At 59.5% G+C, this 112,898-nt stretch carries 107 protein-coding genes and 2 pseudogenes (2 of these 109 running past the window's edge); 60 read left to right on the top strand and 49 right to left on the bottom strand.

The genetic code is table 11. From position 1 onward, the window contains the following. Positions 1–8, bottom strand: partial view of an aldo/keto reductase gene (locus ACA063_RS16640; RefSeq protein ID WP_497662525.1) — the beginning only. It extends 1,048 nt beyond the left edge of the window; only the first 8 of its 1,056 coding nucleotides appear in the window; the start codon lies at positions 6–8; its stop codon lies beyond the left edge, outside the window. A 131-nt stretch (positions 9–139) separates the two neighbouring features. Between ACA063_RS16640 and ACA063_RS16645 the strand changes: the two genes are divergently transcribed. Together ACA063_RS16645 and ACA063_RS16650 are read left to right on the top strand one after the other, a co-directional pair. Continuing rightward, positions 140–1,024, top strand: coding sequence for a LysR substrate-binding domain-containing protein (locus ACA063_RS16645; protein ID WP_497662526.1), 885 nt, complete (start codon positions 140–142; stop codon positions 1,022–1,024). Positions 1,025–1,301: 277 nt separating this feature from the next. Further along, positions 1,302–2,357 (top strand): RHS repeat-associated core domain-containing protein, encoded by a 1,056-nt coding sequence (locus tag ACA063_RS16650; protein ID WP_497662527.1) that lies wholly within the window; start codon positions 1,302–1,304, stop codon positions 2,355–2,357. A gap of 260 nt (positions 2,358–2,617) precedes the next feature. Here ACA063_RS16650 and ACA063_RS16655 read toward each other — a convergent pair whose 3' ends face one another. Continuing rightward, positions 2,618–3,208, bottom strand: a complete 591-nt coding sequence (locus tag ACA063_RS16655; protein WP_497662528.1) for a DinB family protein — start codon at positions 3,206–3,208, stop codon at positions 2,618–2,620. Positions 3,209–3,425: 217 nt separating this feature from the next. On the opposite strand from ACA063_RS16655, the gene ACA063_RS16660 reads away from it, so the two are divergent. Continuing rightward, a complete protein-coding gene (locus ACA063_RS16660) occupies positions 3,426–3,743 on the top strand; it encodes a DUF2388 domain-containing protein (RefSeq protein WP_497662529.1) in 318 nt (105 codons plus the stop codon). 167 nt (positions 3,744–3,910) lie between these two features. Here the strand turns inward: ACA063_RS16660 and ACA063_RS16665 are convergent, their stop codons facing one another. After that, positions 3,911–4,702 carry an SDR family NAD(P)-dependent oxidoreductase gene (locus ACA063_RS16665; protein WP_497662530.1) on the bottom strand — a complete coding sequence of 264 codons (792 nt, stop codon included), beginning with the start codon at positions 4,700–4,702 and terminating at the stop codon, positions 3,911–3,913. Positions 4,703–4,825: 123 nt separating this feature from the next. On the opposite strand from ACA063_RS16665, the gene ACA063_RS16670 reads away from it, so the two are divergent. Both ACA063_RS16670 and ACA063_RS16675 read left to right on the top strand, forming a co-directional pair. Continuing rightward, entirely contained in the window at positions 4,826–5,773 is a 948-nt protein-coding gene (locus ACA063_RS16670) for a GlxA family transcriptional regulator (protein ID WP_497662531.1), read from the top strand. Between the two features lie 85 nt (positions 5,774–5,858). Beyond that, complete coding sequence (locus tag ACA063_RS16675; protein WP_497662532.1) at positions 5,859–6,518, top strand: methyltransferase family protein; 660 nt, start codon at positions 5,859–5,861, stop codon at positions 6,516–6,518. 188 nt (positions 6,519–6,706) lie between these two features. Here the strand turns inward: ACA063_RS16675 and ACA063_RS16680 are convergent, their stop codons facing one another. From ACA063_RS16680 to ACA063_RS16700, 5 genes are all read right to left on the bottom strand, one after another. Continuing rightward, positions 6,707–7,375 carry an HAD-IA family hydrolase gene (locus ACA063_RS16680; protein WP_497662533.1) on the bottom strand — a complete coding sequence of 223 codons (669 nt, stop codon included), beginning with the start codon at positions 7,373–7,375 and terminating at the stop codon, positions 6,707–6,709. A gap of 53 nt (positions 7,376–7,428) precedes the next feature. Next, positions 7,429–7,839: a response regulator gene (locus ACA063_RS16685; protein WP_497662534.1), complete on the bottom strand. Its 411-nt coding sequence runs from the start codon at positions 7,837–7,839 to the stop codon at positions 7,429–7,431. A 144-nt stretch (positions 7,840–7,983) separates the two neighbouring features. After that, on the bottom strand, positions 7,984–8,265 hold the full coding sequence (locus ACA063_RS16690; RefSeq protein WP_497662535.1) for a pentapeptide MXKDX repeat protein: 282 nt from the start codon (positions 8,263–8,265) through the stop codon (positions 7,984–7,986). Positions 8,266–8,333: 68 nt separating this feature from the next. Continuing rightward, entirely contained in the window at positions 8,334–9,119 is a 786-nt protein-coding gene (locus ACA063_RS16695; RefSeq protein WP_497662536.1) for a molybdopterin-dependent oxidoreductase, read from the bottom strand. Next, on the bottom strand, positions 9,116–9,736 hold the full coding sequence (locus ACA063_RS16700) for a cytochrome b/b6 domain-containing protein (protein WP_497662537.1): 621 nt from the start codon (positions 9,734–9,736) through the stop codon (positions 9,116–9,118). Before ACA063_RS16700 ends, ACA063_RS16695 begins: the two co-directional genes overlap by 4 nt. Positions 9,737–9,909: 173 nt before the next feature. Between ACA063_RS16700 and ACA063_RS16705 the strand changes: the two genes are divergently transcribed. After that, complete coding sequence (locus ACA063_RS16705) at positions 9,910–10,851, top strand: class I SAM-dependent methyltransferase (RefSeq protein ID WP_497662538.1); 942 nt, start codon at positions 9,910–9,912, stop codon at positions 10,849–10,851. Between the two features lie 150 nt (positions 10,852–11,001). Here ACA063_RS16705 and ACA063_RS16710 read toward each other — a convergent pair whose 3' ends face one another. Next, on the bottom strand, positions 11,002–11,763 hold the full coding sequence (locus tag ACA063_RS16710; protein WP_497662539.1) for an HvfC family RiPP maturation protein: 762 nt from the start codon (positions 11,761–11,763) through the stop codon (positions 11,002–11,004). Beyond that, complete coding sequence (locus ACA063_RS16715) at positions 11,756–12,595, bottom strand: HvfB family MNIO-type RiPP peptide maturase (protein ID WP_497662540.1); 840 nt, start codon at positions 12,593–12,595, stop codon at positions 11,756–11,758. Before ACA063_RS16715 ends, ACA063_RS16710 begins: the two co-directional genes overlap by 8 nt. Before the next feature lie 1,265 nt (positions 12,596–13,860). Here ACA063_RS16715 and ACA063_RS16720 point away from each other — a divergent pair. Continuing rightward, positions 13,861–14,907 (top strand): class I SAM-dependent methyltransferase, encoded by a 1,047-nt coding sequence (locus tag ACA063_RS16720; RefSeq protein WP_497662541.1) that lies wholly within the window; start codon positions 13,861–13,863, stop codon positions 14,905–14,907. A 130-nt stretch (positions 14,908–15,037) separates the two neighbouring features. Continuing rightward, complete coding sequence (locus tag ACA063_RS16725; protein WP_497662542.1) at positions 15,038–15,880, top strand: NAD-dependent protein deacetylase; 843 nt, start codon at positions 15,038–15,040, stop codon at positions 15,878–15,880. 140 nt (positions 15,881–16,020) lie between these two features. On the opposite strand, the gene ACA063_RS16730 is transcribed toward ACA063_RS16725, so the two are convergent. Continuing rightward, a complete protein-coding gene (locus ACA063_RS16730) occupies positions 16,021–16,923 on the bottom strand; it encodes a LysR family transcriptional regulator (protein WP_497662543.1) in 903 nt (300 codons plus the stop codon). 270 nt (positions 16,924–17,193) lie between these two features. On the opposite strand from ACA063_RS16730, the gene ACA063_RS16735 reads away from it, so the two are divergent. From ACA063_RS16735 to ACA063_RS16745, 3 genes are read left to right on the top strand one after another with little or no spacing between them, the layout of a single operon-like run. Beyond that, positions 17,194–17,892, top strand: coding sequence for a CoA transferase subunit A (locus ACA063_RS16735; protein ID WP_162440333.1), 699 nt, complete (start codon positions 17,194–17,196; stop codon positions 17,890–17,892). Positions 17,893–17,928: 36 nt separating this feature from the next. Next, positions 17,929–18,594: a CoA transferase subunit B gene (locus ACA063_RS16740; RefSeq protein ID WP_497662544.1), complete on the top strand. Its 666-nt coding sequence runs from the start codon at positions 17,929–17,931 to the stop codon at positions 18,592–18,594. A gap of 11 nt (positions 18,595–18,605) precedes the next feature. Beyond that, positions 18,606–19,787 (top strand): acetyl-CoA C-acetyltransferase, encoded by a 1,182-nt coding sequence (locus tag ACA063_RS16745; protein ID WP_497662545.1) that lies wholly within the window; start codon positions 18,606–18,608, stop codon positions 19,785–19,787. Between the two features lie 278 nt (positions 19,788–20,065). Here ACA063_RS16745 and ACA063_RS16750 read toward each other — a convergent pair whose 3' ends face one another. Both ACA063_RS16750 and ACA063_RS16755 read right to left on the bottom strand, forming a co-directional pair. Next, positions 20,066–21,385, bottom strand: coding sequence for an Nramp family divalent metal transporter (locus ACA063_RS16750; protein WP_497662546.1), 1,320 nt, complete (start codon positions 21,383–21,385; stop codon positions 20,066–20,068). A 70-nt stretch (positions 21,386–21,455) separates the two neighbouring features. Continuing rightward, entirely contained in the window at positions 21,456–21,980 is a 525-nt protein-coding gene (locus tag ACA063_RS16755; RefSeq protein WP_497662547.1) for a chalcone isomerase family protein, read from the bottom strand. A gap of 163 nt (positions 21,981–22,143) precedes the next feature. On the opposite strand from ACA063_RS16755, the gene ACA063_RS16760 reads away from it, so the two are divergent. Continuing rightward, positions 22,144–22,935 (top strand): hypothetical protein, encoded by a 792-nt coding sequence (locus ACA063_RS16760; RefSeq protein ID WP_497662548.1) that lies wholly within the window; start codon positions 22,144–22,146, stop codon positions 22,933–22,935. Positions 22,936–23,091: 156 nt separating this feature from the next. Next, positions 23,092–23,664: a DcrB/PsbP domain-containing protein gene (locus ACA063_RS16765; RefSeq protein ID WP_497662549.1), complete on the top strand. Its 573-nt coding sequence runs from the start codon at positions 23,092–23,094 to the stop codon at positions 23,662–23,664. A 3-nt stretch (positions 23,665–23,667) separates the two neighbouring features. Here ACA063_RS16765 and ACA063_RS16770 read toward each other — a convergent pair whose 3' ends face one another. The 3 genes from ACA063_RS16770 to ACA063_RS16780 form a co-directional block, all read right to left on the bottom strand. Next, positions 23,668–24,384, bottom strand: coding sequence for an alpha/beta hydrolase (locus ACA063_RS16770; protein ID WP_497662550.1), 717 nt, complete (start codon positions 24,382–24,384; stop codon positions 23,668–23,670). Between the two features lie 119 nt (positions 24,385–24,503). Further along, the gene (locus ACA063_RS16775; RefSeq protein ID WP_497662551.1) at positions 24,504–25,616 is read right to left on the bottom strand and encodes a M14 family metallopeptidase; all 1,113 of its coding nucleotides are present in this window, start codon (positions 25,614–25,616) and stop codon (positions 24,504–24,506) included. A 158-nt stretch (positions 25,617–25,774) separates the two neighbouring features. Beyond that, positions 25,775–26,554, bottom strand: coding sequence for an ABC transporter substrate-binding protein (locus tag ACA063_RS16780; protein ID WP_497662552.1), 780 nt, complete (start codon positions 26,552–26,554; stop codon positions 25,775–25,777). A 159-nt stretch (positions 26,555–26,713) separates the two neighbouring features. Between ACA063_RS16780 and ACA063_RS16785 the strand changes: the two genes are divergently transcribed. Continuing rightward, entirely contained in the window at positions 26,714–27,361 is a 648-nt protein-coding gene (locus ACA063_RS16785; RefSeq protein ID WP_497662553.1) for a type 1 glutamine amidotransferase, read from the top strand. Between the two features lie 149 nt (positions 27,362–27,510). Here the strand turns inward: ACA063_RS16785 and ACA063_RS16790 are convergent, their stop codons facing one another. Next, complete coding sequence (locus tag ACA063_RS16790) at positions 27,511–27,945, bottom strand: rhodanese-like domain-containing protein (protein WP_497662554.1); 435 nt, start codon at positions 27,943–27,945, stop codon at positions 27,511–27,513. Between the two features lie 101 nt (positions 27,946–28,046). On the opposite strand from ACA063_RS16790, the gene ftrA reads away from it, so the two are divergent. Next, positions 28,047–29,021: a transcriptional regulator FtrA gene (gene ftrA / locus ACA063_RS16795; protein ID WP_497662555.1), complete on the top strand. Its 975-nt coding sequence runs from the start codon at positions 28,047–28,049 to the stop codon at positions 29,019–29,021. A gap of 133 nt (positions 29,022–29,154) precedes the next feature. On the opposite strand, the gene cobF is transcribed toward ftrA, so the two are convergent. Both cobF and ACA063_RS16805 read right to left on the bottom strand, forming a co-directional pair. Further along, entirely contained in the window at positions 29,155–29,910 is a 756-nt protein-coding gene (cobF, locus tag ACA063_RS16800) for a precorrin-6A synthase (deacetylating) (protein ID WP_497662556.1), read from the bottom strand. Further along, positions 29,910–30,482, bottom strand: a complete 573-nt coding sequence (locus tag ACA063_RS16805; RefSeq protein ID WP_497662557.1) for a histidine phosphatase family protein — start codon at positions 30,480–30,482, stop codon at positions 29,910–29,912. Before ACA063_RS16805 ends, cobF begins: the two co-directional genes overlap by 1 nt. Before the next feature lie 556 nt (positions 30,483–31,038). On the opposite strand from ACA063_RS16805, the gene ACA063_RS16810 reads away from it, so the two are divergent. The 3 genes from ACA063_RS16810 (at position 31,039) to ACA063_RS16820 (ending at position 34,172) form a co-directional block, all read left to right on the top strand. Continuing rightward, positions 31,039–32,055, top strand: coding sequence for an arginine N-succinyltransferase (locus ACA063_RS16810; RefSeq protein WP_497662558.1), 1,017 nt, complete (start codon positions 31,039–31,041; stop codon positions 32,053–32,055). Between the two features lie 61 nt (positions 32,056–32,116). Continuing rightward, on the top strand, positions 32,117–33,151 hold the full coding sequence (astA, locus tag ACA063_RS16815) for an arginine N-succinyltransferase (RefSeq protein WP_497662559.1): 1,035 nt from the start codon (positions 32,117–32,119) through the stop codon (positions 33,149–33,151). 151 nt (positions 33,152–33,302) lie between these two features. Next, entirely contained in the window at positions 33,303–34,172 is an 870-nt protein-coding gene (locus ACA063_RS16820; protein ID WP_497662560.1) for an isocitrate lyase/PEP mutase family protein, read from the top strand. Between the two features lie 112 nt (positions 34,173–34,284). Here ACA063_RS16820 and ACA063_RS16825 read toward each other — a convergent pair whose 3' ends face one another. Beyond that, positions 34,285–35,358 carry a diguanylate cyclase gene (locus ACA063_RS16825; protein ID WP_497662561.1) on the bottom strand — a complete coding sequence of 358 codons (1,074 nt, stop codon included), beginning with the start codon at positions 35,356–35,358 and terminating at the stop codon, positions 34,285–34,287. A 208-nt stretch (positions 35,359–35,566) separates the two neighbouring features. On the opposite strand from ACA063_RS16825, the gene ACA063_RS16830 reads away from it, so the two are divergent. The 3 genes from ACA063_RS16830 to hglS all read left to right on the top strand — a co-directional run bounded on the left by ACA063_RS16830 (position 35,567) and on the right by hglS (position 39,578). Continuing rightward, positions 35,567–37,021: a flavin-containing monooxygenase gene (locus ACA063_RS16830; RefSeq protein WP_497662562.1), complete on the top strand. Its 1,455-nt coding sequence runs from the start codon at positions 35,567–35,569 to the stop codon at positions 37,019–37,021. Between the two features lie 21 nt (positions 37,022–37,042). Next, positions 37,043–37,984, top strand: a complete 942-nt coding sequence (locus ACA063_RS16835) for an alpha/beta fold hydrolase (protein ID WP_497662563.1) — start codon at positions 37,043–37,045, stop codon at positions 37,982–37,984. Between the two features lie 217 nt (positions 37,985–38,201). After that, positions 38,202–39,578, top strand: a complete 1,377-nt coding sequence (gene hglS, locus ACA063_RS16840; protein WP_497662564.1) for a 2-oxoadipate dioxygenase/decarboxylase HglS — start codon at positions 38,202–38,204, stop codon at positions 39,576–39,578. A gap of 572 nt (positions 39,579–40,150) precedes the next feature. On the opposite strand, the gene ACA063_RS16845 is transcribed toward hglS, so the two are convergent. Further along, positions 40,151–40,828, bottom strand: a complete 678-nt coding sequence (locus ACA063_RS16845; protein ID WP_497662565.1) for a type 1 glutamine amidotransferase domain-containing protein — start codon at positions 40,826–40,828, stop codon at positions 40,151–40,153. A 409-nt stretch (positions 40,829–41,237) separates the two neighbouring features. Between ACA063_RS16845 and ACA063_RS16850 the strand changes: the two genes are divergently transcribed. Next, complete coding sequence (locus ACA063_RS16850) at positions 41,238–41,753, top strand: Hcp family type VI secretion system effector (protein ID WP_497662566.1); 516 nt, start codon at positions 41,238–41,240, stop codon at positions 41,751–41,753. Between the two features lie 352 nt (positions 41,754–42,105). Here ACA063_RS16850 and ACA063_RS16855 read toward each other — a convergent pair whose 3' ends face one another. The 6 genes from ACA063_RS16855 to ACA063_RS16880 form a co-directional block, all read right to left on the bottom strand. After that, entirely contained in the window at positions 42,106–42,684 is a 579-nt protein-coding gene (locus ACA063_RS16855) for a hypothetical protein (protein ID WP_497662567.1), read from the bottom strand. An 87-nt stretch (positions 42,685–42,771) separates the two neighbouring features. Further along, positions 42,772–42,939, bottom strand: coding sequence for a hypothetical protein (locus ACA063_RS16860; RefSeq protein ID WP_178114340.1), 168 nt, complete (start codon positions 42,937–42,939; stop codon positions 42,772–42,774). 11 nt (positions 42,940–42,950) lie between these two features. Further along, the gene (locus ACA063_RS16865) at positions 42,951–43,193 is read right to left on the bottom strand and encodes a hypothetical protein (RefSeq protein ID WP_497662568.1); all 243 of its coding nucleotides are present in this window, start codon (positions 43,191–43,193) and stop codon (positions 42,951–42,953) included. Positions 43,194–43,291: 98 nt separating this feature from the next. Next, positions 43,292–44,356: a lipocalin-like domain-containing protein gene (locus ACA063_RS16870; RefSeq protein WP_497662569.1), complete on the bottom strand. Its 1,065-nt coding sequence runs from the start codon at positions 44,354–44,356 to the stop codon at positions 43,292–43,294. Continuing rightward, positions 44,346–46,817 (bottom strand): FtsX-like permease family protein, encoded by a 2,472-nt coding sequence (locus tag ACA063_RS16875; protein ID WP_497662570.1) that lies wholly within the window; start codon positions 46,815–46,817, stop codon positions 44,346–44,348. Before ACA063_RS16875 ends, ACA063_RS16870 begins: the two co-directional genes overlap by 11 nt. 1 nt (position 46,818) lies before the next feature. After that, positions 46,819–47,487: an ABC transporter ATP-binding protein gene (locus ACA063_RS16880; RefSeq protein WP_497662571.1), complete on the bottom strand. Its 669-nt coding sequence runs from the start codon at positions 47,485–47,487 to the stop codon at positions 46,819–46,821. Positions 47,488–47,624: 137 nt separating this feature from the next. Here ACA063_RS16880 and ACA063_RS16885 point away from each other — a divergent pair. From ACA063_RS16885 to ACA063_RS16995, 23 genes and pseudogenes are all read left to right on the top strand, one after another. Beyond that, positions 47,625–48,809 (top strand): annotated as a pseudogene (locus ACA063_RS16885) (alkyl/aryl-sulfatase); the annotation flags it as partial. A 17-nt stretch (positions 48,810–48,826) separates the two neighbouring features. Continuing rightward, entirely contained in the window at positions 48,827–48,931 is a 105-nt protein-coding gene (locus ACA063_RS16890) for an alkyl sulfatase C-terminal domain-containing protein (RefSeq protein ID WP_497662572.1), read from the top strand. A 213-nt stretch (positions 48,932–49,144) separates the two neighbouring features. Further along, entirely contained in the window at positions 49,145–51,085 is a 1,941-nt protein-coding gene (locus tag ACA063_RS16895; protein WP_497662573.1) for an acyltransferase family protein, read from the top strand. 1,313 nt (positions 51,086–52,398) lie between these two features. Continuing rightward, positions 52,399–53,751, top strand: coding sequence for a UDP-glucose dehydrogenase family protein (locus tag ACA063_RS16900; RefSeq protein ID WP_497662574.1), 1,353 nt, complete (start codon positions 52,399–52,401; stop codon positions 53,749–53,751). After that, positions 53,748–54,806: an NAD-dependent epimerase gene (locus ACA063_RS16905; protein WP_497662575.1), complete on the top strand. Its 1,059-nt coding sequence runs from the start codon at positions 53,748–53,750 to the stop codon at positions 54,804–54,806. Before ACA063_RS16900 ends, ACA063_RS16905 begins: the two co-directional genes overlap by 4 nt. Further along, positions 54,803–55,549, top strand: coding sequence for a sugar transferase (locus tag ACA063_RS16910; protein ID WP_497662576.1), 747 nt, complete (start codon positions 54,803–54,805; stop codon positions 55,547–55,549). The genes ACA063_RS16905 and ACA063_RS16910 overlap by 4 nt, the downstream gene beginning before the upstream one ends. Continuing rightward, a complete protein-coding gene (locus ACA063_RS16915) occupies positions 55,550–56,197 on the top strand; it encodes a CpsD/CapB family tyrosine-protein kinase (protein ID WP_497662577.1) in 648 nt (215 codons plus the stop codon). It abuts the gene before it with no gap. A gap of 22 nt (positions 56,198–56,219) precedes the next feature. Then, positions 56,220–57,248: a polysaccharide biosynthesis/export family protein gene (locus ACA063_RS16920; RefSeq protein WP_497662578.1), complete on the top strand. Its 1,029-nt coding sequence runs from the start codon at positions 56,220–56,222 to the stop codon at positions 57,246–57,248. 17 nt (positions 57,249–57,265) lie between these two features. Next, a complete protein-coding gene (locus tag ACA063_RS16925; protein ID WP_497662579.1) occupies positions 57,266–58,858 on the top strand; it encodes a GumC family protein in 1,593 nt (530 codons plus the stop codon). Continuing rightward, the gene (locus ACA063_RS16930; protein ID WP_497662580.1) at positions 58,855–59,958 is read left to right on the top strand and encodes a glycosyltransferase family 4 protein; all 1,104 of its coding nucleotides are present in this window, start codon (positions 58,855–58,857) and stop codon (positions 59,956–59,958) included. The genes ACA063_RS16925 and ACA063_RS16930 overlap by 4 nt, the downstream gene beginning before the upstream one ends. Next, entirely contained in the window at positions 59,955–61,322 is a 1,368-nt protein-coding gene (locus ACA063_RS16935; protein ID WP_497662581.1) for an O-antigen ligase family protein, read from the top strand. The genes ACA063_RS16930 and ACA063_RS16935 overlap by 4 nt, the downstream gene beginning before the upstream one ends. Next, complete coding sequence (locus tag ACA063_RS16940; protein WP_497662582.1) at positions 61,319–62,287, top strand: glycosyltransferase family 2 protein; 969 nt, start codon at positions 61,319–61,321, stop codon at positions 62,285–62,287. The genes ACA063_RS16935 and ACA063_RS16940 overlap by 4 nt, the downstream gene beginning before the upstream one ends. Continuing rightward, the gene (locus ACA063_RS16945) at positions 62,280–63,416 is read left to right on the top strand and encodes a glycosyltransferase (RefSeq protein WP_162439013.1); all 1,137 of its coding nucleotides are present in this window, start codon (positions 62,280–62,282) and stop codon (positions 63,414–63,416) included. The genes ACA063_RS16940 and ACA063_RS16945 overlap by 8 nt, the downstream gene beginning before the upstream one ends. A gap of 12 nt (positions 63,417–63,428) precedes the next feature. Beyond that, entirely contained in the window at positions 63,429–64,430 is a 1,002-nt protein-coding gene (locus ACA063_RS16950; protein ID WP_497662583.1) for a polysaccharide deacetylase family protein, read from the top strand. After that, entirely contained in the window at positions 64,427–65,731 is a 1,305-nt protein-coding gene (locus tag ACA063_RS16955) for an oligosaccharide flippase family protein (RefSeq protein ID WP_497662584.1), read from the top strand. Before ACA063_RS16950 ends, ACA063_RS16955 begins: the two co-directional genes overlap by 4 nt. Further along, positions 65,728–67,647 (top strand): hypothetical protein, encoded by a 1,920-nt coding sequence (locus ACA063_RS16960; protein ID WP_497662585.1) that lies wholly within the window; start codon positions 65,728–65,730, stop codon positions 67,645–67,647. The genes ACA063_RS16955 and ACA063_RS16960 overlap by 4 nt, the downstream gene beginning before the upstream one ends. A gap of 85 nt (positions 67,648–67,732) precedes the next feature. Next, a complete protein-coding gene (locus ACA063_RS16965) occupies positions 67,733–68,419 on the top strand; it encodes an N-acetyltransferase (protein ID WP_497662586.1) in 687 nt (228 codons plus the stop codon). Between the two features lie 4 nt (positions 68,420–68,423). Beyond that, the gene (locus ACA063_RS16970; protein WP_497662587.1) at positions 68,424–69,653 is read left to right on the top strand and encodes a GNAT family N-acetyltransferase; all 1,230 of its coding nucleotides are present in this window, start codon (positions 68,424–68,426) and stop codon (positions 69,651–69,653) included. Next, a complete protein-coding gene (locus tag ACA063_RS16975; protein ID WP_497662588.1) occupies positions 69,625–70,416 on the top strand; it encodes a ChbG/HpnK family deacetylase in 792 nt (263 codons plus the stop codon). The genes ACA063_RS16970 and ACA063_RS16975 overlap by 29 nt, the downstream gene beginning before the upstream one ends. 116 nt (positions 70,417–70,532) lie before the next feature. Next, positions 70,533–71,225, top strand: coding sequence for an N-acetyltransferase (locus tag ACA063_RS16980; protein ID WP_497662589.1), 693 nt, complete (start codon positions 70,533–70,535; stop codon positions 71,223–71,225). An 804-nt stretch (positions 71,226–72,029) separates the two neighbouring features. Then, the gene (locus ACA063_RS16985; RefSeq protein WP_497662590.1) at positions 72,030–72,524 is read left to right on the top strand and encodes a PaaI family thioesterase; all 495 of its coding nucleotides are present in this window, start codon (positions 72,030–72,032) and stop codon (positions 72,522–72,524) included. Between the two features lie 113 nt (positions 72,525–72,637). Further along, positions 72,638–72,964: a DUF7693 family protein gene (locus tag ACA063_RS16990; RefSeq protein ID WP_497662591.1), complete on the top strand. Its 327-nt coding sequence runs from the start codon at positions 72,638–72,640 to the stop codon at positions 72,962–72,964. A 206-nt stretch (positions 72,965–73,170) separates the two neighbouring features. Further along, the gene (locus ACA063_RS16995; protein ID WP_497662592.1) at positions 73,171–74,871 is read left to right on the top strand and encodes an amidase; all 1,701 of its coding nucleotides are present in this window, start codon (positions 73,171–73,173) and stop codon (positions 74,869–74,871) included. A gap of 570 nt (positions 74,872–75,441) precedes the next feature. On the opposite strand, the gene ACA063_RS17000 is transcribed toward ACA063_RS16995, so the two are convergent. The 6 genes from ACA063_RS17000 to ACA063_RS17025 all read right to left on the bottom strand — a co-directional run bounded on the left by ACA063_RS17000 (position 75,442) and on the right by ACA063_RS17025 (position 82,677). Then, positions 75,442–76,767, bottom strand: coding sequence for an OprD family porin (locus tag ACA063_RS17000; RefSeq protein ID WP_497662593.1), 1,326 nt, complete (start codon positions 76,765–76,767; stop codon positions 75,442–75,444). A 331-nt stretch (positions 76,768–77,098) separates the two neighbouring features. Continuing rightward, the gene (locus ACA063_RS17005) at positions 77,099–77,482 is read right to left on the bottom strand and encodes a VOC family protein (RefSeq protein ID WP_497662594.1); all 384 of its coding nucleotides are present in this window, start codon (positions 77,480–77,482) and stop codon (positions 77,099–77,101) included. Positions 77,483–77,554: 72 nt separating this feature from the next. Then, positions 77,555–78,352: a transporter substrate-binding domain-containing protein gene (locus tag ACA063_RS17010; RefSeq protein WP_497662595.1), complete on the bottom strand. Its 798-nt coding sequence runs from the start codon at positions 78,350–78,352 to the stop codon at positions 77,555–77,557. Positions 78,353–78,427: 75 nt separating this feature from the next. Continuing rightward, positions 78,428–79,597, bottom strand: a complete 1,170-nt coding sequence (locus ACA063_RS17015; protein WP_497662596.1) for an NAD(P)/FAD-dependent oxidoreductase — start codon at positions 79,595–79,597, stop codon at positions 78,428–78,430. 4 nt (positions 79,598–79,601) lie between these two features. Continuing rightward, positions 79,602–81,266: an FAD-dependent oxidoreductase gene (locus ACA063_RS17020; protein WP_497662597.1), complete on the bottom strand. Its 1,665-nt coding sequence runs from the start codon at positions 81,264–81,266 to the stop codon at positions 79,602–79,604. A gap of 64 nt (positions 81,267–81,330) precedes the next feature. Beyond that, on the bottom strand, positions 81,331–82,677 hold the full coding sequence (locus ACA063_RS17025; RefSeq protein WP_497662598.1) for an NAD(P)/FAD-dependent oxidoreductase: 1,347 nt from the start codon (positions 82,675–82,677) through the stop codon (positions 81,331–81,333). 127 nt (positions 82,678–82,804) lie between these two features. On the opposite strand from ACA063_RS17025, the gene ACA063_RS17030 reads away from it, so the two are divergent. After that, complete coding sequence (locus ACA063_RS17030) at positions 82,805–83,719, top strand: LysR substrate-binding domain-containing protein (protein ID WP_497662599.1); 915 nt, start codon at positions 82,805–82,807, stop codon at positions 83,717–83,719. 28 nt (positions 83,720–83,747) lie between these two features. Here the strand turns inward: ACA063_RS17030 and ACA063_RS17035 are convergent, their stop codons facing one another. Continuing rightward, positions 83,748–84,143, bottom strand: coding sequence for a GFA family protein (locus tag ACA063_RS17035; RefSeq protein ID WP_497662600.1), 396 nt, complete (start codon positions 84,141–84,143; stop codon positions 83,748–83,750). Positions 84,144–84,521: 378 nt separating this feature from the next. On the opposite strand from ACA063_RS17035, the gene ACA063_RS17040 reads away from it, so the two are divergent. Next, complete coding sequence (locus tag ACA063_RS17040; RefSeq protein ID WP_497662601.1) at positions 84,522–84,833, top strand: MliC family protein; 312 nt, start codon at positions 84,522–84,524, stop codon at positions 84,831–84,833. A gap of 63 nt (positions 84,834–84,896) precedes the next feature. On the opposite strand, the gene ACA063_RS17045 is transcribed toward ACA063_RS17040, so the two are convergent. Then, a complete protein-coding gene (locus ACA063_RS17045) occupies positions 84,897–85,958 on the bottom strand; it encodes an acyltransferase family protein (RefSeq protein ID WP_497662602.1) in 1,062 nt (353 codons plus the stop codon). Positions 85,959–86,437: 479 nt separating this feature from the next. Then, on the bottom strand, positions 86,438–87,070 hold the full coding sequence (locus ACA063_RS17050; protein WP_497662603.1) for a TetR/AcrR family transcriptional regulator: 633 nt from the start codon (positions 87,068–87,070) through the stop codon (positions 86,438–86,440). 86 nt (positions 87,071–87,156) lie between these two features. Between ACA063_RS17050 and ACA063_RS17055 the strand changes: the two genes are divergently transcribed. After that, positions 87,157–87,780 (top strand): NAD(P)H-dependent oxidoreductase, encoded by a 624-nt coding sequence (locus ACA063_RS17055; RefSeq protein ID WP_497662604.1) that lies wholly within the window; start codon positions 87,157–87,159, stop codon positions 87,778–87,780. 105 nt (positions 87,781–87,885) lie between these two features. Then, the gene (gene yghU / locus ACA063_RS17060; protein ID WP_497662605.1) at positions 87,886–88,734 is read left to right on the top strand and encodes a glutathione-dependent disulfide-bond oxidoreductase; all 849 of its coding nucleotides are present in this window, start codon (positions 87,886–87,888) and stop codon (positions 88,732–88,734) included. 28 nt (positions 88,735–88,762) lie between these two features. Here the strand turns inward: yghU and ACA063_RS17065 are convergent, their stop codons facing one another. Then, the gene (locus ACA063_RS17065) at positions 88,763–91,669 is read right to left on the bottom strand and encodes an EAL domain-containing protein (protein WP_497662606.1); all 2,907 of its coding nucleotides are present in this window, start codon (positions 91,667–91,669) and stop codon (positions 88,763–88,765) included. Between the two features lie 433 nt (positions 91,670–92,102). Between ACA063_RS17065 and ACA063_RS17070 the strand changes: the two genes are divergently transcribed. Continuing rightward, a complete protein-coding gene (locus ACA063_RS17070) occupies positions 92,103–93,146 on the top strand; it encodes an alpha/beta hydrolase family protein (RefSeq protein ID WP_497662607.1) in 1,044 nt (347 codons plus the stop codon). 27 nt (positions 93,147–93,173) lie between these two features. Here the strand turns inward: ACA063_RS17070 and ACA063_RS17075 are convergent, their stop codons facing one another. Beyond that, on the bottom strand, positions 93,174–93,500 hold the full coding sequence (locus ACA063_RS17075; protein ID WP_497662608.1) for a DUF2834 domain-containing protein: 327 nt from the start codon (positions 93,498–93,500) through the stop codon (positions 93,174–93,176). Between the two features lie 118 nt (positions 93,501–93,618). On the opposite strand from ACA063_RS17075, the gene ACA063_RS17080 reads away from it, so the two are divergent. Then, positions 93,619–94,434, top strand: coding sequence for a helix-turn-helix domain-containing protein (locus tag ACA063_RS17080; RefSeq protein WP_497662609.1), 816 nt, complete (start codon positions 93,619–93,621; stop codon positions 94,432–94,434). A gap of 128 nt (positions 94,435–94,562) precedes the next feature. After that, positions 94,563–94,823: a hypothetical protein gene (locus tag ACA063_RS17085; protein WP_194691902.1), complete on the top strand. Its 261-nt coding sequence runs from the start codon at positions 94,563–94,565 to the stop codon at positions 94,821–94,823. Positions 94,824–94,826: 3 nt separating this feature from the next. Here the strand turns inward: ACA063_RS17085 and ACA063_RS17090 are convergent, their stop codons facing one another. Beyond that, complete coding sequence (locus ACA063_RS17090) at positions 94,827–95,720, bottom strand: LysR family transcriptional regulator (protein ID WP_497662610.1); 894 nt, start codon at positions 95,718–95,720, stop codon at positions 94,827–94,829. Positions 95,721–95,829: 109 nt separating this feature from the next. On the opposite strand from ACA063_RS17090, the gene ACA063_RS17095 reads away from it, so the two are divergent. Next, positions 95,830–96,309, top strand: a complete 480-nt coding sequence (locus ACA063_RS17095; RefSeq protein WP_497662611.1) for a (R)-mandelonitrile lyase — start codon at positions 95,830–95,832, stop codon at positions 96,307–96,309. Positions 96,310–96,428: 119 nt separating this feature from the next. Here ACA063_RS17095 and ACA063_RS17100 read toward each other — a convergent pair. Beyond that, a pseudogene (locus ACA063_RS17100) lies at positions 96,429–96,911 on the bottom strand (lytic transglycosylase domain-containing protein); the annotation flags it as partial. A 194-nt stretch (positions 96,912–97,105) separates the two neighbouring features. Here ACA063_RS17100 and ACA063_RS17105 point away from each other — a divergent pair. From ACA063_RS17105 to ACA063_RS17120, 4 genes are all read left to right on the top strand, one after another. Then, complete coding sequence (locus ACA063_RS17105) at positions 97,106–98,626, top strand: DUF3300 domain-containing protein (RefSeq protein WP_497662612.1); 1,521 nt, start codon at positions 97,106–97,108, stop codon at positions 98,624–98,626. A 26-nt stretch (positions 98,627–98,652) separates the two neighbouring features. Next, complete coding sequence (locus tag ACA063_RS17110; protein WP_497662613.1) at positions 98,653–99,540, top strand: DUF2950 domain-containing protein; 888 nt, start codon at positions 98,653–98,655, stop codon at positions 99,538–99,540. A gap of 180 nt (positions 99,541–99,720) precedes the next feature. Beyond that, positions 99,721–101,574, top strand: coding sequence for an ABC transporter ATP-binding protein (locus ACA063_RS17115; protein ID WP_497662614.1), 1,854 nt, complete (start codon positions 99,721–99,723; stop codon positions 101,572–101,574). A gap of 112 nt (positions 101,575–101,686) precedes the next feature. Continuing rightward, positions 101,687–102,418 carry a carbon-nitrogen hydrolase family protein gene (locus ACA063_RS17120; protein WP_497662615.1) on the top strand — a complete coding sequence of 244 codons (732 nt, stop codon included), beginning with the start codon at positions 101,687–101,689 and terminating at the stop codon, positions 102,416–102,418. On the opposite strand, the gene hutG is transcribed toward ACA063_RS17120, so the two are convergent. From hutG to ACA063_RS17150, 6 genes are all read right to left on the bottom strand, one after another. Further along, positions 102,405–103,208: an N-formylglutamate deformylase gene (gene hutG, locus ACA063_RS17125; RefSeq protein WP_497662616.1), complete on the bottom strand. Its 804-nt coding sequence runs from the start codon at positions 103,206–103,208 to the stop codon at positions 102,405–102,407. The two genes, ACA063_RS17120 and hutG, sit on opposite strands and share 14 nt — an antisense overlap. Beyond that, entirely contained in the window at positions 103,205–104,635 is a 1,431-nt protein-coding gene (locus ACA063_RS17130) for a formimidoylglutamate deiminase (RefSeq protein WP_497662617.1), read from the bottom strand. Before ACA063_RS17130 ends, hutG begins: the two co-directional genes overlap by 4 nt. Before the next feature lie 52 nt (positions 104,636–104,687). Then, positions 104,688–105,449: an amino acid ABC transporter ATP-binding protein gene (locus ACA063_RS17135; protein ID WP_497666542.1), complete on the bottom strand. Its 762-nt coding sequence runs from the start codon at positions 105,447–105,449 to the stop codon at positions 104,688–104,690. Positions 105,450–105,460: 11 nt separating this feature from the next. Next, the gene (locus ACA063_RS17140; RefSeq protein WP_497662618.1) at positions 105,461–106,126 is read right to left on the bottom strand and encodes an amino acid ABC transporter permease; all 666 of its coding nucleotides are present in this window, start codon (positions 106,124–106,126) and stop codon (positions 105,461–105,463) included. A 68-nt stretch (positions 106,127–106,194) separates the two neighbouring features. Beyond that, positions 106,195–106,950, bottom strand: a complete 756-nt coding sequence (locus tag ACA063_RS17145) for a transporter substrate-binding domain-containing protein (protein WP_497662619.1) — start codon at positions 106,948–106,950, stop codon at positions 106,195–106,197. Positions 106,951–107,008: 58 nt separating this feature from the next. Continuing rightward, the gene (locus ACA063_RS17150; protein WP_497662620.1) at positions 107,009–107,767 is read right to left on the bottom strand and encodes an IclR family transcriptional regulator; all 759 of its coding nucleotides are present in this window, start codon (positions 107,765–107,767) and stop codon (positions 107,009–107,011) included. 262 nt (positions 107,768–108,029) lie between these two features. Here ACA063_RS17150 and ACA063_RS17155 point away from each other — a divergent pair, with 262 nt between their 5' ends. Next, a complete protein-coding gene (locus tag ACA063_RS17155) occupies positions 108,030–108,746 on the top strand; it encodes a class I SAM-dependent methyltransferase (protein WP_497662621.1) in 717 nt (238 codons plus the stop codon). Between the two features lie 194 nt (positions 108,747–108,940). Here ACA063_RS17155 and ACA063_RS17160 read toward each other — a convergent pair whose 3' ends face one another. Next, the gene (locus ACA063_RS17160) at positions 108,941–109,690 is read right to left on the bottom strand and encodes a 3-oxoacyl-ACP reductase family protein (RefSeq protein WP_497662622.1); all 750 of its coding nucleotides are present in this window, start codon (positions 109,688–109,690) and stop codon (positions 108,941–108,943) included. Positions 109,691–110,191: 501 nt separating this feature from the next. Between ACA063_RS17160 and ACA063_RS17165 the strand changes: the two genes are divergently transcribed. Then, the gene (locus ACA063_RS17165; RefSeq protein ID WP_497662623.1) at positions 110,192–110,503 is read left to right on the top strand and encodes a cupin domain-containing protein; all 312 of its coding nucleotides are present in this window, start codon (positions 110,192–110,194) and stop codon (positions 110,501–110,503) included. A 169-nt stretch (positions 110,504–110,672) separates the two neighbouring features. On the opposite strand, the gene ACA063_RS17170 is transcribed toward ACA063_RS17165, so the two are convergent. Further along, complete coding sequence (locus ACA063_RS17170; protein WP_497662624.1) at positions 110,673–111,152, bottom strand: GNAT family N-acetyltransferase; 480 nt, start codon at positions 111,150–111,152, stop codon at positions 110,673–110,675. 34 nt (positions 111,153–111,186) lie between these two features. Beyond that, positions 111,187–112,137, bottom strand: a complete 951-nt coding sequence (locus tag ACA063_RS17175; RefSeq protein WP_497662625.1) for a LysR family transcriptional regulator — start codon at positions 112,135–112,137, stop codon at positions 111,187–111,189. A 155-nt stretch (positions 112,138–112,292) separates the two neighbouring features. Here ACA063_RS17175 and ACA063_RS17180 point away from each other — a divergent pair, with 155 nt between their 5' ends. Continuing rightward, on the top strand, positions 112,293–112,898 hold the 5' portion of the coding sequence (locus ACA063_RS17180; RefSeq protein WP_497662626.1) for an MFS transporter. The gene runs 588 nt beyond the window's last position; the window shows 606 of its 1,194 coding nt (coding positions 1–606); its start codon is at positions 112,293–112,295; its stop codon lies beyond the right edge, outside the window.

The following is a 112,898-nucleotide window of genomic DNA, read 5'->3' on the forward strand; positions in this document are numbered from 1 at the left end:
AAGCTCATGATTCAATCCTCGTCAGTTTCAGAGGTCGCCTTGCTCAAGGAGTGCAGGTGACCGTTGAGCAGATCCTAGATTGCTACGATCGGACCGTCCAAGACATAATGTGCAGCACTTGAGTCCCAAGAGGTCTGACATGATCGACATCCGCCAATTGCGCTACTTCGTCGCCGTCGCTGAAGAAGAGCACGTCGGGCGCGCCGCCGAACGCCTGCACATCTCCCAGTCACCCTTGAGCCGTCAGATCGCTCAGCTCGAAGAACGCCTGGGCCTGACCCTGTTCGAGCGTAGCCAGCAACGCATCCGCCTGACCCGCGACGGGCAGACTTTCCTGGCCGAAACACGCGCACTGCTGACCCACGCCAACCGACTTGAATCCCTCGGCAAGCGCCTGGGTCGCGGCGAAGAAGGCGGCCTGTGCATTGGCTACATCGAGAACGCCATGCACGCCGGAGTGCTGCCCAATGCCCTGCGCGTGCTGCGGGTCGAGCGACCCAGCGTCCACGTCGCGCTGTACAACCTGAGCTCTGTCGAACAACTCGAAGGCCTGCGACAGCGTAGTCTGGATATCGCCCTGGTCAGCGAACCACCCGTCGCCGACGATCCGGACCTGCTGGGTTTCCAGGTACTCGACGACCCAATGTTGCTGGCGCTGCCCGAACATCACCCACTGACTCATCAGAAAACCCTTACACTGGCCGACCTCGCGGACCAGGAATGGATCGGCGTGCAACACCGCCAGAACTGCGCCAGCCGCGAAGACTTCGTCAGCGCCTGCATCCGCGCCGGCTTCACCCCCGACATCCGCATGGAAGCCACCGAACCCTTCACGGCGCTGGGCCTCGTCGCCTCAGGTCTGGGCATCGCAATGATTCAAAAAGGGTTAAGCCGCAACGCACCGCCGGGCGTGGTGCTGCGCGAAGTGCCGTGGATCGCATTCACCACACCACTCTGGGCGGCCTGGCACCGCATCAACCTGCGGCCATTGGTGGAAACGTTCAGGAAAGTGCTCACCGATTAGGAGTCAGACACAAATCCCTGTGGCGAGGGAGCTTGCTCCCGCTGGGTTGCGCAGCAACCCCAAAACCTGCAACCGCAGTCATTTAGCCAAACCAAGCGCCCAGATTTTGCGACTGCTGCGCAGCCGAGCGGGAGCAAGCTCCCTCGCCACAATGTAGTCATCGACCCGTTGAAATGATTAAAGGCTGGCACACGAAAACCTAGCAGTTCTGCTAGTTCCCGCTCGCAACCGAACCGCCGATACTGATCCCCACATCAGCCCGGCGGAGTCCTGACTCATGAAGCCCTTGCAACCCACCCTCCTATGCCTCTATCGCTACGACGCCCTCGATCGTTTGATTGGCCATACGCCATTGGATGAACCACCGCTTCAACGCTTCTACTGCAAAAGCCGGCTGACCACCGAGGTGCAGGGTGTGATCAAGCATTCGATCGTCCAGCAAAGCGATCTGCTGTTGGCGCAACAGCGGGTCGACGATGATGCACTTGAGACGTCATTGATGGCCACTGATCAGCAGCGTTCGGTAATGCACCTATTAAAAACCGATCACCCGCCACAGCCCCTCGCCTATTCGCCCTATGGTCATCGCCCCCGTGACAACGGAATGCTGAGCCTACTTGGATTCAACGGCGAACGCCCCGACTCGGTGACCGGGCATTATCTATTAGGAAATGGGTATCGGGCGTTTAATCCGGTTCTGATGCGATTTAATAGCCCGGACAGTTTGAGTCCGTTTGGGAAAGGCGGATTGAATACTTATGCGTATTGCATGGGGAATCCGGTGCATGCGAATGATCCAACCGGGCACGTTAGAATATTGCCAAACATACTGTTGGACAACATTCGATGGGCTAAAATAAAAGTAACAAATTGGCAGGCTGCAGCACCTCGAAAAGACTTCGTCATCGCCAAGAAAATTGCCAGAGCCGAGCGAAAAAAAATCAAGTTGAACGAGTCTCATAGAATTGAAAACTGGGAGAATCAAGTCGCGTTCGAAAATACACGACTGATTGAGCTCGCCGGAGATACTCCAGCAAACGTGAATGTCGCACGGCTAAGTGAGATGACCACGTTGAATAGCGAAGGAAAAATAGTTGATGTTAAATCCGGCCCCTATCAAAGCCCACTCACTGGCGGGCAAAGGGAAATGATGAATGGAATCCTGAATCGCCCTCACCCAAAATCTCAAGAATTGGAAACAAGAATAAGACAGCTTTTGGGAAACCAGATCCTGCCCGAAACCTATGACCTGAATGCTGTTTCAAGAATCAGGAAAGAGACCTTTAGAACCTTAAGTCATCGTCAATCATCCACAGACTTACTAACTTTCTAACAGCCCGACTTTAAACCGGATATCGATCGATAACGTTCCTGCCCGTTTGCGAGTAATAACATTGAAGCATAGAGAGCGGTACCAAAGCCCGACGCATGCCGGCGACGCTGCTGGCACAGTGCCCGATATCGCACCCGTCAGAGAATCGCCCGTCGATGGCGTGCCTTCACCACGCCTCTATGCACGGTGCGGCACCGATAGACTCCCTCGACACAATGAACCCATCGATCTCTCAGAGTGGTCGAGGGTCTAAAACGAGTTCAACGATAACGATAAGGCAGCACGTTGGTCGCGCTCGCGAATAGTCCGACACCTGCCCGGGCTGCCGGCACACTGAGCGTTTGAACGTTCGGATCATGCTCACGCAAAAACACGGGCAGGTCGGTGACAGGAGGCATTGCCGGGATTTCAAAGTACATCTGGACGATCCAGCCTCGGTGGTAGCTGGCGTGGTTGACGACGTGCATCAGCATCGCGCCGGCACTCATGGTGCCGCTTTCGCCTGAGACAAACGCAAACTCGACGGGCTTGTGCAGCGAGTCATCAGTCTGGCGTGAACTCCAGTCGCAGTACCAGTGATCAATATCCCTTTGGGCTCTGCGCAAGTCAGGCAGTTCGGCATGCAGCATGTCGTGTGAAGTCTTGAAGCCGTGTGTCCGGCCTTCGAGATGGGCTTTCCAGATGCAGTCCACCACGTAGATATGGTTGAGGGTGCCGATCATGTTCTTGAAAACCGAGACCCGCTCTTTACCGACCTCACCTTCCGGCAACGCGGCCAGGCTTTCAAACAGGCGTAAGTCAGCCCAGCGTTTGTAATCGGCGAGCAGACAGGCAGTGGCGACATTGATCATCGCAAATCTCCCATTGCATGGGCACACTGCAAAGCATAGCCCCCGTGGCGCGTGGCATTGCAGCCCCTGATCATCGGTCGCTGCGGGCTCGAAAATGAAGAAATGACAGACAGTGCCTGCAGTGATTATTCGCGCATCAAGGAACTCCTGAGCGTCGCCGGGCATCCTAAGTTAAGTGGAACTTCCCTTACGCTTCAAGCTGTCGGAGGACACCGTCATGCGCCGTCTTTTTCTGATCTCTTCCCTGGTACTGTGTTTACCCTTTGGTTCGGCTATGGCCAAGGTCGATGCAGGCGATGTCGCCACGTCGGCCGGGGTTTCAGCGTCTCTGTATTCAACCTTCAAAGATCACAAGTTGATGATTCCCGCCAAGGACGACGCGTCCAGCTTCGTTGCCAGTGGTGGTGCGATTCGTGGGGTTTATCTGGAGTCGGTGATGCATCAGATCCGGCAGGATAATCCCGGCCTGAATGCCAGCGACGAAGACCTGGCTCGAGCCATTCTTGTGAATGACGGCGCTGCAAGCGGGCAATAGCGTTTTTATCCGCCGACAGAGATGCGGGACACGACAGATAGGTAGAATGAATACTGTGGGAGCAACGCTTGCTCTCGATAGCACTGTATGAGGCTTAGTCGACTTGCCTGACACACCGCTATCGCGAGCAAGCTTTGCTCCCACAGATTTTTCATTGCGCCTGAAATTCAGCGATAACGCGGGGCCGGCATGGAGTTGCCGAACAAGCCTGACAGCTCTTTGCGTTGGGCTTCGTAACGGTCCCACTGTTCTCCATCGTGCAGCCCCGGAATCGTCACCACCTCTCCCGCCGCCAACCCTACCAGCGCTGCATCGACCATGTCCGTGGCGGACATGACGATGTCTTGCGGAAGATTTTCCACGGGGTTGCCCGCTTCGCTCCAAAAGTCCGTAGCGGTGGCACCCGGCAACACTGCCTGAATGCGAACGCCTTTGTCGGCCAACTCGTGGTGCATCGATTGGCTCAAGCCGAGGACGAAAGCCTTGGTGCCGCCGTATACGCCATTGAGGATTTCAGGCGCGATGGCGACGATCGAAGCAATATTGATCACGGTCCCGACGCCCCGAGCGACGAAACCTGGCACCACCGCATAAGCCAGACGCATCAGCGCGGTGACGTTGAGGGTGATCATGTCCTCCATGTCATCCACCGGGCTGCCCAACAAGGGCATGACACCGCCGATACCCGCGTTGTTAACCAGCAAGGTGATACTGGCGTCGTTGCGCAGAACATCTTCGACCCGCAACAGGTCCGCCCTCTCCTTCAAATCAGCGGCGATCACTTCCACGCTTCGACCGGTTTCGTTACTCAAGCGATTGGCCAGCGCGTTCAATTTCCCGCGGCTGCGAGCAACTAGAATCAGGTTATAGCCTTGGCGCGCCAATCGGTCGGCATACACCGCACCGATGCCGGAAGAAGCGCCTGTAATCAGGGCAGTGCCGTTGGAAGAGAGGGCCATTTCAAGTTTCCTTCACAGTGAGGCGATAAGGTCGCCGGTGTGAACCTTTATAAAGGCACTCACGCTTGTCTCAAATGACGTTTAAAGTACGTTTTCAGGACACTCCCGTTTGAGGACAGATCGATGACTTCCATAGCCTTTGTCGTGTTTGAGGGGTTCCAGTCCATGGCACTGGCGGCGATGCCGGTGTTCGAGTACGCCAATTTCAGTGCTGGCGAACCCCTTTATGACGTCAGCGTGCTGTCCGAGCACGGCCACACATTGCGTGCCTCCGGTGGTTTGACGGTTGGCACCGAGGCCTTCGATGACCGCGTGTTCGACACCCTCATTGTGGTCGGCGGCGATTCAATCCTTGAGCAGGCGCCCGCCGGTGTGCTGAGTTTCCTGCGTGAAAGCGTTCAAGCCACACGCCGCACCGCATCGATCTGTTCGGGTGCGTTCGTGCTGGCCCAGGCCGGTCTGCTTGAGGGGCGACGGGCGACGACTCATTGGGCGTACGCCCGGGATCTGCAAGCCCGGTTCCCGTCGATCCGGGTGGAAGAAGACCGGATTTACGTGGTTGACGGCGCCATCTGGACATCCGCCGGGATGACCGCCGGCATTGATCTCGCACTGGCGATGGTCGAAAAGGATCATGGCGCTGAACTGGCCAGGTCCGTGGCGCAGAAACTGGTGATGTACCACCGCCGCGCCGGTGGCCAGTCGCAGCACTCTGCACTGCTGGAACTGGAACCGAAGTCCGACCGCATCCAAACGGTTCTTGCCTACGCGCGCGAACACCTCGCCGAGGCCTTGTCAGTAGAGCAATTGGCGGACATCGCACGTCTCAGCCCGCGCCAGTTCAGTCGGGCCTTTCGCGCCGAAACCGGCCAATCACCCGCGAAAGCAATCGAGAACCTGCGCCTTGAAGCGGCGCGGCAATTGCTGGAGCGCGGGCGCCTGACCCTCGATCAAATCGCCATCGAAAGCGGGTTCAGTGATCCAAGGCGTATGCGCGAAGCCTTCTTGCGCGGGTTCGGGCAGCCGCCGCAGGTGATTCGGCGAAATGCCCGCAACGATAACGCTGCATAGGCGCAGGCGGTGGCCGCAAACTTCCGCGCTTGAAGATCAAAATATCGCAGCCTTCGGTAGCGCCTACACCCAAATGGAGTCAATCATGAAAATCTCAGCCAGACTCGCGTTCTTCGCCGTGGTCTCCACCCTCGCCTACCTTGCGCTGGCGGTGTGGGGGTTTGGTGGGTATTCGGCTTTTTTCTCCCACGGGCCGCTGGTGGTGGTCGCGCTGGCAACCTTGGCCATGGCCATCGCGTCACTGTTTACCGAGGTCAACCTCAGTTCCGGCGAACAGGAAGACCGGGGCAATCGCTGGGTGCTGCCGGCCTTTGGCGTGGTTGGACTGTTGAGCGGTTACTTACCGGCCTACACCGACCGCATCGACTTCTGGACCTTCGGTGGCGAGGGCATTCGGTGGCTGGGCGCCTTGCTGTTTATCGTCGGCGGCGCACTGCGATTATGGCCAGTGTTCGTGCTGGGCAAGCGATTCAGTGGATTGGTAGCCATTCAACCGGGACACCGCCTGGTCACAGACGGGATCTATCGTACCTTGCGCAACCCCAGCTACCTGGGGATGCTGGTGATTGCCATCGGGTGGGCGCTGGCGTTTCGCTCAGGTGTAGGCCTCGCGTTGGCCGCCGTCACACTGATCCCGCTGATCGCCCGTATCCAGGCGGAAGAAGCACTGTTGAAAAGGCAGTTTGGCGGCGAGTATGAGGCTTACTGCCAACGCAGCTGGCGATTGATACCGGGGGTTTACTGATGAACGCACTACTCAAAGGTGGCGCGAGCATTTGTGGCGAGGGGATTCATCCCCGTTCGGCTGCGAAGCAGTCGCAAGTCCTTACGACTTGGTATGACTGAAGAACGCAGGGGGCTGCTTCGCAACCCAACGGGGATGAATCCCCTCGCCACAAAAGATGTTTCCTCCCTTAGAAGCCGTGTACACCCTCAAATCGGGTTAAGGCGAATTCGGCCATCAGAATCGGTTTTGACACTGACCGAGTCATAGCTGGCCAACGTCGCATGCGGCGTCTGAATCGGATGCGGATGGGTCGATGTAATCACCACCAGATCCGCCCCCGACGCCTCAGCCGCCTGAATCCCGACGCTGGCATCTTCGAAAATCAGGCAGTCCGTCACATCGAAGCCCAGGCGTTGAGCCGCCAACCGGTAACCGGCAGGATCGGGTTTGCCAGCACTGACATCCTGCGCAGTCACCAACACGTCTGGTTCCGCAATTCCCGCGGCCGCCATCCGGCGCAAGGCCAGCTCCCGGGGGGCCGATGTCACAATCGCCCATTGTCTGGCTGGCAACGACTTCAGAAACTGCGCCGCCCCTGACACCTCGACGATCCCTTCCACGTCTTCAACTTCCGCCTTTGTCACCCAGGCAGCTTCCGCCTCGGCATCCACGCCCGGCAACCCCTGACGGTTAACCGTGTCGATCGCCCGAGCGCCGTGGATCGTCGGCAAAAACGACGGCACATCAATACCGTGGCGCAAGGCCCAGGTGGTCCAGATCCGCTCGGCGGCGGCGATGGAATTAAGGACGGTGCCGTCCATGTCGAATAAAAAAGCGCGGTACGGGGTGTTGAAGACAGTGTCATGAGCAGACAAAGAGAGACTTCCTTTCGCAGGTGCCAAGCGGGATTTTCAGCAAATGTACAGGATCAACGTTGTGGACGGTGTGACTTCAACGCGCCTTCTACACAATCGAGCAACTGCCCGAGCGCCCAGGGTTTCTTGATGAAAGACACCTCGTGCCGCACCCCGGAAGTCTCCGGCGTTTCGAAGCCCGACATGATCATGATGGGCTTGTCCGGGTATCGGTCGCCGAACTGGTTGGCCAGATCGGCACCATTGAGTTTGCCGGGCATGGTGATGTCCGTCAGTAGCAGGCTGACCCTGTTGGAGTTTTCCTCCAGATAGATTGACGCAGCGTCTGCACTGATCTGCGGTTCAACTGAAAAACCTTCTTCCTGAAGAATTTCGCAGAGAAACTCCAGGATTAACGGATCATCCTCGACCACCAGAATCAACCCGCCAGGAAGGGAATCACCCGCCTTCGTTACTGGACTCATAACTCTGCCACTCCCTGATTGCCTTAATGATTTCGCGGGCTCAAATCCGCTGCTTACAAGTATGAGCAGCGGACTCGGCGGAAATTCATTTTTGATACAACCAGACGAAGAAATCAGGCGCCCTGTAGCTGGCGGGTACTTGAATCACTGGGCCATGTCGTCCTTTTTCATGGCGTCTTTGGACATTGCATCCTTCTTCATGGCGTCCTTGGACATGCCGTCCTTCTTCATCGTGTCCTTGCTCATGGAGTCCTTGGACATGCCGTCTTTTTTCATCGAATCTTTTTTCATCGCGTCCCTGGACATCGAATCTTTGGACATCGAGTCCTTGCTCATGCTGTCGTTACTCATCGTATCGGCAGCAAAAACGCTGGCAGCCCCTACGGCGAAGCACATGGACAGTACAACGGTGGTTAGCTTTTTCATGATGAAACTCCTGGAGCACAGTTGCGATTAACGCAGCGGTCGCCGCGCGGTGAAATGCCCAGGCGACTTCAGCTTCCACCGAACCAGTTGTAACCCTGGTCTTCCCAGTAGCCACCGCTGTAGGTGTTGCTGACGAAAATCGCCTGAATGTGTTTGGGGTTCTTGTAGCCCAGCTTGGTGGGCATGCGCAGCTTCATGGGGAAGCCGTACTCGCGAGGCAGCACGGCGCCGTCATAGGTCAGCGCCAACAAGGTTTGCGAATGCAGTGCAGTGGCCATGTCGATGCTGGTGAAGTAGTCGTCGGCGCATTTGAAACCGACGTACTTCGCGTCGGTGTCGGCGCCGATGCGTTTGAGGAAATCGCTGAACCGCACCCCGCCCCAACGCCCGATCGCGCTCCAGCCTTCGACACAGATATGCCGGGTGATTTGGTCGGTTTGCGCCATGGCGCGCAGTTCCTCAAGTCGCCAGCTGCGTTTTTCGGCGACCAGCCCCGTCACCTCCAGCCGATAACTCTCTTCCTCGACCGTCGGTGCCTCGTCGATGCCATAAAAGGCATTGAACGGAAACGGCCGGGTGATCATTGATTCCGGGTAAGTCGGCGCCAGTGCGTTGGGATTGAATAACCAGCCTTGAACACGGTCGTTGAAACGGGACATGGAGGATAGCGCGGTCTCTACGCTTTCGTTGTCCGTCAGGTTGCAGCCGGACAACATCGCCACACCGCCGAGCGTCAGGCCGCGCATCAAAAACGAACGACGGGAGCGATCTTCAATCTGCGGGGCGATGATTTTCCGGGCGTCGGTGAGGATGGACGATTCGTCCAGTCCCGATCCTTGCAGATGCTTTTTCATACGGGCTCCTTGCGACCGACAATCATGGCCAACAATGTTTTGGGGACCAGCGCGACCATCACCAGATGCACCGCGACAAAAGCCATCAACAGCGACATCGCGATGAAGTGCACATGGCGCGCGGCGTCATAGCCGCCCATGAGTTCGCGCAACAAGGGGAACTGCACGGATTTCCACATCACCAACCCGGAGATCACCAGCAGCGTGATGTCGACCATGACGAACAGATAAGCCAGCCGCTGCACCTGGTTGTAATGACTGAGGTCCGCGTGCCCCAAACGCCCTCTCAACGCGGCCCACAGGTCATGAACCAGACCTTTGGGCGACAGCGGAAAGAAGCGCCGGAACAGACGACCGCTCGCAATATTGATGATCAGGTAGACGAGGCCATTGATGGCCAGGAACCACATCGCCGCGAAATGCCATTGCAGCGCACCGCCCAGCCATCCACCGAGCGTGATCGAGGCGGGAAAACTGAAATCGTAGAGGGGCGAGGCGTTGTAGATGCGCCAACCGCTGGTAACCATCACCAGCACCGCCAGGGCATTGAGCCAGTGGGTCAGTCGCAGCCAACGGGGATGGCTGCTGACCTTGGGTGAAGCAGGTGGCTTAGTCATGGCGGCTCTCCCAACGGTTGTTGTTATTCGTTGGAGCCGAGTATGTGGGCCGGCAGATCCCCAAATCCTCACGTAAAGTTAAATTAAACGTGATAACTCTCGACGCCCGGCAGAGCGCCTTGCGCTGCAATTGTGGTTAAAATGCCGCCCCCTCAAATGGCCGACCTCACCCGATGAATCCAAACGCGCTCACCCTCCTCCACGACCATCTGTTGATTGGCCTGGCCTCGGCACCTGCAGAAACACGCCGGCTGTTCCATGGCCGTGGTCGATGCTGGCCGGGGCTGGAGCAACTGACCGTCGACTGGTTGCAGGGCGTGGTGCTGGTGTCGCTGTTCAAGGAGCCTGAACCGGCACAACTGGAAGACTTGAAGCAAAGGCTGTTGGCGCTCACTCACCTGCCTGAATGGACTGCTTCGGGCGCGCACACCTTGCTCCTGCAACATCGCTACCTGCTGCAAAGCACCACCGAATGGTTGCGGGGAGATGCCATCGAGGAAATGACCATCACCGAAGGCGGCCTGCACTACCGCGTGGACCTGGGCCGCAAACAGAACAACGGGCTGTTCCTCGACATGCGCTACGGTCGCGATTGGGTGCAGGCCCATGCACGGGGCAAGCGGGTGCTGAACCTCTTCGCCTACACCTGCGGCTTCTCGGTCGCAGCCATCGAAGGCGGCGCCGAGCACGTCGTCAATCTGGACATGTCCAGTGCGGCCCTGAGCCGTGGTCGCGATAATCACCGGCTCAACGGGCATGACCTGAGCAAGGTGACGTTCCTCGGTCACGACCTGTTCAAATCGTGGGGCAAGGTCATCGGCAAAGGCCCGTACGACCTGGTGATCATCGACCCGCCTTCCTTCCAGAAAGGCAGTTTTCTGCTGACCAAGGACTATCAGCGCGTATTGCGCCGGTTGCCGGAACTGCTCAGCCCACAGGGATCGGTGCTGGCTTGCATGAACGACCCGGCATTCGGTCCGGACTTTCTCATCGACGGTGTGATGCGTGAAGCGCCGAGCCTGCATTTTGAACAACGGTTGGAAAACCCGCCGGAGTTTCCGGATGCGGATATCGAGTGCGGGTTGAAGGCGTTGGTGTTCAAGCTCGGCTGCTGAAGGTCAAAAGATCGCAGGCTTCGCCAGCTCCTACAGGTGACATCATTCCAATGTAGGAGCTGGCGCAGCCTGCGATCTTTTGATTTTGAGCGCCCACCGGGCTGCCCGGGGGGATCATCGCGCAACTAAGTGCAGACACCCGCCGTGTACTCACCGAGCGACCACGCCAATCACACTTTCACTGTGCATCTGCTGCAGCAAGGCCAACCCGCTCGCCCTGAACTGCGCCGATCCGACCGCGCCGGCTTCCAGCGCCAATCCGTCCAGCTGCGTTCGCCCATCAAGCTGTGGGAACTCATCGATGCGTTGCAACAACCGCCATGCCAACGGACTGAGTTCGGAAAAACTCACCCGCCAATCAGCCGAACGACGCACCAGCAGCAACGTTGGCTGCGCCGGTGGCGCTTCAGGCTGGTAATCGGGCCCCACTTGCTGCACCGGCCAGGCATATGCCAACGGCCAGGCCAATGGCGAAACACGTAACGGCCAATCCAGCAACTCGACGGCATTACTGTCGGGCAAGGGTTCGGCATCGGACTGCTGAAGTGCCATCTCCACCCATTCATAATGCGCCAGTTCGACCATGAACGCTGGCCAGCTCCCCTCACTCAACGCTTGCGGTTCATCCGCCAGGAAACCAACAAACTCTTGGGCAATCTCGCCGAATTTGGGCGTACGCGCACGATGGTCGCGCAGAAACAGACGGACCAGTGTGCGCCAGCGTTCGTTGCCGAGAATCCTGATCAGCACCGGAAACGTTCCGCTCAGCAACGACGACAGATTCGCGAAAATCAAATCCCGGTAAACCTCTGCCCGCGCGACATCCATTTCTGTCGGCGGCGTGCAGTGATCGGGATCGCGCAGGTAACGACCCAAGGTGTTCTGCTGCTCGAACAGGCCTGATTTATCCACGGTTCAACTCCTTGCTTTGCAAGCGGCGAATGGTCTGCAGTTCGGCGACCAATTCATCGAATGCCGGAAAGTTGAAGTCCCGTTCGAGCAAGGTCGGTTGCGCACCGAAACGGGCGTACGCCTCAGCCAGCAACGACCACACCACCGGTTTGACCGAGGCGCCATGGGTGTCGATTTTCAGCGTATCCGACTCATCAAAATGCCCGGCTACATGCATCGCCACCACCCGCCCCGAATCGATGCCGGCCAGAAATGCCAGTGGATCGAAACCGTGATTGATCGAGTTGACGTACACATTGTTGACGTCCAGCAACAGGTCACAATCGGCTTCGCGCAGCACCGCATTGGTGAAGGTCACCTCATCCATGTCCTGTCGGGGTGCGGCGTAATACGAGACGTTTTCCACCGCCAGACGCCGCCCCAGAATGTCCTGCGCCTGACGAATCCGCGCGGCGACGTGGTGCACTGCTTCTTCGGTAAACGGCAGCGGCAACAGGTCATAAAGATGACCGTCATCGCCGCAGTAACTCAGGTGCTCGCTGTACAGCGGCACGTTGTAATGATCTAGAAAACCTCGTACCTCCTGCAGAAACCCAACGTCCAACGGCGCCGGACCGCCCAGTGACAGGGACAAGCCGTGGCAGGACAACGGATACCGCTCAGCCAGGCCCCGCAACGCCGCACCATGGGCGCCGCCGATACCGATCCAGTTCTCCGGGGCGACCTCCAGAAAATCGAAATCACCCACACGGGCGGCTTGAAGGTCCTTAATCAATCCACGACGCAAGCCAAGCCCGACGGTCGCTGTTGCTGAGGCAATGGGGGTCTGCATGATGTCGATCTCGAGGTAGTCAGAACGGATGTCCAGTCAATCATCGGGATGTATCGGGTCTGTGTTCGGCTGGGGTCCGGTGTTGCGGGGAACTGTATCGGGAAGGGGGGCGGATACATTTCAGTACATGCGAGAAGGTCAGGTTTGCTGTTAGATCGGGTATGTCTGTGAGGTTTGGGTGGGTTGATAGCGGGCGGATGAAAAACCTGGACTGGTGCGTCTGCGAGATCAGGTATAGATGAAACTGGTTGGTTGTCTGTACTGTCGTCATCGCGAGCAGGCTCGCTCCCACAGTTTGATCGGGTGCATCCGCATGAATCAGGTTGGTCAATCGGGCGCTATCGCGAGCAGGCTCACTCCCACAGTTTGATCGGGTGCATCCGCATGAATCAGGTTGGTCAATCGGGCGCTATCGCGAACAAGCTTTGCTCCTGCAGTTTGATCGGGTGCACCCCCATGAATCAGGTTGGTCAATCGGGCGCTATCGTGAGCAGGCTCACTCCCACAGTTTGATCGGGTGCATCCGCATGAATCAGGTTGGTCAATCGGGCGCTATCGTCGGAATGCCGCCCAGACCAAGCTGTGCTCCTACAGAGCATCCAAACAAATCCAACACACAGCGCCGTTGCCCTTAACCACTCAAGGCCGAGCGTTAGCTCGCCTGCAAGCTTTTGATCTTGATCTGGCTTTTGATCCACCCGCCCCGTCGGGAGGCCGAGTGGAGGTGTTCATCTGGGGGTCAGGCGCGAAGCGCCGTGCGGCGAAGCCGCACACATCGAGAGGAGGTCGTCGCGAAGCAGACCGTAGGCGATGCCCCCAGATGGACACCGGAGCGAGGGAACACCGAGCTTTAGCGAGGTGCCGTACGCTTGGGGCGAGCCTTTTTTTGCTTACTTTTTTTTGGCGTTTGAAAAAAAAGTGAGTCGCCGTCAGGCGAAACCCTAAGTGGCCGTTACCGCAGCAATGGATATGTACACCTGCAAAAAATGGGTCGGCTGTCAGGCCGCCATCGCTGGCAAGCCAGCTCCCACAGGGTTCGGAGTACATCCGCAAAAGACAGGTCGGCTGTCAGGCCGTCTCGTCATCAACCCCCACACCAACCCAGCACTTTCGTCGCCCCACCCAACACCCCAAGGCCAGCGAACTAAACTTAACCCACGCAGGACACATCGTGCGTCCTGTTCATTCCCACGACCACCGCCCAGACGTGCAAACCCCGAAAAAAACCACCTCTGGACCGTGATCCTGCCAAAGGAGCACACGTGATGGACGAGGCCAGACTCAACGAATTCATGGGCAAACTGATCAACGACATGGGCGGCGCAGCCATGCTCGCCAATGTCATTCTCGGCGAAGAACTCGGCCTGTACCGGGCCATGGCCGACAGCCAACCCATCACCCCGGAAATACTCGCCGACAAAACGGGCTGCAACACCCGCCTGCTGCGCGAATGGCTCAGCGCCCACGCCGCGTCGGGTTACATGGAGCACCGCGACGGCCAGTTCCGTCTCCCCGAGGAGCAGGCACTGGCGCTGGCCATTGAAGACTCGCCGGTCTACGTGGCCGGTGGCGTCGGCGTGGTCGCCTCGTTTTTCCATGACAAGGACAAACTGGTCAACGCGATGCGCGGCAATGGTGCGCTGGCGTGGGGCGATCACCATCCGTGCATGTTCAGCGGTACAGAACGGTTCTTCCGGCCCGGTTACAAAGCGCACCTGATCGCCGAGTGGCTACCGGCTCTGGACGGCGTGGTGGCAAAACTTGAAGCCGGCGCCAAAGTCGCCGACATCGGCTGCGGGCATGGGGCGTCGACAGTGATCATGGCCCAGGCGTTTCCAAACTCACGGTTCGTCGGGTTCGATTACCACGCACCCTCCGTCACCGTGGCGACCCAGCGCGCCGAAGAAGGCGGCGTGGCCGGACAGGCGCGGTTCTTCCAGGGAACAGCGAAAAGCTACCCGGGCAACGACTACGACCTCGTCTGCTACTTCGACTGCCTGCACGACATGGGCGACCCGGTGGGCGCGGCGCGGCATGCCTTTGAGTCGCTCAAGCCGGACGGTTCGGTCCTGCTGGTGGAACCCTTCGCCAACGATGCGCTCGACGACAACGTCACGCCAGTCGGACGCTTGTTCTACGCCGCGTCAACCTTCATCTGCACCCCCAACTCACTGTCACAGGAAGTCGGCCTCGGGCTCGGTGCGCAGGCGGGCGAGGCGCGGTTGCGCAAAGTGTTTACCGAGGCCGGTTTCTCGACTTTCCGTCGGGCAACCGAAACGCCGTTCAACCTGATACTTGAAGCACGCAAGTAAACACGGCCCTTGTAGGAGCTGCCGCAGGCTGCGATCTTTTGATCTTGAATCTTGAAAAACAAAGATCAAAAGATCGCAGCCTGCGGCAGCTCCTACAATGAACCATTCATGATCTTGCGGAGTGTTGAACATGCTCGATGGCCGTATCCGTGAACAACTCGATCGACTCGAGCAGTTGATGACCGAACAACCGTTTGTAGTGCTGACGGGCGCTGGCATCAGCACGCCATCGGGCATCCCCGATTACCGTGACAATCAGGGCGTCAGGCGTGGTCGTCAGCCCATGATGTATCAGGAGTTTCTGTCCGCCCCCGAATCTCGTCGTCGCTACTGGGCACGGGCCATGCTGGGCTGGCCGCGAGTGCGACTGGCACAGCCCAACGTCGCTCACGAAGCCTTGGCGAGTTTGCAAAGTACCCGGCGGATCAGCGCGTTGATCACCCAGAATGTCGACACCCTGCACGACCAGGCCGGCAGTCACGACGTCATCGAACTCCACGGCAGCTTGCATCGGGTGCTGTGCCTCGATTGCGGGCAGCGCAGCGAGCGCGACTCGATTCAGCAATTGATGGTGGCGCAGAACCCTTACCTGGCCGGCGTCGATGCCGTGCAAGCACCCGATGGCGATACCCTGCTCGACCCGGCCTTTGAAGCGCGCTTTCAAGTGCCCCATTGCCCGCTTTGCGCGGGTGAGCGAATGAAGCCAGACGTGGTGTTTTTTGGCGAAAACGTCGCGCAGGTAACGGCGGCCAAAGCCATGGCGGCGGTTGAAAAAGCTGCAGGATTGCTGGTGGTCGGGTCGTCGTTGATGGCCTATTCGGCGTTCCGGTTGTGCCGGGCCGTGGTGGATCAAGGCAAGCCGCTGATGGCAATCAACCTCGGGAAGACCCGGGCGGATGAGATTCTGGATCTGAAGATCGAGGCGTCGTGCGAACAGCTGCTGCCACTACTGGCCAAACGCCTGACCTTGTAGGAGCTGTGTAGGAGCTGTGTAGGAGCTGTCGAGTGAAACGAGGCTGCGATCTTTTGATCTTGCTTATTAAAGCCCAAGGCAAAAGATCGCAGCCTCGTTTCACTCGACAGCTCCTACACAGCTCCTACAAGGGATGGTGATCAGTGCAATGGCAATTGCGCGCCCAGGTTGGCTTGCTTTAGCACATCAAACAACGCCTGCGCCGCCGCCGACAGCTCAACCCCGGGCTTGGTCAACACCCCGACGGACCGCTCCACCACCGGGTCGTGCAAAGTCAGGCACTGTGCACCCAGCTCACGCATCTGCCCGGCACACAACGCCGGCACCGCGCTCACACCCAATCCGCTGGCGACCATCCGCCCCACCGTCGCCAGCTGGTGACTTTCAAACTCCACCGGCAACTTCATTCCCCGGGCTTGCAGGTGTTCTTCCAGCATCACCCGCACCGCCGACGGCCGTTGCAGGGTGATAAACGGTTCCTTGAGCAGCGTCTGCCAATCGATATCACTCAGCTCCGCCAGCGGTGAATCTTGTGAAACCACCGCAACGAACCGGTCCATATAAAGCGGTGTGAAGGCCAGCGACGTACTCATGGTGGGCTCAAACGCCACCCCCAGTTCCACCTGCCGGTCACGCACCATTTCAAGCACCTGCTCATTGATCACATCGTTCACCGTCACGTTGACCTTCGGGTAACGAGCGCGGAAAGCCTTGAGGATCGGTGGCAGCAGATTGCCGGCAAACGAGGGTATCGCCGCCAGCGTCACCCGGCCGCGCTGCAAGGTGAAGCGCTGGCGCAGCTCATCCTCAGCGTTGTCCCAGTCAGCGATCAGGCGGCGCGCCAGAGGCACCAGGGATTCACCTTCCGCCGTCAGGGCAACGTTGCGGGTATTACGGGTGAACAAACGTCCGCCCAGGCCCTCCTCCAGCGCTTTGATGGTCAGGCTCAGCGCCGATTGCGACAGGTGCAACCGCTCGCAGGCCACAGCGAAACTCAGGCTCTGGGCCACAGCCAGGAAAGCGCGGATCTGTTTGACGGTCATGCAGGCTATCTCCAGGGAATAGCGATGTAACACAGCGATCACTGTAGGAGCTGCCGAAGGCTGCGATCTTTTGATCTTGATCTTGATCTTGATCTTCACCGTTCTCGTTCACGGCGAAGATCAAAGATCGCAGCATGCGGCCGCCTCCAAGTATTAGTGAGTTTTATCTATTAATTCACATCAAAAAACAACTTAACAAATCAATTCAACGACGAGACACTGAACCCACTACGGCTAGCCAGCCGCCCATAAAGAATAAAAGAGGTGCATATGGCAGGTTTCGACAAGCGCGTGAGTTCCTACGAGGAAGCTCTGGCAGGACTTGAAGACGGCATGACCGTGATCGCCGGTGGCTTCGGCCTGTGCGGGATTCCGGAAAACCTGATCAACGAGATCAAGCGCAAGGGCACTCGCGATCTCACCGTGGTTTCCAACAACTGCGGCGTCGACGGTTTCGGTCTCGGCGTGCTGTTGACTGATCGGCAGATCAGCAAAGTAGTGGCCTCCTACGTTGGCGAAAACAAACTGTTCGAAGAACAGCTGTTGAAAGGCGAAATCGAAGTCGTTCTGACCCCCCAAGGCACCCTCGCCGAAAAAATGCGCGCGGGCGGCGCCGGCATCCCGGCTTTCTTCACCGCCACCGGCGTCGGCACCCCGGTCGCCGACGGCAAGGAAGTGCGCGAATTCAAGGGTCGCAAGTACCTGATGGAAGAGTCCATCACCGGTGACTTCGCCATCGTCAAAGGCTGGAAAGCCGACCATTTCGGTAACGTGATCTACCGCCACACCGCCCAGAACTTCAACCCGCTGGCCGCCACCGCCGGCAAGATCACCGTGGTCGAAGTCGAAGAAATCGTCGAACCCGGCGAGCTGGACCCGGCGCAGATCCACACCCCTGGCATCTACGTCGACCGGGTCATTTGCGGCACGTTCGAAAAGCGCATCGAACAGCGCACCGTGCGTAAGTGATCCCCTGCCCCCGGACCGAATGAAGGAATAACAACAATGGCACTTTCCCGCGAACAAATGGCTCAACGCGTCGCCCGCGAAATGCAGGACGGCTTCTACGTGAACCTGGGCATCGGCATTCCGACCCTGGTCGCCAACTACATTCCCGAAGGCATGGAAGTCATGCTGCAATCGGAGAACGGCTTGCTGGGCATGGGGCCTTTTCCGACTGAAGAAACCATCGACGCCGACATGATCAACGCCGGCAAGCAAACCGTGACCGCCCGTACCGGCGCGTCGATTTTTTCCTCGGCCGAATCCTTCGCGATGATCCGCGGTGGTCATGTGGACTTGACCGTACTGGGCGCCTTTGAAGTCGACGTGCAAGGCAACATCGCCTCGTGGATGATTCCCGGCAAACTGGTCAAGGGCATGGGCGGCGCCATGGACCTGGTCGCCGGTGCAGACAACATCATCGTCATCATGACCCACGCGTCCAAGGACGGTGAGTCCAAGCTGCTGGCCCAGTGCAGCCTGCCGCTGACCGGCGCGGGTTGCATCAAGCGCGTGCTGACCGACCTGGCTTACCTGGAAATTGAAAACGGCGCGTTCATTCTCAAAGAACGTGCGCCGGGCGTCAGTGTTGAAGAGATCGTCGCCAAAACCGCAGGTAAATTGATCGTGCCTGATCACGTTCCAGAAATGCAGTTCGCTGCTCAGTGAGGATTCATTCCATGCAAGAAGTCGTCATCGTTGCCGCCACCCGTACCGCCATCGGCAGCTTCCAGGGTTCCCTGGCCAGTGTCTCGGCCGTTGACCTGGGCGCTGCGGTGATCCGTCAGTTGCTGGCACAAACCGGGCTCGACGCAGCTGAAGTCGATGAAGTGATCATGGGTCAAGTGTTGACCGCCGGCGCCGGGCAGAACCCTGCGCGTCAATCGGCGATCAAGGCCGGCCTGCCCTTCACCGTGCCCGCCATGACCCTGAACAAGGTCTGCGGCTCGGGCCTCAAGGCCCTGCACCTGGCGACCCAGGCGATACGCTGCGGTGACGCCGATGTGATCATCGCCGGCGGCCAGGAAAACATGAGCCTGTCCAACTACGTCATGCCAGGTGCCCGCACCGGTCTGCGCATGGGGCACGCGCAAATCGTCGACACCATGATCACCGACGGCCTATGGGATGCGTTCAACGATTACCACATGGGCATTACCGCCGAGAACGTGGCCGACAAGTACGAACTGACCCGCGAGCAGCAGGACGCTTTCGCCGCGGCCTCGCAGCAAAAAGCCTCAGCCGCGATCGAAGGCGGACGTTTCGTCGATGAAATCACGCCCATCCTGATTCCTCAGCGCAAGGGCGATCCGTTGTCCTTTGCCATCGATGAACAACCTCGCGGCGACACCACCGCTCAAGGGCTAGGCAAACTCAAGCCAGCCTTCAAGAAAGACGGTTCGGTGACCGCTGGCAACGCGTCGTCGCTCAACGACGGTGCCGCCGCCGTGATCCTGATGAGCGCCGAAAAAGCCAAGGCCCTGGGTTTGCCAGTGCTGGCGAAAATCGCCGCTTACGCCAATGCGGGTGTTGACCCGGCGATCATGGGCATCGGCCCGGTATCGGCCACTCGCCGTTGCCTGGACAAGGCCGGCTGGTCCATCGACCAACTCGACCTGATCGAAGCCAACGAAGCATTCGCGGCGCAATCCCTGGCCGTTGCGAAAGAGCTGAAATGGGATTTGAACAAGGTCAACGTGAACGGTGGCGCTATCGCACTGGGTCACCCGATTGGTGCATCCGGTTGCCGCGTTTTGGTGACCTTGCTGCATGAAATGATCAAGCGCGACGCCAAGAAAGGTCTCGCCACCCTGTGCATTGGTGGTGGTCAGGGCGTTGCGCTGGCGATCGAACGGGCTTAAAGCGTTCAACAGGCTGCACGGGGGCCCACGAAGAACCGCTGCAGCCTGGTAACACTCCCGGTGCGACTGATGTCGCACCGGGTTTTAAAGCAGCAACAACAAAATCCCTGTAGCAGCTGCCGAAGGCTGCGTCCGACTGCGCAGCGGTCGCTGTTCAGACACCCTGATACCGGCTTGAAAATCAGGGCTGCTTCGCGCCCCAACGCAGGCTTCGCCAGCTGCTACAGGTATACCGTCAGGCAATTTGAGTAAGTTCAGTAGGCGGCAAAACTTGTGGCTCACACCACAAACTGAAAGATCAACCAGCTATTCGCCCCGCTGATCACCCCGAACAACCCCCACGCCAACACCCGCGTCGGCAGTCGATTGACGAAGGGGCCCATCAACCGATGATCATTGGTCATGCGGATCAACGGATACAGCGCAAACGGCAGCTGCAGACTCAACACCACCTGACTCAACACCAATAGCTTGCCGATCGCATCATCCCCCATCAGCCACACGCCGATGAATGCCGGGATCAGCGCCAGCCCCCGGGTGATCAACCGTCGTTGCCAGCACGGGATTCGCAGGTTCAGGTAACCCTCCATGATCACTTGCCCGGCGATGGTGCCGGTGAAGGTCGAACTCTGCCCCGAGGCCAGCAAGGCCACCCCGAACAACACGCTGGCCAGCGCCCCGCCTACCAGTGGATCAAGCAAGTGATAAGCGTCCTGAATATCCACCACATCGGAATGCCCGGTCTTGTGAAACGCCGCCGCCGCGAGAATCAAAATGGCGGCATTGACCAGCAGTGCCAGCGCCAGCGAGCCAATGGTATCGATACGCGCCAGCTTCACCGCATCCTGCTTGCTGGCCAGGTCCTTGCCGATCATTCGGGTTTGTACGATCGAGGTGTGCAGATACAGGTTATGCGGCATCACCGTCGCCCCGAGGATCCCGATGGCCAGGTACAAGGGTGCGGCGTCGCTGATGGCGGACAATGACGGCGTAAAACCCTGGAACACATCAGGCCAGTAAGGCTTGATCAGCAACAGCTCCACGAAGAAACACACACCGATGGTGCTCACCAGCACCAGCATGATCGCCTCCAGCCGACGGAAGCCACGGTTCTGCAAGGCCAGCACCAATAGCGTGTCAAAGGCCGTCAGGGCAATGCCCACGGTCAGCGAACAGCCCAGCAGCAAATGGAACGCCAGCGCGCAGCCAAGCACCTCGGCGAGGTCGGTGGCGATGATTGAAATTTCCGCCAGCACCCATTGGGTCCGTGCCGTGCGGGTGCTGTAACGCTCACGGCACAGCTGTGCCAGATCGCGGCCGGTGGCAATGCCCAGGCGTGAGCACAGGCACTGCACCACCATCCCCGCCAGACTCGCCATCAGCACCACAAACAACAGGCTGTAGCCAAACCGCGAACCGGCTTCGATCGCCGTCGCCCAGTTGCCCGGGTCCATGTAGCCGATTGAAACCAGCAAGCCGGGACCGGCGAAACGCAGCACACGCTTGAAGAACGAGGCGCGGGGATCGACGGCAACGCTGCCCGCCACTTCCGGCGGGCAGAAGGGTGCAGTGGCGATTTTGGGCAAACTGAATTTCACGCAATCATCCGTCAACAGGTCTGAGGAGGCAGCTTAAACGTTTCGTTCAACGCGGTGAAAACACCCGCCTCTATCGACCCAATAACTGCTGGCGCAATTGAGGGTTGCGGGTACGCGGGTCCAGCCAGATATTGAAGAACGCGCGGGCGAATTGCGGGTCTTGCACTTCATGCTGCAATTGCTGCCCCACAAAAAAACGCGCCCCCTGCCCCGGCACATACACCCCGGTAATACGGGTTCCGGGCTGCACATCGACAAACGACTGTTGCATCTGCGCCTGCCAGCCGAGGAGTTGCTCGCTGCTCACCGCCGAACCGGACAGGCGCTTGATTTCATCGACGCTGGCTTGCACAAGATCGTCTCGGGAAATCTTGCGTTGGTAGATCAACTCCAGCGCGAAGGGCTGGTCATCTGATAACGGCTGCACCGCGCTCCAGAGTCGGGCGTTATAAACATCGAAACCAAAGACACTGAATTCTCCGGCGCCAATGATCCGCGCACCGGGCACCGCTTCCTGCCAACTGGCCATTGCCTGGCCCCCCAGCAACATCAACATCCATACGCAGTGGCATAAGGTGGATCGCAGGCTGTTCATGGGGGTTCGATTCTTCGGGGGACCTGTTAAAAACTTATACGTAACAAGACGATTTGTACAATTCTCCACACCGATGTTTTTGTATACAAAAACAGGCAAACAATAGAGCAATCCACCACTGGCGATGCTAACGTTGGCGCTCACTTGGTTCGGAGGTGCGGGCGTGCTCTTGCTTAAATTGCTGGTGATACCGGGATTTCTACTGCTGATTTCCCTCGCGGGTAAACGCTGGGGCCCGAGCGTGGCCGGGTGGCTGTCGGGATTGCCGGTGGTGGTCGGACCGATTCTTTTCTTCCTCGCCATCGAACAGGGTGAAGTGTTTGCCGCCCAGTCAGCGACAGCGGCGTTGTCCGTCATGTTTGCGATGATCGCCTTCTGCGTCACCTACGCCCAAGTCGCACAACGCAAGGGCTGGCCGTGGGCCTTGGTGATTTCATTGCTGGTGTGGGCGTTGGTGGCTGCGGTGCTGTCGCTGATCCCCGCGTCCCTGGTGTTCTCGGTCATTGCCGCCGCCACCGCGCTGTTGGCTGCGCCTTACCTGTTTCCTGCGGTGCAGCCCATCGTGTCCGGGCCTGCGCCTAAGTCCGACAAATTGCTGCTGCGCATGGTCGCCGGTGCCTTGCTGACTCTGGCGGTTACTTTGCTGGCCAGCACCGTGGGCGAGCGCTGGAGTGGACTGCTAGCAGTGTTCCCGGTGCTGGGCAGCGTGATGGCAGTGTTCTCCCAGCAAACCCGCGGGCCCGCATTTACTGCCGCGTTGCTGCGAGCCACCGCAACGGGCATGTACTCGTTCGCCGCCTTTTGTCTGGTACTGGCATTGACCCTACCCCGCATGGGATTGAGCGCTTTTGCTGTGAGCGTGGCGGTCTCGGTGATGATGTTGGGGGTGACTAAACGCTTGCTGGCAAAACCTGCGAGTCTGCCGTCAACACGTTCGGTAAAATCGAACGGTTAGCGCAACAAGCCCGGCCGTCGCAATCAGTTCCAGCAGAACCAGGCGGATTGACTCGAGGCACGCTACAGCACGACCGCCCGTTACCCCGCGCTGGAATGCCTGACGGCCTCCATGGGATGATCGCCCGCATTGCGCGACCATCCCTGGAGATTTTGAATGTCACTGTTGAGTAAGAAAGCCGTTGTCCTGTTGCTGATGGCGGTTGCCAGCCTGGGGGCTTTGAATGCGCAAGCGGCCAAGGCCACGGCTAAAGACACGGCCCCCAGCCTGAAAGCCTCCATGTTGGCCGGCAAGTTCACCTTCACCCTGCCCAAGGGTTTCATCGCCAACCCGCTGCCCGCCAGCTCTACTGGCGCTAGCGGCACCATGTACTCCAACGAGACCACCAAAACCGTGATTATCACGGCTGAAAACAGCTTGCCCGAAGGCGTCAAGGTCAAGGACAACGATGGCGAGTTTCTCGACGGCACGGCAGCCGACTTCGACGCGGCACAACGCAAAGCCCTGCCTGACTACAACAAGTTGAGCGAAAAAAGCCTGACGCTGAAAAAGGCCGGGCTAGGGCTGCGCCAGATCGACAGCACCGCCACACGCGGGGGCGGCCAGACCCTCAACACCACGCTGATGGCAGCATCAGGCAGCCGCATGGCCGTGGTTCAGGTCATTTCCCGTCCCGGCGATATGGCCGCCCATGAAACGTTGATCAAGCAGATGGTCAGCGGCAAGTAACACTCAGGGATTAAGGCGCTGTAACCAGGCGCTGAGATCCTGCATCTCCACGGCACTGATGGAATGACCCACGCCTTCGTAGGCATGAAACTCAGGTTTGAGGGACAGGCTTTGCAAGAGGCTGTTGGCGTCGGTGCCGTCCTTGAACGGCAGGCGCGTGTCCGCCGTGCCATGACCAATGAAAATCCCCAGGTTCTGGCGTTTTTCATCCGGTTTCAATTCGGACTTGAGCACCGGCAGAATTCGCCCGCTCAAGGCCGCGATCCCGCCGACGGCCTCGGGATGCCGCAACGCCACTTCGTAGGACATGATCGCGCCCTGACTGAAACCCACCAGGTACACCTTGTTCGGTTGCGTGTGGTATTTCTTCGCGGCTTGCGCGATGAAATCCAGCAACACCTGGCCGCTGGTTTTCAGGTCATCCGTCTCGCCGTTGTAGGCGCCTTTGCCTTTCTGGCGAAACCACTGATAACTGCCCTCTTCCATCACGATCGGCGCCCGAACCGACAGGTAGGTGTAGGTGGCCGGCAACTCGTCCTTGATACCGAACAGGTCGTGTTCGTTGCTGCCATAACCGTGGAGGAAAATCACCAGGGGCTTATCACGGGAATCGGGCCGGGTCTGCTCCAGGTAGTTGAGCGGCAGGTCGGTATGCAGCGGGGTTTGAGCGTGGACAGCGGCCGACGCGAAGAGCGTCAGCAGAGCGAGAAACTTCAACATAAACCTTCCTTCACATGTGCAGGATTCGAGGTGGAGCCTAACAAAAACGACGCCCACTTGTAGGAGCTGTGTAGGAGCTGTCCTACACGGTCCTGCACAGATCCTCCTTCAAAACCCCATCAATCGTTGATGAGTTTCCCCACCCGAATCGGCTCGCGCCCCGCCACCTTCGCCTGCCACGTGCCCGGCTGGGTATAGCGCCCACGATTTATGGCAAACAATACCCCGCTGGTCCCGGCGCGCACCGTGGTCACCCGGTCATTCAATGGATCGACCACTTCGAACAGCGCATCCCCCTGCTCCACCCATTCGCCGGCCTCGCGCAGGAAGCTGACGACGCCGTGGTGCGGCGCAAACAGGTACTCGGTGCCTTCGAATGGCATGCCCTCACAGCATTCATCCGGCGCCGGCGACCAGTCTCCCTTGATGAAACCCTGCTCGGCGAGAAACCCGAGAATCGCTTCGGCATTGGCCTGGGCCTGATCGACGCGGGTATCGCCCATGCTGCCCAGCTCCAGCGTCGTCGCCAGGTTGGCCGGGGGAATGGCGGCCTCGGGAAAGGCCCGCGCCAGACGCAGCCACGGCGATGAACAGGATTCATCGAACGAGCTGCCACCAGAGTCCTCGCAGAGCAACGCGACACCGGCCTTCAGGCGCGCGGCCAATGACTTCCACTGTGGCCAGTGTTGCGGCAACGCGTAGAGATGAATCGCTGCGTCGAAGTCGCAGTGCAGATCCAGCGTGATGTCGGCGTCACAGGCGTGGCGCAGCAGCAATCGGTGCATGGCCTCCAATTGCGAGGCCGGCGCCGGCAAGGTGTCGAGCACCTGACCCATGGCCTGGCGAATCAGCGTGATGTTGGCGAGTGCATCGTCGCCCAGGCGATCACCAATCAACGTGGCCACCGATGCACTGAGCTCGACGAACGAGCGGTTGAAGTTCTTGCCGCTGCCCAGCTCGAAGCGCCCCATGTGACTGCCTTGAAGGTGCTGATCGAGCCCGATCGGATTGGCCACCGGCACCAATTCGATCACACCCTGCAGCTGCCCTTGGACTTCGAGTTCAGCCAGGCGTTTTTTCAGTTCCCAGGCGGTGCGCATGCCCGGTAATTCGTCAGCGTGCAGGCTGGCCTGGATATAGACCTTGCGAGTGCCCGCGCCATAACGAAACACGCTGAGGGTGCGCTCGGTCCCCAGGTGGCTCCAGGGCAGTGGATGATCGATGCGTTGCATGGGAGCTCCGATATGGGCGGCATTTGAGATGGCCTGTGGGACGGTGCGAGCACGTCGAATCGTCGAATCGTCGCAACGCCGCTCCCACAGGTTTCTCATATCTATTGAAAAAAAATGGCAACCCCTGTCGGCGGTTGCCACTTTTTTAAACGACTCGTTTACTCGCCGTAAACGTCAAAATTGAAGTATTTGTCCTGCACTTGCTTGTATTTGCCGTTGGCACGGATCTCAGTGATGGCGGTGTTGAATTTGTCCGCCAGCTCTTTGTCACCCTTGCGCACGGCGATACCGGCGCCGCCACCGAAGTACTTGGCGTCTTCATAGGTCGGTCCGACAAACGCGAAGCCCTTGCCTGCGTCGGTTTTCAGGAAACCGTCGTCGAGGTTGACCGAATCGGCCAGCATGGCGTCGAGGCGACCGGAGACCATATCAAGGTTGGCTTCCTGCTGGGAGCTGTAACGAACCAGGATGATACCGGCCGGTTGCAGCACTTCAGTGGCGAAGCGGTCGTGGGTACTGGCACGCAACACGCCGACTTTCTTGCCTTTGAGTTCGGTCAGCGGGTCCTTGACGTCAGCGCCTTCCTTCATCACGAATCGAGCGGGCGTGTGGTAGTACTTGATGGTGAAATCAACGTTTTTCTTGCGGTCATCAGTGATGGTCATGGACGACAGAATGGCGTCGATTTTCTTGACCTTCAGTGCCGGGATCAAACCATCGAACTCTTGTTCGACCCAGGTACATTTCACTTTCATCTGCTCACAAAGGGCATCGCCGATGTCCACGTCGAAACCGGTGAGCTTGCCGTCAGGGGTTTTCATCGAGAATGGCGGGTAACCGGCTTCGATCCCGATACGGATCGGCTTGGCGTCGTCAGCCACAGCGGTCAGGGACAGCATCGACAGTGCCAGAGCACCGAACATCACTAGCTTCTTCATTTATAACTCCTGTATGCGGAGGCTTTTATTGGCAGCGTTCGATTGGTAGCTTTCGGTCGTCAGCGCTATAGGCGGCGACCGAAGTGGCCGGCAGTCTAGAGCGGCTGCAGAGCAGCAAATTGTGTTTAGGCGACAAATACTTATAAAAAGGTGGCAGGCATGAGCAGCAAAAAGACGACGTTGAACGTGATTCAACACCACCGTGCTGAAGGCCCCGGTGCGATTGCCCATTGGGCGCACGCTCGTGGATTGCCGCTGACGGTCTTTCGCGCCGATCTGGGTGAGTTGCCGCCGATGAGCGCTGAGCCAGTCGTACTGCTGGGCGGGCCTTATCAGTCGAACGCCGGGCCGGCGTGGCTGGAAGCCGAACGACAGTGGCTGGCTGGCATTCTGGAGCGCGGGGCTCCGGTGTTCGCCATTTGCCTGGGGGCGCAGTTGCTGGCGTTGGGTCTTGGCGGGAACATCCGGCGGATGGACAGCCCGGAAACGGGCTGGACTACTGTCACATTCGCTGATGGCCAGGCATTGAGCGTGATGGAGTGGCACGAAGACGCAATCGACCTGCCGCCGCAGGCGCAATGCCTTGCTCGCAGTGATCGTTGTGAACAACAGATGTACAGCGTCGGCCCGACCCGAGTGGGATTGCAGTTTCATCCCGAGTGGAATGCCGAGTCGGTGGCGACGCTCAATGAATTCTTCGCCGAGGAATCACCGCTGCCACGAGGGCAGCCGGACAGCGCGGCGTACGCAAAGGTTTTTGATTGGTTGCAGGTGACACTGGATGCGTGGTGGGAGGCTCGCGTTTGATGTAGCAAGATCAAAAGATCGCAGCCTTCGGCAGCTCCTACAGGGGGATGGCGTTAGATGTGAGAGGGAGTCCAGCCCTGACACAAACCCCTACACAAACCCCTGTAGGAGCTGTCGAGTGAAACGAGGCTGCGATCTTTTCGGTTATATCAACAGTCGCAGCCGATCACTGGGCCGACCGAACGTTGTACCACGCCACTCAACTCAAACCCCTCATCCAGCCAACCGGTCACCCCGCCAATCATCTCCTTGACCGGATAATCCAGCGCCGCCAGTTTCACCGCCGCCTTGTTCGCGCCATTGCAGTGAGGGCCGGCGCAATAGACAACGAACAGGGTCGATTTCGGCCAGGCCGCCAACGCGTCAGCGGTCAGCAGCCGCCCCGGAATGTTAATCGCGCCCGGCACATGACCCCGGTCAAACGCCATCGGGCCCCGCACGTCCACCAGGACAAAATCCACATCGCCAGCCTGTTGGCTGCTGAAGACGTCGGAACAATCGGTTTCGAAGGTCAGACGGCTGCTGAAATGCATCAGGGCAATGGCCGAGGGCGCGGCAGGAATCTCACGGACAAGACTGGTCATGGGCTGTACTCCAGAGTGTTTTTGGGTGTGAGACCACTTTATCGGCCTGATGCTTGAGGCTAAAGTGGCGCACAAGACACTCACCGGGAACTTTCCGCCAAATGCAACGAACCCCTGGATTGGTCGCGATTCTGGCCTATGACGGCCTCTGCACCTTCGAATTCGGCATCGCCGTTGAGATTTTCGGCCTGGCTCGACCCGAGTTCGAATTCCCCTGGTACGCGCACCGGATTGTCGCGGTCGATCAAGGCCCGATGCGCGCCATGGGCGGCATTCAGGTGCTGGCGGATGGCGGCATGGAACTGCTCGATGAGGCCCGGACCATCATCATTCCCGGCTGGCGCGACCGCAGTGCACCCGTGCCTGAAGCCTTACTCAACGGCCTGCGTCGAGCCCATGCGCGGGGCGCGCGGTTGCTGTCGATATGCTCAGGGGTTTTCGTGCTGGCGGCGACCGGATTGCTCGATGGCTACCGCGCCACGACTCATTGGCGCTACACCACGGAACTGGCGGAGCGATTTCCCAACATCCTGGTCGATGCGCAGGTGCTGTATGTCGACTCGGGTCAGTTGATCACGTCAGCCGGCAGCGCCGCCGGCATCGACGCCTGCCTGCACCTGGTGGCCCGGGATTTCGGCACCCAGGTCGCCAATTCGGTGGCACGTCGCCTGGTCATGTCGCCGCAACGCACCGGCGGGCAGGCGCAATTCATTCCTTCACCGGTCAGTCCTACGCCGCGCAGCGATCTTTCCCGTGTCATGCAATGGTCCCGGGAACGCTTGCATCAACCGCTGGAAGTTCGCGATATGGCCAGCGAGGCGGCCATGAGCGAACGGACGTTCCTGCGGCGATTCACTGAAGCCACCGGCCTGCCCCCCAAAGCCTGGCTGCAGCATGAGCGCCTGGGGCGCGCACGGGAATTGCTGGAGAGCACGAATCAGAACACCGAGCAGATCGCCATGGGGTGTGGTTATCGATCGGTGGAAACTTTTCGGGTGGCCTTTCGCAATGTGGTCGGCGTGCCGCCGTCGGTGTATCGGGAGCGGTTTGGGCATGAGGCCAAGGTGGAGGTTTGAGCCCGCTTCAAGGGCCTCATCGCGAGCAGGCTCACTCCTACAGTGATTTAGGTGTTCACAGATTTTGTGTACAACACCTACCCCTGTAGGAGCGAGCCTGCTCGCGATGACGCCAGCTCAGTCACCACACAGCTCAAGGCTTACGCAATAAATAGGTATCCATGATCCACCCATTTGCCATTCGGGCAGCCTTGCGCACCCGCTCGATCTCCTGCGCCACGTCCTTGAGCTTGCCACTGATAAGAATCTCATCCGGCGTCCCCAGGTAAGCGCCCCAATAAATCTCGGTCTCCGGGTCGGCCACCTGATGGTAGGCATCTTGCGCATCGAGCATCACCACCAGGCTGTCGGCATCGCTCACCTGCCCCGCTGCCAGACGGCGTCCGGTGGTGATTTCAATCGACCGCCCGATGCGATTCAACGGCACCTTGTGCTGCGCTGCCAGCGCCTGAACGCTGGTGATGCCGGGAACCACTTCAAACTCGAATGCACAAGCGCCAGATGCCAGGATTGCCTGCAAAATCCGCACAGTGCTGTCGTACAACGCCGGATCGCCCCACACCAGAAAACCGGCACACTCACTGTCGGACATTTCCTCGTTGATCAGCCGTTCGAACGTGCGCTGCTTGGCCAGATTCAGATCATCGACGCTGGTTGTGTAGTCCACATCACCGCGCTCGCGCTCCGGGCTGTGGGCTTCTATGAAGCGATAGGCGTGATCGGTGATGTAGCGCTCACAGATCTTGCGGCGCAGTTCGATCAGCTTGTCTTTGCTTTCCCCCTTGTCCATGAGGAAAAACACGTCGACAAGGTTGAGCGCCTTTACCGCCTGCATCGTGATGTAGTCGGGGTTGCCCGCACCGATCCCGATCACCAGAAGTTTTTTCATCAGTGTGCGTCCTCTATAGCTGTCTCTGGCAAACGCAGTCGCCAGCGCCCGTTGTAGCGAAGTTCGATGGACGACAGCGGCTCAACATCGATCTGATTAAACGCCGAACAGTTCAAGACATGGGTCAGCGCGGCGCGAATGACAAAGGGATGGGTAATGGCCACGACGTGCCCGGGAGTTGCCTCAAGGGTCGTCAGCCAGGCGGCGACCCGCTCAAGAAGTTGTGCAACCGACTCGCCACCATGGGGTGCGCAAGCCGGGTCAGCCAGCCAGGCCTCGAGGGCCTCGGGTTCTGACTGCTGCAAGTCATCGATCTGCGCCCCGCTCCATCGGCCGAAATCGCAATCGCGCAAGGCCTCGGCAGTCTCGACATCGGCGGCGTACAACTCAGCGGTTTGCCGGGTGCGTAATTCAGGAGCACAAAGAAAGCGCGGCGTTTTTTTGAAAAAGGCGGCGCGCGAACCTTCTGCCGATTGCCATTTTATTTCCACAGGTTCATTTGTAGGAAAACGCCCTAATTTCTGTGCGACGGTTCGAGCGTGGCATATCAAAGTCAAACGGGTCGCCTGCACAAAGAATCACTCGGTAAAAGGGGTCGGAGCACGGCAACAGGCCGTGCATTGTTGCGTAATTGTGCCGTATCCCACGCCAACGGGAGCGTTTCGTTTGCGCGGTTTTCGTTAATTGGCGAGTAAAAAAGGCATTGTCTTACACCAATTTTGGAAAGGGCCTACACACAAGGGCGTCATTCTTGTAGCCCTTGGCATACGGGCCTTTCGCCTGATTCAAGGCTTTGAAACGCCTGGCAAAAATTCACTAGACAGGCACCGTGGCTTCCATAAATACTGATTTCGCGGAAACAAAACACCGATGAAAATCATCCGGCAGGACCACGGATTCTCTGTCTCGACGCCCTGAGTGATCACCTTCGATTACCCGGGTGTCTGTCCATGACACTACAGGTGTTCAACACCGTCATCGTAATACCGTTCAACACTAAAAAGCTGACACAGAAGAAGAGCGGCACCTGAACAGGCTTCAGGGTACCGCCTGAGCAATGCGTGGAAACCGACAGTGATAGTCAGGTTGGGTGCGTGCCACCGAACCCTTTGATACAGGAGTACATCCATGCTGGTCTTACGCCCGGTCGCGTTAACCGACCTGCCCCAGTTACAGCGACTTGCCCGCGAAAGCCTGGTGGGTGTCACCTCCTTGCCGGACGACGCTGAACGCTTGCGCCAGAGGGTTTTCGACTCTTGTGCCTCGTTTGAAAAAGACGTTGAAGATCATGGCCCGGAGAATTATTTCTTCGTCCTGGAAGACTTGACGTCTCAGCGCCTGGTGGGGTGTTCGGAAATCCTGGCCACTGCCGGCTTCAACGAGCCCTTCTACAGCCTGCGCAACCGTCATTACACCAGTGCCTCGCGAGAACTCAATATCGAGCATGACGTACCGACTCTCTCGCTGTGTCATGACCTGAGCGGCCATACCTTGCTGCGAGGTTTCCATATTGACGCCGAGTGGGTCCGGTCACCGTTTTCCGAACTGCTGTCCCGGGCTCGACTGTTGTTTATCGGTGCTCATTCAGGCCGTTTTGCCAACACAGTGATCACGGAGATTGTCGGTTTCAGCAACGATGAAGGCGAGTCGCCGTTCTGGGATGCAGTCGGCAAGCATTTCTTCGACCTGCCCTATGCCGAGGCGGAAAAGCTGTGCGGTCTGAACAGTCGCACGTTCCTCGCCGAACTGATGCCTCACTACCCGATCTACCTGCCGATGTTGCCGGAAACGGCACGAGACTGCGTCGGACGCATCCATCCAGATGGCCAGGAAGCCTTCGATATCCTTGAGCGCGAGGGGTTCGATACCTGTCAATACGTCGATCTGTTTGACGGCGGTCCTACCTTGCAAGCCCGACTTTCCTGCATCCGCTCCATCGCCCAAAGTCATATCGCCACGGTAAAAACCGGGTCCGCCATTGATGCCCGTGGCCGCTATCTCGTGAGCAACGATTCACTCAGGGGCTATCGGGCAATTGTCGCCGAACTGGACTTCAACCCTGGGCAACCAGTGGTACTCGACGCCAGGATGCGCGCCGCGTTAAACGTGAGCGAAGGCAGCCCGATCCGGTTGATCGCCCTTTGACGCGCGCCCGCCAACGTCCCCCACGACTGCGTTCGGGCAGTCGCGAAGAAGGAGCTTCAACATGCTAGTCCGTCCGGTCAGTGTCACCGACCTGCCTGCGTTGCTCGCGCTGGTGCGCGAAGCCGGCCCCGTGTTCACCACCCTGCCAGCCAATGAAGAACAACTGTTCCACCGGGTGCGCTGGGCGCAACGGACGTTTGCCGAACAAGTCGAACGTGCCGATGCCGATTACCTGTTCGTGCTCGAAGACGACGATCAACAGGTTGTCGGTATCAGTGCCCTGACGGGAGCGGTCGGTATGCGCGAGCCCTGGTACAACTATCGCGTCGGCGTCACCGTCAGTTCTGCGCCGGACCTGGGCATTCAGCGTCAGATTCCCACGCTGTTTCTGAACAATGAAATGACCGGGCAATCGGAGCTGTGTTCGCTGTTCCTGCGCCCGGATCACCGCCAGGGTAATAACGGGCGGTTGCTATCATTGGGCCGTCTGCTGTTTGTAGCTGAATTTACTCACCTGTTCGGCGACAAACTGATCGCTGAACTGCGCGGTAGCGCCGATGAGCAAGGCTGCTCGCCGTTTTGGGACAGCCTGGGCCGGCATTTTTTCAAGAAGGATTTCAGCCATGCCGACCATCTGGCCGTATCGGGCAGTAAATCGTTCATCGCGGAACTGATGCCGCGCCAGCCCCTGTACACCTGCTTGCTCACCGAACAGGCACAGGCCGTGATCGGCAAAGCCCACCCGAATACAGCACCGGCGTTGAAGATTCTTGAGGATGAGGGTTTTGCGCACAAGGGGTACATCGATATCTTCGACGGCGGTCCGATCATCGAGGCGCCGATGACGAACATCCGCACAGTGCGCGACAGCGAACCCCTGATCCTGGCCATCGGCACGCCGGATAACCGGGCGCAGGTCTGGCTGATCCACAATCGTCGCATGGAGAACTGCCGTATTACCGCAGCCCCTGCGTGGCAGGTTGGCAACAGCCTGATCGTCGACCGACAGACCGCCAAGCGCCTGCAACTGCAGCCGGGTGACTCGATAAGAGCCATACCACTGGTCAACCGACAACAGAAGGCTGTAGCGGCGTAATTACCGCCGCACTCGCCACAGAAAGCGCCTTGCGTCAGGCCTTCTGCAAATTCGTCATCATTTCCCCCTCCTCCGCGTGATAGCCTTTTGTTTCTTCGGCGTTGACACTTTTGCTCAAGCCCTTCCATTCCATTCCATTGGTGGAACTCTTATGTCCAGGCTATCTCATCAAGATTTGCGCCGTAGTTTCCGCGAGCTGTTCGCGTCCAATACCTGCTATCACACCGCGTCGGTCTTTGATCCGATGTCGGCACGCATTGCCGCGGACCTGGGTTTTGAAGTGGGCATTCTCGGCGGTTCAGTCGCGTCGCTGCAGGTGCTGGGCGCCCCAGACTTTGCCTTGATCACCCTCAGCGAGTTCGCTGAGCAAGCCACGCGCATCGGCCGTGTCGCCCAATTGCCGGTGATCGCCGACGCCGACCATGGCTACGGTAACGCGCTGAACGTCATGCGCACCATCGTCGAACTCGAACGAGCCGGCATTGCCGCGCTGACGATTGAAGACACCCTGCTGCCCGCGCAATTCGGGCGCAAATCCACCGACTTGATCACGGTCGCCGAAGGCGTCGGCAAGATCCGCGCGGCGCTGGAAGCCAGGGTTGATTCGGAAATGGCGATCGTCGCCCGAACCAACGCAGGGATTCTGCCGGTCCAGGAAATCATCAGCCGTACCCAGCAGTACCAGCGCGCCGGGGCGGACGGGATCTGCATGGTCGGCGTACGGGATTTCGAGCACCTCGAGCAGCTTGCCGAGCACCTGACCGTACCCTTGATGCTGGTGACCTACGGCAACCCGCTGCTGCGCGACGACAAACGCCTCGCCGAACTCGGCGTGCGGGTCACCATCGATGGCCACGGTGCTTACTTCGCGGCCATCAAAGCGACGTACGACAGCCTGCGGGAACAACGGCAGATGTTTACCCAGGCCTCGGATCTGAGCGCCACCGAACTGACGCACACCTACACGCAGCCCGAGGAATACATTCGTTGGGCGGAAGAGTTCATGAGCGTCAAGGAGTAGCGCGTCAGTGGTCGGGGCCATGGATGCCCCGGCCCTGTAGGAGCTGTCGAGTGAAACGAGGCTGCGATCTTTTGATCTTGCCGTCCCCTGCAGGAGCGAGCCTGTTCGCGCTCTACACCGAGTCCAGCAACTCATGATGAGGCTGGCTATCGCTGCTGCAAATCACGCGGTTACGCCCGGTAGTCTTGGCTTCATACAACGCCTGGTCGGCGTCGTTAATCCACAGGGTGGCATCGGCATGGCCCGGGTCGAATGCGGCAATTCCGATGCTCAGGCTGACCTTCAACGCCGGGTTCTGCTCGTAGCCGAGTGTGGCGAAGCGATCTCGTAGCGAATCCATGGCGGCCGCCGCGCTGCTCAGGGGCAGGTCCGGCAGGATCACGCAGAACTCATCGCCGCCGTAACGCCCAGCCAGATCGGCGGCCCGCAGGTTTTGTCTGAGCAGCTTGCTCAACTGGCGCAGGACAATGTCCCCGGCGACGTGGCCGTACGTGTCATTGATGGTTTTAAAATGATCGATGTCGATCAGCGCGATTGCGCCACCGCTATGCTGCCGTTGGCAACGCTGAAATTCGATTTCCAGTTGATCTTTCCAGGCCCCGTGATTGAGCAGGCCGGTCAGGCTGTCGGTACGGCTCAAGGCCAGTAATTCACGCTTGTGTTGACCGAGTGTGTAGGCCTGGCTAAAACAGATCCAGCCCAGTGCCAGCGGATAAAAACACAGCAAAGGCAAACAGGCATACAGCTGAAATTGACTGGTTTCAGGAACGAAGGCCGGGGCAAATATCAACAGGCCGACGCCGACGCCCAGGACCTGCGCGACCGTGGCCACCAGCAAAAACCGTAACCCGCCGATCGCGACGTTGTTCATGGCCATCATGGAAATGGTCACGGCACTCGGCAGCGGATTGAACTGCATGGCGGCCACCCAGAAACCGCCGAGAAAGGCATCGACCAGTAGATTGCGGTGTTCGGCGTGGTAGGGAACCGGCGCCCGACGCGCCCATTGGTACGCCAGATGGGGCCACACAACGGCATTGAGCAGCATCACTACCCAGACCCAAGGGGCCGGATTGAGGGGATGCATCGCCGCGCCAACGCACAAAAGGCCAAGTGCCAAACCCAGAGTTCGCGACGTGTAGAGCCTCCTTGCCAATGAAAGTCCCTTGACTCGCGCTTTTTCCATAGAGGCCTCTAAGCCACCGAACGAAACCTGATGACACCGGGGTTGCGTGTGTGCTCGGAGTCTATCAGGGTAACGTCAAATAGCCATCACCGGCCGGCGGCCAAACGAGATCGCTTCAGGCGCAAGGGGTGGTCTATATATGAGGGATGGTTTCATGAGGGATGGTTTCATAAGGGATAGTTTCGTTCAATCTCGATAAAGGAGGCTCATGCAGACTTTCCAGGTGCTGATCATCGGCAGTGGATTTGGCGGCCAGTGCGCGGCGATCAATTTGCTCAAAGCCGGTATCGACGATTTCCGCCTGCTGGAACGGCGGGATTTTTTCGGCGGCACCTGGTGCCAGAATACCTATCCCGGCGCGGCGGTGGACGTCCCTTCGCCTTTGTATTCCCTGTCTTTCGCGCCCTTTCGCTGGACACAAATGTTCGCCGGCCAGGCCGAGCTGCACCGCTACACCCAGCACGTCGTGGAGCACTTCGGTCTGCGGGAAAAGGTGGAACTGGAAACGAACGTCGAACGCATCGAATGGGACGAGCCCAACAAACGCTGGGCGGTACACACCGGCAACAAAGGCATCTTTTATGCGCAATTTGTGATCAATGCGACGGGGCCGCTCAGCCAACCGGTTACCCCGCACTTCGAAGGCCAGGAGCGCTTCAAGGGCAAGACTTTTCACACGAATAGTTGGGATCACACCTACGACTACCGGCATAAACGTGTGGCCATCGTCGGCAGCGGCGCCAGCGCGGCACAGGTCATTCCGGAAATCGCACCGGACGTTGTGCACCTGCATGTGTTCCAGCGCACACCGCACTGGGTGTTGCCCCGCGCCGACCGCACGTTCGGCCGTTTCCAGCGCTGGCTGCTCGGGCTCAAACCGGCCTACACGCTGCTGCGCTGGATGATCTATTGGCAGTTCGAAACAAGGGTGATTGCGTTTAAATACTCCAAACCGGCGATTCGGCTGGTGCAGCAACACGCCCTGCGCTTTGTCAAGCGACAGGTACCCGACCCCGAGCTGCGCCGCAAACTGACCCCGGACTACGCTATCGGCTGCAAGCGGATCATCGTCTCGAGCACGCTGTATCCGGCACTCGGGCGCAGCAACGTGACGCTGCACAGCCGGGAAAACGGCATCGCCAGCCTCGATGAAACCGGCATCATCACCGAAGACGGTCAGCACATCGACGTTGACCTGATCGTCTGGTCCACCGGTTACGACGCCACCGACGGGGTGATTTCCTACCCGGTCAGCGGAAAAAACGGCACGCAACTGAAGGACGTCTGGGCGCAATACCCCCGCGCCTATCTGGGCACCAGCCTGCCGGACTTCCCCAATCTTTTCATTGTCACCGGCCCCAACACCGGGATCGGCCACACCTCGGCGCTGTTCATTATCGAATCGCAGATGAACTACATCCTCGACTGCATTCGCACGTTAAAAAATCGGGGTTTGCGCAGCATCGAAGTGCGTCCCGACGCGGAACGCACCTACACTGAAATGATCCACAGAGAAATGGAGCGCACGGTGTGGAAATCCGGAGGCTGCCACAGTTGGTATCACAGCCGCAGCGGGCATGTGATTGCCATGTTTCCAGGATTCAGTTTCAGCTATCACCGGCTGACCCGGGCACTGAAACCCGCCGACCACATCCTCTCCTGATCCGATAAAAGGAAGACGCTGATGCTTCTATTGGTTGTCGCAATTGCCGTTTTCATCGCATGGAGCTGGTTGCGCTACCCCGCAATCGGCTACCTGCTTTACGACTTGAGCGTGGCCACCGAAGCCAGGCTTTACCGGCTTCACAAGATCGTCGTACCGATCAGCGAAATGACCGTGTCGACCTGGCAAGGTGGCCCCTACGAAGCCACCAGCAGCGTGTTGATGCTTCACGGTTACAGCGCCGACAAGAACCTGTGGCTACGCTTTGCCCGACATTTTGTCGGCAGCCACCGGGTGATCATTCCCGACATCGCCGGTCACGGTGAAACCGGCTTCAAGGCCGGTGGCGGTTATGACATTGCGCTCCAGGCCAAACGCATGATTCAGTTGCTCGATGTGTGCGGCGTCGAAAAAGTCCATGTGATCGGCAATTCCATGGGCGGCTACATCGCCGCCTGGCTCGCCGCCACTTACCCCGACCGAATCGCTTCGGTTGCGCTCATCGACCCCGCGGGCGTGGCCGCGCCCGAAATCAGTGACCTGGAACGGCAACTGTCCAAGGGGCACAACCCCTTCCTGATCAATTCCCGGGAGGAGTTCCGGCAGTTCTACGCCATGACCATGGCCAACCCGCCTTGGGTACCCGGTGTAGTACTGGACGCGTTCGCCCAGCGGTACGAACGGTCTCGCGATGAACTGGAAGAAATCTTCAGGGACTTTCGCGCCAGCCCGCCGATGGAACCAAGGCTTCCCGACATCAAGTGTCCGGCGCTGCTGGTGTGGGGGCGCAAAGATCGTCTGATCGATGTCAGCAGCGTGGCCATCTGGAGTAAAGGCATCGTAGATCTGCGGGTGGAAATTCTCGAAGGCGTCGGCCATATGCCCATGGTCGAAGAGCCGGCCTACACGGCACGGCTGTATGGAGAATTCCTGGCCGCCCACCGCTCGCACCTTCCGGTGTAATCGAGACTGCACGGTTGGCTCCAATCCCTGTAGCCGCTGCCGAAGGCTGCGTCCGACTGTGGTGTGGCGAGTTGCTAAAGGGATTGGAGCCAGGCGCGCAATCAGGGGCAAGCAGTCCTTGGCAGAATGAAGTCCGTAAGATTCTTCGTTTGTCGGCATGACTGAAGGCTGCGATCTTTTCTCCATCCTTTTCGTCACCGCGCCAGGAAATTTTTTCATGAGCCACTCAAGCTTCGTCAGCCCTGACCTGATCCGCCAACGCTTCTCCAAAGCGATGTCCGACATGTATCGCGAAGAAGTGCCGCTATACGGCGCGTTGATGGCATTGGTGGAGCAAACCAATCGCCACGTGCTGGAAACCGATCCGCAGGTGGCCAGCCAATTGAACAGCACCGGCGAGATACAGCGCCTCGACCTGGAGCGCCACGGCGCAATCCGCGTCGGCACGGCCAACGAACTGGCCACCCTCGCCCGCTTGTTTGCGGTCATGGGCATGCAACCGGTCGGTTACTACGACCTGACCCCGGCTGGCGTACCTGTGCATTCCACGGCGTTCCGCGCCGTGCATGAAACGGCGCTGCAGGTGAGCCCGTTTCGAGTGTTCACCTCACTCCTGCGTCTGGAACTGATTGAAGACCTGGAACTTCGTGCCTTCGCGCAATCGGTATTGGATCAGCGTTCGATCTTTACCCCGGCAGCGCTGAACCTCATCGATCGCGCGGAACGCGAAGGCGGCCTCGCCGAAGAGGATGCCCGGCACTTCGTCGAACAGGCACTTGAAACCTTCCGCTGGCACCACAGCGCCACCGTCACCGCCGAGCAGTATCGTAAACTCAGCGCCCAACATCGCTTGATCGCCGACGTGGTGGCGTTCAAAGGCCCCCACATCAATCACCTGACACCACGCACCCTGGACATCGATATCGTCCAGGCGCAGATGCCTGCCCACGGCATCACCCCCAAAGCGGTCATCGAAGGCCCGCCTCGCCGCCAGTGCCCGATCCTGCTGCGCCAGACCAGTTTCAAAGCCCTGGACGAGCCGATTGCCTTCACCGATCAAACCAGCACCCACGGCAGTCACAGCGCCCGCTTCGGTGAAATCGAACAACGCGGCGCCGCTCTCACACCCAAAGGCAGGGCGCTGTATGACCGTTTGCTCAACGCCGCACGGGACGAACTCGACGACTTCCCCAACGAAGGCAATGCTGCACGCTACAACGCACTGATGACCCAACACTTCGCCGAATTCCCCGACACCCTCGAAGGCATGCGCCAACAGGAACTGGCGTACTTTCGCTACTTCGTCACGGAAAAAGGAAGGGCAGCCTCGGAACTGAAATCCTTGTCACTGGATGCCCTGCTTGAAGAAGGTTTCCTGCGGGTCGAACCGTTGGTGTACGAAGACTTCCTGCCCGTCAGTGCGGCTGGGATTTTCCAGTCGAACCTGGGCGATACAGCGCAAAGCCACTACGGCGAACATTCGAACAGGCAAGCGTTCGAACAAGCCTTGGGGCGCTCGACCATTGATGAACTGGGCTTGTACGCCGAGACACAGCGACGTTCGATTGAACAGTGTTTTGAAGCGCTGGGCTGAACAGGTAAACGAGTTTTTGCATTTGATCTGCTGTTGATCTTGACCTTGACCTTGATCTTGATCTTCTTGCCCCTTGGGAAGGCCGAGCGCAGGTTCTGCGCAGTGGGCAACCCGGCATGGATGCCGGGTTAGCCGCGCACGGCCATGGATGGCAGATCGCGGCGGGCCCACGGAGCAGGACCGGAGCGAGGGAATGCCGAGCCCCGGCGAGGCACCGGACGAAAGGGGCAAGAGCGTTTGGTTACTTGGCGCTTCTCCAAGTGACTCGCCGTAAGGGCGAAACCAATAGCGGCCATGACCGCAGAAACGGATATGCACACCAGCAACAATTTTCACCGCCAATCAGGCCGCCATCGCCGGCAAGCCAGCTCCCACAGTTTGATCCAGGTGCATCAGGGAAATACTCATCGCCTGTCGGGCCGCCATCGCTGGCAGGCCAGCTCCCACATCAATCCGTGTACAGCCGAGAGAGAAGGGTCGACTATCAGCCACCATCAATGACAAGCCAGCCCCTACAAGACAAACACATTTCATGCAGGAGCTGCCGCAGGCTGCGATCTTTTGACCTTGATCTACTTCAACTTAGCCAACAACGCCGCAGCCACCGCCTCCGAAGACGCCGGATTCTGCCCCGTCAGCAACAACCCATCCGTCACCACATAACTCGCCCAATCATCACCCTTGGAATAGATCCCGCCCTTGGCCTTGAGCTCATCCTCCACCAGAAACGGCACAACATTCGTCAATTGCACCGCCTCCTCCTCACTGTTGGTAAACCCTGTCACGCGCTTGCCTTTAACCAACGGCTGCCCATCCTCACCTTTGACGTGACACAACACACCTGGCGCGTGACAGACCGCTGCAACCGGTTTACCCGCCTTGTAAAACGCCTCGATCAGCGCGATGGACACCTTGTCTTCCGCCAGATCCCACAACGGACCATGGCCACCCGGATAGAAAACCCCATCGTAGTCTTCAGCTCTCACACTGCTGAGCAGTGCCGTCGAGGCCAAAGCCGACTGCGCCGCGGAATCTTTGCGAAAGCGCTCGGTGGCAGCCGTTTGCGCATCCGGCTCATCACTTTTAGGGTCGAGTGGCGGCTGACCACCCTTGGGCGAAACCAGGGTCAACTGGGCACCAGCGTCCTTGAACGCGTAGTAAGGCGCGGCGAACTCTTCCAGCCAGAAGCCTGTCTTCTTACCCGTGTCACCCAATTGATCGTGGGACGTTAGAACCATCAGGATTTTCATGTCGTGCACACTCCAGTTCAGGGCTATTCGAATGCGCGAAGGCGCGGTCTGCCTTTTCATTGACCACCGGGCATCCCGGTTCGTTGCAGCCGGAATTGGAGACAATACTGTCAGGCCTGGCGCGCAAGCCATTGCGCACTCGTCTGCACTATAAAAATTGCTGTTTTGCTGATCATGGCGCACGGAGCGTCGTTCAGAACGGTGTGCAAGGTTTGACGAAGGTCCGCGCAAGTTGCTGCGCACTTTCGCTTGAGAACGTCATGAACTCTCAAAACGGAACACAACAAAATCTCTATATAACTGATTTATATGTATTTTTTATAAGTGGCACAGACCTTGTTAACTGTTTTTCGCCCTCCGGCAAGTTTCGCCTTGAGGCACCACCACTCAGTTAGTAAGGAACGCAGCCATGGCTACACCCGCATACATGTCCATCACTGGAAAGACGATGGGCAACGTTACCGCAGGTACTTTTACCCGTGACTCCGTTGGCAACAGCTACCAGGAGGGTCACGAAGACGAGTTCATGGTTCAAGCCTTCAGCCATGAAGTCTCCCGTCCGCGAGATCCCCAGTCCAGCCAGCCAACCGGTCCGCGGGTTCACTTGCCGCTCATGATTACAAAAGTGTTCGACAAATGCTCCCCGCTGCTCCTTCAAGCCCTCACCTCTGGCGAAGAACTCACCTCTGTAACCATCAGGTGGTACCGCACTACAAGCCGCGAACCGCAGCACTACTACACCACTGAGCTTGAAGACGCGATCATCGTTCATATCAAAGACTATATGCACAACTGCCAGGACCCTTCTAATTCGCACTTCACTCACCTGCAGGACGTGCATTTTGCCTATCGAAAAATCACCTGGACGCATGTGGTCGGCACTACTACGGGTTCGGATGACTGGCGCAAATTGAAACAAGACTGAAGACAAACCGTTTGTTTACGTTTGCTCTTTTATCCTTCAACAAAAAAAGGGCGCCCCCCAGGGTCGCCCTTTTTCTTTTGAAGCCTTGTATCAGGTGCCCGCCCAGTATGATGACCTCGGCAATCCATGCACTGGTAAAGAGTCATGACACTGGGCGAACGGGTGGATTTTAATTGAAGCCGGCGACAATGTCCGTGTTTAAGAAGATGAAATTTATCGACACAATGTTTAATAAAATGTCACCTTAAATATTATCCAGAAACACTTTTAAAACTCACCGGTTCGAACATCAGAATTGATTGTTTTGACGAAATCCCGCCAAACACAATCAATCCTGTGTTTATCGGCCAACTCAACGAGTCGTGGTTACTTTCAAGACATCCGTGTAGGTAACGACCACACTCTGCCCAACTTTCAAATCCTTCAGTTTTGCCTGTACTTCAGGCCGAACGACATTCACGGTTTTGGATTCACCGGCCGGTCCCTTGAAGGTCACCTGATTGTTTTTGACATCAATCTTGGTGATTTGCAGCTGAACCTGAACCTGACGGTACGCTTCACCACCCGGATTCGGGTTGTCCTTGGTGGCGCGGTTTACACCCTCTCGCTCAAGTGAACCTGGCAAGCCCTTATCAACGTCAGTGTCCAGGTAAGCGGCAACCGAGCGTACAACCGCAATGTTGACGGTATCGCCGGCCTTGAGATTACCCAGGTCCTTGGCTTTGTCGGTCAGCTGAACATGAACCTGGCGACCTTCAGGACCTTCAAGCACGACCTGATGATTAGGAACATCAACCGACACCACTTTGGTATCAACCTGATCAGCAATCACAACTTCGGACAGCGGAATGTCTGCAGCCATCGCGCTGAAGCTGGCAGCAGACATCAGCGTTGCAAGGGTCATGGCTTTGGCGAGTGCGTGAAGTTTCATAAGTCGTACTTTCCCTGTGAATTGGAGGCAACAAACGGAGCTGAACCCGCGTCCAGCACCGTTTGTGTCCATCAGCATAGACACTGATCAGGGAGTGTTCGCAGTTTCTTGCGCCGTGGATTCGCCGCTGGTCGTGCCCTTGCCGCTTTCTTCTCGCCGCTTGGGGTCCGTTGGACGCAAGGCGTCGTTATCCCGCTCGACTTCTCCGGGTGGACGCGGTTCGTCAGGGTGTTCGTCTTTCGATATCGGTTTCATCGCCTGTCTCCTCAAGCCTCGGGATCGTCGACTTCCTCGGCGACATTCACCTCGGGCGAGTCCTTGTGGGATTGCTCCGCCTTTTCTTTCAAGCCCCGCCACTGCTCAAGGTCAATGGCACCCTGCCCCAACAAGTCATCCGCCACGCGCAGCAGTTCGCTGTAATGGGCGTCGGGGGATTGCTGCCAATAGGCTTTGTCCTCGAACAGACGTTGCCATGAATCGAGGTCGGGTAACTTGAGATCGTCGCTCATGAAGGGTTTCCTGCCGGGTATTCGTTCGGTAGAGGGTTGCGGTGGATTGGAGTTCAAAAGATCAGCCAGGTGCAGGCGCAACGGGCGACGTGTTGACTTCAATACCCGGTCATCTCCAGATACCCCTGTCCGCCCTGGCTACCGCTCAACCGCACCGGTCCTTCCCAATAGGGAATGCGCAGATCCATCCATGCCTCGGGATTAAGCGCCGTGAGGGAAATGTCGAGTTTTTTGCCGGGTATCCTGACCAACCAGCGCACCGGCATCGACCGTCCGGCGACGGTGGCGGTGTCTTGCGGCGTAAGACTGATATCGCTGGCGTACAACGGTTGTGTGCGGCCTTGAGCATCGATCCAGGTACCGGTGACGTAAGGTTCTCCATCCCGCTGACGCATGCGATAGAGCATGACGTGTTCGCCGCTGTCGAGGTGCAGGGAGAACCAGTCCCAGCCCGTCTGATTGGCGGTCAAGGGTTGGCTGCTCCATTCCCGATCCAGCCACGCCGGGCCGCTGACCTGATAGCGTTTGCCGTCCAATTGCAGCGTACCGCTGGCCTGGAAAAATGGCTGGCTGTAGTAGTACGACGCTTGTCCCTGTTCGGACTTCTGGCTGAAACCCTTGTCACCCTGAAGCACCAGCGGGCCCGTGGCCGTCAACCGCAGTTGATAGCTGAAGCCCTTGCCTTGCGCGCTGAGTTGCAGGTCGGTCAGCGTGTCAGGCCCCTGGCTGCTGAAGCGCCAGTCATCGATCCAGGCAGAGAACGGCACCGGACTGACGCCCGCCTGACCGACACCACCGCGCGCATAACGCTCGGCCGCGTGATGAGCCGTCGCCGATGTCACCGCTGCATGCCCCAGCCAGATCACTTGACTGGCCCACCCCGTCGCCGTCGGACCGGCATTCAACGCACTGCGAAACAGTGTCCACTGCACACCAAACTCACGCCCCTGATCGTCCTTGAGGTTGGCGGTGACGTACCACCATTCGATACGAAACCCGTCATGGGGACCGTGATCCGCCGGGAAGCTGAAAACGCGGCCAGGCACCACGGGCGAAAAAGAAGCGGCGCTACCCCCCAGCCCCGCAAAGCCCTTCTCCACCGGCACCGAATTGTCGCAACCGCTCAGTACCATCAGTAGCAGCACCGCGAGCCTAATCTTCATGAGCAAACGTCCTCAGCAGATCCGCCGGTTGCGTGCGGTACAGCGAATACAACGGCCATGCCGATGCGAGCAACGTCGCCAACAACGCCAGCCCCATCAGCTGCAACAGCTGCAACGGAAACACCCGCAAAGGCAAACGCCAGCCGAACGCCTGAACGTTGATGACCGAATCCAGACACCACGCCAGCGCAATCCCCAACGGCAGCGCCAGCACCAGCGTCAACACCGCCAGCAGCCAGGTTTGTCCGAGATTGAGCAGCATCAATTGGCGTCGCGTCACACCCAGCGCCCACAGGGGAGCGAGTTGCCCGAGGCGACTCTGGCTCTGGGTCAGCAGGCTGATGAACAAGGCCACCCCAGCGACGGCCAGGGTCAGGCTATTAAGCGCCGCCGTCGCCGCGAACGTCCGCTCGAAGACTTGGGTAGACCAGCCCTTGAGCCGGGCCTGATCGACGATGCGACTGTCATCCAGGGCAAAGCGTGCCTGGAGCGCGGTCAAAAACGCCGGGATCGAGGCCGGATCGATGCGCAGGTTGAACCGGTTGGGCGTCAGCTGCGGCCAGCCGCGCAACAAGTGATCGACGTTGACCAACAGGTGGCCTTTGGGGTTGCCGTAGTCGGCGTAGATCCCGACGATACGCGGCGACCACTGGCCGCTTGGCGTCGCAATCGTCAGGTGATCGCCAAGCCGCACCTTTAATCGGCGCGCAAGCTGCTCACTGAGCATCAGGGCGTCATCGCTCGCCAGGTGACCCCAGGGATCGTCGCCCAAGGATTCCAGCAGCGGCCAATGCTGCCGATAGGTCGGGTGATCAAGCACGCCGAAAACATCTGCCGGCCAGCCCTGCAACTGAACCGAAACTTGCCAGTTAGGCAGCACCGCGCTGACCTGTGGCTGGTGTTTGAGCCAGGTCTGCAGCTCCCTCGCCTGGGCCGGGTTTTGCGGGTTCAGGTACAGCTCGGCGGTGAGCCGTTGCTCCAGCCAGTCACTGAAAGTCTGGCGAAACCCGGCGGTCATGCTGCCCGCGCCGATGTTCGCCGCCAGCGCCAGCAGTAACGCCATCAGCGCCAGACTGAGGGCCGGCAGTTGCTGACGGCAGTCGGCGAGAAACCACTGACCGAGGACCGAACGACTGCGGCGCAATGCGCCATTCAACACCGCATTGAGTACCACCGGCAGTGCCAGCGCGGCGCCGATCAACAGCGTTCCCATTAACACGAAACCGGCGGCCAGGCTGTCACCGAAGATCAACGCCAGCAGCGCGATCACCAGAGCCGTGGCGGCCACCCAGGCCTGGCGCCGCAGCCACCGCGCATGCGCCTGGTGCCAGGCTTGCGGATCGGCCAACGCCAACAACGGCAAACGCGCCGCCCGCAGCAGGCTGTTGGCGCCGGCCAACAGCGCACCCAGCACACTCAGGCCTACCCCGCTGATCCACCACCCGGTGCTGAGGCTCAACTGCCCCGCGACCTCCGCGCCATACAACCCGCGCAGACTGGCGACGACATCCGGCAATAGCACACTTGCCAGCAGGTACCCACTGACGACCCCGGCCACACCGCCGATCAACGCCAGAACACCCAGTTCAACGACCAGACAGGTGATCAACATTCGCGCACTGACGCCGCAGGCGCGCAGGGTCCTGAGCAACCCACGGCGCTGTTCCAGTGCCAGGCCGATCGCGGCATGGACAATGAACAGCCCGACCACGAATGACAGAAAACCCAAGGCATCGAGGTTCAGGTGAAAACTCTCGGTCAGCCGCGCGAGATTGTTCTCTTCGCTACTCGTCTTGAGCTGCAGCTGACCTTTGAATTGATCGGGCAGCGGCGCGCTGAAATCCTTGGGCAACAACAGGCGCGACAGTTGATCCGGCTGTTCGAGAATCTGCTGGGCGAACCCGATGTCCACCAGCAACACGCCGGGGGCCATGTCCGTCTGCGCGTGCAACGGCGGCAAGGACTGACCGGTGGTACTGACCGGCTGATCGCCCTCTCGCAAACCCAGCGCCTGCAACGTCTGGGGCGAGATCCAGGTGCTGCCCGGCGGGGTGAAAAAACCGACGATCTGCTCGATCGCCAATGCCTGCCCGGCCACGGCCGAACCCGCGGGCAACGAAACCGGCTCAATGCCCATCAACTGCAAGCGCTGGTCTTCATGCCCCTTGAGCGCCACCCTGCCTTGCAGCACTGGAGACACCGGCCATCCGCTGCGCCGCAAATCGACAAACACCTGTTGAGAAAAAGTGGCGCCATTGGGTGCACTCAAGCTGGCCTGGGGTTCACCACCGATCAACTGGCTGGCCCGGGCATAGCTTTCCCGCGCCTGACTGTTCAGGGCCTGCACGCCCGTGAGCAGGCTGGTCGCGAGCCAGAGACCGGTCAGCACGCTGAAAAACTGCACCGGGTGCTGCCGCCAATGACTGAGCAGTGCCCGTAACGTCTCGCGCAAAACCCGCACCTCAGCGCTCGTCCGCGCCGACCAGGCGGCCACGGTGCAGCACTACTTTCTCGGCCAGCCGCGCCGCCACCCGGGGGCTGTGCGTGACCATCAACAACGTCGTAGGGCTGTCGTCGATCAGCTCCAGCAGCAGCTTCAACACTTCATCGCTGGTGGCTTCGTCCAGGCTGCCGGTAGGTTCATCCGCCAGCAGCAGCCTGGGCTGTGACGCCAGCGCGCGACCCAGCGCAACCCGCTGTTGCTGCCCACCGGACAACTGTTCCGGATACCGTCGCAGCAACGCCTGCAAACCCAGGCGCTGCACCAGATGCGCCTGCCAGCGCGGATCATGACGCCCGGCCAGGCGCGCCTGAAACGCCAGATTGTCCTCCACGCGCAGGCTGCTGATCAGGTTGAACTGCTGGAACACCAGGCCGATTTCGGTGCGGCGCCAGTTTGCCAATTGCCCTTCGTTCATCTGGTCCAGCTGGTGCTCGCCGCTGCGAATGCTGCCGCGATCGACCTTGTCCAGCCCCGCAATCAGGTGCAGCAACGTGCTCTTGCCGCTGCCCGACTCCCCCATCAGCGCCAGGCTGCTGCCCGGTTTCAACGTCAGGTCAACGCCTTGCAGCACCGGCAACGGGCCTTGCGGCGTGGCATAGCTTTTGAAGACACCGTGGACTTCGAGCATGGTTGAACCCGTTCGATGAGCGTGGGCCAAGGATAGCGGCCCTGCATGGTTTTTGTCCGGTGACGATTGTCGCCTTGCCCGGTCGCCGCCCTACCCTCGAGGCTGGTCTGACCCTAACGATAAAAAACGGAGACGCCATGCCTCGTTTCACTCTGAGCCCTCGCGGCCTGCTGGCCTTTTTGATCACTGCCTGCCTCACGCAATCCGTGATCGCCGCCGATGCACCGGCTGCGGCCAGCGACTCGACCACGGCCAAAAACGCCGCGGTACTCCAACACCTGCCCTTTAGTGACCGCACGGACTATGAATCGGTCAACCGCGGTTTGATCGCGCCGTTCAAAGGCCAGGTCAAAGACGCCGCCGGCAAGATCATTGGGGACATCCAGGCCTACGACTTCCTGGCAAAGGATCAATCCCCGGCCTCGGTCAACCCGAGCCTCTGGCGCCTCGGACAGCTCAGCGCCCATGCCGGCCTGTTCGAAGTCAGCCCGAAGATTCACCAGGTGCGCGGCCTCGACGTGGCCAACACGACCATCATCGAAGGCGATGACGGCCTGATCATCATCGACCCGTTGACCATGGCTGAAACCGCCAAGGCAGCCTTGGCGCTGTACTACCAGAACCGTCCGCAGAAACCAGTGGTGGCGGTGATCTACAGCCACACCCACGTCGACCATTTCGGCGGCGTGCGCGGTGTGATCGACGAAGCCGACGTCAAGGCCGGCAAGGTCAAGGTGTTTGCCCCGTCCGGGTTCATGGAACACGTGATGAGCGAAAACGTGTACGCCGGCAACGCCATGAGCCGTCGCGCGCAGTACCAGTTCGGCAGCCTGCTGCCCCGTGGCGTGCAAGGTCAGGTCGATGCCGGGATGGGCAAGAGCCTGCCCACGGGCGGCACCATCACCCTGATCGAGCCCACCGACCTGATCAGCAAGGCACTGGAAACCCGCACCATCGCCGGCATCGAGGTGGAGTTCCAGCTCACGCCGGGGACCGAAGCGCGGTCGGAAATGAACCTCTACCTGCCGCAACTGCGGGCCTTGTGCATGGCCGAAAACGCCACGCAAATGATGCACAACATCCTCACCCCGCGCGGCGCCCAGGTGCGTGACGCCAAGGCCTGGGCGCAATACCTGGACAGCAGCCTGGCGCGTTACGGCGACAAAAGTGACGTGCTGTTCGCGCAGCACAATTGGCCGACCTGCGGCGGTGAGCGCATCCGCACATTCCTTGCGGATCAGCGCGACATGTACGCGCTTCTCAACGACCGGACGTTGCACTTGTTGAACCAGGGCCTCACGCCGATGGAAATCGCCGACAGCTGGATTTCCCGACGGCGATGCAAAAAGGTCTGATCAAACTGCAAGGCAACGGGAAGAAGCTTGGCGAGCTGATGGGCAGCCTGGATAGCTTCAGTCCGCAGTTCAATATTGTGACGCCATAAAAACGATCAAAAGGTCGTCGCGTGCCGCGTTGTCCGCAGGGAATCGCGTATTCCTGCCGGCGCTGCGGCACGTTGCGATCTTTTGCTTTTTTACATTGCGTACGGCCATTTTCCAGCTACAAATGACAAGTGGGGTAGTGTCCAAAATCTTGACAGCGGGTGTCACGGGTCGGACGTCTATGGATGGCTTCAGCTTTAGGGATGGTCAGGCGCATGACTCAAGGCAAGTACCGCTCCGACATTGATGGCTTGCGGGCTGTAGCGGTCATCGCGGTGCTGCTGCATCACCTCAGCACCCGCCTGCTGCCCGGCGGCTACGTGGGCGTCGACATCTTCTTCGTGATCTCCGGGTTCCTCATCACCTCCCAGGTCTTTTCCGAGGTCAAGCGCAATGCCTTTTCGCTGAAGGGTTTCTATCAGCGACGCATTAATCGCATCGTTCCTGCACTGGCAACGGTACTGCTGGCGACCGTAATCGTCGGCGCCTTTATTCTTTCGCCGGTCGACCTGATCCGGCTCAACGTCAGTGCCCTGATGTCTCTGTTGGGCGTGTCCAACTTCTATATCTGGGTCAAGTACGGTAACTACTTCGCCGCCAACGCCAGTGAGGCGCCACTGCTGCATACCTGGTCGCTGGGGGTTGAAGAACAGTTCTACGTGATCTGGCCGCTATTCATCGTCTTGCTCTACCGCCTGGCGCCGCGTTACGTGCTGCCGGTTCTGGCCGTCGGCGTGGTGCTCGCGACAGCCTTTTCCGCATACGCGACAGGTGTTTTCACGACGGGTGCCTACTACCTGCTGCCGACGCGTTTTTTCGAATTGATGCTGGGCGGATTGCTGGGGATTTACCTGTATCAGCCGCGGGTCATCGGCAAGCTGGCAGCACATGGCTTTGCGTTGGCGGGCTACCTGCTGATCGGATACTCGTTGTTTGCCTTGAACGCCGACTCCACATTCCCCGGACTGAATGCCCTGATCCCGTGTATGGGCGCCGCGCTGTTGATCCTGGCCGGCAGCGGTGACAGACACTCACGCTTGCTCACCTGCCGGCCAATGGTGTTCATCGGCTTGATTTCCTACTCGCTGTATTTGTGGCACTGGCCGCTGATCGCGTACCTGAACTACCTGGAAATCCCGATCACCCTGCCGGTCGGGGCCCTGCTTATCGCAACGTCGATCCTGCTCTCATGGTTGTCCTGGCGCTACGTCGAGGTGCCGTTCCGGCGCGGCGGCGCAACGTGGCACTTCTCCCGGGTATTCGCCCGACGATTTGCCCTCCCGGCCCTGGGACTGGCCGCAGTGGCAGGGCTCAGCGTTGCGTTCCACGGCTTCCCGCAGCGTTTCAGCCCAGGGGTTACAGACCTGGAAGCGATGACCCTGAAAAAGCCCAGTGAAATCCGTAGCGGTTGCCACGTGCCCAACGCGCTGTACAGCACAGAGCCCAATGAGCACTGTCGTTTGGGGGCCAAAAAAGAAGGGCTGGACGGCATCATGATTGGTGATTCCTTTGCCAACCACTTTACCGGCATGGTCGATATCCTGGCTAAACCGAACAACCTCTCGATCATGGATTACACCATGGACTCCTGCCCGCCGATCATCGGCTACACCGCCGAAATGCCACCGGTGTACGCCGCCCATTGTGCAAAACGCAACGAGCGAGTGTTCAGCCTGATCGAGCAACACAAGTACCCCTACGTGATATTGGCGGCCATCTGGCCCAGGGACGCCAGTGTCGCGGGCATCGTCGAGGCGAGCATCAAGCGGGCAGTGGATAACAGCGGTGAGGTGATCGTCATTCTGAGCAATCAGCACATTGAAAAAGCCGCAAGCTGCCCGATCCGCCGTTTGATGTTCGGCAATGACCGTGATTGCTCGGTCACCCAAAGCGCACTGCCCGCTTACTGGGCGGACGTGCGGGCGAAATTTCCGCAGGTAAGGTTTATCGATCCTAATCAGGTGATCTGCCCGGCGGGTGTTTGCAGTCCGATCATCCAGGGGCAGTTGTTGTACCTGGACGATTCGCATTTGAATGAAGTGGGTTCGCGGTTTATCGGCCGCACGTTGCTGGAGCGAGGGTATTCGCTGCTGCATGATCCGGTGAAAACCCCGCATACGGCTGAGGCCGGGATTGAAAAAACGGTTGTGAATTGATGCAGGTTTGATGCTGTTGCTTCTGCTGTTGCTTCTGCTGTTGCTTCTGCTGTTGCTTCTGCTGTTGCTTCTGCTGTTGCTTCTGCTGTTGCTTTTGATCCACCTGCCCCATTCCAGCAGGCCGAACGCAGGCGTTGCGCAGGGGGCAGCTCGGCATGGATGCCGAGCTAGCCGCGCACGGCCATGGATGGCCGATCGCGGCGTGCCCCCGAAGCAATGCCGGAGTGAGGGAACACCGAGCCCCAGCGAGGGGCCGTATGGTGGGGCAAGACTTTTTGGTTCCTTTTGTGTCGTTTGACAAAAGGGACTCGCTGTAAGAGCGAAACCGCCAGTGGCCGTTACCGCAGAAACGGATATGTGCACCTGCAAGAAACTGGTCGGCTGTCACACCGCCATCGCTGGCAAGCCAGCTCCCACAGTAGATCGAGTACATCCCCAGGAATCAGGTCGACTGTCGGGCAGCCATCGCTGGCAAGCCAGCTCCCACAGTTGAACCCGAAATCACTCACACCGCCTCAACACCCGGCATCCGCCAACGCTGTTCAATCACCTCTCGCCCCGGCCCATACAACCGCAACACCAACGTAAACGACCCGGCTGCGAGGGCGCCACGAGGTGTCGTCTTTGAGCAGTTCGATCAGTTTCGCTGCTGTGGCCATGTCGCGGTCGCGCAAACGGCTCTGGTCGAATTACACGAACTCATCGATGTAAACACCGCCAGCCACGAAATCGCCAGTACTAACAAACGCCAAACAGGCGTCTAACGAATATAAGCTGTCATTAATAACGCAATCACCCGTACAACAAACATGCACAAAAGAGCCACACAGGGATGCCGATTCCCAGGGTGCTGAGTCGTTCGGATTGAAGTCGTAGTTTTAAAAAAGATACAGCAGTAACAGTAATTCTTTACGGTATCGCATCATTGTATTTCCATTCGTCGACCGGACTTTTGGCCAATAGTTTGTCGGTCATTTTTTGACACTGGCACCGGGCCATCTAATCGCAAGAACTGTCGGACATTCCTGTAAAGCGTCAAAAAATTGTTGACTCAAATCTGACACACTCAAGCCCTTCCGACACTCGGCGAAAACGTCTCATGACCGTTTATCGCTTTCTTGAAACTCGCTCAAACCCCTCAAAACCGCGGCAAATCCAGCGGTGGCAAGCACTTGATGGCAAATAGCCCCCAAAACCGGGGATGTCTTACGTCTGCAACACGTCATTTTGCTGACACGGTTTTCCACGGCTGGGCTATACCCCTTTTGACAGTCTCATTTTGATCTCTCAACCGTCTTACGAGGCACGCCAATATGGACGTGAGCGTATTTGGTACGGGCTATGTTGGCCTGATACAAGCAGCGGCACTGGCCGATGTCGGACATCGTGTCTTATGTGTCGATATTGACCCGAATAAAATCAGGCAACTGCAGCAAGCAGTACCGCCCATTAGCGAACCGGGACTCTCCAGCACGCTGGAAGAAAACATCAAAGCCGGTCGTTTGTTATTCACGACCCAGGCCAGCGATGCGGTGGAACACGCCGAGCTGATTTTCATCGCGGTCGGTACGCCTGCCGATGAAGACGGCTCCGCCGACCTCAGCCATGTCCTGAATGTCGCCCGGCAGATCGCCAGCTTCATGGAGGCCGATCGCACCTTCATCATCAAGTCCACCGTGCCGGTCGGCACCGCGGACCAGGTGACGGCCGCCGCCAACGAAGAACTGCAGCGCCGGGGCAAGTCGTCCTTGAACGTGCGGGTGGTGTCCAATCCCGAGTTCCTCAAGGAAGGCAGTGCACTGGCCGACTGCATGCGTCCGGACCGGATCATTGTCGGCACCGACGATGATCAGGCACGCGAGCAGCTCAGCGAGCTCTACGCGCCCTTCTGCCGCAACCATGAAAAAATCATGTTCATGGACAACCGCAGTGCCGAGCTGACCAAGTACGCGGCCAACGCCATGCTCGCCACCCGTATCAGTTTCATGAACGAGCTGGCCAACCTCACCGAGTTGCTGGGGGCGGACATCGAAGCTGTGCGCAAGGGCATCGGCTCGGACCCGCGTATCGGCTATCACTTCATCTACCCTGGATGCGGCTTCGGTGGCTCGTGCTTCCCCAAGGACCTGCGCGCCCTGCTCCATACCGCCGAACACAACGGCATGCCTCTGCGTCTGCTGCGCAGCGTCACCGACGTCAACGACAGCCAGCGCCATATCCTGTTCAGCAAACTCAAAGCGCAGTTCCCTGGCGGACTGGCCGGTAAGTCCATCGCTCTCTGGGGCCTGGCGTTCAAACCCAATACCGATGACATGCGCGAAGCACCCAGCCGTTATCTGATGGATGCGCTGTGGGCCGAAGGCGCAAGCGTGCAAGCCTACGATCCGGAGGCCATGTCCGAGTGCCGACGCATCTACGGCTATCGCAAGGACCTGCACCTGTGCGCGACCCGTGATGACACCCTGGAAGACGCCGACGCGCTGGTGATCTGCACCGAATGGAAAAACTTTCGCGTGGTGGACTTCGACCTGCTGGCCAGCAAGCTGCGCTCGCGGGTGATCGTTGACGGGCGCAACCTCTACAACCCTGAACACGTTGCGGCAGCCGGTCTGCATTACAGCGGCATCGGGCTGCGGCACGTCGTGCCCCAGGGGCCGCGCCCATGAAGATACTGGTGACCGGAGCCGCAGGCTTCATCGGTGCCCACTGTGTGTTGCGGCTGCTGCGCGACGGGCATCAGGTGTGCGGCCTGGACAATTTCAATGACTACTACGACCCGCAACTCAAGCACGATCGCGTCGCTTGGGTGCAGGAGCAGGCTAGCCGTTTCCAGCTCGCAAAGATTGACCTGGCCGACGCCTCGGCCATCGAGTCTCTGTTTGTCCGTGAACAACCGGAAGTGGTCATCCACCTCGCCGCTCAGGCCGGGGTGCGTTATTCCCTTGAGAATCCCCGGGCTTACCTCGACAGCAATCTGAGCGGCTTTCTCAACATCCTCGAAAGCTGCCGGCAGCACCCGGTCAAACACCTGATCTACGCCTCGTCGAGTTCGGTGTATGGCGCCAATCAGCACACGCCTTACTCGGTCAAGGATGGCGTCAATCACCCGTTGTCGCTGTATGCCGCCACCAAGAAAGCCAACGAACTGATGGCCCACAGTTACAGCCACCTGTTCGGCATTCCCTGCACCGGTCTGCGTTTTTTCACCGTGTACGGTCCCTGGGGCCGGCCGGACATGTCGCCGATCCAGTTCGCCCGGGCGATTGCCGAAGGCTCACCGCTGAAGCTGTTCAATTACGGCGAACACCAGCGGGACTTCACCTACATCGACGACATCATCGAGAGCATCGCCCGACTGATCGATCGTCCACCGCAAGCCAATGCTCAATGGGACCGTGAAACACCGGACCCGGCCAGCAGCATGGCGCCGTGGCGGATCTTCAACATCGGTGGGCAGCACCCCGTGGAGCTCAAGGATTACCTGGCGCTCCTGGAAAAACACCTCGGTCAAAAAGCCGTGGTGGAGTTACTGCCCTTGCAACCCGGTGACGTGCTCAACACGTGCGCCGACGCCAGTGACCTGGCCACGGCTACAGGTTTTCAGCCCCGGATCGAGCTGGACGAGGGACTTGGGCGCTTCATTGCCTGGTTCCGCGATTACTACCCACTGCCTATCGCCCACGCGCCGTTCGCGGCTGAACTTCAGCGGAGGAATCCATGACTGGACATGAAAAAGGTGTACCGCTCAAAAATCTCAGGCGCGACCAACGCCTCGATCCCGAGCACCGAATCCGGATGGACGCGGCCATTCACATGCAAGGTCGCGGCTGGATGACCGGCCGCGACGGCGGTCGGCCCTGGACGTTGTCGCGCACCAATCGGGTGGTTGCCTGCATCGGCGCGCTGGCGATTCTGCTGCTGATCTCGCCTCTGCTGTTGGGCCTTGCACTGGCGATCAAATTCAGCAGCAAGGGGCCGGTGATGTTCGTGCAAAAACGCACCGGCTACCGCGGCCGTTCGTTCGGCATGTACAAGTTCCGCACCATGGTGGCTAACGCCGAAGAGCTCAAGGAGTCCTTGCGTCACCTGAACAAGCACGGGGCCGACGCCATCGATTTCAAGATCGACAGGGACCCGCGCATCACCGGCATCGGTGGCTTTCTGCGGCGCAGCAGCCTCGACGAATTGCCCAACCTCTTCAATGTAGTGGCCGGTGACATGCGCCTGGTGGGCCCTCGGCCGACCTCGTTCAACGCTTATCGCTACAAAGACAATCACCTTGCACGCCTGAGCATCTACCCCGGCATGACCGGCCTTTGGCAGATCTCCGGGCGCAGCAATATCGACTTCGACCAGCGCGTTGAGTTGGACCTCAGCTATATCGCCGAGCAGAGCCTGCTGCTTGATCTGAAGATCCTGTTGAAAACCCCCTTCAAAGTATTCAGCGGCCACGGAGCGAGTTAAATGGACGGTTCAACTGCAAAAAGCCTGACCATCGCAAACCCGAGCGAGTCCAACCTGACTTCGACTGTGCTCGATCAAGATCTGCGGATCCTGTTTCTGACTGCCGCCAACCCCGGCGCAGGCACGACCACCAGCGCCCTGGTGCTGGCCACGCAACTGGCGCAAATGAGCAGCGGGCAGGTGCTGCTGGTGGATGCCAGCCAGTCCGCCAGCAACCTGACTCAGCAGCTTGGGCTGTCCAAGGAGCGTGGTTTTCGCGACCTGTTGTTCAACACCCAGAGCCCGCCGTTGTTGCAGGACTGTGTGGTGAACGTTTCCAGCCTGCCCTTTCACGTCTTGCCCAACGGCAGGTTTGCACGGGGCACCGAACACCTGACGCCTGAAACACTGAGCCCGTTGCTCGATGAGTTGGGCAGTCAGTACCGGTTCGTGGTGATCGACGGCGACGCGGTGTATTCGGCCGCCGACACCCTGGTCATCAGCACCCAGGTGGATGGCGTGATCATGGTCGTTCGCGCTGAAGACACGCGCTGGGAAGTGGCCCAGGCCGCGGTTCAGCGCCTGACGCAAGCCGGAGCGAAACTGGTCGGCAGCGTGCTCAACCGACGCAAGTACTACATGCCCAAATGGCTCTACAAAAACCTGTAAGCAATCGCCAAAGGATGACGACATGAACGCCAAGATGCTTGTCCTGCTGCTGCTACCGCTTGCAGGTTGCTCCAGCCATACCGAAACCCAAAGCATGCCGGTGCAGATCCTCACGGCCGCACCGGCCGAAGCTCAAGCCACCGACATGAACATGTCCAAAAAGGAGCAGACCCTGCGACCGAACGACGTGCTGGAGGTGATCTTTCGCATCAGCACCAGCGGTCCCGATGCGTATCGCGTGCAGTCCGGTGACCGGGTGTCGCTGAACTTCACGGCTGCCAGCCAGCTCAATGGCGAGCAGTTGGTACTGCCCGACGGCACCATCGAACTGCCGGGGGCCAACACCTCTGTCAGGATCGAAGGCATGACTCGCGAGGCCGCGCGGGATGAAATACAGCGGGCCTATGAGCGCAAACAACTGTTCCAGCCGAACCGTAACCAACTGTCGGTGAACATTCTCAACCCGCTGACTAATGAAGAAAACCTCAGAAGCGCACTGAACCATCCGGGCACCGGCATGAGCCGGGATATCACCGTGGGAACCGACGGCTACGCCAGTTTCCCGGAGATCGGCGCCGTGCCGCTGCAAGGCATGACGGTCACCCAGCTGGAGGCTTACCTCAATAAGCGCTACGCCACCCTGCCGGGTCGCATGAACGTGGACGTGATGCTCAAGTCCACTGCCGGTAACGAAATCTATGTACTGGGGGAAGTCGGTCAGCCGGGTGCCTATCCGATTCGCCGTCCTGTGTCGGTGCTCGAAGCCCTGACCATGGCCCGAGGTTCGCTGATCAAGGCGCGCCTGGACTCGGTGATGATCATGCGGCGCAACGGCAACCAGGTGACCGCGCACAGTTACGACGTGGAAAAAGCGTTGTCCGGTGACGCAACGCAGATCGCCTACCTGCAACCCGACGACATGCTGTATGTGCCCAAGACCAAACTGGCTAGCGCCGGTGAGCTCGCACGGCAACTGGCGGACGTGGTGTTGTTTCAGGGCGTGGGCATGAGCTTCAGCTACCGCGTCGACAATAAAGGCGACGACAACTAACTCTCAGGTGAATAGACATGAACCCAAAGGAAAACTACCTGCACGAGTTCTTCAGGATCTTCTTCGCCAACAAACAGTTGGTGAAGCGGGTGTTCCTGGTCTTTGCAGTGATCGCGCTGGTCTTGCCGCTGATGCTCAAACAGAGCTTCGATATCACCGCCCAGGTGATCGTGCAGTCCAAAAAACTCTCACAGGGGGATGCCACGACTTCCCTCAACCAGGAAAACGCTTCCTTCGTGCCACCGACGCTGGCGGACATGGAAACCGAGACCAATATCCTGCGTTCGCCAGGGTTGATCCGTCAGACCATCGGCGAGCTGCGTGAAAAGGGCGAGTACGACTCCCCTCCCAGCCTGCTCAACAAATGGGTGAGTCAGCCGTTCAAAACCTATGTCACTACGCCGCTGCGCGAGCATGTGATCAATCCGGCGAAATCCGCACTCGGTATGGAAGTCGACCCGGTGCGCGACACAACGCTGGATGCGCTGACCCAGGAGGCCATGGACAAACTCAAGATCGAAACCCTCCCGGGCTCGAACGTGATCTCGATTACCTATAGCTTCCCCGACCCGGCCCAGGGCACCAAGTTTGTCGCAGCACTGCTGCAGAACTACCTGGCCAGCCGTCAGGAGCTGCAGTCTATCGACCTGCCGCAAAGCTTCTATGAAACCAAAAAGCTGCAATACCAGGTGCGTCTCAATGGCCTCGAGTCCAATCGCCAGGACTTGCTGGGCGCGGTGGGTTCGTCCGATCCCGCACAGGAAATCACCTTCCGCCTGAACGCCATCAACACCGAAGAGCAGGCGCTCAACCTGTACCAGGACCGTCTGCTGCAAAGCAAACGCTGGCTCGACTACCTGAAAACCAGCCTGGCCGCTGCCAACACCTCCAAGCTCAACGACTACACCTTCCCCTACACCTTCACCACCACCGTGGACAACGTCGCGTTTGAAGACCGCGAGATCAAACAAATGGGTGAGGCGTTGACCTCTCAGGTCAGCCGCTACATGAACGACCTGGCGATCTTCCAGCCGAGCAGTGAACCGATGCTGCTAACCCGCGAGCAAATCGCCCGCACCCGTCAGCAATTCCTGAAAGTCGTCAGCAACCGGATTCAAGAGCGCACCAGCGACCTGGCGATTGTCAGTTCGGTGATCGATCAGAAAACCGCGCGCATTGCCGAGTTCAAGGACCGCATCCACACGCTGCAGGAGACCCAGAGCAAGCTGCGCCAGGTGGACACTGAAATCGACGCGCTGCACTCGGCGTTCTCCACGTACGCCCAACGGTTCGCCGAAAGCAGTACCGCACGTTCGCTGGACAACGACTTGTCCAACGCACGGATTCTGAGCCCACCGTTCGAGCCGACCGAAGCCGCCTTTCCAAAACCGATGCTGATCATTCCATTCGGTTTGTTCACCGGTCTGCTGCTGGCGATTGCGTTGGTCTACGTCCGTGAGTTCTTCGATCACCGCTTCAAGCATCCTGCGCAAATCACCCACGAACTGGGCCTGCCGGTGCTGTTGGTGATCAACGATCAGAACGTCGAACCGGTCAACCCACACAAGAGCTGGACCGTACCTGGCTTCGTGCATTGGGTGCGCAATTGAACGCGCCGCTCAGCCGGACTCCATCTGACAACGCCCTGCCGATCATTCATTTGCTCAGCAGTGGCGGTTTCTATGGGGCTGAGCGGATGCTGCTGGACCACTGCCTGGCGACGCCGGGGCAGCATCAAGTGCTGTTCCTCGATGCGCCGCCAGAACTGATCGCCAGGTTTCGCGATGCCGGCGTCGACTGCCAGGGCTGCGCGGGGTTGGGGCAACTGTTGGGGCATTTACGTCAGCGGCGCGCCGAACGGCCGCTGATCAACACTCACAACTTCAAGGGTCTGTTGTTTGGCTGGGTTGGCGCGACGTTGTTGCGCCTGCCCCTGGTGATTACCCAGCACGGGTTCACGCCGCGCAGTCGCAAGCAAAAGTTCTACACCTGGCTGAGCTTGCAACTGTGCCGCACTGCGTCGGTGGACCGCGTGGTCTGCGTCGCCGAAAGCATCGCCGTGCTGCATCGTCAGGCCAGTGTGGGTGCGCAGAAGTTGCAGGTGATCCCCAACGGTTTGCCCGCGGCCATCGGGCTGTTGCCGCACAGCGTCAATCGCCAGCGGTTCCTGGCCGGTTACGTCGGGCGACTGAGCAGTGAAAAAGGCCCGGACCTGTTTCTCGACGCGCTGATTCCGCTCTGTCAGCAACACCCGCACCTGGACGCCGTGATGCTCGGCGACGGCCCGGAACGGGAAACCCTGATGGCCAGAATCAATGCCGCCGGGTTGCAGGAGCGCATCACGCTGCCGGGCTATCAGACCGACATGGGTGTGTGGTGGCGCAAGCTCGATGCGCTGGTGATCAGCTCGCGCACCGAAGGCACGCCGATGATTTTGCTGGAAGCCATGCAGGCCGGTGTGCCGGTGGTGGCGTTCGGTGTCGGTGGCATTCCCGATGTGCTGGAAGACCGGCACAACGGCTTGCTGGCGACGCCTGCGGACAGCACGGCCCTCGCCCGCCAGATCGGCACCTTGCTGACTGAGCCGGCCCTGGCCAGCACGCTGGTCGTCAACGCAAAACGTACGCAACTGGATCGCTACGACCTCAAGGCATTGGCTGAACGCTGGTCGCAGCTTTATATCCGTACTGCACGGGAGGCACGCGCGTGATTTTTCCGCTCTCGATTGTCAGTTTGCTCGGCCTGGTCGCCCTCGGTTTGCTGGCCAGCCCTTATCCGTATCTGGCGCCGGGAGCGGTGCTGGGCCTGGTCGGTGTGGCGGTGCTTTACCGCAAACCGACCTGGGGCTTGCTTGGGATTGTTGCCATGCTGCCCTTCGAAGGCCTGTTCAAGGACAGCGCCGTTTCAAGCTCCAAGTTCCTCGGTATATCGCTGATATTGATTCTGATGCTGCAGCTGGCGATTCACCAACTGTCGTCCGAACGCCTGCGCAGCAACATCTGGCGCTTCCTGATCCCGTTCATGGTGTTGTACCTGCTCAGCCTCTTGAACACCGAACAAATGAGCGTTTCCCTGTGGAATCTGCGGGACTTGAGTGTCGGCCTGATTCTGTTTGTCATCACCCTGATGGTCGGTCGCGAACTGAACCTGGAGGTGTTCGCCAAAATGATCACCCTCAGCGTCTCCGTGACCTGCGCGATGGCGATGTTTTCCGCCAAATACCAGGCACAGGGGCGTGCCTCCGGTCTGCTGGAAGACCCGAACAACTTTGCATTGATGATCGCCTTCGCGACGCCCATGGCGCTGATACTGGTGGTGCGCAGTCCGAACTGGTTGCACCGGTTGTTCTGGGCGATGTGCGGCCTGGTGCTGCTCGGCGGCATGACCAAGACGGAATCGCGCTCGGGCCTGGTGGTGCTGTTCCTCAGCCTGATGATCGGCGCATGGCACTACCGTGCGCAGATTCCACGCATCCGTCCTCGTCACCTGGGTTTCGCCATGCTTGGCGCGGCGATCGTGATTCCACTGGCGCTGTATGCGATGCCGGCCGGTTATATAGAGCGCATCCAGTCCCTGAGTATCTTGAGCGCCGGGTCCAAGAGCCAGGATCAGTCCCTCGGCCGCCGCGCGTCGTACATCGTGGTCGGCAGCAAGATGATCAGCGATAACCCGTTACTGGGTGCCGGTCCCGGCACATTCCCCTTGCACTACGCCACCACCGGTTACGCCAAGACGTTTTCCTACAGCGGCAAGGCCGAAGATCTGTACCGCCGCGCCCACAACACCTACCTGGAAATCTTCAGCGAAATCGGGATTCCCGCCGGCCTGATGTTTGTCGGCATGCTGGGCCTGGGCTTGTACAACCTGACCCGCGCTCGCAAGGCCTGGATGCAACGCCGCAACTGGCATCAGGCCGACATGATGACCCACCTGGGCATGAGCTTTCTCGCAGTGACACTGTTCCTGGTATTCCTCAGTGCGCCGAACCATAAGCTCCTGTGGATCATGCTTGCCCTGACCAGCGTGCTGCGCACCAAGGCCGAAGAAACGCCATTGACGGAGGCCAGGGCATGAGCAGCATCAGCATCGTGATTCCGATGTACAACGAAGCACGGCACATCACCCGCACCCTGATCGCCGCGCTGCACGCCGCCGACGCCGCCGGGCTGGAATGCGAGCTGATCGTGGTCGACAACGGCTCCGACGATCAGGGCCCGCAGATCGCCCGTCAATTCGGCGCCCAGGTGCTGCACATGCCCGGTTTGCTGATCGGTGCGCTGCGCAATCGCGGGGCCACCGTGGCAAAGGGTGAATGGCTGGCGTTCATCGACGCTGACATCGAGATGCCCGAGGACTGGCTGACGCGGCTGATCAAACTCGAAGCCAGCGGCCAGGCGGACGTCCTCGGACTGGACTTGCACACCCCGGCCGAGGCGCCGTGGTTCGCCGATGCCTGGCAGCGCCGAACCCTGCGTCCGGCCACCCATAACCTGCACAAGGCGCAGTGGCTACCCACCGCCAACCTGCTGATGCGGCGCACCTGGTTCGAACAGGTCGGCGGCTTCGATGAAACGCTACGCACCGGCGAAGACAAGGATTTCACCCTGCGTCTGAGCCAGGCCGGCGCGCGCTTGCTCGCGGCCAACGAAAGCGTCGCCCTGCATTGGGGTTACGAAGGCAGTTGGCGAGAATGGATGGGCAAGGAAATGTGGCGCCAGGGCAGTCATTTGCAATTGCTGCGCAGCCACGGCTTGAGCCTGCGACTGCTGCGCTTTCCGCTGCTGTCGATGGTCGCCTGGTTGCTGGATTTCATGGCCATCTGCGCGCTGCTCGACGGTCGCTTGCACCTGGCGTGGGTGCTGTTGCTGGTGACCTGTCTGCCGCCGCTCGTCTTGAGTCTGCGCCAAAGTTTGAAACACCGGGACGCGGGTCTGACCCTGCAACTCTGGGGCTTGCATTGGGTGCGCCTGCACCTGGCCGGCGCCGCGTTCATCCTCAGCCTGTGTCATTGGAATGCCAGGAGGCCCGCACGTGGCTGAATTCATTTTCTGGTTGTGCCTGTTGTTGCCTGTCTACGCGTACCTCGGTTATCCGCTGCTGCTGACATTGCTGGCGCCGTTATTTGCGGCACGCCGCCACACGTCGGCCGAGCCGATGAACGTCAGCATCGTGATTGCCGCGCACAATGAGGCCCGGCACATCGAAGACAAACTTCGCACACTGCTGGCCCAGGACTATCAGGCGCGTTCACTGCAGATCATCCTGGCCAGTGACGGCTCCACCGATGACACCGTGGCCTGCGCGCACAAGGTCATCGACCCGCGCATCACCGTGCTCGACCTGCCCCGCCAGGGCAAGGCCGCCACGCTGAACGCAGGCGTCGCGTTGAGCACCGGCGAGATCCTGGTGTTCACCGATGCCGACAACCAATGGTCCACCGACACCCTCGGCCACTTGCTCGCGCCCCTGGCCGATCCGGCCGTGGGTGCCTGCGCCGGGCACATGGTGATTCCAGTGACCGGCAAAGGCCTGAGCATCGGCGACAGCCTGTATCGGCATTACGAAGGCTGGCTGCGCAAGGTCGAGAACCGCACGGGCTGCATGGTCTCCGCCGACGGTGCGCTGTTGGCACTACGCCGTGAGTTGTTCCAGACCGTGCCGGCAGAGGTCAACGATGACTTCTTTATCAGCACCTGCGCGCCGGTGGCGTTCAAACGCATCGTGTATGTGCCGCAGGCGCAAGTCATCGATCAGGGCGTGGACGAGGCCGACAAACAATTTCGCCGGCGTCAGCGTGTCACCGTCGGTGGCCTGCAAAGCCTGGCCCAGCGCCGCGAACTGCTCAATCCGTTCAAGCATGGCCTGTACGCGATTGCACTGATCAGCCACAAGTTGATCCGCCGGCTGGCGCCGATCCTGTTGGTGCCGCTGCTGCTGAGCAATTTCTGGCTGTGGAACGAGCACGGTTTCTACCGCCTGAGCCTGATCGCGCAATTGGCGGGTTACACCATCGCCATCGCCGGTCTGCTGGATTCACAACACCGTTTACCCAAACCCTTTCGCCTCGCCGCCTTCCTTCTGGTGACCCTCGCCGGGATGAGTATCGGTCTGTGGCAGTTCCTCCGTGGCCAGCGGTACGCCCAGTGGAATCCTGAACAAAATCGTTGAGAGAACAGCACCATGGCGATCAAGCAATTGTTCAAGCGCACCAGTGGTTGGCTGTACCTCAATTCGCCGGTGGGGCGTAATCAACTGCACGGTGCCGGGGTCATCCTGATGCTGCACCGGGTGCTGGCCGATGACCGCGCCGCCGACCTGCCCCATCGCAATGAACTGTGCGTCGGGCCCAAGGCTTTCGAACACTTGTTGGTGTGGCTCAGAAAACACTTCGACTGCGTGCCGTTGATGGACATCCTGCAGCCGACCTCGTTGAAATCGTCGCGACCCAAAGTCACGCTGACTTTCGATGACGGCTGGCGCGATAACGCCGTGAATGCTTTTCCATTGCTGCAAAAGCATCAGGTGCCGGCGAGTATTTTTCTGTCCAGTGACTTCATCGGCAGTCGCCAGCGGTTCTGGTGGGAAAGCATTGGCGAAACCCTCTGGGGCAGCCATGGTGAAGCCCCGCGGATGCACCTGAGCCAATGCTTGCAGCAACTGGGTCGCCCCCTGCCGGCCGCGTTCGAGAATGTGGACGAACAACGCCGCAGCCTCGCGCTGACGCATTTTCTCCAGAGCCTGAAAACCCTGTCGCCCGACGAGCTCAATCACCTGACCGATGAGTGCCCGCATGATTCGCTGCCGCAAGCGCTGGACTGGCAGCAAGTGCGCAATCTGGAAGCCTCGGGCCTGGTGCGCTTCGGGCCCCATGGCGCCAGTCACGCGATACTTACCGGTCTCGACGATCACACCCTGTCAGCCGAACTGAGGCGCAGTCGCGACGCGTTGCTCAACGGTTGCAACCGGCCGCTGCCCGTCTACTGCTACCCCAATGGCGACAACGATGCGCGGGTACGGCAGCAGGTCGCCGACCATGATTTTCCGTTTGCCCTGGGCACCGGCACCGGGATTTATCGGGGGATCGAAGACCCGTTGGCGCTGCCTCGTTTCGGCGTCAGCCAGCGGGTGGCGCGCAATCCGGAACTATTGTCCTGGCGCATCTACCGCGGGGCTCGCTCATGAGTCGTAGCAATTACCTTAAACACCTGGCGCTGAGCATGGGCACCAAGCTGGCAATGATCGCCTTGCGCCTGATGCGCAACGTGCTGCTGGCGCGGATCCTCGGACCGAGTGAACGCGGCCTGTTCGCGCTGCTCAGCACCCTGCCCGACCTGATCAGTGCCGCTACCAGCGGCGGGCTGAATTCGGCCATCGGTTTCCAGGCAGCCAAGCAACGTCCCATGGGTTTGTTGTTGAGCCAGGTGCTGGTGTTCGGCTGTCTGCTCGCGGCAATGCTGACCTTGTTGGTGGTGGCGTTGACCCGTGAGTTCGGCACTGAACTGGACATCACCACACAGTTGGGGCTGCTTGCCTGGTTGCTGTTGCTGGCGGTGCCGCTGACCGTGCTCAAGAGCGGTTTGCTGACCTTGCACAACGCCTCGGGCGGCGTGGTGGCGTTCAACGCGTTGCGCTTGCTCGAGTCGTTCGCGCCGTTACTGCTGTTCCTCGCGCTGTTCTGGATGTGGAAAAGCGCCGCCCTGGAAGCGGCGTTGATCAGTTGGCTGGCGGGCATCAGCCTGGTGGTCCTGGCCGGTTGGGTCTGGCTCAAACGCTCGCAGCCGCTGACCTTGCAATGGGACCGCGCGAGCCAGAACGAACTGCTGCGCTATAGCGCGCGTAGCCATCCGGATCTGTTGTTCCAGCAAGTGATCCTGCGCTCCGACTACCTGTTCATCGGCGCCTTGCTCGGCAGTACGGCACTGGGTCATTACGCCATGGCCAGCGCGGCCGCCGAGTTGCTGCTGATCGTTCCGGAAGCCGTGACCACGCCGCTGATGAAACGCCTGCTGCAACAGGACGCAGGCATCGAAAAACTCACCCCCCTGGCGTTGCGCCTGACCGCCACGGTGATGATCGGCGCCTGCCTGACCATGGCGTTGATCGGTGAATGGCTGATCGTGACCTTGTTCGGCGTGGCGTATCAGCCCGCCTATCCGGCCTTGTTGGCCCTGCTGCCGGGGCTGCTTGGCCTGTGCTACGCGAGCATCCTGCGCCTGGACCTGCTGGGCAAGAATCGCCCGGGGACGATTTCGCTAATGATGGGCCTCAGTGCCCTGCTCAACCTGGCACTGAACCTGGTGCTGATTCCTGCTTACGGCATCGTCGGCGCAGCGGCGGCTTCGTCCATTGCGTATGTGGCCGTGACCATTGCGCTGCTGGTGATGTACTGCCGGTTGAGCCATGTGTCGATCTGGCAAACCCTGATCATCCTGCCCAGCGACGTGGCCCCCATGCTGCAAATGCTGCAACGGAAGTCGGCATGAGGCGTCTGTTACTGCTGTTAAGTCTGGGGCTTGGTCTGAGCGCCGAGGCCGCGCCCATGCGTTGGACGGACATCCGCGACGGCAGCCTTTACCTGCAACCGGATCGCCCCGACACCGTGACGGTGCAGTGGGTACCGGCATGGCAGGCGGACGCCAACGAAGAGCACCTTTATCTGCTCGACGGACAAGGCAAGCTGCAGGGCGAACGGCTGATTGCCGCCAACGAAGTCCGGGGCAGTCAACGCTGGCCGCTGGCGCCGAGTGCCACCAGTTATCGACTGGAGGTTCCGGGGTACAGCTTCCGCCGCTACACGGTTGAACATGACGATCGTACGGTGGCGCTGTTCGCGCCGGCCAAATTGCATTTCAGCGCCGAAACCCGCGGCGATGACGAACTGTTTTTCAAGGTCGCTGCAGGCGAACGCGCAGTGCTGGCCGGCAAGTTCCATGGCGGCGTCGGCGCCTTGCTGGCGCAACGAGTGGACGACGGTAAAAAGCTGTCGCTGGCACTCAAGCCTTACTCGGAGTATTGGCAGTTCGACAAGGTCGAGTTGCCGGTGGCCTCGACCGATCAAGTCTGGCGCCTGCGCCTCAAAGGCAGCGGCAAGGCCGCGTTCTGGCTCGACGGCACGGCCAACCTGTTCGCCCAGAATCCGCAGCAACTCAAACCGTTGCGCCAGGACCCTGGCGAGACCCGACTGACGCTGCACAAGGAAATCCTCGGCAAGGCACCGAACCTCGGCATCGCCCTGCCCTATGCGCTGCCGCCCCCTCGCACGCTCCCCGTGGTCGAGTCCCTGCGCCCTCAGGCCGGGAGTTACTACAGCCTGGTCGACATCCTGGCGACCCGGCCGCACTACGAAGATGGGTTCCGTCGGCTGTATCAGGATCGCTTGGGCATCAAACAGGACATCACCCTGCTGGCCGGCACCCAGCGCAAGGCTGACCTGAGAGCTGACACCACCAGCAACGCCGGCCTCGACGCCTGGCTGGCCGCGACCCGGGCACTGGGCGGCGTGGGTACGCATTACATCGGTTTTGCCGATGAACCGAACCTCAATTACCCGGACTACGCCAGCTATCAACGTCTGTTCAACACCATGGCCCGGCAAGTGCGCAGCAACCCGGACAACTTCAAGGCCGGTGTGCGCATCGCCATGCCCGCCAGTTCACGGTTTATCAACGGCCCGCTCGCCGACAACGCCGCCGAGCGGCGGGGCATCGACTGGGCACGGCGCCTGCTCGCGGAATCGGGCGACAGCATCGACGCCCTGGCCTGGCACGAATGGATGATCCGCGACCTGCTGGCGACCCGCGTCTATCGCGACAACGTGCGTCGCGCCGCCGACCTGGTCGGGCTCGATGCGCAGGGTCGGCCACGCAAAGCCCTGCTGCTGGACCAGACCAATATGTCCAGCGGTTCCAGCCTCAGCCCGTACGAGCAGGAAACCCATTACGCCTCGCTGTGGTGGGCTTCGGTGGCCATCAACTCGTCACAGGACGGCTTGCTGGACATGCTCAACTGGTTCCAGGCCGACGACGAACTGGATCACCGCAAGGGCATGCTGCGCCAGCTCGGCGGTGATCACTACGAACTCAAACCCGTGGGCTTCGCTCAGCAATTCATCCAGAAACACTGGCTGCGAGACGTGGTGCGCCTGGAGAACGACGCCTTTGAAGTCGATGTTCTGGCGATGGCCACTGACGGGCAACGGGGCCTGTTGGGCGTGAACAAAGGCACGCGTCTGCAGCGGGTAAGCCTGAGCGGTGCAGGGTGTTCCTCAGGCAAAGGCTCATTGCGCTACTTCGGCGCGGACAACCGCACCCGCGACGCCCCTTTCAGCTGCAAGGATGGCCGGGTCAGCTTCGATCTGCCGGGGGAAACCCTGTTCGCCCTGAGCTGGACCGCCGCATGAACACCCTCGAATTTTTCGCCGCGCAGACGCCACGTCGCGCCATGCATTACTCCACTCACGGGCAAACCCGTCAGGAGGCAAAACCATGAATGTTCTGAAAAGACTCAGCGTGCACCTCAAACAAAAAGGCCTGCGCGCCACCGTCCAGAAGGTGTGGAAGCACTACGTGTTTTTCCACGAAGAACTGATCTGGATGGAGCGCGACCTGGTCAGCCCCGTACCTCCGCACAAGCTGCGGCCTTATCCACCGCTGCAACTGGAAACCATCACTGCGCAAAACGCAGTCGCGTTCACCAGACACTTCGGCGAACGCGTAGCCACCATGGCCGAACTCGCCAACGAAGGCCACACCGGGCACATGTACCTGGACGGCAAAGGTGATGCGGTGGCCTTCATTTGGGGCAGCAAACGCGATTACCACGACCGTCACTATTACGGGTGCCGGTTCCCGGTGAAGGCCGGTGAGTTTTTCGAATTTGGCGGCGAACAGATCCGCGCGTACTGGGGCACGATGTTGTCAGTCGATTTCCAGCTGAACCTGTGGAAAGCCATGGCGGATCAGGGCTGCAACAAAGTGGTGGATGTCTGCGAATCACACAACATCCCGGCCCTCAAGCTGCACATCCGCATGGGCTACAAAGAGCAAGGGCGGATCATGAACGTCTACAGCCTGTTCGGCTGGCGTTTCTACCGCGAAACCCGTTACAGCAATTCGCGCCTCGATCCTCTGCGCAAACCTACCCGTGAACCTGTTACAGCATCGGCGACCTGAACCTATGGCGGCACGATTCGAATGGCGCACCTCGCTGTGCGCCGATGACTTCCCGGCAGCGGCTTATGAAGCGCTGCGTCTGCGGGTGACGGACCACACTCCGTTCAACACGCTGGCCTGGATGGCCGCGTCTGAACGGGCATTGACGTCCGGGGAGCGCTTGCACGTGCTGCTCGGCTGGGAAGGTGACGAACTGGTTTTGTGCCTGCCGCTGGTGGCGTCCGTCGAGCGTTTCGGCCGACTGCCGTTTCGGGTCTTGCATCACCTGGGCTATCCCCTCGCCGACCGGCTGGCCCTGCTCGCCCGAACCGACAGGGACAGTATTCAACAGGCGCTGGTGGAGATTCGTCGACAGCTTCCCCACGCCTTGCTGCAACTCAATGAGTTGTCCGACCCGACCGACGGCGAAAGCGCGTTGACGGGCTGGACGGCCCACAGTTCGATGGGTGAGCGACGGTTGAGTTGTCGAGTGCCGGTGCACCTGATCAGCGAGGCTGACCGCCAGGAAGTGTCTGGCGATCCGCGCTATAAATTGCGCCGTGCGCGTAAACGCATCGCCGCGATTGGCGCCGAAGTCCGGCGGATCACGCCTGACGCCTCGACCATGGGACCCTTGCTGCAGGCCATCAGCGAAGTCGAAGCGGTGAGCTGGAAAGGCGATGAAGGGGTCGGGATCTTCGCCGACGAGCGCCACCGCCAATGGATGGACCGCGCCTTTACCGCCCTCGCCGCCCAAGGCCTGGTGCGCGTCGTGGTGCTGGAACTGGAAGGACGGTGCATCAGCTATCGACTAGGGTTACTGGAACAAGGTCGCCTGTACGACTACAACCTGGCGTTCCTGCCGCAATACGCTGACCTGGGCAGCGGTCGGGTATTGCTTGAAGAATGGATACGCTGGGGCCTGGACGACAACTGGCGCTGGATCGATGCATCGCGAGTCAGCCTGGAAAATTCCAGCCATCAACTCCACGAGCGCATGACCGGGCAGCTGGAACACTGGCGCTGGAGTTTCTATTCCTGGCGTCCCAGCGGGATTGCCTTGGGTATGGCTCTGCGGGTCTGGCAATGGGTCAAACCTTCATTGCAACGCTACAAGGCCCGGCGTGCCGCGAAGGCCGCCAAACCCGTTGCGGTGCCTGCGCCCGCGGTGGCGCCTGCTTCAAAGCAAGCCAACATAAAAAAAGAATCAGCCATGGAGAGCGAACATGCCTCGCCAAGTCATAGTCAACGCTGACGATTTCGGCCTCAGTGCGAATGAAAACGCGGTCATCCTCGGTGCCTTTCAGGCCGGCGTGATCAGTTCCGCCACGGCCATGGCCAACATGCCGGCGTTCGAAGCAGCCTGCGTCATGGCCCAGCATCCATTGCTGTCAGGCCGGATCGGGTTGCACTTCAACCTCACCTACGGTCAGCCGTTGAGTCAGCGCATTCTGTCTCGCCCGAATTTCTGCGACAACGCCGGGGTGTTCGACCTCAACCTGACTCGCCACCGCCTCTGGCTCAGCCGCGCGGATCGGGAGGCGGTACTGGCGGAGCTTGAGGCGCAATGGCAACGCTGCCTGGACAACGGCGTGCGTCCCAGCCACCTGGACTCTCACCAGCACGTGCACAACATCTGGCCCATCGGCGAGATCGTCGCGCGCTTCGCCGCCCGCCAAGGGGTCCCCGTGCGCCTGGCGCGAAACCTGGGGCAGAACCTCAGCCTGCCCAAGCGCGTGTTCAAGGGGTTGCTCAACATCCGTCTGCAGCGTTTGGCCGGCACCACGGCGGATTATGTCTGCACCCCGGTGGACCTGCGCAACGACGCAGCGCCAACCGACGGCGTGCTGGAAGTCGTCGCGCATCCGAACAAGATTGGCGCGGATTTTGGCGATGCTTATCTGCATCCTGGCGAGTCACTCACGCAGGTGCTGGAGCAGCGTTTGCGCGGCGTTCCACGAGTTTCCTACGCAGCGCTAAGCGCCGTATCGCCTAGCGTCGTGACGGCGCTCGATTGATGAAACATATTTGGTAACACATTCAAAACTGGCGTTTTGCTATTAATTTTCACCGTTGATCTATACCCAATTCAAGCGTCATCCACATGATCCTGGCTCAGGCCAAGAAGGGCTTTATGACTGTCATCCACAAACTCCGTGATCGTATAAAACAAAAAGGTTTGGGCCGTACATTTGGTACGTTGTGGAAACGCTATGTGTTCTTTCATTGGGAGCTGTTGTGGATGGAACGCGACCTCGTGAGCCCGGTGGCGCCGCACAAGTTGCGCCCCTACTGCGGGTTGCGCCTGGTGAGCATCACCCCGGAAAATGCCATCGCCTTCAGCAAGCACTTCGGCGACCGCGTCGAGACCATGGCTGAACTTGCGGCCGAAGGTCATACCGGACAGATGTACCTGGATGCGGATGACCATGCGATTGCCTTCATCTGGGGCAGTACCCGCGATTACCACGACCGCCACTATTACGGCTGCTGGTTTCCCGTGAAACCCGGTGAGTTTTTCGAATTCGGCGGCGAAATGACCCGCGCCTATTTCGGCACCAGCCTGTCGGTGGATGCGCAGATCAACCTCTGGAACGCGATGGCGGCTCAAGGGTGTGACAAGGTGGTGGATGTGTGTGAAACGCACAATATTCCGGCGCTGAAGCTGCACATTCGCATGGGTTATCACGAGCAAGGGCGCGTCACTCACGTTTATGGTTTGTTCGGTCGCTGGCGCTTCTTCCGCGAAACCCGGTACACCGGATCGCGCCTGGACCCGCTGCGCAAACCGGGACGTCCGGTGGTTACGGACGCGGCGCGGGCTTGAGAAGGTGGCCCTGCATCAACCTGACACGGCCTCATCGCTGGCAGGCCAGCTCCCACATTAGATCGGCAGTGGACTCGGGATTTGCGCCCAGCACTGCCTCCTGTGGGAGTGAGCCTGCTCGCGATAGCGGTAGCACATTCAACATCGAAGTTGCCTGACACGGCCTCATCGCTGGCAGGCCAGCTCCCACATTAGGTCGGCAGTGGACTCGGGATTTGCGCCCAGCACTGCCTCCTGTGGGAGTGAGCCTGCTCGCGATAGCGGTAGCACATTCAACATCGAAGTTGCCTGACACGGCCTCATCGCTGGCAGGCCAGCTCCCACATTAGATCGGCAGTGGACTCGGGATTTGCGCCCAACACTGACCCCTGTGGGAGTGAGCCTGCTCGCGATAGCGGTAGCACATTCAACATCGAAGTTGCCTGACACGGCCTCATCGCTGGCAGGCCAGCTCCCACATTAGATCGGCAGTGGACTCGGGATTTGCGCCCAGCACTGCCCCCTGTGGGAGTGAGCCTGCTCGCGATAGCGGTAGGACATTCAACATCGAAGTTGCCTGACACGGCCTCATCGCTGGCAGGCCAGCTCCCACATTAGATCGGCAGTGGACTCGGGATTTGCGCCCAGCACTGCCCCCTGTGGGAGTGAGCCTGCTCGCGATAGCGGTAGCACATTCAACATCGAAGTTGCCTGACACACCTCCATCTCAGGAACACCACCCGGACCAGGCTCGACTCCTGCTGCCACTGGGCGGGCCTGCTCGAAATCCGATACGCTTGGCGAAAGCACACCAAGGTATCTCCCATGCTCGACAACTCACTGCAAAACTCCGCCGCGCCAGATGGCGTCTGCTACGGCTGCGGTGGCAAGAACCCCCATGGCCTGCACATCGAGAGCTTCTGGCATGAAGACGGCGTGCACGTCATGGCCGATCACCTGCCGGATGCCAAGTACTGCGGCTGGCCGGACCTGGTGTACGGCGGACTCATCGCCATGTTGGTCGACTGCCATTCAAACTGGACTGCCATGGCCTATCACTACCGCGCCGAAGGCCGCGCAGCCTCGAGCCTTCCTCGTATCGACTGCGTCACGGGCAACCTGGGTATCAAGTTCATCAAACCCACCCCGATGGGTGTTCTGCTGACCCTGCGCGCAAAGGTCGAGGGTGAGGTTGGCCGCAAGAGCCGGGTGATCTGCGAGGTGTATGCCGACGGTGTCCTGACCGCCGTCGGCGATTCGGTTTTTGTTCGCGTCGATACCGGGCAATTGGCAGCCGCCGCCCATGGCAAGAGCTGCTAGGCCGCGCCCCATAATTGCAGCGCAATGGACGTCCATCCGGCAGCACACGCCATCAGCGTGACGCCGGCCACCGCAGCGATTGCCGCCGCAGATTTTACTTGGAAGAACAAGCCATGACACCGAAGGACCGAGCACCGGCGATCACCGCGCGCGAGGTGTACCAGGTGCTAAAAGATGCAGCGATGGGTACGCGTGCGCTGCGTGTTATTCGCTACGACACTGATCATCGATCGGTCGACATCGACGGCTGGCAGCTCAGGCTGTTCATTCAGGACGCCTGTTTGCGTCAGTGCGAAGAATGCACGGCAGCGGACGGGCGAGTCGCGACGCTCGACGCCTGGCAGCGTTACGGCACCGACCCGGTTGCGTTGTTGAGTGGCTGGGAACATCAGCAACTTGAGCGGTTGTTGACGCCGAACTTCCATCACCTCGGACCGTGAAAGGCGCAGGTTCGCTGGCTGTACACGCAGAGAGTTAGCTAAGCTGCCCGCCTGATGCAAAATGGAACGCACTAACCCTGTCGGGAACGCAGTGCTACGAGAGCCGATATGAGAACCTTTTTTGAGAAGTGTGATGTGCCCCAACCTAATGTCCAGCGTGATGGAACTGCTCACCGCGTCATTAATCGGCAATGGGAGGAAATCGCATGATTGAAGTCACCGAAGTGTCCATTGCCCAACTGCGCGCGGCGCTCGAATCCGGCCAGACCACGGCGGTCGAGCTGGTGCAGGCCTATCTGGCCCGCATCGACGCCTACGACGGCACGGACACCCCTACCGCGCTGAATTCCCTGGTGGTACGCAATACCGAGGCGCTGGTCGAGGCGCAGGCGTCAGATGACCGTCGCAGCAAAGGTCAGACGCTGGGGCCGCTGGATGGCATTCCTTACACGGCCAAGGACAGTTATCTGGTGAAAGGGCTCACCGCCGCCTCTGGAAGCCCGGCATTCGTGGACCTGGTGGCTTATCGTGATGCGTTCACTGTTGAACGGCTCCGCGCCGCCGGGGCGATCTGCCTGGGCAAGACCAACATGCCGCCGATGGCGAATGGCGGCATGCAGCGCGGGGTGTATGGCCGTGCGGAAAGCCCTTACAACGCTGACTACCTCACCGCCCCGTTTGCCTCGGGTTCGTCGAACGGTGCCGGTACGTCGACGGCCGCCAGCTTCGCGGCGTTCGGGTTGGCGGAAGAAACCTGGTCGAGTGGACGCGGTCCTGCCTCCAACAATGGCTTGTGCGCCTACACGCCTTCGCGCGGGGTGATCTCGGTGCGCGGCAACTGGCCGTTGACGCCGACCATGGACGTGGTGGTGCCGTTTGCCAGGACCATGGCCGACCTGCTCGAGGTGCTTGATGTAGTGGTGGCGGAAGACCCTGACACCCGGGGTGACCTGTGGCGGATGCAACCGTGGGTGCCGATTCCGAGCGTCGCTTCGGTTCGTCCGGCGTCTTATCAAGCGCTGGCCGCAAAGCCCGATGCACTCGCCGGCAAACGCCTGGGCGTCCCTCGCATGTACATCAATGCAGATTTCGAGGCGGGCACCGCTGAGTCACCAGGGATCGGCGGACCAACCGGCCAGCGCATCATCACTCGGGATTCGGTTATTGCCCTTTGGCAAGCAGCGCGCAAGGCGCTTGAAGCCGCGGGTGCCGAAGTGATCGAGGTGGATTTCCCGCTCGTGTCCAACTGCGAGGGTGATCGTCCCGGTGCACCGACGGTGTTCACCCGTGGCCTGGTGTCCAAGGAGTTTTTGCATCACGAGTTGTGGGACCTGACCGCCTGGGCTTTTGATGATTTCCTGCAGGCCAATGGCGATCCGAAGTTGAACCGTCTGGTCGATGTCGACGGCGCGCTGATTTTCCCCCATGACCCGGGGACGCTGCCTAATCGCGAAGGCGACCTCCTAGCCGGCATGGACGAGTACGTGCGGATGGCCGAGCGCGGGATTACGCCGTGGAACGAGATCACGACCGTGCCCGATGGCTTGCGTGGGCTCGAGCAAACGCGTCGCATCGATCTTGAGGACTGGATGGATCGCCTGGGACTTGATGCGGTGCTGTTCCCTACAGTCGCCGATGTGGCGCCGGCGAACGCCGATGTCGATCCGGCAGCGGCGGATATTGCGTGGAGTAATGGTGTCTGGGTGGCCAACGGAAACCTGGCCATTCGGCATTTGGGCGTTCCAACGGTCACCGTGCCGATGGGCGTGATGCAGGACATCGGTATGCCGGTTGGTCTGACATTTGCCGGCCGGGCGTATGACGATTCGTCGCTGCTGCGGTTGGCTTCGGCGTTTGAATCGACGGGGTCGAAGCGTTTGGTTCCGCCGCGTACGCCTGCGCTGTAGGGTGTAGTTGAGCGTATTCGTAATCCGGTGAATCCTCGCCCCGCCGGCTCTCACCGTGGCATTTCGATCAAACGGTGGGAGCTGGCTTGCCAGCGATGGCGGCCTGACAGCCGATAAAGATTTCCCTGATGCAACCGGATCAAACTGTGGGAGCTGGCTTGCCGGCGATGGCGGCCTGATCGGCGGTGAAATTCTTGCTGGTGTACATATCCATTCCTGCGGTTACGGCTGCTATCGGTTTCGCCCTTACGGCGAGTCACTTGGAGAAGCGCCAAGTAACCAAACGCTCTTGCCCCTTTCGTACGGTGCCTCGCCAAGGCTCGGCATACCCTCGCTCCGGTCCTGCTCCGTGGGCCCGCCACGATCGGCCATCCATGGCCGTGCGCGGCTAACCCGGCATCCATGCCGGGTTGCCCACTGCGCAGAACCTGCGCTCGGCCTGCCGATGGGGCAAGAAGATCAAAAGCAGATCAAAAGCAGATCAAAAGCAGATCAAAAGCAGATCAAAAGCAGATCAAAAGATCGCAGCCTCGTTTCACTCGACAGCTCCTACAGGGTTCTACAGGGTGCTTATAACAGTGACACCGTGTAGTTCACGATGAAGCGATTCTGTTCCACGTCGCGGCCGGCGTCGGTGTTGGATTTGCCATTTCGCAATGAGAATCCAACCCCCTTGAGCGCGCCGGATTGAAGTACGTAATCCAGCGTCATATCCCGCTCCCACTCAGACTGATCACTCGCGTTGCGGGCTTTGATGTCTGTGCCCTTCAGGTACGCGATCGACGCTTTCAAACCCGGTACGCCCAACGGCGCGAAGTCATAGGTGTACTGGCCGAAATTCGTCTGCTCGCCCGCACGGGCAAAGTTCTGGATCATCTTGTCGGTGGGCAGGTATACGCTGCCGCCGCCAGCTCCTTTGTCCACCAGGCTGCCCTGGTTAGGCTGGACGAAATTACTGCCATCACTCACCTGTTGATGCCCTATCGTCACCGCGTGACCGCCGTTCGTGTAGGTGACCATCGCGGCCCAGGTGCTGTTATCGATTTCGCCGTTGTCATCGTCGGTGTAACCCGATACGCGATAGCCCTGCGCGCGGCCAGCCGACGAACTGTTCGCACCGCTTGAGGTGGTGCGGAAATAGCGCAGGTCGGTGGTCAGTGCGCTTTTGCTGTCGAGGGGCAGAACGTGAGTCAGGCCCAGGAAATGCTGGTCATAGAAGTCCTCCAGCTGCGCAAAGTAATACTGCGTCTTGAGGTCACGGGTGACAGTGTAATCCCCACCCGCGTAGTAGAACTTGTTGCTGTCCCGCGTGCTGCCGGCGACCGACAGGCCCGTGCGATCGGTCGAGGCGCGGCCGACTGCGTGTTCAAGCACTCCGCTGGTCAGGGTCAACCCGTCGATGTCGTTGGAGGTGATCTGCGCACCGGTGAACGACTGCGGCAACACCCTGGCATCGTTGGACAGCAGAATCGGCAATTTTGGCAACAGCGTGCCGTAGCGAAATTCTGTTTTTGCCACACGCATTTTCGCCGTCGGCCCGAAACTGCTCCACGCGGCGGCCGCACCGTCACCGTCGCTCGGAATCATGCCACTGCCGACGTGACGTCCGCCGCCACTGTCCAGCGTAATCCCGAGCAGCGCCTGTGCATCGAGCCCGAACCCTACCGTGCCTTGCGTGAACCCTGACTCATAGCGCAGCACAAAACCCTGTGCCGCTTCTTCGGTTTTCGACGGGTCTGCACTGCCGTCGCGGTTGTCGCTGTTGAAGTACAGAGTACGCATCGACAGCGAGGCTTTGCTGTCTTCCAGAAAACCGTGAGTGGCGGTGTCTGCTCCCTGGGCGCACATCGAACTGGTTGCCAGCAAAAGGGCGGCGGGAACTGCTCGGTTGAACATACGGTGCTCCTGACTATTGTTTTTATTGAGGCCCACGTCGCAGCAGCCCGCACTTTCACACGCCCGATGAATGATGATGAACATCGGGACACTGAGAGGACTGAAGGGTCATGCCGAGCAGGTCGTGAAACTCATAAAACATTTCTAGGAGCGATATTCAAACGAGGTGAAAGTAATTTTCGTAGAGGGATAAGGCTTGTCGCACAGAGGCATGGCGCGGGAGTGTTTTTGAAAAACGAGCGGGCAGATTTTCATCGTAAAAGAGGTGCGTGGCCGGGAGGCGCGGGTTTTGTGTAGAGGCCAGCCGAAACACGGCTGGCCTCTACCCGGTTTAAGCCGGCTGGAAGCAATAAGCAGCCAGTTTGTTACCGTCCAGATCACGGGCATACGCCGCGTAGGCATTCGGCGCCCAGCCACGCGGCCCTGGCAGGCCTTCACAGGTACCGCCAGCGGCCAGTGCGGCGGCGTGGAAGGCGTCGATTGCAGCACGTGTCTGTGCCTCGAAACTGACGGTGACACCATTGCCGACGCTGGCCGGTGCGCCGTTAGCCGGTTTCAGCACGAAGAACGACGGTGCGTTTTCGCCCCAGATGGACCCGTTGTCCCCAAGGTCGGCGATCCGTTTCTGGCCAAGCTCGCCCAGTACGTTGTCATAGAAGCCGCGGGCTTTGTCCAGATCATTGGTGCCGACTGTCACGTGGGTAAAAACACTCATTTATCAGCTCTCTTGTCAGTAGAAACGAGGTGGGTTGGCGTTGCCGTATTGCGGTCGTCCTCTGCCCTTCTTTCACTGTGGCCAGAGATCGACCGGAAAGTATTTTTCCGAGATCTTGGTGTACTTGCCCGACGCATGCAGTTGCGTGAGCGCTTCATCGATTCGCGCCTTGAGCGCGGTGTCACCCTTGCGCAGGCCTGCCCCGACACCCAGACCGTATTGCAGAGGGTCCATCTTCACGCTGCCGGTGCCTTTTTCCTCATACCCGGCCCCGTCTGCGGAGCCCAGGAATGCGATGTCGCCGAGTTTGTCGAGGAACATGACGTCGATACGCCCCGCCAGCAGGTCGGCGTTGCAGTCATCCTGGGTGGTGTAGATGCGGACGTTGGATGTTTTGCCGTAGGCGGTCTGGATGAACTCGGCGTTGGTGGTCGAGCCCTGGACACCGATGGACTTGCCGGCCAGGCCTTCCGGTGTCAGCGTCAGCTGGGTGTCCTTGGCGGCGACGAAAATCCCGGTGGTTTCGTAGTACGGACGCGAGAACGCGATGACCTTCTGCCGTTCCGGACTGATCCCCATCGAGTTAAAGAGCACGTCGAATTTGTTGGAAAGAAGCGCCGGAATAATCCCGTCCCAGGCCACTTCCTTGATCTCGCACTCGGCTTTCATCTGCTCGCAAAGCGCCCGGATCAGGTCGGGCTCGAAACCGGTGAATTGCCCGGTGGGGGTCTTCACCAGAAACGGTGGGTAGGGTTCTGCGGCAACACCAAAACGCAGGACTTCCGCCGTTACACTGGCGGGCGCTGCAAAGGTACACAACGTCATGCCGATAGAGGCCAGCAAGGCCAAATTGCGCAATATTCGTTTCATGATCGAGCCCTTCTTTCTGGAGGATGGGTGCAAGTAGAACGGTTCAACTGCGTGCATCGATTGAAAAAAACTTTTTTACGCTCCGTGTGCGGGCAACGACAGCCAGCCCTGGATGGCTTGCCAGTCCGGCTCAAGGGCGGCAAAACGTGAGAGCGAGAAGGTAGACAGGTCGGTGAAACTGCACGTCCCGTCGACGACGAGATCGCGTATGGCATGACCACTCGCCGGCGACAGTCCGAACCCCACACCGGACATCGTAGCCACGGTGACGTTATCCAGCGCAGCAGGACGATCAATGACGGGGCGACCGTCCGGCGTGTTTTCGATGAACCCTGCCCAACTGCGGATCACGCGTTTGTGGGCGACCTTGGGGAACAGGTCGGCAAGGCGTTTGGCGATGTTGCATTGCAGCGGTGTTGAATGCGCACGGGTGCTGCGCACATCGTCGAGGTCGACCCACTCGTGTGGACCGCCGCCGTAGGCCAGGTTGCCGCGCAGGGTTTGCCGGCCATACAGACCGTTGCCGTCCACGCCGCCGATGTCGAGCAACGGCAGCGGTTCGGTCACCACCATCTCGGCGCGTGCAGTGACGAGGGGAATGTTGACGCCAAGCTGCGCCGCCAGCTCGCCGGTGTGCGGACCTGCGGCAATCACCAGGTGGTCGCAGGTGATCAGGCCGTCTGCGGTGCGTACGCCTGTCACGCGGTCGCCCTGGCGTTCAATCGACACTACCTGCGTGTGTTCGAGCACCCGGCCGCCCAGATTTTTCAGCGCCCAGGCGTACGCCTGCAAGGTGCGGTGCGGGTTGGCGTGGCCGCCGAAATGGTAGTAGAAGCCCGCCAGCACGTTGTCGCCGGCAAAGGGCACGAGATCGCGAACCTGTTGCGGGTCCAGAAGGTCGACACGCAACCCGTAGTAAGCGGCTTCGTCCACGACTTTTTTATCGATCGACACCTGGTGTTCAGTGAGGTCGATGCTGATGCGATCAGGGCGATACTCGGTCGGATAACCGAGCAGTTCGTCCATCATCGGCCAGAGCCGTTGTTCTTCCATGAAAAGCGGGCTGTGGTGATGCGAACACCCGCCGCCATTACGGCCCGAAGCGCCCCAGCCAATCAGGCCGGCGTCGAGGACCAGCACATCAATGCCATCGCGTGCCAGCCACCAGGCAGCACTCAACCCCGTCACGCCGCCACCGACAATGACGACCGACGCACGCGTAGAGGACTTCTTGACTGTCTGCATGGTGTCAGCCCTCGTTCTGTGGTTGATGGTTGAGACGGACGCCGTCTTTCGGGCGCTTGGCGACGGTCTGCTGACCGGTGCACAGCCAGAACGGTGTCCACTGGGACGGCATGTCGAACCAGGCATCCCATTGGCTGAGCATCTGTGGCGTTTCCTCGATCTGGCCGAGCTGACGCATCGACAGCGGGCGGACCGGCGGACGGAAGGAGGCCAATGCAATGGCATCGGCACTCACGCCGGCACCAATGCCGAGCAAGGTGGCCACTTGTTCGCGGCACCGGCGGCCCTGGCAGGGTCCCATGCAGGCCCGTGTCAGGCGTTTTGTCACGTCAGGGTTGGGCGAGCCATCCTGCAACGACGAGGTCATCGTGCTTTTCAACGCGGTATCGGTGGGTGTCCAGTCGAGATAGCGCGGCGGTTGCTGTCCGAGGATTTCGCTGGCCGTCACCTCTTCGCACTGGCAAACGAAAGGCTGGTTTTGCGCATGGACGGTAGACGCTCGGACCCACGCGGTGCGATTGGCGGCAACATCGCAAACGGCTGCGTCAGGCAGCGGTGCGGTGTCGCTTAAAGCGATGTCGACACCCAGCGCGGCAAGCGCCGTGTGTGCCGCGATTCGGCCTTCGCGGCGGGCAATCTCGTCGTCGAGACTTTTCGAGGCCCAGACACCGGCGCAATCACCTGCCACCAGGAAAAACGGCAACGATGTGCGCTGTGCCGAGTCCGTGTCCGGGACGTGGCCGCCGCGCTCGGCCTGAAAGGAGGTGCTGCACCCTGTTGATTCGATAAGTTCGATCGCGGGAATGGCGGCCACCGCCAGCAGCACGGTGTCACAGTCGATCCCGGTCAAATTTCCGCCAACGGGGCTCCCCGCCGCGTCGACCGCCACAGCGGTGATCCGCTTGACGCCGAGCGCGTCCCCGGCTGCCTCGCGCACCACATGCCCGGTCAAGACCTGGGCGCCCTGCTCGACCAGCAGACCGAGCAGCGCTGGATCTCCACTCACTTGCTCTGCCTGCTCAATGATTGCAACGATCTGCACGCCCTTGCTGATCAGCGCATGGGCCGTCGCCAGTGCGTGCGTGTCGCTGCCGACCAGTACGGCGCGCTTGCAGTCCAGTGCCTCGTAAACGGTGGCAAGCCGATGCGCAGCACTGACACCCATGACACCGGGGCGATCCCAGCCGTCGAAAGCAAGGCCCATGTCGCGTCTGCCCGCGGCAACGATCACCTGTTTGAAGCGCAGCAGACTGGCGTCTTTGTCATCGGCGAGACCGGCGACTGCGCCCTCGATCCAGGCGGTGGTGCGTTGTTGAGGAAACAGCCCCCAGACCGCCGTGCCAAGCCGCACGTCGACGCCGGCTTCGAGCGCATCGGCGATCTCCGGGCGGGCGTCGAGAAGCGATTGCAGCACACTGTTGCGATTCGCCACCGCGGCCCCCATGCGGCCACCGAAATGCAGCGGCACCTCCTCCCCCATGGTCTCGAGGGGGACCGGGTTTTCGTCCACCAGCGTAACGCGCAGACCATGCCCGGCGGCGGTCAATGCGGCAGCGAGCCCTGCAGGGCCTGCACCGACGATCAGAATATCGGTCTCGTCGCTGATGGGCGGCGCTTTGCCTGCCACCGACGCGGGATCGTAATAGGTATCTTTGAGAGGTCGTTTCACCGTGTATCCCCCGGGAGGTAGGCGCGTGAGCGTTGACGCATGGGCGCTGACAATTGGGTATCGACTAGAACAGCGAAGACGGCGGCTTGACGTCGCCCTCGGCGAAGCGCGACAGACGCAGCTGACGCATGTCCAGCCCCGGCTCGCCCGAGTGAATCCAGTCGGCCAGGGTTTTACCCACGATGGGGCCCATGGCGAAACCGTGACCACAGAACCCGGTAGCGACCGCCAGACCCCGTGGTGTCGTGTTGGCGTCGATCACTGGGATGCCGTCCGGCAAAACATCGATACCACCGGCCCATCGGTCGACGATCTGTGTGCCCACCTGCCCCGGGAACGCCGCCTTGAGCGCACGCATCGCCGTGACCAGACCTTTGTCGTTCGGCGGGATCACCGGGTTGCGTTCGTGAATGCCCGCCCCCAGCCGCGACGCTTGCGACCACGGCATGCGCTGGCTCAGATCCGTCAGGCACGCGCCATTGAGATTGAAGCGGAACGACTTGCGGTGCGCCCACAGCGACGGCGCATACCACTGCAGTGCACGCAGATGGCCAAGCGTCATGTCGACGTCGACGTGGGCGTCGTCGGCGATGTTGAAGCTGCCATCCAGCCGTTGCCGGAAACCCACGCCGTTGGCAATGGTGGAAATGCCGCTCAGCGTCGGCCCGGACGTGGTCCGCGCCACTGTTCCCCGGACCAGTTGCTGTGGCAGGGAGATGCCGAGCATCTTCAGCAGACGAAACGTCGTGACGCCAGCAGCGCACACCACGGTTTTCGCCTTCACATAACCGCGCTCGGTTTCCACGCCCACAACCTGGCCGGCGGCGACGTCGATGCCTTTGGCACCGCACTGTTCGACGATGTGTGCACCCAGTTCACGGGCGCGCATTGCAAAGGCCCGGGCCACCAGCGTGGGCTCGGCCTGGCCGTCGCTGGCGGTGAACAAACCACCCAGTTGCGGCACGGCGTAACCCGGCAGTTTCTTTTCCACTTCCCGCGGCGACAGCATCACAGTGTCGACCGAAAAGCTGCGCGCGACACTCAGCCACGATTCGTATCCGTCACGCTCGGCTTCATTGCCCGCGACGAACAGGCAGCCGTCGTTGCGCCAGCCCAGGTCGGTCTGCAGTTCGCGTTCCAGCGAGCGCCAGATCTCGATGCTGGCCTGCATCAGCGGCACCTCGGCTTCGTCACGCGATTGCTGGCGAACAAAGCCCCAGGCGCGTGACGATTGCTGGCCCGCGAGAATGCTTTTATCGATCAACAGCACCTTGGCGCCCGCCTTGCTAAGGTAGTACGCGCAGGCACACCCCATCAGGCCGCCGCCGATGATCGCCACGTCGACTTCACGAGGCAGGCGGTCGTCCTGGATCGCTGACACGGTATTGAATGCCGCTGCTGGTGTATTCATAAGGGCAACCGTCCGGTGGAGAATGACGCGTAGCGCAGCGTCGTGGTTTCGGCTAAGAATGTGCCCCGTCCCGCCGAAATAACAGTGATGTATCTGCATTAATCCCATGCGAGGAGCGCATAGAAACATGAGCCGCCAACTGCCATCCATCGAGCTTTTGCAGGCCTTCCTGACCGTCGCGAAAACCGGCAATTTCGGCAAGGCAGGCGAGCAGCTCAACCTGAGCCAGAGCGCGGTGAGCCGGCAGGTTGCGCAATTGGAGGCACGTCTGGACAGCCGTCTGTTCGAGCGGCACACACGCAAAATCGTGCTCACCCCTGAAGGTCAATCGCTGGTTCCGGTGGCGGAACAAGTCATCGGCCTGCTGTCGGATGCTTCGCAGATGCTCGCCACCGTGGGACGAAGCGTCAGCCTGCGCGCGCACCCGACCATGGCGGCACGCTGGCTGATTCCACGGCTGACTGCGTTTTATCGCGAGCATCCGCAAGTGACCGTCAGTGTCGACACGGTGTATCACCGCTTCCCCGACTTTGCGTTTGAATCCATCGACGCAATGATCGCGTACGGCACCGCCACCTGGCCCGACTTCGAAGCGCTGGAGTTGTGGGAGGAAGAATTGATCCCGGTGTGCTCGCCGGCACTGCTCGCCGGTTCGACGCCCGAAGAGGTGCTCAAGACCGCGCGTCTCGTGGACGCGAGCATGGATCGCCTGGACTGGCGTCGCTGGGACGAGTACTACCCCGATTCAACCGGCCCCGATAACGCTCACCTGACCTTCGATACGCTGGAGTCTGCAATCGTCGCGGTGAAATGTGGCCAGGGCATCGCGCTTGTCGACGCGGTGCTGACACGCGATGAGTTGCTCACCGGGCAACTGATACGCGTGCATGCCGGCAGCATCGTGACGGGCGGACGCTACACGCTGGTCTATCCAAAACGGGTGAAGCGTTCGAGCGGGTTTTGCGAGTTTCTTGAATGGCTGGAACAGGAAGTGGGCGATAGCGGATCCGCGAGTCGAGTGGCTGTTTCTGGGGAGGTTTGAACGGGCCGTTGAGCAAGCGTCCGATAGCTTATCGATCAGGCTGCCATTGCCGGTGTTTTGGCAGACCTTCCCCCTCCAGCCACGCGACGTCCTGCTCCGTCCAGATGTGATACTCAGGCCTGGCGCCAGGCTCATCGTCTAACGTCGCTACGCGCACAATTATTGCGGCAGCGCTGTTACGTTCAGCAGCAAGGTGCGATCCGCAGTGGCCGCAGAAGTGCCGAATCTTCCCGGGAGATGACTCGAAAGCCCTCAACGCGTCGAGCCCTCGCGTCCATCTGAAATGCTCTCTCAGTACGCCGGCCGTTGTGACATATGCTGCCGCATGGGTCTTGCGGCAGGTGTAGCAATGGCAATGGCTGATGGGCATATCAATGCTGTCGACTTCATAGCCGACAGTCCCACACGCGCAGCTTCCTTTCATTTCATCCTCCGATGTCCATACAGTGGGACGATTATGGTCATAGGTGGAATCGCCAAGCCAGTTCGACCGCCAGTGAGGTGCCGGGTACGTTGACTTTACACCTGGTTCATCCTAACGCCCGGCGACCATCGATTGGAACAGAACCTCAACCCCTTGTAGGAGCTGTCGAGTGAAACGAGGCTGCGATCTTTTGATCTTGCTTTAAAGAAAAGATCAAAAGATCGCAGCCTCGTTTCACTCGACAGCTCCTACACAGCTCCTACAGGTGCCGGGTTATTCAGGACGGTATGAAGGAAGCCCTGGGTCTTGAACGGGCCTTTTTTCCGGTCGCCCTATTTTGCGCAGGGCATCCGTTCAAGTAGAGCGGATAAGTTCGCTATGATTTGCGGAGGTCGCGACAGCTACAGCCAGCGCATTGTCGAAGTACAAGCCGGTTACGGACTGGTCGCCGGCAAAGGCCCGATCACATTCGACTGCGGCGGTGACGGCACGATCAGCGCCACCTTCTACCAGACCGACCCCTCTTCGCTTATTGCCAGCTACAAAGGCCAGCGCTCATTGATGGTCGCGGTGCAATCGGGCAGCGGCGTGCACTACACCGGTCAGAACGAAAGTTTTTGGGAGCATCAGGGTGCCGCGCGGGTGACCTGGGGGTATGGCGCCAAAGAGATGACTTGCAAGAAAGCGTGAGGTGCCAGGCCGTTTAACCTGTGGCGAGGGAGTTGACTCCCTCGCCACAGGCGTACAGCTGAATTACTCGCCGCTACTGACGGGCAGGATTTGCGGCTGGTTGGCGACCTTTCTGCGGTTGATGAAAATGCCTCGCAGCCAATGAGTCATCGGCAATTCCACCCAGCGGTAAATACAGATGGCTACGACGCAGCACAGGGCAATGCTCACAGGGGTCATGACGTAAGCGAGGAGCCCCGGAGTGTCGAACACGTGGAACACCTTGTTGAAGACCTTCAACACATAAGGGTGGAACAGGTAGAGGGAGTAACTGGCATCGCCGATCAACACCAGCAACGCGGGCAAGCGGACACCCGACAACCCATGCACCAGTGCCAGGAAAATCACCGATGCCGGGATACCCCAGGCAAGCCCACGTCCCAGTGACTGGGCCAGGCTCACGGAAAGCGGCATGTAAATCAGGGCAGCAAGGCCGATCAATATCAGTGCCGCGCGCGCGCCATTGCGGGGGCCGGCAGCGCGCCATGCCGCGGTGCGTGCATAAACGGCATAGCAGCCCATGCCCAGGACGAATTCCAGGAGGATCTGCTGGGTGTAAAACCTGGCCAGCAGCGCGTCGAACGTCACCAGGTGGCCCAACACTACGAGCGTCAGAAGCAAGCTTGAGCAAATCAGCAGGCGATGGCGGTGACTGATGGCCATGGAAATGGCGAACAGGGCATAGAAGAACATTTCGAAGTTCAGGGTCCAGCCCAGGTACAGCAAGGGCTGCACGTACTCACCTTTCTGGTACGGAATGAAGAACAGCGATTTGAGCAGGCCAGGCACATCCGCCGTGGTGTTATCCAGCAGGCTCGGTATCAACAGGGCCACACAGAACACACCCAGGGTGCCGAGCCAGTACAGCGGAACAACCCGGATCACTCGTTTGGTAAAGAAGTGGCTGCCTGATTGAGCGGTGACCATGGCCATGATGAAGCCGCTGATCACAAAAAAGATATCAACGCCCCAGTCACCATTGCGAAACAATGGAATATGAAAAAAAACCACCGCGAGGGCCGCGATAGCGCGCAGCATTTGAACACTGTCCAGCTTGTCGGGAGTGGCCTGGGGAAGAGCGCTCATGGCATAAACCTTTTCAGTCTGACGTGGTGGAACAAGACAACTTTACAGGTTGGACAGCCCTATACCTACGGCACTCTAAAAGTATAAAAACGCCCCACATGAAGAGGTGCAACGGCAACACGCGGAAGGTCCGTGTTGTGAAGAATCTGCGAAAATTAATTGCACGGAGTTGCAATTGGCATCAGCCGTTCCCTGAATGGCTGCAGCCCCCTTCACCGTTGCACAGAAGGGGCTGAGGCAAGACCTGGACAATAAAATGATGCATAACCAACCGCCGGGCCAATATCACCGTAGCATCACTCTTTAAAAGAGCAAGGCGGTTTTTTCGTGTATTGACCAATGCACAATTGACGCAATTACGACGTCAAAAAACTGCTGATACTTAGGGCATCAATAGTCTTTTTTAAAGCCACTTTTTTCGGGAATAAAAACAAATAACTTATTCCTCTATCTGCGTCACAAGTGTCCACCAGGTCCGGTTAAACAACTTCCGTGCGCGCGCTCCTGGTCACCATCGCAACGATCACCTCCAATAACTCTTCCTTGGCCTGTTCGGCCGTAACCTCACCCTTGGCGGCTGCCTCTGAAAGTGCTTCGGCAGCGCCCAGCATTGCGCGCAAGCCTGCCGGTCTCAGTTCACCCGTGCCCACGAATGGCATGAGCCACTCACGGCATTTGTTCAGGAAAATCGCTTCATAGTCGCGCTTGGTTTTTTCCAGTTCCGGGGTGCTGGCCAACGCGGCGATCACACCGGGAATCTCCCCGCCCTGAAGCAGCACGCAGTCGACGAACGACGCAGCGATGACCGTCGCCCGGCTCAGCAGCGTCGGCTCGCTCGCCAGAATGGCCGCATCCATGATGGCGGTCTGGCGTTGATCGAAATCTTTGTAGAGGGCCGCGAGCAATCCTGCACGGGTGACGAAATGGTCGTAGACCACCGGCTTGGTCACCCCGGCCTCTTCCGCGAGCCTGCCGAGTGTGAGCGCGTCAGTGCCTTCATCGCGTACCAGTTGCCAGGCCACATCCAGCAACTGACGCAACCGATCTTCTCGGGTCAGTCGACGACGCGGGTTAGGTGCTCCATCCAGGGTGTGCTGTTTCCTGATTGACATCGCTATGTACCATTAGTAACTTAAAAAGCGTAACTTACGAAAAGTATATAGCCGTCATCCTTGACGTTCAATCAGGAGAAATCGACATGCACACCCTAATCGTTGTGGCTCACCCGGAACCTGCATCGCTGACTCACACCATCGCTTCGACAATTGCCGAAGGCATTGGGTTGAGTGACGGACAGCATACCGTCGAAATTGCCGACCTCGCGCAGGAAGGCTTCGACCCCCGCTTCACCGCCGCCGACCTGGCGGTCCATCGCCAACGCGCACAGGCCCCTGACGATGTGCGGTGGGAGCAAGCCAGAATCGACCGCGCACAGGTTTTGGTATTGGTATACCCGGTCTATTGGTGGTCCATGCCCGCCCTGATGAAGGGCTGGATAGACCGGGTGTTTTCAAACGGTTGGGCATTCGACTTCAACCTGCAAGGCGGTGCATTCATCAAGCGGCTGCAGCACTTGCGCATTCACCTGGTCGGTGTCGGCGGTGCCGATGCGTCAACTTACGCGCGTCACGGATACGCAGAGGCCATGAAAGTACAGATTGATCATGGGATCTTCGATTACTGCGGCGCTCAAGTGATGACCTCACAACTGCTTCTGGACAGTGAAACCGCCGGCTCGGCCAAAGCGCTGCTGCAAGAGGCTCAGGAGCTGGGGCATGACGTGACGGACCAGCGCGAGGCGCTTCAAAACGCTATGGTATGACGGCACCGGTAACCCATCGACAATGCACGACGCGTCAATACAGCCTGAGTGGCTTTGGGTCCGCGATCCACGCAATTACAGCCAGCAAACTATGAGGTCCATCTCGTGAGCAAAGCGTCCTACGTTCCTCCCAGGGTCTGGAAAAACGATGCCCCTTCCGGAGGCCAATTCGCCAGCATCAACCGGCCGACCGCAGGGCCGACCCATGACAAAACGCTGCCGATCGGCAAGCACCCGTTGCAGTTGTATTCACTGGCCACCCCCAATGGCGTGAAGGTCACGATCCTGCTTGAGGAGTTGCTGGCGCTCGGGCACACCGGCGCCGAGTACGATGCCTGGCTGATCCGCATCAACGAAGGCGACCAGTTCTCCAGCGGTTTTGTCGAAATCAACCCGAATTCGAAGATCCCGGCGCTGCTGGACCGCAGCGCAGAGCCGCCCATTCGCGTCTTTGAATCGGGCTCGATCCTGCTTTACCTCGCGGAAAAATTCGACGCGTTCCTGCCCAAGGACCCCGCAGGTCGCACCGAAACCCTGAACTGGCTGTTCTGGCAGATGGGTGCGGCGCCCTACCTGGGCGGTGGATTCGGGCATTTCTATGCTTACGCGCCGGAAAAGCTCGAATACCCGATCAACCGCTTCACGATGGAGGCGAAGCGTCAGCTGGATGTCCTCGAACGCCGTCTTGGCGAAAGCGCCTACCTGGCCGGGGACAGCTATACCATTGCCGATATCGCAGTGTGGCCCTGGTACGGGCAGTTGGTGCGGGACAACGTGTACTCGGCGGCGGAGTTTCTATCCGCGCATCAATACACCCATGTGCAGCGCTGGGCAGAGGAAATCGCCAATCGGCCGGCAGTCATCCGTGGCCAGCGGGTCAACCGGACGTGGGGCGATGAGGCGAGCCAGGTGCCCGAGCGGCATCAGGCCGCTGATCTGGACCAGAGAACCTGATACGTGTCTGCTCGGCAGCCCCACAAACTCAAACAGACACAGGGGCCGCCGGCAACATGACTAACAATTCCTCCAAACCCATCGGCTTGGCGAAGTAATAACCCTGGGCTTGCGTGGCGCCCATTTCCCGTAGCAGGTCCAGGGTCGCTTGATCTTCGACGCCTTCGGCCACCACGCTGAGGTCCAGCGATTCGGCCATGCGCACAATCGCCCGGACGATCGCGCGACTGCGGGCGCTGGTGGTCAGTTCGAGGATGAACGACTTGTCGATTTTCAAGCCGCTGAAGCGGTATTGATGCACATAGCTCAGGGATGAAAACCCTGCACCGAAGTCATCTAGCACTACCGACATGCCGTTGTCGGCCAATTGCTGCATGGTCAGTCGGGCGATGGTCGGTTCCGCCACCAGTGCGCCTTCGGTCAACTCCAGACAGATGCGCGAAGGTACAACTTGATGCCTGGCCAACAGTGCCAGGACGTCACTGGCAAAGTCCGGGCGGGTCATGCTGTAGCTCGAGCAATTGACGTGCACCGCAGGCCAGTTGGCGTGCTCGGGCTGGGCGAGTATCGATGCAATGCTGTTGAGCATGTACAGGTCCAGGCGACCAATCAGACGCAGGCCCTCGACATCCGGAAGGAAGTCGCCCGGGGCGATCACCCTACCCCCTGGCTGATGCCAGCGAATCAGCGCTTCAAGGGCCAATAATTCACCGGTTTCAACGCTGACTATTGGCTGGAAATACGGCAGCAATTCGTCCGTCCGTTTGAGCGCGTTGCGCAAGGCCCCTTCCCGCTCGACCTGGTCCGAGACCTCACGGCGCACTTCCTGATTGAACACGGCATAGCTGTCACGCCCGGCACTCTTGACCCGGTACATCGCCGCATCGGCATCACGCAGCAAATCCGCCGGCTCGTGATGGAACTGACTGTCGGCGCTGACAATACCGATGCTGCACGACGAAAAAACTTCATGGCCATTGATGAAGAACGGCAGGTCAAACGCCACCAGAATTCGCTCGGCGATTTCGATCACCACGTCCAGCGGAGCCTCCGGCGCGAGCACCGAGAATTCATCGCCGCCCAGACGCGCCAGCAAGTCGGTCTCGCGCAAGCAACCGCGCAAACGGTGGGCCGCCTGCATCAACAGCAGGTCGCCAAAATGATGGCCGAGGCTGTCGTTGACCAACTTGAAACGGTCGAGGTCGATGAACATCACCGCCAGGTGCCCACCTTCGCTGCCAAACCGTGACCAGGCGAGGCTGAGTCGCTGTTGCAGGCAGGTACGATTCGGCAGCCCGGTCAGCGCGTCGTGAGAGTTTTCGTGTTGCAGCTTGGCATTGGCGTGGTCGAGCTCGCGGGTTCGGTTCTGCACCCTGGCTTCGAGCTTGAGGTTGGCGGCGTGGATCGCTTCGGCGGCCGTACGACGCGACAACGCGGTATCAATGTGCCGCGACACGAACGTCAGCAGTTCCTGATCACGCAGGGTATAGCGCACCTGCGAGGTATAGCTTTGCACCGCGAGCACGCCCCGCACCACGTCGCCATCGAACAAGGGAATGCCCAGCCAGGAATAGGACCGGACATACTCATCGGCCAGATCCGCTTCACCGCTGAGCGACAAGCGCTCAGCCTCGTTGGAGTCAATCAGGCAGGGACGGCGCTGACGAATTACGTACTCGGTCAGGCCCCGACGCCCTCGGCGTGCAACCGGGCAGGTGGTTTGCCGCTCATCGACGTAGTACGGGAAGGTCACTTCAGTGGTCGCGTCGTCGAACAGCGCAATGTAGAAATTCTGAGCGAACAGCAGATCACCGACGATGCCATGCAAGGTCTGGAACAACTCGGTCATGTCGCCGGGCCGGCTCGACAGTTCGGCGATCTGGAACAGCGCGCTCTGCAGATGCTCGGCGCGCTCGCGCTCGGCCACTTCCTGCCTCAGTTCGTCGTTCAGTGCCGAAAGCTCCAGGGTACGGCGCATGACCGTCGCTTCCAGGTCCTCCCGGTGCAGAATCCGGTCCAGCGCCATGGCCACGTGCCGGGCCACCACCAGGAACAGCGCACGGTCTTCAGCGCTGTAGGTACGGGACACGTCGTAGACCTGCATGGCAAGCATGCCAAACACTTCATCGGAGGCGTTTTTCAGCGGTGCGCCCATCCAGAACTCGGGACGATCACCCACGCAGTAAAAACGGCCATCGGCCTGCGCCGCGATGATGCCGGCAGCATCGATCAGCAACGGCTGGCCGGTAGTCAGCACCTGGCCCGTCAACGACAAGTGCGAAACGTCCAGGTATTCGTAGTGCTCGGCCTCCACGGCATCCACGTCGATGATGTCGACGTAATACGGGTAGTCGATCTTTCCAGTGTGCGGGTCATACAGCGCGAGATAGAAGTTCTCGGCATCAATCAGGCTGGCCAGCAGGCGGTGGACGCCCACCAGGAACACCGATCGATCGCGGGTCGAGCTGGCCAGATAAGTGATTTCATAGAGGACACGCTGAGTGATCTGCGCGCGGGCAAGGGTGTTGGTCTGGACTTCGATGCCCAGCCGCTGGGCGAACTCGGCGAGCGCGGGGTCTGCCGCATCGTCGAGGGGTGCAAGCAACCAGCCGAGCACCGTTTCGCCTTTACCGGTCGGCCAGCGGTGCAAACGCCGGGTCTGGCAAAAAACTTCAAACTCGTCATTCAGAACGATGGCCGGCCACGGCACCTGCGGATCGCCCTGCCCGATCAAATGCAGTTGCTCACCGGCGCGGTACACCACCCAGGCGCCGGTGTGGAGGCCGTTACGCGCCGAGTCGAGCAACCGCTGGACCGTGTCATGTCCACTCGCCAGGGCCATGCCGACCGTATCCGAATTCCTTTTCCGCTGAGAAGCGTCAACGTCGTACGCGCTCGATTGCCGAGGAGCGTCTTGCAATGGACTAGAACTCATCAACGCTCCCTGAGCCAGAAAATGGCGATACCGCTTATGGATAGCAAGCAATGTGCCGGCACGCATTCCGTTTAAGGCTTATAACGGTTTTTTTCAATAGTTTTGTTTGCTTAAGTTGCAATCGGCAGTGATCCCCTGAAAAAACGCAGAGACCTCAAGCGTCACAAACCTGTCATCCACCGCTGCTATCGTCCTCGCGCTCCTCGTGCCCGCCGACATTCCGGCGCTGATCAACAACGACGCATAGCCACCGGTTTTCCTTCAAGGACAGGCTTAAACGGACAGCGAACACAGAAAACGTTGAAACAAAGTGCAGCCTCTTTGATTAACGCGTTGGGCTGGCTACTATCGTCCCCCCGCGTTCGAGATGGAAATGCGCCTGACGGTGGTCTCGGGCATTGATGAGTCAGTCCAATCAAGGAAGATAAAAATAATGAAGAAAACTCTCGGCGCCCTGTTGCTCGTCTGCCTCAGTACGAGCGTGCTTGCTGACGAAAACCTCGTCGGCTTCCGGGCCTCTACGCTCCCAGATCTACACACTGACCGGCCACTTGAAATGGTCGTCTGGTACCCCAGTCCAACGACCTCGCCCCCGCAGTTGATTTCCGACAATCCAGTATTTTTCGGCGCCCTCGCCGTTCAAGACGCCCCCCCGGCCACCGGCGAGCATCCTTTGGTGGTGCTCTCTCACGGTGTCTGGGGCAATTGGGGTAATCAGGTGTGGCTGGCCAGCGCACTGGCCCACAAGGGTTACATCGTGGCGGCAGTCAACCACCCTGGCACCACCAGCAAGGACCGTAGTCCTGAAGCGGCGGCGCAGTTATGGCTGCGCCCCGCTGACCTGAGCCGTGCCATTGATGCGGTCACCGCACAGCCGGAAAAATTTGGCGTGGTCGCGAAGCGCCGAATTGCCGTAGTGGGCCATTCACTCGGTGGCTGGACCGCGCTGGAAATCGCGGGTGCACGTTTCGACCCGGACCTTTTCACCCAGGACTGCGGAGCCCATCCGACATTGGTCCCTTGCGCGGTCTACCAAAAAATAAACCCTGCCAGCTCCCCGGCATCGAAGACCCGACTGGCCGCGGACTTGAGCGATAAACGCGTCAGCGCCATCGTTTCACTGGACCTGGGCCTGTCACGCGGGATGACGGACGAAAGCCTTGCGGCGCTGTCGGTACCGACGCTGGTGATTGCAGCCGGTGTGCCGTCTGAAGACCTTCCCGCTCATCTGGAGTCCGCCCACCTGGCCAAGCGCTTGCCCCAGGCGTCGACGCGCTACGTCGAAATCAGCGACGCCACCCACTTCAGTTTTATGTCGATCTGCAAACCTGGCGCGGTGGCGTTGATCGAAGAATCGTCGCCGGGCGATGGCATGATTTGCCGGGATGGCGACGGCGCTCGGCCGCGAGACGTGATCCAGCAGCAGACCATAACGCTGATCACCGAATTCCTGGCTCAGCCCCTCGCAACGAAGTAACCGGACGATCTGATTACAAGCTCCCCATCAAGGATTGCCCACCGGCCGAGGTTGGCGCGGCAATCCATTGATCACGATGTAGAGCAACGGGCCGATTGAAACGAAGATCGCCGTGAGCAGGACGTACGGCAGCACCGAGGCGAACGATCGTCCTTTCGAACGTGCGTCCCGGTACATCCAGACGCAGGCCATGCAGGCGAGCACATAGAGATCGATGACGACCTGCGCGGTGTCCGGGCTCGACATGAGCGCAAGGCCGAATTCAATGAGCGATTGCTCGGCGTGCCAGAGCGTCCATGCCGTGTAGAGGGAAAATCCCAGCAAGGTGATGAGCGCGAGATAAGGTTTTTTCATGGAGTCCTTTGCAAACAAGCGGGGTGATTGGTACGAGCAAGTTAGTGCTATCGTCGCCCCGACCTCAATGACCTGACAGGTCATGGACGCCAACAACCCGCACTGCCAGAGTCAACCCATGAGCACTCGCCCCTTTCCCCGCACGACACCCCTGACAACCGCCGGCGCGCAACTGCGCCAGCTACGCCAACAGGCCCGGTTGAGCCAGCTCGACCTCGCCCTGATCACCGGAATTTCCCAACGCCATTTGAGTTGCATTGAAACGGGCCGCGCCAAGCCGAGCCCCGGCACGCTGCACAATTTGTTGACGGGCCTGGACGCGCCCCTGGATCAGTGCAACAGCGTATTCCTGGCATCAGGTTACGCCCCTCGCTACGAGGCGACGGCACTCACCTCCCCCTCGATGGACGCGGTCAGAGGGGCAATCACTCACGTGCTTCACGCGAACAATCCCGCACCGGCGATTGTGCTGGGCAGCCACTGGGAAGTCCTGGCCGCCAACGCCAGTACTGCCGTCCTGTTCGGGTTGGTAGGACTGCCGGTCGACGCAGCAGAGGGACTGAACCTCCTCGTCACGCTGCTGCAGCCTGGAGGCTTGGGTGATCATCTGATCAACGCCGAAGAAATCAGAACCGTCGCCTGGCAGCGCGCTTCCCGCGAGGCGTTGGTCAACCCTGCGCTGGCCAGCATTCTGGAAAGTCTGCCCGCCCCAGCCAGCCCTCCCCCCATGGCCAGCGAACTGCCTCCGCTGATGCTGACCCGGATCACCTCCACGCAGGGCGAGCTGAATTTCCTGTCCACCTTCACGACGTTCGGCATGCCCCAGGACATCACCGTGACCTCATTGCGCATCGAGCATCTGATTCCCGCCGATCCCAGGACCTGGGAGGTGATGACCCAGGCTTACGAGCAAACATTGAGCAGAGAGTCTTGAAATGGACCCAAAGCAGTCATGGATTGAACGACGGAAAATGACAGCTAAGCTTCCTTCTATTGCCAGGCTTGTTCAGCAGATCGCGCCTCGCTTTGTCAGCTTTTCACACCCGTCTCGGAGGGGAGTCAATGAAACGCCTTGTTTTGCTCATCGCGATCTCTTTGCTGACCACTGCTTGCCAGAGCAACAACGACGGCATCACCCGGCTTGATAACTGTGCCTGTTATAAATCGCCGGAAAACCAACACCTGCAAGCTTCGCAGATAGCCTGGAAAGACCCCGACACCTTGCAAAAACAATTCTCGCATTGTGTCTGCCGCGCCTTGATCGACCTGAAGGAGGCCGATGATCCCGGTAAATTTTTCGTTCCGGGTACCCAGATCAAATGAGGCCTATTGCTTGTAACGCAACGCATCCACCAGCAACGCAAATGCAGGTGACGACTGACGTCGACTCGGATAGTAGAGGTGGAAACCGGAAAACCATGGCGACCAGTCTTCCAGCACCTGAATCAGGCGACCGGAACCGAGGTGAGGCGCGACCAGGTCATGGGGCACGTAGCTCAACCCGAAACCATCCAGCGCTGCTGCCAACAGCTGATAAACGCCGTTGTAGGTCACCTGGCCTGACACACGGACCTTGAGACGCTCGCCATCCTTGGCGAACTCCCAGGCATACAGCCCGCCGTTGGTAGGCAAGCGCAGGTTATTGCACAAGTGATCGGTCAGCGCCCGAGGCGTCTTGGGCAATTCGCGGTTGGCGAAATAGTCAGGGGATCCAACCACCGACATGCGCATATCCGGCCCGATACGCGTGGCAATCATGCCGTCCGCCACGTCCTCGCCCAACCTGACCCCGGCATCAAAGCCCTGTGCGGCGATGTCGACGAAGCTGTAATCGCAGCAGACTTCCACCGATATATCGGGGTATTTGGGAAGAAAGTCTTTGAGCACGGGCCGAATGATCTGATCCAGCACATGGTCCATCGCATTGATACGGATATTGCCAGCCGGGGTATCGCGCAGATCACTCAGGCCAGCCAGCTCCATTTCGATTTCCTCGAAGTGCGGCCCCACCTTTCTTATCAGACGCTCACCCGCCTCGGTAGGCGAAACGCTGCGTGTGGTACGCGTCAACAACCGCAGTCCAAGGCGCGCCTCCAGGCCACGAATCGTGTGGCTCAGCGCAGATTGAGAGACCCCGAGTCTGGCCGCGGCCTTGGTGAAGCTGCGCTCCTTTGCGACGGCAAGAAAGGCAAGCAGATCACTGGCGTTTTCCCTGAGCATTGATGAATGCCTCACATAAGTTTTTTCGAATTCTAGCGTCTAATCACATCAATGAGGAACTGATAGATTTCGCCTCTCGCGCCGAGTCAGCTGACCTTGAGGATCCATCATGAAAAATCTCGCGGCCACCGCGTTGTCGCTGTCATTGCTCGCGTTTGATGTACCCGCAGAAGGAGAAAAATCCATGCTCATCGTTAATCCCAATGGATCGCAGCCCTCTGCCGTTGGGCCAGCTGATTACTTCACCGGCACTGTGCGTGTCGACGCGCCGTTCAAGGGAACAGAAGAGGCGCGGGTCAGCGGCGCTACCGTGACCTTTGAACCCGGTGCCCGCACGACCTGGCACACACACCCGCTAGGACAAACCTTGATCATCACGGCGGGATCCGGCCTGGTGCAAGCATTGGGGCAACCGGTTCGTTCAATCAAACCGGGCGACACGGTGTGGATTCCACCGAATGTCAAACACTGGCATGGCGCGACCGCCACCACTGCCATGACGCATATCGCCATTGCCGAAGTGCTGGACGGCAAAGTGGTCGACTGGATGGAACAGGTCAGCGACGAACAATATACGCAGGGGTTTTGATTGAAGTTCACACGCCTCAATAAGACGCCCGGTTTATGCAGTCAAAGGTTGGCAAGGCGGTGTGACTAGCGATGGTTGCGATAGCGTTCAGTCAAGGACTGCACGAGGGCGACGTAAGATTACGTCTCGTCGTAGGGAGGCACCCCGTTGTACTCGACCACGGACGCTTCGCCAGCGTTGTAGCCTGCCAATGCCAGCATCTGGTTGCCGTTGAAGCGCTTGAGCAGCCAGGCCAGGTAACGCACGCCGCCACGAATGTTCTGTCGTGCGTCGAACGGATCATTCACCGCGAAACGCTCGGCGGTGGCGGGCATCAACTGCATCAGCCCCTGGGCGCCGGCGACGGAAATGGCGTTGGGGCGAAACGCCGATTCGGCATGTATCACTGCGCGGACGAGCGCCTTGTCGACACCATAATCACCCGAAGCGGCTTCAATCTCGCGCCGATAGGACTGGGTGTCCAGGCTCAGTGAGGCGACCTTGAAATCCTTCGGCGCCGTGCACAGATAGCAGTCCTTTATGTAATACAGCTCAAGGACGTCGACCCGTGCGGAGATCCCGACAGGGCGCCGGCTCACGTATTGACGAATACCCTTGTGCATCTGCCGTCGTCCCCAGGCTTCGTCGAATCTCGGCAACTCCGGACGAACGTAGCAACGAATCACTGGCAAAAATCACAGCTTTGCTACCATTACCAAGCGGCATCGGGGCCGAGCGCTGTGGCTAGCCAATCAGCCTCGACCTGCCGGGCATTGATCTACTCATTTCGAGCCTGCCTGACCTCATAGGGGGTGCAATGCGCATTCCAGTAATTTACGCGTTGTCAGCTGTATTGTTGTTGAGCGGATCTGCCTCCCTGGCCCAGTCGGCGCAAGAGCCCTCCACTGCCCCGGCCGCCGCTGCCAATCCAGCGCCCGTGGCCGCAGTGGCCAAAGATCCAGTGTTTACCCAGGAGCAGCTGGATCAGATGCTGGCACCCATTGCGCTGTACCCCGACCCGTTGCTGGCACAGGTGCTGATGGCCAGCACCTACCCCGGTGAAATCACCGACGCGGTGAGCTGGTCTAAAGCTCACCCTGACGCCAAGGGCGATGATGCGGTCAAACAGGTGGCGAGCCAGCCTTGGGATCCGAGCGTGCAAGCGCTGGTCGCTTTCCCGCAGGTCCTGGCAACGCTGGGGCAGGATCCGGTCTGGGTACAACGCCTGGGTGATGCCTTCCTGGCGCAACCTGACGACCTCATGGACGGCGTTCAGCGTTTGCGTCGCCAGGCGCAGGCCGCTGGCAACCTGCAGACCAACCAATATCAGAACGTGACGATTCAGAACATTGCACCAGCGGCACCCGCGCCCGCGCCGACGGCTGCAGCACCCAAGGCTGCCCCAGCACCCGCACCCGCACCCGCACCCGCACCCGCACCCGCACCCGCCACGATCATCATTCAGCCCGCCGACCCGCAGGTGGTTTACGTACCGACTTATAACCCGACCACCACGTACGGCACCTGGCCCTACCCCGCCTCACCTCCCGCGTACTATCCCCCTCCTCCCGCTTATTACCCTGGCCAGGCATTGATGGCCGGGCTGGCATTCGGGACCGGCGTGGCAATCGTCGGTGCCTTGTGGGGCAACTGTGACTGGGGCAGTAACGACGTCGACATCGACGTCAATCGCTATAACAACATCAATATCAACAACAAGATCACCAACAATCAGAACAAATGGCAGCACAACCCGGTTCATCGCAATGGCGTTCCCTATCGTGACGGCAGAAGCCGCGAACAGTACGGTCGGCAACTGAACGGGGCCAATCAGCGTGAGGCCTACCGAGGGGACAACGCTCAACGTGCCCAGGCGCGTGAAAATGCCCGCAACTCCATGGACAAGCACGGTATCGAGCGCCCAGCCACCAGCAACCGCGAAGCCCGGGATCAAACGCGTAAAGCTCAGGCCCAGACCAATGATCGCAATCGGGTGCAAGCCGGTGCGGATAGACCCGGGACGGCGGACCGAGGCCAGGGCACCCCCGCCAGAAATACTCGTGAGAATCAGCAACCCCGCACGGCTCAGGCGAATCAGCGTTCAGAAAGAACCCCGCAGACGCGTCAGGCGAACAACAATCGCCCGGCCGCCAGCACGGGCAGTGCCCGCAACAATGCATTTGCCGGCGCGCGGACACCGTCACAGGCCAACGCCCAAGTTAATCGTGGTCGGGCCAGTCAGGCCTCAGCCCAACGCCAAATGGCCTCTCGACCATCGGGTCACCAGATCAGTCGGCCATCCAGTCCGCCAGCGCGTTCGCAGGGGGGCCGTCGGTGAACAATCATCCTGGAGTGAAAATAGGCATGGGCGTGCTTCCTACGGTCATCGCGATAGCGGCCGGTTTGCTGTGGTCGTGCGTTGCAGCGGCACAGCAGGCATTTCCAACGCCGGAAGCGGCTGCGCAAGCGTTCGTCGAAGCCCTGGGGACGGAGCACGCCGACAAGGCGCGCCTGACCGAGTTGCTGGGGGACGAATGGCAAAATTTCGTCCCGCGCGAGGGTGTGCAGCGCGAGGATGTGGATGCGTTCCTGAAGCAATACAAGGAGCAACACCAGATCGAAAAAACCGGTGACGACAAAGCCCATCTGGCGGTCGGCAATGACCACTGGACGCTGCCAATACCCTTGGTAAAAGAAGCCGCGGGTTGGCGTTTCGACATGAAGGCCGGAAATGCCGAAATCCGCGTACGTCGCATTGGCCGCAACGAAATCGCCGCAGTGCAATCGGTGTTGGCCTACCACGACGCCCAGATGGAATATGCCTCGGTTGATCGTGACGGAGACGGCGCGCTCGAGTACGCGCAGAAAATTTTCAGCACCCCCGGCAAACACGACGGACTGTATTGGGCGGACGACGACACGGACCAGATCAGCCCGTTAGGCCCCTCGTTCGGCAAAATCATTGAGGGCGAAGACTGGCATGGCTACCGCTTTCGCATCCTTGATGGCCAAGGCCCCTCGGCCCCGGGTGGCGCCTACAGTTACCTGATCGGCGACAAGATGAGCCGGGGTTTTGCGCTGATTGCCTGGCCGGCGAAATACGATGACACCGGCGTCATGAGTTTCATGATCAGCCATGAAGGCCAGGTGTTCGAGAAAGACCTGGGGCCCGATAGCGAAAAACTCGCGCAGGCGATGAAACGCTTTGATCCGGATGACAGCTGGAAGGTGGTTGCGGACGACCCGCAATAACCCGCTCTGATCTTTATCGCAATGCCGGTGCCGCGTAAGACGGCGCCGGCATGCCCCCGCCACTCCCGCCAGCTTCGGGGCAAAAACAGCCTCGCGATTTACCCTCCTCTGACCGGCAAAATCCTCAAAGCCACCGTTCGATGGCAGAATCCCCTTAACTTGATCGTTTTGGAGACCACCATGCTTCGGGCATTTGAACGAAGACTCGACCCCTTTCCGCCTGACGAGGTACCCCCGCCACCCGACGGCCTGGCGCGATTCCTGTGGGCGTGCACCCGAGGCGCACGCGGCTATATCCTTGCTTTTGCGTTGCTCAGTGCCGGCGTGTCGATCTACGAAGCCTGGTTGTTTTCCTTCCTCGGTCAGGTCGTGGACCTGCTCTCGACCTGGCAGGCAGGCGGCGATGCGGCGGCGCAGGAAAGTCGCGTGCTGTGGGGCATGGGCATCGTCATGGTGGCCAGCGTCGGGCTGGTGGCGTTGCGCACCATGGTGCAGCACCAGATATTAGCGATCAATTTGCCGTTGCGGCTGCGCTGGGACTTCCATCGCCTGATGCTGCGGCAAAGCCTTTCGTTTTTTTCCGATGAGTTTTCCGGTCGGGTCACGACCAAGGTGATGCAGACTGCGCTGGCGGTTCGCGACGTGCTCTTCACCCTGATCGAAATCGCCCCCGGGATCGGCGTGTACTTCATCGCCATCATCGCCCTGGCCGGCGGCTTCGCCCTGAAGCTGATGCTGCCCTTCGTGGCGTGGGTCGCATTGTTCGGGCTCGCCATGGTGTATTTCGTGCCCCGCCTGGGGAAAGTGGGCCAGGAACAGGCCAATGCCCGATCGATGATGACCGGGCGTATCTCGGACGCCTACACCAACATCACGACGGTGAAGCTGTTCTCCCATTCCAATCGTGAAGCGCACTTCGCGCGCGCTGCGATGGAGGACTTCAAGCAAACCGGTTTTCGCCAGATGCGCCTGGTCAGCCAGTTCGAGATCGTCAACCAGGCATTGGTGGTGGCGCTGATCATGGCCGCTGGTGGTTATGCCCTGTGGCTCTGGCACCAGGGCGACGTCGGTGCCGGTGCCGTGGCGGCCATCACTGCCATGGCGTTGCGTATTAATGGCATGTCGCACTGGATCATGTGGCAAATGACCTCGCTGTTCGAGAGCATCGGCACCGTGCAGGACGGCATGGCCACCTTGACCCAGGGCGCCAATGTGCAGGACGCGCCGAACGCCGGTGTGCTGGTGCCCGCCGGCGGCGCGGTGACCTTCGACAACGTCGGTTTCAACTACAACGGTGAACGCCAGGTGCTCGATGGCCTGAGCCTGAACATCCGTCCGGGCGAAAAAATCGGCCTGGTCGGCCGTTCCGGAGCGGGCAAATCCACCCTGATCAACCTGCTGCTGCGCTTCTACGACGTGGACAGCGGTGAGATTCGTATCGACGGTCAAAATATCGCTCACGTGACCCAAGACAGCCTGCGCAGCGCCATCGGCATGGTCACTCAGGACACCTCCCTCCTGCATCGATCCATCCGTGACAACATCGCCTATGGTCGTCCGGATGCGACCGACGCGCAGATCCACATGGCCGCGAAAAATGCCCAGGCCGATGGGTTCATCAGCCAGTTGAGCGACCGCCAGGGCCATACCGGCTACGACACCCTGGTGGGTGAGCGCGGCATCAAACTGTCGGGCGGCCAGCGCCAACGCGTCGCGATTGCCCGGGTGATGCTCAAGAACGCCCCGATCCTCTTGCTTGACGAAGCCACCAGCGCTCTGGACTCGGAAGTCGAAGTGGCCATTCAGGAAAGCCTCGATGAAATGATGCAGGGCAAAACCGTCATCGCCATCGCCCATCGGCTGTCAACGATCGCAGCCATGGATCGGCTGATTGTCATGGATGACGGACGCATCATCGAACAAGGTACCCACGCCGAACTGCTGCGCAAAAACGGCACCTACGCGCGGCTGTGGCACCATCAGAGCGGTGGGTTTCTGGGCGAGGATCAGGGTGTGGCTGAAGCGATGGAATAGCCATGAGTGGCCGTTGCTGGAGTGACGTTCATCCAGCACGGCCTATCGAAAGCGCCAGGATGAGCGAGTCAGAAAAAAACCTTAGCCCCAACACCAGGACGCAAGACTGGATATGAAGCTGATTGCTGTGCAAATACGTTCGACACCCGGCGACATCGAAAAAAACATCGCCAGACACCTTGATGTCATTCACCTGGCTGCGCGCCAAGGTGCCAATCTGCTGCTCTTTCCCGAACTCTCTCTCACCGGTTACGAGCCACGGCTGGCGGAGGCTCTGGCAGTCCACCCGAGTGATGGCCGTTTCGATGAGTTCCAGGTGTTGAGCGATCAATACGGCATGCTCATCGCCGTGGGCGCGCCAACGAAGGGACCCCAAGGCACCGAGATCAGCATGATTGCCTTCCAGCCAGGGCTGGCGCGCACGGCCTACTCAAAACAGCAGCTGCATGCCGATGAACTTCCTTTTTTCACTCCAGGCACTAAAGGGTGTGTGCTTGAGCATGCCAACGTAATCCTGGCTCCCGCCATCTGCTACGAGTCATTGCAATCAAGCCATGCCGGACGAGCTGCCGAGTCAGGCGCTCAGGTCTATCTGGCGAGTGTGGCCAAGTCCGAGAGAGGCGTTAAGTCGGCCTGCAGCCACTATCCGATGATTGCTAAAAAGCATTCCATGACCGTGTTGATGGCCAACTGTATTGGCGCCGCCGACGACTATATTGCAGCCGGTCAGTCTGCCGTCTGGAACAGTGACGGTGAGCTCGTTTGTAGCCTCGACGCCATTCAAGAAGCATTGGTTGCATACGATCTGCAGACTGGAGAAACCGGCGGTTTCAGCTTGGCTTAAACGCCAGGAACTGCTCCACCAACAACGCCAGCACCGGCTTCAGCCGGGCACCCAACGGCTCGTCCAGCGCATAAGGTGCGACCTCCTGCATGTAGCTGCGCTGCGCCAACTCGAGCTGAATGGCATGCACCCGTTGTGCAGGATTGCCGTAAGTGCGGGTGATGTGGCCGCCCTTGAAGCGACCGTTCAACACGGCGGGAAAGTCCGGCGCGGCATCCTTGACCGAGGCCACCAGCGCTTCGGCGATGCCCGCCGCGCACGAGATCCCGTTGGCTGTTCCGAAGTTGAACACCGGCAGTTCACCATCGAACAGATGGGGGATAACCGATCGAATCGAATGGGCATCCCATAGCAAGGCATAACCGTGCGCGGCTTTGATTCGTTCGAGCTCTGACTGCAGAGCGCGATGATAGGGCTGCCAATAGTGCTCAAGTCGACGCGCCGTTTCCGCCGCGTCGGGTGCCTGACCGTCGAGGTACAGAGGCACGCCGTCGAAGGTGGTAAGCGGGCACAGCCCGGTGGTGTTCTGGCCGGGGTACAGGTTTTCACCGTCGGCCGGGCGGTTAAGGTCGATCACATACCGGGAACACAACGGCCGCAAGACGGATGCGCCCATCGCGCTGGCGAAATCGTACAGCGACTCGATGTGCCAGTCCGTATCGTCCACGGCAAGTCCGGTGGGGCTGAATCGACCACGAAGGTCCTCGGGCAGATGGGTCCCCACATGCGGCATTGAGATCAGCAGCGGGCCGCTGCCCTGGTGCAGGCTAAATACGTCGTCGTAACTCATACGGCTTCCTTCAACAATTCGGCAAGGGCGGCACGGTAGTCATGCAGCGCGGTGACCTGCAGCGCGTGCTGGCCGTTGTCGATGACTTTATTGCCGCCGACAAAAACGTCGCGAACCGGTTGACCGCCGTGCTCGCAGAACACCAGCGCAGAGAGCAGGTGTCGGGAATTGTTCGGATCGACATTCGGTGCCTCGGGGTCGATCACCACAAAGTCGGCACGCTGCCCTACCGCCAATCCCGCTACCCGCCGACCGGTTGCGGCGGCGCCGCCGATCACCGCCTGGCTGAACAATCGGTCAGCGATTACCGGCGCGTTGACCTCGGCCAGCACGTTGCGGCGTCGGTGCAGCAGGCGCTGGCCGTACTCCAGCAAACGCAGTTCGGACCATGGGTTGACGCTGATATTGCTATCAGAACCAATCCCCCAGCGACCGTTGGCCGCGAGGTACCGTGGGGCATCGAACAGACCATCGCCCAGGTTGGCCTCGGTCGTGAGGCACAGGCCTGCGGTCGCACCACTGCGAGCGAGGTCGGCGTACTCGGTATCGGTCATGTGCGTCGCATGCACCAGGCACCAGCGACTGTCTACGGGCTGACGCGCCAACAACCATTCAACCGGACGCTCGCCGAGGGTGGCGATGCAGTCGTCGACTTCCTTGGTCTGCTCGGCGATATGAATGTGGATCGGCGCCTGGTTGTCATCGGCGTTCAAACCATTCAGCAGCGTCGACAGCGAGGCCTCGGACACGGCGCGCAATGAGTGCGGCGCCACGCCATAGCGCAGATTGGCGTGTTCGGGCATGGATGCCTTCAGCCGCTGACGCAGTTCCAGAATCCAGTCTGGCGACGAGATGAAACGCTGTTGGTGGGCCAACGGCTCGGTCTGCCCAAAGCCGCTGTACTGATAGAGAACCGGCAACAACGTCATGCCGATGCCAACCTCCTGCGCCGCGCTGACGATGCGCTGTGCAAGCTCTGCCGGATTGTCATAGCGCTGCCCTGCAACGCCATGGTGCACATAGTGAAACTCGCACACCGATGTGTAACCGGCCTTGAGCATTTCGATGTAGAGATGGCGGCCGATGGCGTGCAAATGCTGCGGCTGCAAACGCTGGGCGAACCGGTACATCAACGTGCGCCAGCTCCAGAACGAATCGGACGGATCACCCATGGTTTCGGTCAGGCCGGCCATGGCGCGCTGGAACGCATGGGAATGCAGATTCGGCATACCACTGACCACGGGGCCATCCGCCAGCGGCATGTCCGGGCTGCGGTCGGCATCGACACGGATCTCGGTCAGGTCGCCGGACTCATCCCAGCGCAACAGCACGTTGTTGTGCCATCCATCCGGCAGCAGAGCACGTTCGGCAAACAGGCTGCGATGAGCCGAAACAGGGCTTGAATCGCGATCAACGGGAGCGTTCACATCAACATCGGGTTCCACGGTAACCTCGCAAAAACAGACAGGAAAGGGCCAATCAGCCGGCGTGCGAAGCGTCGCGTGAGAGAACGCTTTGCAGGAAGCTGCGGGTGCGCGCTTCCTTGGGTGCGGTGAACAACTGAGCCGGTGGCGCCGCCTCGACGATTGCGCCCTGGTCCATCACCACCACCACGTCGGCCACTTCCCGGGCAAAGCCCATCTCGTGGGTAACGATGATCATCGTCATCCCTTCTGCGGCCAGGGTCTGCATGACCTGCAACACCTCTCCCACCAGTTCCGGGTCGAGGGCCGAGGTCGGCTCATCGAACAACATCACTTTGGGGTCCATGGCCAGCGCGCGAGCAATCGCCACTCGCTGTTTCTGGCCACCGGACAACGTGCCGGGATAGACATCGGCCTTGTGTTTCAGCCCCACCTTATCGAGCAACTGCAAGCCCTGCTCATGGGCTTCCTTGCGCGATTTCCTGTGCAGGGACAGGGGTGCCAGCGTGACGTTTTCCAACACCGTCAGGTGCGGGAACAGATTGAAGGACTGAAAGACCATGCCGACTTCGCTACGCATTTCATCCAGCTTCGCTTCGGACATCATCTTGCCCTGCTCCACCACGGTGTGACCGCACACGTGAAGCGTGCCCCCTTCCGCAGTTTCCAGGCCGTTCATGCAGCGCAGGAAGGTACTTTTGCCGGAGCCGCTGGGCCCGATCACCACCACGACCTGGCTGGTCTCCACGGAGAAGTCGATGTTATGCAGGACCTGATGAGTACCGAATGATTTGCTCAGGTTCTTGATGTCGATAATGGTTGCACTCATCACGCTCTCCCGTCCGCACGCAGCATCTGTTCAGTTCTGCGCAGAATCAATGTTGTGGTACCGGTGAGCATCAGATAAATGAGCGCGATGGCCAGGTACACTTCCAGCGAGCGGTAGGACACGCTGATGATTTTTTCGCCTTCGTGCATGACGTCGGCAATGGTCAACAACGAGACCAGCGCAGAGTTCTTGATCAAGGCGATGAACTCGTTACCCAGTGCAGGGATCATCCGCACAAACGCCTGAGGCAGGATGACCTTGCGCATGGCCATGCGGTACGGCAAGCCCAGCGAGCGAGCGGCTTCCATCTGGCCTTTTTCGACGGACTGGATGGAGCCACGGACCACTTCCGACACATAGGCCGCGCTGTAGATGCCCAGGCCGAAGATGCCGCACACATACGCGGGCAATTGAATGCCGAAATGCGGCAAGCCGAAGAACAGGATGAACAGCTGCACCAGCAATGGCGTACCGCGCACCAGCGTCAGGTAAACGGTGCAGAAACCGTAGATGAGGGTGCGGTCTTTGTTCAGCCGACCGAGGCCGATCAACAGTCCCAGAATACAACTCAGTACCAGCGCTGCTGCCGTGATTTCAAGGGTGACACCAGTGCCCGCCGCGAGCGCGCGCCAGCCGGCCCAGACCGGGGAAAAATCGAGGTCCATACATGTACTCCACACGTTAAGCCTGTCGAAGCCATCCGGCGCGAATGCGCTGGACAGCTATCAGGTCATTATTCTTTGGTTGTGCCGAACCACTTTTGTGTCAGTGCTGCGTATTCACCGTTGCTGCGCAATGTTTGCAATGCCTGGTTCATTTGCGTGGCCAGTTCGGTGTCGTTTTTGCGGATGGCAAAACCGTACAACTCGGTGGTCAGGCCTTCATCGAGCACCCGAACCCTTGGCTCGGACTTGGCGTATTCCACCGCCGCAGGCCGACCGGTAACGGCAGCGTTGACCCGGCCAATGGTCAGCAGGTCGAACATGGCCTGGTTCTTCTCGACTTCGACAACCTGGACCGCCGGGTAATTATTTTTCAGGAACTCGATGGATTTAGTGCCCACCTGCGCGGTGACTTTCTTGCCCGCGACCAGGTCTTTGGGCGAATTGATCGTGGTGTCGTCCTTAAGGACCAGCACAGCCAGACCGCCGCGGTAGTAGGTGTCGGTGAAGTTGACGACCTTGCGACGTTCGTCGGTCATGTAAATGGCCGAGGCCGCCACGTCGAATCGGTTGGAAATCAGCCCGGGAATCAGCCCTTTAAAGCCGATGTCGACCCATTCAACCTTCTTGCCCATTTGTTTGCCCAAGGCTTCGATCAAATCAACATCGAAGCCCGTCCGTTGGCCGTCCTTGATGAATTCCATCGGTGGGAACGTGGCGTCGGTACCGACTCGCATCACCTCGTCCGCTGCCTGGGTCGGCAAGCAGAACAGGCTTAACAGGGTAAATACCGCTGCAATCGGGCTAAACAACTTGGAAGCTTTCATCAACAGGTCCTCGGCGAGGGTGAGTTCTGAAGTGGTCAGAACATTAGTTAACCGACAGCTAGAAGCGATTGCAGATACGGCTGCCGGCTTTTCTTGTAAGACTGATCAGTTCAGCGGCGCGTGGCCCGACTCTTAACGAAGGCGCCATCAAGGTGATGGTGCCTTGGAGAATTTCATCATGTGAAATCAGCGGCACACTGACCCCCCATACGCCCAGGTCGACTTCACTTTCGCTGACTGCGAAACGGTTCTTGCGAATTTCGGCGAGCTCCTTCTCCAAGGCCTCCTGGGATTGCGGCTCATGAGCCAACTGCTCCTGAATAAGGCGCTGGCTTAGTTCTTTGGGCAGAAAAGCCATCAGGCTTTTTGCGGAGGCGCCGTGCATCAACGGATGCGCGCGACCCTTGGTGAATGAACAGCGCAGCGACCGGCTGCACTCTTCCATGGCGATACAGAGCATCTGCTCGTTGCTGTACACCAGCAGGCCGACACTCTCGCCGCTGCGTTCCACCAGGGCGCTGATTTCGTCACGGCTCTGGTTGATCAGGTTCGAATTCTGATCAAAACCCCAGGCCAGCTGCACGCCCGTAGCCCCCGGCTCGAAGAGGCCGGTGGTCATGTGTTCCTGCAACAGCCCCCACTTCTTCAGGACGGCCAAGTGTCGATAAACCGTACTTAACGGCATCCCCACTTGCGAGGCTATGCGCTTGGCACCTATCGGCTGTCCGGTCTTGGCCACACATGCCAACACCTGCAAGACACGATCGACGGTGCTTTTACTTCCAGAGTCGTTCATGACTTCAGTATAAATACCCATTATCAGTTTTGGACTCGCATTCTCATCCTGTGGGAAACACGAGAATAATTTTTTGAGAGGTGCCTGATGACCACAGCAGCGTCAGCAGCCGTCGAAGCCATATCGCAAATGGCGGATCACTTCTCTACAAGGCTCCATCAGTCGGGGCGGAACAAAGCGCCTTGCGTCCTCCATTCCGCACAGGAATGCAGGGCATGAAATTAATGAATTTTCGTTATCGCGCTCTGTGGCGTAGCTTGATTTGAGGACATGGAGAACCGCCTTGAAATCAACCACGCTCAACTCCGCTGAAAAATTCGATACCTCACGCGCCAATGAGTACGGACGACAAAGCCGTATTGCACTCGCGGGGTATGACGCCTGCCAGGACCTGGCGGCGTGCATGCTGGCAGCAAGCCTGGGCACCACAGACGCGGCTAGGATTCTGGTAGTCGGCGCTGGCGGAACGGCGCAGGAAATTATCGCGATGGCTACGCTCGAGCCCGGTTGGCGCTTCACTGCTGTTGACCCTTCGGAGCCCATGCTGGACGCAGCGAAGCAGCAGTTAGCCGCCAACAACCTGCTTGAAAAAACGGACATGCACCTTGGACATGTTGAAGACCTGCCCGCCGACGCGTCATACGACGCAGCCACCCTGATCGGTGTCTTTCATCATCTCGAAGGGGATGACGCCAAGCGACAGATCCTGCGATCCATTCGAGCTCATCTCAAGCCGGGTGCGCCGCTGATTGTGGCGGGCAATCAATACGCTTATGCCAGCCAGCCGTTACTGTTGGCTGCTTGGGGTCAGCGGTGGCGGCAGCACGGTGCGAGCGCGGATGAGGTGAAAGCCAAGCTGGGGAAAATCCTGCAAGGCGCTGACCCTCCCCATTCGGAGGCGGCGGTTCAGAAGCTGCTGCATGAGGGTGGGTTCGGGGACGCCACCCGGTTTTTCAGCAGCTTGTTCTGGGGGGCTTGGTTGGTGTGTAAGACGGGGTGAAGATAAAAACTACAGTGTGCATTTGGCGAACTTTTTTCTGGTGGCCAGGTAGCTGCCAATCGTCGAACGTACGGCCTGGGTCGTTTTCTGCCTCTCTCGACGGGCAGAAAACGGCCAATTGGAGCCATTCAGGTGCGTAGGAAAAATAGAGGCAACCCGGGACGAGCGAATAGCTGGCCCCATGTTGCAAAGAACTAAGCGGAGAAACCACCGTCAATCGTCAAGCTGGCCCCGGTGATGTAGCCTGCTTCCGGACCGGCCAGGTAGACAACAAAGCCGGCAATTTCTTCTGCCTTGCCGTAGCGATCCAGTGCCATCAGACCTTTCAGGTACTCGGCGCCCTCGCCATCGGAGGGGTTCATCTCGGTGTCCACTGGACCGGGTTGCACGTTGTTCACGGTGATACAACGCGGACCTAGGTCGCGGGCCATGCCTTTGGCTAAGCCGACCAGCGCCGATTTGCTCATGGCGTAAACTGCGCCGCCGGCAACCGGGATGCGCTCGGCGTTGGTGCTGCCGATATTGATGATGCGCCCGCCGTCGACCATGTGCTTGGCAGCTTCCTGACTGGCGACGAATACACTGCGCACGTTGACCGCTAGGGTATGGTCAAGCTGCTCCAGGGTGAGCTCCTCGATGCTACCCCAGGCAAGAACGCCGGCGTTGTTGACTAAAATATCCAGGCCGCCGAAGTACTCGACTGCCGCGCGAATGGCCTGCTGCACGGCTGCGGCATCAGCACTGTCGGCCTTGAGGGCAAGGGCCTTACCACTAGCCGCAATCACTTCACTGGCCAAAATATTGGCCCGCTCGGCAGAAGATACATAGGTGAAAGCCACTGCCGCGCCTTCACGGGCCAGGCGTTTGACGATGGCCGCGCCGATACCGCGAGAGCCGCCTTGGACGAAAGCCACTTTTCCTTGCAGAGTTTGGGTATAGGTCACGGTGTATCTCCATTACGAAAAGTTAAGTCAGCCTGACTATGGTGTGAGCAATCTATCGGCATGGACCTTGGCTCGCTTAGCCATGGCCTGTCGGGGTATGTATGCATAGCCACGTCTGTGAATGTGAAGGCATAGAGCATCGCAGTTATCGGTTAAGTCAGGATTATGGGATTCCGCTTTGGGTCGAGTTCAGCCGGTTAAAACAGGCAGCTATTGGCCGATTCTGTTGAAAAAGTCGGTCCTTCCAGACTGCCCGCATACTGACTGCTGAAAAAAGCCTTTTTGCGCGCAGCTACGCGAAATCTGAGCCCGAAACCCTCTACTCAAAGTAAAGATTTCAATCTCAAGCGTGTACTTTTCTGACGTGGAAACCAGGGCCGACTTTTTCAACAGAATCAGCCAAAAGCGGGCGCTCAGTCCGGCCTCTTTTCGGTCAGCAGTGGACGGTCACGTTTCTGATAGATTGGTACGAATTCACTCTTTATTCGAGAAACACCATCAATGAAGGTTATTCGCAGCAAGGATTTCACCGCCACTCGCGCCTGGGGTGCTCACGACATAACGAACATGGATGGAACCACCGTTCGCCTCCACTGGACCGACCAGCCCTACAAGTGGCATGTCAATGATGGTGAGGAGGTTTTCGCAGTCCTCGACGGCACGGTAGATATGCACTATCGCGAGTCAGGCATTGAACGGGTCGTAACATTGGAGGTAGGCGATGTGTTTTTCGCAGGGGTTGGATGTGAACATGTTGCGCACCCTCGTGGAGAAGCGCGGATTCTGGTTATCGAAAGAGAGGGCAGCGTTTAAGTTGCCCAGGCTTTACCAGCGCTCTGACAGATCGATCAGGATCGATAGCGGGTGTTGGCGACTGGCCGATTACTGCCATTGGCGAAAGCCAGGAAACGGCGATTCTCTGTCTGTGACGGCAAGTTGAAAACAACCTGCCATTCCTTCAGCCAGCCGAGCCCTCAGTGACTCAATCTCCCAGCCAGCACATTGTCTGAACCGTAATATGCGGATGACTTTCCAGCGGTTTCCATTCATCCAGGAAGATAAACCCCTGTTTCAGGTAGAAGCCGCAAGCTCTCGCATTATCTGGAGAGACATCGAGAAAAACGCGATCAAACCCCTTTTCCCCTGCGCGAGCCTTTACGGCATCAACCAGTTGAACGGCCACTCCGGAGCCCCGTGCGGCAGGCTCAATCCACATTCCGATCAAGTTGAAGCGGTTCGCGTTACTGACGGCGGCACCGATCATTCCGACAGGTCTGTCGCCGTCGAGGGCCAACCAGAATGACGTTCCGGTTGATGATGCTCGCTCTTTCCACTGTTCGTCATCGTAGGAAGCGGCGGTCTGGTAACTCACGCCAAACGCTGTGGGTGTGTCCAAGAGCGCGGCGAGTCGGACTTGCTTCAAAAGCATCCAGTCCTTTGTTTGCGTCGGTCGAATATCCATGATCGTCCTTAAAAGTTAGCAACATCTCAACGTCTCATAAGCGTCTCGAGGCGGCAACCCTGGTGTTGCCCGCTTGAATCTGCACCAACCCTGCCGCAAGTGCCTCCAGCAAAGCACTGACTTTCGCAAGCCGCTCACGGCTTTTTGGCCACACCAGATTGATCGCCTGCCCGTCGGTTGCCCGGTCCGGTAGCACTTCAACCAACGTGCCCTCTTCAAGCTGACGCTTGATCAACCACGTCGGCAACTGCGCGATACCGCACCCCGCCGACACCGCGATCACCAGACCTTCACCATCGCCCACGACGAGGCTTGCAGGTACGACCCGGCGTTCAATCTCGCCTGGGTTGCTCCCGGAAAAACTCCAGGGGTGGACGCTGCCATCTGCCCAGCCGTAGGCGATGCACCGGTGATGGTCCAGATCGCGATCCGTCATGGGGGTGCCGTATTTGCTCAGGTACTCAGGCGACGCACAGAAGACATGCCACTCGTTGCCCAGGTAGCGATGCCCCAACGTGGCGGGCCACAGGGGCGAGCCACCGATGCGTAAGACGATATCGAGGCCTTCTTCGACGGGGTCGATGAGACGGTCTGAAAACGAAATGTGGGGGAGTAGCAGCGCGTGCTCCCGGGCAAACTTCAGAATGACGGGAAGTGCCTGCAAGCGGCCAAACGCGCCTGGCAGGCCGATGCGAACCCTGCCACGAGGCTCGGTGTTTTCGGCGTGCAGCGACAGCTCGGCTTCTTCGAGGTCGGCCAGCACGCCCGTGCATGTTCGATAGAACGCAACGCCCGCATCCGTCAGAGACAAGCTTCTCGTTGTGCGGTGAAACAACCGACTGCCAAGCCGGCTCTCCAATCGAGTGATGCTTTTGCTGACGGCCGACGCGGTCAGATTCATCCGCTCGGCAGCTGCCTTGAAGCCGCCGGAATCGGCTACGCAGACAAATACATCAATGCCCTTTAATCGCTCAGAGGAAAACATAAACGTTCCATACTCATGAATTCAGTTCCGACCATTCGATAAAAAACGTCACTAATCAGAACAGCATTCCCCAGTAAGCTTGATTCCTGCGCATCAATCAACGTTATGCGAGTTGCAACCGCCCTGAAAACCACCTGTTCAATGACGAGGCAAGGATGCTCACCACGCTAAAAAACTACCCGGCAGCGATCAAATTGCTGCTGTCGGCGTCTTTTGTATTGACCCTGGCGCGAGCGATCACCCTGCCCTATCTGGTTATCTACCTTTCCAGCAGTTTCAGCCTGAGCGTCGCCGATATCGGCCTGGTCATTGGCAGCACGTTGATCATTGGATCGTTGCTGAGTCTGTATGGCGGTTTTCTGGTCGACAAGATGTCCAGTTACCGGCTCATCCTGGGCTTCAGCGTTGCATTCACACTGGGTTTTCTCGGGACGTTTTTTGCTCGGGATCTTTGGCTGTTCTACGGCTGCCTGGTGTTGATCAACCTGGCTTACGCGGTCATTGAAATCGCGGTCAAATCCGGCTTTGGCAGCCTGCTGGCGGTGACCGATCGCAGCGAAGTGTTCTCGATCAAATACACGCTGACCAACGTCGGCTATGCCGTCGGCCCGTTTCTTGGCGCCGGATTGGCGAAACTGGATATCGGCTTGCCGTTCCTGTTGTCTGCGGGGCTGGGTGCAGGGTTTTGTGGGGTCTATTTCTTTTGGGGCAATAGGGGTGTGACTGCAATCGATGCAACGCAAAACACCTCCCCCTTCCTG

The sequence above is a fragment of the Pseudomonas sp. LBUM1643 genome, from assembly GCF_059716215.1.

What these genes read in the sequence shown, in the direction of transcription:
- ACA063_RS16645 (WP_497662526.1), top strand. Translation starts at nt 140, where the DNA reads ATGATCGACATCCGCCAATTGCGCTACTTCGTCGCCGTCGCTGAAGAA.
- ACA063_RS16650 (WP_497662527.1), top strand. Translation starts at nt 1,302, where the DNA reads ATGAAGCCCTTGCAACCCACCCTCCTATGCCTCTATCGCTACGACGCC.
- ACA063_RS16655 (WP_497662528.1), bottom strand. Translation starts at nt 3,208, where the DNA reads ATGATCAATGTCGCCACTGCCTGTCTGCTCGCCGATTACAAACGCTGG.
- ACA063_RS16660 (WP_497662529.1), top strand. Translation starts at nt 3,426, where the DNA reads ATGCGCCGTCTTTTTCTGATCTCTTCCCTGGTACTGTGTTTACCCTTT.
- ACA063_RS16665 (WP_497662530.1), bottom strand. Translation starts at nt 4,702, where the DNA reads ATGGCCCTCTCTTCCAACGGCACTGCCCTGATTACAGGCGCTTCTTCC.
- ACA063_RS16670 (WP_497662531.1), top strand. Translation starts at nt 4,826, where the DNA reads ATGACTTCCATAGCCTTTGTCGTGTTTGAGGGGTTCCAGTCCATGGCA.
- ACA063_RS16675 (WP_497662532.1), top strand. Translation starts at nt 5,859, where the DNA reads ATGAAAATCTCAGCCAGACTCGCGTTCTTCGCCGTGGTCTCCACCCTC.
- ACA063_RS16685 (WP_497662534.1), bottom strand. Translation starts at nt 7,839, where the DNA reads ATGAGTCCAGTAACGAAGGCGGGTGATTCCCTTCCTGGCGGGTTGATT.
- ACA063_RS16690 (WP_497662535.1), bottom strand. Translation starts at nt 8,265, where the DNA reads ATGAAAAAGCTAACCACCGTTGTACTGTCCATGTGCTTCGCCGTAGGG.
- ACA063_RS16695 (WP_497662536.1), bottom strand. Translation starts at nt 9,119, where the DNA reads ATGAAAAAGCATCTGCAAGGATCGGGACTGGACGAATCGTCCATCCTC.
- ACA063_RS16700 (WP_497662537.1), bottom strand. Translation starts at nt 9,736, where the DNA reads ATGACTAAGCCACCTGCTTCACCCAAGGTCAGCAGCCATCCCCGTTGG.
- ACA063_RS16705 (WP_497662538.1), top strand. Translation starts at nt 9,910, where the DNA reads ATGAATCCAAACGCGCTCACCCTCCTCCACGACCATCTGTTGATTGGC.
- ACA063_RS16715 (WP_497662540.1), bottom strand. Translation starts at nt 12,595, where the DNA reads ATGCAGACCCCCATTGCCTCAGCAACAGCGACCGTCGGGCTTGGCTTG.
- ACA063_RS16720 (WP_497662541.1), top strand. Translation starts at nt 13,861, where the DNA reads ATGGACGAGGCCAGACTCAACGAATTCATGGGCAAACTGATCAACGAC.
- ACA063_RS16725 (WP_497662542.1), top strand. Translation starts at nt 15,038, where the DNA reads ATGCTCGATGGCCGTATCCGTGAACAACTCGATCGACTCGAGCAGTTG.
- ACA063_RS16730 (WP_497662543.1), bottom strand. Translation starts at nt 16,923, where the DNA reads ATGACCGTCAAACAGATCCGCGCTTTCCTGGCTGTGGCCCAGAGCCTG.
- ACA063_RS16735 (WP_162440333.1), top strand. Translation starts at nt 17,194, where the DNA reads ATGGCAGGTTTCGACAAGCGCGTGAGTTCCTACGAGGAAGCTCTGGCA.
- ACA063_RS16740 (WP_497662544.1), top strand. Translation starts at nt 17,929, where the DNA reads ATGGCACTTTCCCGCGAACAAATGGCTCAACGCGTCGCCCGCGAAATG.
- ACA063_RS16745 (WP_497662545.1), top strand. Translation starts at nt 18,606, where the DNA reads ATGCAAGAAGTCGTCATCGTTGCCGCCACCCGTACCGCCATCGGCAGC.
- ACA063_RS16755 (WP_497662547.1), bottom strand. Translation starts at nt 21,980, where the DNA reads ATGAACAGCCTGCGATCCACCTTATGCCACTGCGTATGGATGTTGATG.
- ACA063_RS16765 (WP_497662549.1), top strand. Translation starts at nt 23,092, where the DNA reads ATGTCACTGTTGAGTAAGAAAGCCGTTGTCCTGTTGCTGATGGCGGTT.
- ACA063_RS16770 (WP_497662550.1), bottom strand. Translation starts at nt 24,384, where the DNA reads ATGTTGAAGTTTCTCGCTCTGCTGACGCTCTTCGCGTCGGCCGCTGTC.
- ACA063_RS16775 (WP_497662551.1), bottom strand. Translation starts at nt 25,616, where the DNA reads ATGCAACGCATCGATCATCCACTGCCCTGGAGCCACCTGGGGACCGAG.
- ACA063_RS16780 (WP_497662552.1), bottom strand. Translation starts at nt 26,554, where the DNA reads ATGAAGAAGCTAGTGATGTTCGGTGCTCTGGCACTGTCGATGCTGTCC.
- ACA063_RS16785 (WP_497662553.1), top strand. Translation starts at nt 26,714, where the DNA reads ATGAGCAGCAAAAAGACGACGTTGAACGTGATTCAACACCACCGTGCT.
- ACA063_RS16790 (WP_497662554.1), bottom strand. Translation starts at nt 27,945, where the DNA reads ATGACCAGTCTTGTCCGTGAGATTCCTGCCGCGCCCTCGGCCATTGCC.
- ftrA (WP_497662555.1), top strand. Translation starts at nt 28,047, where the DNA reads ATGCAACGAACCCCTGGATTGGTCGCGATTCTGGCCTATGACGGCCTC.
- cobF (WP_497662556.1), bottom strand. Translation starts at nt 29,910, where the DNA reads ATGAAAAAACTTCTGGTGATCGGGATCGGTGCGGGCAACCCCGACTAC.
- ACA063_RS16810 (WP_497662558.1), top strand. Translation starts at nt 31,039, where the DNA reads ATGCTGGTCTTACGCCCGGTCGCGTTAACCGACCTGCCCCAGTTACAG.
- astA (WP_497662559.1), top strand. Translation starts at nt 32,117, where the DNA reads ATGCTAGTCCGTCCGGTCAGTGTCACCGACCTGCCTGCGTTGCTCGCG.
- ACA063_RS16820 (WP_497662560.1), top strand. Translation starts at nt 33,303, where the DNA reads ATGTCCAGGCTATCTCATCAAGATTTGCGCCGTAGTTTCCGCGAGCTG.
- ACA063_RS16825 (WP_497662561.1), bottom strand. Translation starts at nt 35,358, where the DNA reads ATGGAAAAAGCGCGAGTCAAGGGACTTTCATTGGCAAGGAGGCTCTAC.
- ACA063_RS16830 (WP_497662562.1), top strand. Translation starts at nt 35,567, where the DNA reads ATGCAGACTTTCCAGGTGCTGATCATCGGCAGTGGATTTGGCGGCCAG.
- ACA063_RS16835 (WP_497662563.1), top strand. Translation starts at nt 37,043, where the DNA reads ATGCTTCTATTGGTTGTCGCAATTGCCGTTTTCATCGCATGGAGCTGG.
- hglS (WP_497662564.1), top strand. Translation starts at nt 38,202, where the DNA reads ATGAGCCACTCAAGCTTCGTCAGCCCTGACCTGATCCGCCAACGCTTC.
- ACA063_RS16845 (WP_497662565.1), bottom strand. Translation starts at nt 40,828, where the DNA reads ATGAAAATCCTGATGGTTCTAACGTCCCACGATCAATTGGGTGACACG.
- ACA063_RS16850 (WP_497662566.1), top strand. Translation starts at nt 41,238, where the DNA reads ATGGCTACACCCGCATACATGTCCATCACTGGAAAGACGATGGGCAAC.
- ACA063_RS16855 (WP_497662567.1), bottom strand. Translation starts at nt 42,684, where the DNA reads ATGAAACTTCACGCACTCGCCAAAGCCATGACCCTTGCAACGCTGATG.
- ACA063_RS16860 (WP_178114340.1), bottom strand. Translation starts at nt 42,939, where the DNA reads ATGAAACCGATATCGAAAGACGAACACCCTGACGAACCGCGTCCACCC.
- ACA063_RS16865 (WP_497662568.1), bottom strand. Translation starts at nt 43,193, where the DNA reads ATGAGCGACGATCTCAAGTTACCCGACCTCGATTCATGGCAACGTCTG.
- ACA063_RS16870 (WP_497662569.1), bottom strand. Translation starts at nt 44,356, where the DNA reads ATGAAGATTAGGCTCGCGGTGCTGCTACTGATGGTACTGAGCGGTTGC.
- ACA063_RS16880 (WP_497662571.1), bottom strand. Translation starts at nt 47,487, where the DNA reads ATGCTCGAAGTCCACGGTGTCTTCAAAAGCTATGCCACGCCGCAAGGC.
- ACA063_RS16890 (WP_497662572.1), top strand. Translation starts at nt 48,827, where the DNA reads ATGCAAAAAGGTCTGATCAAACTGCAAGGCAACGGGAAGAAGCTTGGC.
- ACA063_RS16895 (WP_497662573.1), top strand. Translation starts at nt 49,145, where the DNA reads ATGACTCAAGGCAAGTACCGCTCCGACATTGATGGCTTGCGGGCTGTA.
- ACA063_RS16900 (WP_497662574.1), top strand. Translation starts at nt 52,399, where the DNA reads ATGGACGTGAGCGTATTTGGTACGGGCTATGTTGGCCTGATACAAGCA.
- ACA063_RS16905 (WP_497662575.1), top strand. Translation starts at nt 53,748, where the DNA reads ATGAAGATACTGGTGACCGGAGCCGCAGGCTTCATCGGTGCCCACTGT.
- ACA063_RS16910 (WP_497662576.1), top strand. Translation starts at nt 54,803, where the DNA reads ATGACTGGACATGAAAAAGGTGTACCGCTCAAAAATCTCAGGCGCGAC.
- ACA063_RS16915 (WP_497662577.1), top strand. Translation starts at nt 55,550, where the DNA reads ATGGACGGTTCAACTGCAAAAAGCCTGACCATCGCAAACCCGAGCGAG.
- ACA063_RS16920 (WP_497662578.1), top strand. Translation starts at nt 56,220, where the DNA reads ATGAACGCCAAGATGCTTGTCCTGCTGCTGCTACCGCTTGCAGGTTGC.
- ACA063_RS16925 (WP_497662579.1), top strand. Translation starts at nt 57,266, where the DNA reads ATGAACCCAAAGGAAAACTACCTGCACGAGTTCTTCAGGATCTTCTTC.
- ACA063_RS16940 (WP_497662582.1), top strand. Translation starts at nt 61,319, where the DNA reads ATGAGCAGCATCAGCATCGTGATTCCGATGTACAACGAAGCACGGCAC.
- ACA063_RS16950 (WP_497662583.1), top strand. Translation starts at nt 63,429, where the DNA reads ATGGCGATCAAGCAATTGTTCAAGCGCACCAGTGGTTGGCTGTACCTC.
- ACA063_RS16955 (WP_497662584.1), top strand. Translation starts at nt 64,427, where the DNA reads ATGAGTCGTAGCAATTACCTTAAACACCTGGCGCTGAGCATGGGCACC.
- ACA063_RS16960 (WP_497662585.1), top strand. Translation starts at nt 65,728, where the DNA reads ATGAGGCGTCTGTTACTGCTGTTAAGTCTGGGGCTTGGTCTGAGCGCC.
- ACA063_RS16965 (WP_497662586.1), top strand. Translation starts at nt 67,733, where the DNA reads ATGAATGTTCTGAAAAGACTCAGCGTGCACCTCAAACAAAAAGGCCTG.
- ACA063_RS16970 (WP_497662587.1), top strand. Translation starts at nt 68,424, where the DNA reads ATGGCGGCACGATTCGAATGGCGCACCTCGCTGTGCGCCGATGACTTC.
- ACA063_RS16975 (WP_497662588.1), top strand. Translation starts at nt 69,625, where the DNA reads ATGCCTCGCCAAGTCATAGTCAACGCTGACGATTTCGGCCTCAGTGCG.
- ACA063_RS16980 (WP_497662589.1), top strand. Translation starts at nt 70,533, where the DNA reads ATGACTGTCATCCACAAACTCCGTGATCGTATAAAACAAAAAGGTTTG.
- ACA063_RS16985 (WP_497662590.1), top strand. Translation starts at nt 72,030, where the DNA reads ATGCTCGACAACTCACTGCAAAACTCCGCCGCGCCAGATGGCGTCTGC.
- ACA063_RS16990 (WP_497662591.1), top strand. Translation starts at nt 72,638, where the DNA reads ATGACACCGAAGGACCGAGCACCGGCGATCACCGCGCGCGAGGTGTAC.
- ACA063_RS16995 (WP_497662592.1), top strand. Translation starts at nt 73,171, where the DNA reads ATGATTGAAGTCACCGAAGTGTCCATTGCCCAACTGCGCGCGGCGCTC.
- ACA063_RS17000 (WP_497662593.1), bottom strand. Translation starts at nt 76,767, where the DNA reads ATGTTCAACCGAGCAGTTCCCGCCGCCCTTTTGCTGGCAACCAGTTCG.
- ACA063_RS17005 (WP_497662594.1), bottom strand. Translation starts at nt 77,482, where the DNA reads ATGAGTGTTTTTACCCACGTGACAGTCGGCACCAATGATCTGGACAAA.
- ACA063_RS17010 (WP_497662595.1), bottom strand. Translation starts at nt 78,352, where the DNA reads ATGAAACGAATATTGCGCAATTTGGCCTTGCTGGCCTCTATCGGCATG.
- ACA063_RS17015 (WP_497662596.1), bottom strand. Translation starts at nt 79,597, where the DNA reads ATGCAGACAGTCAAGAAGTCCTCTACGCGTGCGTCGGTCGTCATTGTC.
- ACA063_RS17025 (WP_497662598.1), bottom strand. Translation starts at nt 82,677, where the DNA reads ATGAATACACCAGCAGCGGCATTCAATACCGTGTCAGCGATCCAGGAC.
- ACA063_RS17030 (WP_497662599.1), top strand. Translation starts at nt 82,805, where the DNA reads ATGAGCCGCCAACTGCCATCCATCGAGCTTTTGCAGGCCTTCCTGACC.
- ACA063_RS17035 (WP_497662600.1), bottom strand. Translation starts at nt 84,143, where the DNA reads ATGAAAGGAAGCTGCGCGTGTGGGACTGTCGGCTATGAAGTCGACAGC.
- ACA063_RS17040 (WP_497662601.1), top strand. Translation starts at nt 84,522, where the DNA reads ATGATTTGCGGAGGTCGCGACAGCTACAGCCAGCGCATTGTCGAAGTA.
- ACA063_RS17045 (WP_497662602.1), bottom strand. Translation starts at nt 85,958, where the DNA reads ATGAGCGCTCTTCCCCAGGCCACTCCCGACAAGCTGGACAGTGTTCAA.
- ACA063_RS17050 (WP_497662603.1), bottom strand. Translation starts at nt 87,070, where the DNA reads ATGTCAATCAGGAAACAGCACACCCTGGATGGAGCACCTAACCCGCGT.
- ACA063_RS17055 (WP_497662604.1), top strand. Translation starts at nt 87,157, where the DNA reads ATGCACACCCTAATCGTTGTGGCTCACCCGGAACCTGCATCGCTGACT.
- ACA063_RS17065 (WP_497662606.1), bottom strand. Translation starts at nt 91,669, where the DNA reads ATGAGTTCTAGTCCATTGCAAGACGCTCCTCGGCAATCGAGCGCGTAC.
- ACA063_RS17070 (WP_497662607.1), top strand. Translation starts at nt 92,103, where the DNA reads ATGAAGAAAACTCTCGGCGCCCTGTTGCTCGTCTGCCTCAGTACGAGC.
- ACA063_RS17075 (WP_497662608.1), bottom strand. Translation starts at nt 93,500, where the DNA reads ATGAAAAAACCTTATCTCGCGCTCATCACCTTGCTGGGATTTTCCCTC.
- ACA063_RS17080 (WP_497662609.1), top strand. Translation starts at nt 93,619, where the DNA reads ATGAGCACTCGCCCCTTTCCCCGCACGACACCCCTGACAACCGCCGGC.
- ACA063_RS17085 (WP_194691902.1), top strand. Translation starts at nt 94,563, where the DNA reads ATGAAACGCCTTGTTTTGCTCATCGCGATCTCTTTGCTGACCACTGCT.
- ACA063_RS17090 (WP_497662610.1), bottom strand. Translation starts at nt 95,720, where the DNA reads ATGCTCAGGGAAAACGCCAGTGATCTGCTTGCCTTTCTTGCCGTCGCA.
- ACA063_RS17095 (WP_497662611.1), top strand. Translation starts at nt 95,830, where the DNA reads ATGAAAAATCTCGCGGCCACCGCGTTGTCGCTGTCATTGCTCGCGTTT.
- ACA063_RS17105 (WP_497662612.1), top strand. Translation starts at nt 97,106, where the DNA reads ATGCGCATTCCAGTAATTTACGCGTTGTCAGCTGTATTGTTGTTGAGC.
- ACA063_RS17110 (WP_497662613.1), top strand. Translation starts at nt 98,653, where the DNA reads ATGGGCGTGCTTCCTACGGTCATCGCGATAGCGGCCGGTTTGCTGTGG.
- ACA063_RS17115 (WP_497662614.1), top strand. Translation starts at nt 99,721, where the DNA reads ATGCTTCGGGCATTTGAACGAAGACTCGACCCCTTTCCGCCTGACGAG.
- ACA063_RS17120 (WP_497662615.1), top strand. Translation starts at nt 101,687, where the DNA reads ATGAAGCTGATTGCTGTGCAAATACGTTCGACACCCGGCGACATCGAA.
- hutG (WP_497662616.1), bottom strand. Translation starts at nt 103,208, where the DNA reads ATGAGTTACGACGACGTATTTAGCCTGCACCAGGGCAGCGGCCCGCTG.
- ACA063_RS17140 (WP_497662618.1), bottom strand. Translation starts at nt 106,126, where the DNA reads ATGGACCTCGATTTTTCCCCGGTCTGGGCCGGCTGGCGCGCGCTCGCG.
- ACA063_RS17145 (WP_497662619.1), bottom strand. Translation starts at nt 106,950, where the DNA reads ATGAAAGCTTCCAAGTTGTTTAGCCCGATTGCAGCGGTATTTACCCTG.
- ACA063_RS17150 (WP_497662620.1), bottom strand. Translation starts at nt 107,767, where the DNA reads ATGGGTATTTATACTGAAGTCATGAACGACTCTGGAAGTAAAAGCACC.
- ACA063_RS17165 (WP_497662623.1), top strand. Translation starts at nt 110,192, where the DNA reads ATGAAGGTTATTCGCAGCAAGGATTTCACCGCCACTCGCGCCTGGGGT.
- ACA063_RS17170 (WP_497662624.1), bottom strand. Translation starts at nt 111,152, where the DNA reads ATGGATATTCGACCGACGCAAACAAAGGACTGGATGCTTTTGAAGCAA.
- ACA063_RS17175 (WP_497662625.1), bottom strand. Translation starts at nt 112,137, where the DNA reads ATGTTTTCCTCTGAGCGATTAAAGGGCATTGATGTATTTGTCTGCGTA.